The sequence below is a fragment of the Proteus sp. HMSC14B05 genome (assembly GCF_001808035.1).
Classification (GTDB): domain Bacteria; phylum Pseudomonadota; class Gammaproteobacteria; order Enterobacterales; family Enterobacteriaceae; genus Proteus; species Proteus mirabilis.
The window spans coordinates 57,672-173,014 of the sequence record NZ_KV792002.1 but is presented as its reverse complement, the minus strand read 5'-3'; the positions used below and the strand labels follow the sequence as shown (position 1 = coordinate 173,014).

At 39.3% G+C, this 115,343-nt stretch carries 92 protein-coding genes, 4 tRNA genes and 2 riboswitches (1 of these 98 only partly in view); of the genes, 46 read left to right on the top strand and 50 right to left on the bottom strand.

Features of this window, described 5'->3' with window-relative positions; all coding sequences use genetic code 11:
- Together ppnN and xni are read left to right on the top strand one after the other, a co-directional pair.
- A protein-coding gene (gene ppnN / locus HMPREF3129_RS16830) for a nucleotide 5'-monophosphate nucleosidase PpnN (RefSeq protein ID WP_036918962.1) crosses the window boundary here: on the top strand, positions 1-50 show its final stretch. It extends 1,318 nt beyond the left edge of the window; 50 of the gene's 1,368 nt are visible here — the last part of the coding sequence; its start codon lies beyond the left edge, outside the window; its stop codon occupies positions 48-50.
- A 6-nt stretch (positions 51-56) separates the two neighbouring features.
- Positions 57-806 carry a flap endonuclease Xni gene (gene xni / locus HMPREF3129_RS16825; protein ID WP_017827597.1) on the top strand — a complete coding sequence of 250 codons (750 nt, stop codon included), beginning with the start codon at positions 57-59 and terminating at the stop codon, positions 804-806.
- 88 nt (positions 807-894) lie between these two features.
- On the opposite strand, the gene rlmM is transcribed toward xni, so the two are convergent.
- Genes rlmM through HMPREF3129_RS16810 form a run of 3 tightly spaced genes read right to left on the bottom strand, consistent with a single transcriptional unit; the run spans position 895 to position 3,344 of the window.
- Positions 895-1,992, bottom strand: coding sequence for a 23S rRNA (cytidine(2498)-2'-O)-methyltransferase RlmM (rlmM, locus tag HMPREF3129_RS16820; protein WP_004245495.1), 1,098 nt, complete (start codon positions 1,990-1,992; stop codon positions 895-897).
- Complete coding sequence (locus HMPREF3129_RS16815) at positions 1,985-2,380, bottom strand: DUF423 domain-containing protein (protein WP_004245496.1); 396 nt, start codon at positions 2,378-2,380, stop codon at positions 1,985-1,987. Before HMPREF3129_RS16815 ends, rlmM begins: the two co-directional genes overlap by 8 nt.
- Positions 2,381-2,423: 43 nt before the next feature.
- Positions 2,424-3,344: a transcriptional regulator GcvA gene (locus HMPREF3129_RS16810; protein WP_004245498.1), complete on the bottom strand. Its 921-nt coding sequence runs from the start codon at positions 3,342-3,344 to the stop codon at positions 2,424-2,426.
- Between the two features lie 651 nt (positions 3,345-3,995).
- Between HMPREF3129_RS16810 and csdA the strand changes: the two genes are divergently transcribed.
- Both csdA and csdE read left to right on the top strand, forming a co-directional pair.
- Positions 3,996-5,210 carry a cysteine desulfurase CsdA gene (gene csdA, locus HMPREF3129_RS16805; RefSeq protein ID WP_020946178.1) on the top strand — a complete coding sequence of 405 codons (1,215 nt, stop codon included), beginning with the start codon at positions 3,996-3,998 and terminating at the stop codon, positions 5,208-5,210.
- A 2-nt stretch (positions 5,211-5,212) separates the two neighbouring features.
- Positions 5,213-5,656 carry a cysteine desulfurase sulfur acceptor subunit CsdE gene (gene csdE, locus HMPREF3129_RS16800; RefSeq protein WP_004245500.1) on the top strand — a complete coding sequence of 148 codons (444 nt, stop codon included), beginning with the start codon at positions 5,213-5,215 and terminating at the stop codon, positions 5,654-5,656.
- A gap of 194 nt (positions 5,657-5,850) precedes the next feature.
- On the opposite strand, the gene tcdA is transcribed toward csdE, so the two are convergent.
- The gene (tcdA, locus tag HMPREF3129_RS16795) at positions 5,851-6,699 is read right to left on the bottom strand and encodes a tRNA cyclic N6-threonylcarbamoyladenosine(37) synthase TcdA (RefSeq protein ID WP_004245501.1); all 849 of its coding nucleotides are present in this window, start codon (positions 6,697-6,699) and stop codon (positions 5,851-5,853) included.
- 108 nt (positions 6,700-6,807) lie between these two features.
- Positions 6,808-7,902, bottom strand: a complete 1,095-nt coding sequence (gene mltA, locus HMPREF3129_RS16790) for a murein transglycosylase A (protein WP_004245504.1) — start codon at positions 7,900-7,902, stop codon at positions 6,808-6,810.
- Between the two features lie 257 nt (positions 7,903-8,159).
- Here mltA and HMPREF3129_RS16785 point away from each other — a divergent pair.
- From HMPREF3129_RS16785 to HMPREF3129_RS16775, 3 genes are all read left to right on the top strand, one after another.
- Positions 8,160-8,236, top strand: a tRNA-Met gene (locus HMPREF3129_RS16785).
- Between the two features lie 21 nt (positions 8,237-8,257).
- Positions 8,258-8,334: transfer RNA gene (locus HMPREF3129_RS16780), tRNA-Met, on the top strand.
- A 41-nt stretch (positions 8,335-8,375) separates the two neighbouring features.
- Positions 8,376-8,452: transfer RNA gene (locus HMPREF3129_RS16775), tRNA-Met, on the top strand.
- Positions 8,453-8,658: 206 nt separating this feature from the next.
- Here HMPREF3129_RS16775 and amiC read toward each other — a convergent pair.
- Complete coding sequence (gene amiC, locus HMPREF3129_RS16770; protein WP_004245505.1) at positions 8,659-9,921, bottom strand: N-acetylmuramoyl-L-alanine amidase AmiC; 1,263 nt, start codon at positions 9,919-9,921, stop codon at positions 8,659-8,661.
- Positions 9,922-10,165: 244 nt separating this feature from the next.
- Here amiC and argA point away from each other — a divergent pair, with 244 nt between their 5' ends.
- The gene (argA, locus tag HMPREF3129_RS16765; RefSeq protein ID WP_004249500.1) at positions 10,166-11,500 is read left to right on the top strand and encodes an amino-acid N-acetyltransferase; all 1,335 of its coding nucleotides are present in this window, start codon (positions 10,166-10,168) and stop codon (positions 11,498-11,500) included.
- A 98-nt stretch (positions 11,501-11,598) separates the two neighbouring features.
- Here the strand turns inward: argA and recD are convergent, their stop codons facing one another.
- The 13 genes from recD to rppH all read right to left on the bottom strand — a co-directional run bounded on the left by recD (position 11,599) and on the right by rppH (position 31,048).
- On the bottom strand, positions 11,599-13,515 hold the full coding sequence (recD, locus tag HMPREF3129_RS16760) for an exodeoxyribonuclease V subunit alpha (RefSeq protein ID WP_004249498.1): 1,917 nt from the start codon (positions 13,513-13,515) through the stop codon (positions 11,599-11,601).
- The gene (gene recB / locus HMPREF3129_RS16755) at positions 13,508-17,146 is read right to left on the bottom strand and encodes an exodeoxyribonuclease V subunit beta (RefSeq protein ID WP_004245511.1); all 3,639 of its coding nucleotides are present in this window, start codon (positions 17,144-17,146) and stop codon (positions 13,508-13,510) included. Before recB ends, recD begins: the two co-directional genes overlap by 8 nt.
- Positions 17,143-20,031: a pitrilysin gene (ptrA, locus tag HMPREF3129_RS16750; RefSeq protein ID WP_036918964.1), complete on the bottom strand. Its 2,889-nt coding sequence runs from the start codon at positions 20,029-20,031 to the stop codon at positions 17,143-17,145. Before ptrA ends, recB begins: the two co-directional genes overlap by 4 nt.
- A 15-nt stretch (positions 20,032-20,046) precedes the next feature.
- Positions 20,047-23,424: an exodeoxyribonuclease V subunit gamma gene (recC, locus tag HMPREF3129_RS16745; RefSeq protein ID WP_070487157.1), complete on the bottom strand. Its 3,378-nt coding sequence runs from the start codon at positions 23,422-23,424 to the stop codon at positions 20,047-20,049.
- Between the two features lie 15 nt (positions 23,425-23,439).
- The gene (locus HMPREF3129_RS16740) at positions 23,440-23,724 is read right to left on the bottom strand and encodes a hypothetical protein (protein ID WP_004250233.1); all 285 of its coding nucleotides are present in this window, start codon (positions 23,722-23,724) and stop codon (positions 23,440-23,442) included.
- Positions 23,725-23,764: 40 nt separating this feature from the next.
- Positions 23,765-24,223 carry a DUF2509 family protein gene (locus tag HMPREF3129_RS16735; RefSeq protein ID WP_004245516.1) on the bottom strand — a complete coding sequence of 153 codons (459 nt, stop codon included), beginning with the start codon at positions 24,221-24,223 and terminating at the stop codon, positions 23,765-23,767.
- Positions 24,220-24,858: a prepilin peptidase-dependent protein gene (locus tag HMPREF3129_RS16730; RefSeq protein WP_036918972.1), complete on the bottom strand. Its 639-nt coding sequence runs from the start codon at positions 24,856-24,858 to the stop codon at positions 24,220-24,222. Before HMPREF3129_RS16730 ends, HMPREF3129_RS16735 begins: the two co-directional genes overlap by 4 nt.
- The gene (locus HMPREF3129_RS16725) at positions 24,852-25,331 is read right to left on the bottom strand and encodes a prepilin-type N-terminal cleavage/methylation domain-containing protein (protein WP_012368318.1); all 480 of its coding nucleotides are present in this window, start codon (positions 25,329-25,331) and stop codon (positions 24,852-24,854) included. Before HMPREF3129_RS16725 ends, HMPREF3129_RS16730 begins: the two co-directional genes overlap by 7 nt.
- 366 nt (positions 25,332-25,697) lie before the next feature.
- Positions 25,698-26,231, bottom strand: coding sequence for a type IV toxin-antitoxin system AbiEi family antitoxin (gene abiEi, locus HMPREF3129_RS16720; protein WP_004245520.1), 534 nt, complete (start codon positions 26,229-26,231; stop codon positions 25,698-25,700).
- Positions 26,232-26,408: 177 nt separating this feature from the next.
- On the bottom strand, positions 26,409-27,260 hold the full coding sequence (locus tag HMPREF3129_RS16715; RefSeq protein WP_004245521.1) for a thymidylate synthase: 852 nt from the start codon (positions 27,258-27,260) through the stop codon (positions 26,409-26,411).
- 31 nt (positions 27,261-27,291) lie between these two features.
- Complete coding sequence (lgt, locus tag HMPREF3129_RS16710) at positions 27,292-28,176, bottom strand: prolipoprotein diacylglyceryl transferase (protein ID WP_004245522.1); 885 nt, start codon at positions 28,174-28,176, stop codon at positions 27,292-27,294.
- A gap of 86 nt (positions 28,177-28,262) precedes the next feature.
- Entirely contained in the window at positions 28,263-30,509 is a 2,247-nt protein-coding gene (ptsP, locus tag HMPREF3129_RS16705; RefSeq protein WP_004249490.1) for a phosphoenolpyruvate--protein phosphotransferase, read from the bottom strand.
- Positions 30,510-30,517: 8 nt separating this feature from the next.
- Positions 30,518-31,048 (bottom strand): RNA pyrophosphohydrolase, encoded by a 531-nt coding sequence (gene rppH, locus HMPREF3129_RS16700; protein WP_004245524.1) that lies wholly within the window; start codon positions 31,046-31,048, stop codon positions 30,518-30,520.
- Positions 31,049-31,160: 112 nt separating this feature from the next.
- Positions 31,161-31,252: riboswitch (TPP riboswitch) on the top strand.
- 64 nt (positions 31,253-31,316) lie between these two features.
- On the opposite strand from rppH, the gene thiB reads away from it, so the two are divergent.
- The 8 genes from thiB (at position 31,317) to rluA (ending at position 42,030) form a co-directional block, all read left to right on the top strand.
- Complete coding sequence (thiB, locus tag HMPREF3129_RS16695; protein ID WP_004245525.1) at positions 31,317-32,330, top strand: thiamine ABC transporter substrate binding subunit; 1,014 nt, start codon at positions 31,317-31,319, stop codon at positions 32,328-32,330.
- Positions 32,330-33,910, top strand: a complete 1,581-nt coding sequence (gene thiP / locus HMPREF3129_RS16690; RefSeq protein ID WP_070487156.1) for a thiamine/thiamine pyrophosphate ABC transporter permease ThiP — start codon at positions 32,330-32,332, stop codon at positions 33,908-33,910. Before thiB ends, thiP begins: the two co-directional genes overlap by 1 nt.
- A complete protein-coding gene (thiQ, locus tag HMPREF3129_RS16685) occupies positions 33,903-34,604 on the top strand; it encodes a thiamine ABC transporter ATP-binding protein ThiQ (protein WP_004245527.1) in 702 nt (233 codons plus the stop codon). The genes thiP and thiQ overlap by 8 nt, the downstream gene beginning before the upstream one ends.
- A 127-nt stretch (positions 34,605-34,731) precedes the next feature.
- A complete protein-coding gene (locus tag HMPREF3129_RS16680) occupies positions 34,732-35,184 on the top strand; it encodes a helix-turn-helix domain-containing protein (protein WP_004245528.1) in 453 nt (150 codons plus the stop codon).
- A complete protein-coding gene (locus HMPREF3129_RS16675; RefSeq protein WP_004249488.1) occupies positions 35,184-35,753 on the top strand; it encodes a PIN domain-containing protein in 570 nt (189 codons plus the stop codon). The genes HMPREF3129_RS16680 and HMPREF3129_RS16675 overlap by 1 nt, the downstream gene beginning before the upstream one ends.
- 115 nt (positions 35,754-35,868) lie before the next feature.
- Entirely contained in the window at positions 35,869-38,223 is a 2,355-nt protein-coding gene (locus HMPREF3129_RS16670) for a DNA polymerase II (protein WP_070487155.1), read from the top strand.
- A gap of 191 nt (positions 38,224-38,414) precedes the next feature.
- Positions 38,415-41,318: an RNA polymerase-associated protein RapA gene (gene rapA, locus HMPREF3129_RS16665; protein WP_004249485.1), complete on the top strand. Its 2,904-nt coding sequence runs from the start codon at positions 38,415-38,417 to the stop codon at positions 41,316-41,318.
- 58 nt (positions 41,319-41,376) lie between these two features.
- A complete protein-coding gene (gene rluA / locus HMPREF3129_RS16660) occupies positions 41,377-42,030 on the top strand; it encodes a bifunctional tRNA pseudouridine(32) synthase/23S rRNA pseudouridine(746) synthase RluA (protein ID WP_004245532.1) in 654 nt (217 codons plus the stop codon).
- Between the two features lie 244 nt (positions 42,031-42,274).
- On the opposite strand, the gene djlA is transcribed toward rluA, so the two are convergent.
- Positions 42,275-43,075, bottom strand: a complete 801-nt coding sequence (djlA, locus tag HMPREF3129_RS16655) for a co-chaperone DjlA (protein WP_004245533.1) — start codon at positions 43,073-43,075, stop codon at positions 42,275-42,277.
- Between the two features lie 425 nt (positions 43,076-43,500).
- Here djlA and lptD point away from each other — a divergent pair, with 425 nt between their 5' ends.
- Genes lptD through apaH form a run of 6 tightly spaced genes read left to right on the top strand, consistent with a single transcriptional unit; the run spans position 43,501 to position 50,285 of the window.
- Complete coding sequence (lptD, locus tag HMPREF3129_RS16650; protein ID WP_070487154.1) at positions 43,501-45,867, top strand: LPS assembly protein LptD; 2,367 nt, start codon at positions 43,501-43,503, stop codon at positions 45,865-45,867.
- Positions 45,868-45,914: 47 nt separating this feature from the next.
- Positions 45,915-47,252, top strand: a complete 1,338-nt coding sequence (gene surA / locus HMPREF3129_RS16645; RefSeq protein WP_004245538.1) for a peptidylprolyl isomerase SurA — start codon at positions 45,915-45,917, stop codon at positions 47,250-47,252.
- Positions 47,242-48,243, top strand: a complete 1,002-nt coding sequence (gene pdxA, locus HMPREF3129_RS16640; protein ID WP_004245539.1) for a 4-hydroxythreonine-4-phosphate dehydrogenase PdxA — start codon at positions 47,242-47,244, stop codon at positions 48,241-48,243. The genes surA and pdxA overlap by 11 nt, the downstream gene beginning before the upstream one ends.
- A complete protein-coding gene (gene rsmA, locus HMPREF3129_RS16635; protein ID WP_004245541.1) occupies positions 48,236-49,054 on the top strand; it encodes a 16S rRNA (adenine(1518)-N(6)/adenine(1519)-N(6))-dimethyltransferase RsmA in 819 nt (272 codons plus the stop codon). The genes pdxA and rsmA overlap by 8 nt, the downstream gene beginning before the upstream one ends.
- A gap of 29 nt (positions 49,055-49,083) precedes the next feature.
- Positions 49,084-49,461 carry a Co2+/Mg2+ efflux protein ApaG gene (apaG, locus tag HMPREF3129_RS16630; RefSeq protein ID WP_004245543.1) on the top strand — a complete coding sequence of 126 codons (378 nt, stop codon included), beginning with the start codon at positions 49,084-49,086 and terminating at the stop codon, positions 49,459-49,461.
- Positions 49,462-49,463: 2 nt separating this feature from the next.
- Positions 49,464-50,285 carry a bis(5'-nucleosyl)-tetraphosphatase (symmetrical) ApaH gene (apaH, locus tag HMPREF3129_RS16625; protein ID WP_004245544.1) on the top strand — a complete coding sequence of 274 codons (822 nt, stop codon included), beginning with the start codon at positions 49,464-49,466 and terminating at the stop codon, positions 50,283-50,285.
- Positions 50,286-50,661: 376 nt separating this feature from the next.
- Here the strand turns inward: apaH and folA are convergent, their stop codons facing one another.
- The 10 genes from folA to nudF all read right to left on the bottom strand — a co-directional run bounded on the left by folA (position 50,662) and on the right by nudF (position 66,687).
- Entirely contained in the window at positions 50,662-51,147 is a 486-nt protein-coding gene (gene folA / locus HMPREF3129_RS16620; RefSeq protein ID WP_004245545.1) for a type 3 dihydrofolate reductase, read from the bottom strand.
- Between the two features lie 661 nt (positions 51,148-51,808).
- A complete protein-coding gene (locus HMPREF3129_RS16615) occupies positions 51,809-52,990 on the bottom strand; it encodes a hypothetical protein (RefSeq protein ID WP_036918979.1) in 1,182 nt (393 codons plus the stop codon).
- Between the two features lie 105 nt (positions 52,991-53,095).
- Positions 53,096-56,350 (bottom strand): autotransporter Pta, encoded by a 3,255-nt coding sequence (gene pta, locus HMPREF3129_RS16610; RefSeq protein ID WP_036918981.1) that lies wholly within the window; start codon positions 56,348-56,350, stop codon positions 53,096-53,098.
- Between the two features lie 458 nt (positions 56,351-56,808).
- Positions 56,809-58,230 (bottom strand): cell division protein FtsP, encoded by a 1,422-nt coding sequence (gene ftsP, locus HMPREF3129_RS16605; protein WP_036918984.1) that lies wholly within the window; start codon positions 58,228-58,230, stop codon positions 56,809-56,811.
- A 354-nt stretch (positions 58,231-58,584) separates the two neighbouring features.
- Positions 58,585-59,334: a 1-acylglycerol-3-phosphate O-acyltransferase gene (locus tag HMPREF3129_RS16600; protein WP_004249478.1), complete on the bottom strand. Its 750-nt coding sequence runs from the start codon at positions 59,332-59,334 to the stop codon at positions 58,585-58,587.
- A 64-nt stretch (positions 59,335-59,398) separates the two neighbouring features.
- Complete coding sequence (gene parC / locus HMPREF3129_RS16595; RefSeq protein WP_036918986.1) at positions 59,399-62,356, bottom strand: DNA topoisomerase IV subunit A; 2,958 nt, start codon at positions 62,354-62,356, stop codon at positions 59,399-59,401.
- 33 nt (positions 62,357-62,389) lie between these two features.
- Positions 62,390-64,285 (bottom strand): DNA topoisomerase IV subunit B, encoded by a 1,896-nt coding sequence (gene parE / locus HMPREF3129_RS16590; protein WP_004245554.1) that lies wholly within the window; start codon positions 64,283-64,285, stop codon positions 62,390-62,392.
- 107 nt (positions 64,286-64,392) lie between these two features.
- Positions 64,393-64,983 (bottom strand): esterase YqiA, encoded by a 591-nt coding sequence (gene yqiA / locus HMPREF3129_RS16585; protein WP_070487153.1) that lies wholly within the window; start codon positions 64,981-64,983, stop codon positions 64,393-64,395.
- Positions 64,984-64,986: 3 nt separating this feature from the next.
- The gene (gene cpdA, locus HMPREF3129_RS16580) at positions 64,987-65,826 is read right to left on the bottom strand and encodes a 3',5'-cyclic-AMP phosphodiesterase (protein ID WP_036918988.1); all 840 of its coding nucleotides are present in this window, start codon (positions 65,824-65,826) and stop codon (positions 64,987-64,989) included.
- A gap of 231 nt (positions 65,827-66,057) precedes the next feature.
- A complete protein-coding gene (gene nudF, locus HMPREF3129_RS16575; RefSeq protein WP_017827538.1) occupies positions 66,058-66,687 on the bottom strand; it encodes an ADP-ribose diphosphatase in 630 nt (209 codons plus the stop codon).
- A 213-nt stretch (positions 66,688-66,900) separates the two neighbouring features.
- Here nudF and tolC point away from each other — a divergent pair, with 213 nt between their 5' ends.
- The 3 genes from tolC (at position 66,901) to HMPREF3129_RS16560 (ending at position 70,527) form a co-directional block, all read left to right on the top strand.
- On the top strand, positions 66,901-68,298 hold the full coding sequence (gene tolC / locus HMPREF3129_RS16570; protein ID WP_004245559.1) for an outer membrane channel protein TolC: 1,398 nt from the start codon (positions 66,901-66,903) through the stop codon (positions 68,296-68,298).
- Between the two features lie 329 nt (positions 68,299-68,627).
- Complete coding sequence (locus HMPREF3129_RS16565) at positions 68,628-69,356, top strand: DUF1190 family protein (RefSeq protein ID WP_004249472.1); 729 nt, start codon at positions 68,628-68,630, stop codon at positions 69,354-69,356.
- A gap of 7 nt (positions 69,357-69,363) precedes the next feature.
- Positions 69,364-70,527, top strand: a complete 1,164-nt coding sequence (locus HMPREF3129_RS16560) for a glutathionylspermidine synthase family protein (RefSeq protein ID WP_004245561.1) — start codon at positions 69,364-69,366, stop codon at positions 70,525-70,527.
- 139 nt (positions 70,528-70,666) lie between these two features.
- On the opposite strand, the gene ygiD is transcribed toward HMPREF3129_RS16560, so the two are convergent.
- Positions 70,667-71,452 carry a 4,5-DOPA-extradiol-dioxygenase gene (gene ygiD / locus HMPREF3129_RS16555; protein ID WP_036918992.1) on the bottom strand — a complete coding sequence of 262 codons (786 nt, stop codon included), beginning with the start codon at positions 71,450-71,452 and terminating at the stop codon, positions 70,667-70,669.
- Between the two features lie 173 nt (positions 71,453-71,625).
- Positions 71,626-72,279, bottom strand: coding sequence for a 3,4-dihydroxy-2-butanone-4-phosphate synthase (gene ribB, locus HMPREF3129_RS16550; RefSeq protein WP_004245565.1), 654 nt, complete (start codon positions 72,277-72,279; stop codon positions 71,626-71,628).
- A 124-nt stretch (positions 72,280-72,403) separates the two neighbouring features.
- A riboswitch (FMN riboswitch) is annotated at positions 72,404-72,563 on the bottom strand.
- Positions 72,564-72,764: 201 nt separating this feature from the next.
- Here ribB and ubiK point away from each other — a divergent pair.
- Positions 72,765-73,073: a ubiquinone biosynthesis accessory factor UbiK gene (ubiK, locus tag HMPREF3129_RS16545; protein ID WP_004245566.1), complete on the top strand. Its 309-nt coding sequence runs from the start codon at positions 72,765-72,767 to the stop codon at positions 73,071-73,073.
- A 312-nt stretch (positions 73,074-73,385) separates the two neighbouring features.
- Here the strand turns inward: ubiK and hldE are convergent, their stop codons facing one another.
- The 3 genes from hldE to HMPREF3129_RS16530 all read right to left on the bottom strand — a co-directional run bounded on the left by hldE (position 73,386) and on the right by HMPREF3129_RS16530 (position 78,693).
- Complete coding sequence (hldE, locus tag HMPREF3129_RS16540; RefSeq protein ID WP_004249466.1) at positions 73,386-74,810, bottom strand: bifunctional D-glycero-beta-D-manno-heptose-7-phosphate kinase/D-glycero-beta-D-manno-heptose 1-phosphate adenylyltransferase HldE; 1,425 nt, start codon at positions 74,808-74,810, stop codon at positions 73,386-73,388.
- A 100-nt stretch (positions 74,811-74,910) separates the two neighbouring features.
- Entirely contained in the window at positions 74,911-77,745 is a 2,835-nt protein-coding gene (gene glnE, locus HMPREF3129_RS16535; RefSeq protein ID WP_070487152.1) for a bifunctional [glutamate--ammonia ligase]-adenylyl-L-tyrosine phosphorylase/[glutamate--ammonia-ligase] adenylyltransferase, read from the bottom strand.
- A 24-nt stretch (positions 77,746-77,769) separates the two neighbouring features.
- Positions 77,770-78,693, bottom strand: coding sequence for a CYTH domain-containing protein (locus tag HMPREF3129_RS16530; protein WP_036918997.1), 924 nt, complete (start codon positions 78,691-78,693; stop codon positions 77,770-77,772).
- 219 nt (positions 78,694-78,912) lie between these two features.
- Between HMPREF3129_RS16530 and HMPREF3129_RS16525 the strand changes: the two genes are divergently transcribed.
- Complete coding sequence (locus tag HMPREF3129_RS16525) at positions 78,913-79,533, top strand: TIGR04211 family SH3 domain-containing protein (RefSeq protein WP_012368329.1); 621 nt, start codon at positions 78,913-78,915, stop codon at positions 79,531-79,533.
- A 27-nt stretch (positions 79,534-79,560) separates the two neighbouring features.
- Positions 79,561-80,784: a multifunctional CCA addition/repair protein gene (locus HMPREF3129_RS16520; protein WP_036919000.1), complete on the top strand. Its 1,224-nt coding sequence runs from the start codon at positions 79,561-79,563 to the stop codon at positions 80,782-80,784.
- Positions 80,785-80,802: 18 nt separating this feature from the next.
- On the opposite strand, the gene folB is transcribed toward HMPREF3129_RS16520, so the two are convergent.
- A complete protein-coding gene (gene folB / locus HMPREF3129_RS16515) occupies positions 80,803-81,153 on the bottom strand; it encodes a bifunctional dihydroneopterin aldolase/7,8-dihydroneopterin epimerase (RefSeq protein WP_004245575.1) in 351 nt (116 codons plus the stop codon).
- 104 nt (positions 81,154-81,257) lie between these two features.
- On the opposite strand from folB, the gene plsY reads away from it, so the two are divergent.
- The 5 genes from plsY (at position 81,258) to HMPREF3129_RS16490 (ending at position 85,461) form a co-directional block, all read left to right on the top strand.
- Positions 81,258-81,914, top strand: coding sequence for a glycerol-3-phosphate 1-O-acyltransferase PlsY (gene plsY, locus HMPREF3129_RS16510; RefSeq protein ID WP_004245577.1), 657 nt, complete (start codon positions 81,258-81,260; stop codon positions 81,912-81,914).
- A gap of 369 nt (positions 81,915-82,283) precedes the next feature.
- Complete coding sequence (locus tag HMPREF3129_RS16505) at positions 82,284-82,982, top strand: RraA family protein (RefSeq protein WP_036919002.1); 699 nt, start codon at positions 82,284-82,286, stop codon at positions 82,980-82,982.
- A 19-nt stretch (positions 82,983-83,001) separates the two neighbouring features.
- Positions 83,002-83,526, top strand: a complete 525-nt coding sequence (locus tag HMPREF3129_RS16500) for a prephenate dehydratase domain-containing protein (protein ID WP_004245580.1) — start codon at positions 83,002-83,004, stop codon at positions 83,524-83,526.
- Positions 83,527-83,596: 70 nt separating this feature from the next.
- Positions 83,597-83,995, top strand: coding sequence for a cupin domain-containing protein (locus tag HMPREF3129_RS16495; RefSeq protein WP_004245582.1), 399 nt, complete (start codon positions 83,597-83,599; stop codon positions 83,993-83,995).
- A gap of 59 nt (positions 83,996-84,054) precedes the next feature.
- A complete protein-coding gene (locus HMPREF3129_RS16490; protein WP_004245583.1) occupies positions 84,055-85,461 on the top strand; it encodes a 3-deoxy-7-phosphoheptulonate synthase class II in 1,407 nt (468 codons plus the stop codon).
- 69 nt (positions 85,462-85,530) lie between these two features.
- Here HMPREF3129_RS16490 and tsaD read toward each other — a convergent pair whose 3' ends face one another.
- Complete coding sequence (gene tsaD / locus HMPREF3129_RS16485; protein ID WP_004245584.1) at positions 85,531-86,553, bottom strand: tRNA (adenosine(37)-N6)-threonylcarbamoyltransferase complex transferase subunit TsaD; 1,023 nt, start codon at positions 86,551-86,553, stop codon at positions 85,531-85,533.
- A gap of 342 nt (positions 86,554-86,895) precedes the next feature.
- Between tsaD and rpsU the strand changes: the two genes are divergently transcribed.
- The 6 genes from rpsU to HMPREF3129_RS16455 all read left to right on the top strand — a co-directional run bounded on the left by rpsU (position 86,896) and on the right by HMPREF3129_RS16455 (position 93,916).
- Complete coding sequence (gene rpsU / locus HMPREF3129_RS16480) at positions 86,896-87,111, top strand: 30S ribosomal protein S21 (RefSeq protein ID WP_001144069.1); 216 nt, start codon at positions 86,896-86,898, stop codon at positions 87,109-87,111.
- A gap of 113 nt (positions 87,112-87,224) precedes the next feature.
- Positions 87,225-88,973 carry a DNA primase gene (gene dnaG, locus HMPREF3129_RS16475; RefSeq protein ID WP_004249459.1) on the top strand — a complete coding sequence of 583 codons (1,749 nt, stop codon included), beginning with the start codon at positions 87,225-87,227 and terminating at the stop codon, positions 88,971-88,973.
- A 190-nt stretch (positions 88,974-89,163) separates the two neighbouring features.
- Positions 89,164-91,020, top strand: a complete 1,857-nt coding sequence (rpoD, locus tag HMPREF3129_RS16470; RefSeq protein WP_070487151.1) for an RNA polymerase sigma factor RpoD — start codon at positions 89,164-89,166, stop codon at positions 91,018-91,020.
- A 382-nt stretch (positions 91,021-91,402) separates the two neighbouring features.
- A tRNA-Ile gene (locus tag HMPREF3129_RS16465) sits at positions 91,403-91,479 on the top strand.
- A gap of 509 nt (positions 91,480-91,988) precedes the next feature.
- Positions 91,989-92,744: a hypothetical protein gene (locus HMPREF3129_RS16460; RefSeq protein ID WP_036919005.1), complete on the top strand. Its 756-nt coding sequence runs from the start codon at positions 91,989-91,991 to the stop codon at positions 92,742-92,744.
- A gap of 254 nt (positions 92,745-92,998) precedes the next feature.
- Positions 92,999-93,916 carry a bestrophin family protein gene (locus HMPREF3129_RS16455; protein ID WP_004249454.1) on the top strand — a complete coding sequence of 306 codons (918 nt, stop codon included), beginning with the start codon at positions 92,999-93,001 and terminating at the stop codon, positions 93,914-93,916.
- A gap of 81 nt (positions 93,917-93,997) precedes the next feature.
- Here the strand turns inward: HMPREF3129_RS16455 and HMPREF3129_RS16450 are convergent, their stop codons facing one another.
- From HMPREF3129_RS16450 to HMPREF3129_RS16440, 3 genes are read right to left on the bottom strand one after another with little or no spacing between them, the layout of a single operon-like run.
- On the bottom strand, positions 93,998-94,177 hold the full coding sequence (locus HMPREF3129_RS16450) for a DUF2474 domain-containing protein (protein WP_012368332.1): 180 nt from the start codon (positions 94,175-94,177) through the stop codon (positions 93,998-94,000).
- A complete protein-coding gene (gene cydB, locus HMPREF3129_RS16445) occupies positions 94,155-95,162 on the bottom strand; it encodes a cytochrome d ubiquinol oxidase subunit II (protein WP_012368333.1) in 1,008 nt (335 codons plus the stop codon). The genes HMPREF3129_RS16450 and cydB overlap by 23 nt, the downstream gene beginning before the upstream one ends.
- Complete coding sequence (locus HMPREF3129_RS16440) at positions 95,162-96,514, bottom strand: cytochrome ubiquinol oxidase subunit I (protein WP_036919007.1); 1,353 nt, start codon at positions 96,512-96,514, stop codon at positions 95,162-95,164. The genes cydB and HMPREF3129_RS16440 overlap by 1 nt, the downstream gene beginning before the upstream one ends.
- Before the next feature lie 662 nt (positions 96,515-97,176).
- Between HMPREF3129_RS16440 and HMPREF3129_RS16435 the strand changes: the two genes are divergently transcribed.
- Entirely contained in the window at positions 97,177-99,462 is a 2,286-nt protein-coding gene (locus HMPREF3129_RS16435) for an FdhF/YdeP family oxidoreductase (RefSeq protein ID WP_036919009.1), read from the top strand.
- Positions 99,463-99,534: 72 nt separating this feature from the next.
- Here the strand turns inward: HMPREF3129_RS16435 and HMPREF3129_RS16430 are convergent, their stop codons facing one another.
- The 3 genes from HMPREF3129_RS16430 to HMPREF3129_RS16420 form a co-directional block, all read right to left on the bottom strand.
- Entirely contained in the window at positions 99,535-100,434 is a 900-nt protein-coding gene (locus tag HMPREF3129_RS16430) for a LysR family transcriptional regulator (RefSeq protein WP_223302947.1), read from the bottom strand.
- Between the two features lie 224 nt (positions 100,435-100,658).
- Positions 100,659-102,179 carry a methyl-accepting chemotaxis protein gene (locus tag HMPREF3129_RS16425; protein WP_004249448.1) on the bottom strand — a complete coding sequence of 507 codons (1,521 nt, stop codon included), beginning with the start codon at positions 102,177-102,179 and terminating at the stop codon, positions 100,659-100,661.
- Between the two features lie 155 nt (positions 102,180-102,334).
- Positions 102,335-103,903 (bottom strand): methyl-accepting chemotaxis protein, encoded by a 1,569-nt coding sequence (locus HMPREF3129_RS16420; RefSeq protein ID WP_070487149.1) that lies wholly within the window; start codon positions 103,901-103,903, stop codon positions 102,335-102,337.
- Between the two features lie 400 nt (positions 103,904-104,303).
- Between HMPREF3129_RS16420 and HMPREF3129_RS16415 the strand changes: the two genes are divergently transcribed.
- Positions 104,304-104,984, top strand: a complete 681-nt coding sequence (locus HMPREF3129_RS16415) for an HAD family hydrolase (protein WP_004245602.1) — start codon at positions 104,304-104,306, stop codon at positions 104,982-104,984.
- Positions 104,985-105,080: 96 nt separating this feature from the next.
- Here the strand turns inward: HMPREF3129_RS16415 and HMPREF3129_RS16410 are convergent, their stop codons facing one another.
- From HMPREF3129_RS16410 to HMPREF3129_RS16385, 6 genes are all read right to left on the bottom strand, one after another.
- Entirely contained in the window at positions 105,081-105,656 is a 576-nt protein-coding gene (locus HMPREF3129_RS16410; protein ID WP_004245603.1) for a TerD family protein, read from the bottom strand.
- A 76-nt stretch (positions 105,657-105,732) separates the two neighbouring features.
- The gene (terD, locus tag HMPREF3129_RS16405) at positions 105,733-106,311 is read right to left on the bottom strand and encodes a tellurium resistance membrane protein TerD (RefSeq protein ID WP_004249446.1); all 579 of its coding nucleotides are present in this window, start codon (positions 106,309-106,311) and stop codon (positions 105,733-105,735) included.
- Positions 106,312-106,378: 67 nt separating this feature from the next.
- Complete coding sequence (locus tag HMPREF3129_RS16400; protein ID WP_004249445.1) at positions 106,379-107,404, bottom strand: TerC/Alx family metal homeostasis membrane protein; 1,026 nt, start codon at positions 107,402-107,404, stop codon at positions 106,379-106,381.
- Between the two features lie 34 nt (positions 107,405-107,438).
- A complete protein-coding gene (locus tag HMPREF3129_RS16395; RefSeq protein ID WP_004245607.1) occupies positions 107,439-107,894 on the bottom strand; it encodes a tellurite resistance TerB family protein in 456 nt (151 codons plus the stop codon).
- Positions 107,895-107,918: 24 nt separating this feature from the next.
- Entirely contained in the window at positions 107,919-109,067 is a 1,149-nt protein-coding gene (locus HMPREF3129_RS16390; protein WP_070487147.1) for a TerD family protein, read from the bottom strand.
- The gene (locus tag HMPREF3129_RS16385; RefSeq protein ID WP_004245609.1) at positions 109,068-109,652 is read right to left on the bottom strand and encodes a TerD family protein; all 585 of its coding nucleotides are present in this window, start codon (positions 109,650-109,652) and stop codon (positions 109,068-109,070) included.
- 392 nt (positions 109,653-110,044) lie between these two features.
- On the opposite strand from HMPREF3129_RS16385, the gene HMPREF3129_RS16380 reads away from it, so the two are divergent.
- From HMPREF3129_RS16380 to HMPREF3129_RS16360, 5 genes are all read left to right on the top strand, one after another.
- The gene (locus HMPREF3129_RS16380; RefSeq protein ID WP_070487145.1) at positions 110,045-111,190 is read left to right on the top strand and encodes a phosphoribosyltransferase domain-containing protein; all 1,146 of its coding nucleotides are present in this window, start codon (positions 110,045-110,047) and stop codon (positions 111,188-111,190) included.
- Entirely contained in the window at positions 111,183-111,953 is a 771-nt protein-coding gene (locus HMPREF3129_RS16375; protein ID WP_004245612.1) for an HAD family hydrolase, read from the top strand. Before HMPREF3129_RS16380 ends, HMPREF3129_RS16375 begins: the two co-directional genes overlap by 8 nt.
- 2 nt (positions 111,954-111,955) lie before the next feature.
- Entirely contained in the window at positions 111,956-113,032 is a 1,077-nt protein-coding gene (locus HMPREF3129_RS16370; RefSeq protein WP_036919015.1) for a cysteine protease StiP family protein, read from the top strand.
- Complete coding sequence (locus HMPREF3129_RS16365) at positions 113,032-113,976, top strand: HpcH/HpaI aldolase/citrate lyase family protein (RefSeq protein WP_004245614.1); 945 nt, start codon at positions 113,032-113,034, stop codon at positions 113,974-113,976. The genes HMPREF3129_RS16370 and HMPREF3129_RS16365 overlap by 1 nt, the downstream gene beginning before the upstream one ends.
- A 274-nt stretch (positions 113,977-114,250) precedes the next feature.
- A complete protein-coding gene (locus tag HMPREF3129_RS16360; RefSeq protein ID WP_004245615.1) occupies positions 114,251-114,718 on the top strand; it encodes a hypothetical protein in 468 nt (155 codons plus the stop codon).
- A gap of 134 nt (positions 114,719-114,852) precedes the next feature.
- On the opposite strand, the gene HMPREF3129_RS16355 is transcribed toward HMPREF3129_RS16360, so the two are convergent.
- Positions 114,853-115,260, bottom strand: a complete 408-nt coding sequence (locus HMPREF3129_RS16355) for a TonB family protein (RefSeq protein ID WP_004249439.1) — start codon at positions 115,258-115,260, stop codon at positions 114,853-114,855.
- Positions 115,261-115,343: the final 83 nt, after the last annotated feature.

Genomic DNA, 115,343 nt, shown 5'->3' with positions numbered 1-115,343 from the left:
AGCTACCTGGTGGTAGTGCCTATCAACCTTGTTACGAGATCATCAGCTAATTAATTATGGTACATTTGCTGATCATTGATGCATTAAACCTGATCCGCCGTATTCATGCGGCATCAGGTTCTTCATGCCTGACAGTGTGTGAACATAGCGTGAATCAATTGCTTAATCACACACGGCCTACTCACGCGGTTGCTGTTTTTGATGAAGATGATAGGGAAAATAGCTGGCGCCATCAGTTATTGCCGGAATATAAAGCAGGCCGCTCGCCGATGCCGGCTGATCTGCACCAACAGCTTCCAGAAATTAAAGCAATGCTACTTAACTTAGGTATAAAAAGCTGGCATTCAGGAGGCGATGAAGCGGATGATGTGGCCGCAACTTTGGCAACAAAAGTCGCTCAAGCCGGACATAATGTGACCATTATTTCAACAGATAAAGGTTATTGCCAATTACTTTCCCCTGCCATACGTATTCGTGACTATTTCCAAAAACGCTGGCTCGATCTTGAATTTATTAGTCAAGAATTTGGTGTTAAACCGACACAATTAACTGATTATTGGGGATTAACAGGCGTTAGCAGCAGTAAAGTTTCCGGTGTCCCCGGTATTGGCCCTAAAAGTGCAACAGAACTTTTGCAACTTTATCCTAATTTAGAGTCACTGTATCAACACATTGATGAAGTGCCCAAAAAATGGCAAACCAAATTGAGTGATAATAAAGAAGTTGCTTTTATTAGCCGCCAAATCACCACACTTCGTACTGATATTCAGCTAAACGGTAATTTACAACAGTTACGTTTAAAATAGTTTAATCAATAAAAAGGCTAACGCTCTGTAATAGAGAATTAGCCTGTTGATAATTTATTCATCAAAAGATGAACTTAACGCTGTGAAGTTAAAACTCGCGATCAGGACGATAAGCAGCCCAGATATTTTGGATATGTACCGTGATCTCTTCTCTGTCATGATACAAATGCTTAGCCTGAATTTTAGCATTAATGCCTTTCTCAGCTAATTCAGCTCTAATTTTATCAAGGATATGCGCAACTTCTTCATAACGCTTTTTCATCGGTAATTTTAAGTTGAATATTGCTTCACGACACCATTCATTAACTATCCACGTTGTCATTAATGCAGCCACTTTGGCAGGCTTCTCAACCATATCACACACCAGCCAAGTAATATTCTTTGATGTCGGCTCAAACTTAAAGCCATCAGCTTGATGGTGACGCACTTGCCCTGTTTCCATTAAAGAAGGAGCCATAGGTCCATTATCAACGGCATGCACCATCATGCTACGTTTAACTAATTGGTAAGTCCATCCTCCTGGACAAGCCCCAAGATCAACCGCACTCATCCCACTGGCTAAGCGCTCTTCCCACTCTTCATAAGGAATAAAAACATGGAACGCTTCTTCAAGTTTTAAAGTTGAACGACTTGGTGCATCGGCTGGGAATTTTAAGCGGGGGATCCCCATATAGAATGGCGAGTTATTAAAGCTATAGGAATAGCCCACGTAACAACATCCCGGAGCAATAAAAAAGACATGGATCACCGGACGACTATAATTTTCAACTTTTAATAAGATCTTTTCTTTACGTAATTGATTACGCAAAGGAACAGTGAATTTACGGCAAAATTTTAATAACTCTTTGCTTTCATTGGTATCAGCGACTTCAACACGTAATTCACCTGCTTTTTCTGTACTACCTTTTAGCTGGTCAATAATGGGGGTAATACGATCTTCTGGTGGTAAGTTCTTTAATAATTCACCACAAACAAATAATTGGCGTGCAAAGATAAGCCCTCTAAAATCCACATCACGAGCAATTTTATCTGCATCACCTTCTTGATAGCATTCAAAAATGACGTAACCACTTCCCTCTTTCACTCGAGAAAAGCCATAAACACCTATTTGTCCTGCCTTATCCGTTATCTCCGCCGCGCACTCTTTTTCAAAACCAGGGCGACAATATAATGCTACTTTATTCATGGCGAGATGCCGGTGTCCTTAGACGCAAAGCGCCAATAAAAATTAAAATCCAACCAATAAGAAAACTAAATCCACCAATTGGCGTAAAATAAGATAATAACCTAACCTGTGTTAGCGCCATACAATAAAGGCTACCACTGAAAAGTAAAATGCCTAAACCAAAGAAAATACCTGCCCAATAAAGCCATAAAATGGTTTTGCGCATTAATATCGCCGCTAACCCTACAAGTAGTAAAGTATGTACGATTTGATAACGCATAGCTAACTGAATATATTCCCAATGCTGTGGCGATAAATGAGGGGCTAATTTATGGGTAGCGAATGCCCCAAAAGCCACATAAAAAAAACCACTGATTGCGGAAAACATAAGCAATGTACGACTATTCACTGTTTATTCCTTCCTGTTAGGAGCTAATTTACCTAAACAAATATTAAGAAGTTGCCAATAATCCTAATTTTTCCTGTTCATTTGCCGCTTGAGATAAAATCCATTGACGGAAAGCAGCAATTTTTCCTAATTCAGCCTGACTGTCTTGGCAAACTAAATAAAAGGCATTTTTACTGACAAGCACATCTTGAAAAGGCCTAACTAATCGACCTGATTCAATTTCACTGCGAGCCATAACATTATTAACTAATGCAACACCTTGTCCGTGTACTGCAGCCTGTATCACCATAGAGCTATGGCTAAAGATAGGCCCTTGTTGCACATTAATCTGGTTTTGGATCTCCAATTGACGAACATAAGCTTGCCAATCACGACGCGATGTATCATGTAACAGTGTATGATAAATCAGATCGGACGGGGTTTTTAGTGGTTTTTCACCTGTCAGCAAAGAAGGAGCACAAACCGGAATTAAATATTCAGCGTAAAGACGATCAGTACGCAATCCAGTCCAGTTCCCGCGGCCATAAAAAATAGCCACATCCACATCATCAGCAAGCTTATCTTCTTCGCGATCAACCGCCTGAATACGGACATCAATCCCCGGATAAGCCTGATTAAACCCTGATAACCTCGGTACTAACCACTGAATAGCAAAACTCGGCGACAAACTCACTGTTAAAGCCCCTTTTGCGCTTCGTGCAAGTAATTTTCTTGTCGCTTCATTAATTGAAGAGAAAATTTCTTTGATATCAAGATAATAACTTTGACCTTCTTCGGTCAGTAACAAAGAACGATTGCGTCTTCTAAATAATTTTAGCCCAAGAAATTCTTCTAATGTTTTAATTTGATGGCTAACCGCTGCTTGAGTCACGAATAATTCTTCAGCCGCTTTAGTAAAACTTAAATGACGTGCTGCCGAATCAAAAACTCTAAGGGCATTTAGTGGAGGTAAACGTTTAGACATATTCTGTTGTGAAACCCCTATTTTGGCTGTTGGTAAACCCTAACGTTAGTTATTAGTTTTTTTTATGCGAAGCATTATAATTTGTCCCTTGATGATTAGCCAGTAAATACCTATAGTACTCGCACTTCCTAAGCCGGAACGAAAAGTTGTGTAGTAGCAATACTGCAAAACTTTTGGCTTTGTGGTTGTGATGTTGTGTTTGCAAGTTGTCTGGAAATTCCAGACTTTGTAGCTGATGCTACTGTTTTTTTTCACTTCCTGTACATTTACCCTGTCTGTCCATAGTGATTTTATAATGCACCGCCAAGGCGGTGCTTTTTTTATATATAATTTTACTCTAACTTCGTAACGCTGACGGACTGCACATCCTATTTTTATGCTAAATGCGCACCTACTTAGCTATTATTATGCTAAAAAAGTGTAACATCTTTTCCCCATAGGCAATAACAGCGCTCAGTAGATAAACATCTATTCCATTTTCGATGCTATAAACAAGCTCACCTTTATCGTGTTACCATAAAAATCTATCGCAATTCACAGTAAACAAATTAGCAATTTCATTATAAATAAATATTATTAACCGTATAATCTCGCGGTTAGATTTTTACTTACTATAACGGCGTTTTCTAGACTGACTAACACAAGCTCATTATGAAACCATTTTCCCCTACTGTTTTTCGCCAACAATTTCCTGCTATTGAGGAAAATATTGTTTATCTTGATAGTGCGGCTACCGCATTAAAACCTGTAGCTATGATTGAAGCTTCAGATGAATTTTATCGCCATAGCTCAGCGACGGTTCACCGTAGCCAATATCAACAAGCTAAAAAGATGACACAACACTTTGAGCAAGCACGTCAGCAAGTCGCTCAATTACTTAACGTCGCAGATAGCGATACTATTATTTGGACGCAAGGCACCACAGGCTCACTTAATCTTATTGCTCAAGGCTATTTCCGCCCACGATTACAAGCCGGTGATGAAATTATTGTTAGCGAACAAGAGCATCACGCCAATCTTATTCCTTGGTTAATGTTAGCAGAGCAGACTGGGGCCAAAATTATTCGCTGGCCGATTGAAGATAACTTTTTACCTTCAATCGCCACACTGACGACATTACTTACGGCAAGAACAAGAGTAGTGGCAATAAGCCAAATGTCGAATATCACCGGTGCACAAATCGCCTTAGATAAAGTTTCTCAATCTGTACATCAATATGATGACTGTTTACTCGTGGTTGATGGTGCACAAGGCATAGCTCATCATGCAACGGATATCAGCGCCCTTGATATCGATTTTTATGCTTTCTCTGCCCATAAATTATATGGTCCCAATGGCCTTGGCGTATGTTATGGAAAGCGCGAACTTTTAGAAGTGATGTCTGCATGGCAAGGGGGCGGAAAAATGTTAACCACGGCAAACTTTAACGGTTTTGTACCCGCGGCTATTCCTCATCGCTTTGAAGCAGGTACCCCTAACATAGCTGCTGTAATTGCTTTTTCAGCAACATTAGATTGGTTACAAACGCAAGATATGGCGCAAGCCAATCAATACGCCTTAACTCTGGCAGATAAAGCACAGGCGCGTCTTGAGCAACTGGAGGGTTTTATCAGCTACCGCGCGCCTCATTCACCGGTACTCGCTTTTAATTTTGAGGGTATTCATCACAGTGATTTAGCGGCATTAATCGCGGAACAAGGTATTGCTTTACGCACAGGGCAACACTGCGCACAACCCTTAATCGATGCTTTAACCATCTCTGGCTGTTTACGCGCTTCTTTTATGCCATATAATCAACTTTCTGATATTGATAGGTTAGTTGATGCGGTTAAATTCGCACTGTCCTTATTAAAAGATGAAGATTAAATATGAGTAATAATACACAACACCCTTTTGGTCATGACATTACCTTAGATGGATTATTTCAAGACTTCCAGAAATCTAAATCATGGGAAGATAAATATCGTCAATTGATCCAACTTTCAAGAAAATTACCCGCATTACCTGATGAATTAAAAACAACAGAAAACGAAATCAAAGGGTGCGAAAATAGAGTATGGCTAGGGGTTGAGTTAAACAATGACGGCAAATACCATATTTATGGTGATAGTGATGGGCGAATTGTAAAAGGCTTACTGGCGGTTATTTTAACAACAGTTGAGAATAAAACAGCACAAGAAATAGCCAATATCGATATATTAGCTATTTTTGAACAATTAGGATTGGCTAATCAAATTAGTCAATCACGCACTGATGGTGTCAATGCCATTATTGCGCGATTAACGTCGCTGACACAGACATCTCAACCCTAACAAGTCAATGTGTACAGCTTGTTGTATGGTGGATCAATACGCTTAAATGCTCCAAAGTGCAACTAGGTGACTAGTGCGATTGAGCACCATCAACAACGCGACAACTTGAAGTATCACGAGTACTACTCTAAATAATTCAAGGTGTAGCTAGGCGACAAGTGAATGAGTCGCTAGGAGCATACATCAGTATGTGACTAGTGCGAATGAATGCGGTCAACAACGCTACAACTTGAAGTATGACGAGTACGTTGCGCCTTAGCTAACATCTTCTTTAATACATGAGAAACGGCAATAAAACCAAAGGAAGCAGTTACCATTGTCACCGCGCCAAAACCCGCTGAGCAGTCCATACGTTTGACGCCATCGGCAGTACTTTTGGCCGCACACACCGTACCATCTCCTTGAGGGTAGACTAATTGCTCGGTTGAAAAAACACAATCTATACCTAATTTACCTTTGCTATTTTTCACAACATTAAAATCAGATTTTAAACGCTCACGTAATTTAGCGGCTAATGGATCTTGAATGGTTTTCGCTAAATCGACGACTTGGATTTGAGTTGGATCAATCTGTCCGCCTGCGCCACCAGTGGTGATAACAGGAATTTTATAGCGACGACAGTAAGCTAATAATGCAGCCTTTGGTCTAACACTATCAATAGCATCAATCACATAATCAAATGAGTTTTGCATCATTTCTGCCACATTATCAACCGTAACAAAATCATCAATACAAGTAACTTTGCATTCAGGATTAATTTGCAAAATTCGCTGCTTCATCACTTCACATTTAGGCTGGCCGACATGCTCTTTTAGCGCATGAATTTGTCGATTGGTATTGGTGACACACACATCATCCATATCAATTAACGTAATAGCGCCGATCCCACTGCGAGCTAAGGCTTCTGCAGCCCAGCTACCAACGCCACCAATGCCGACAACACAAATATGTGCCTGAGAAAAATAATACAGCGCTTGTTGTCCATAAAGACGGCCAATACCAGAAAAGCGTTGCAGATAGGAGTCTGATAATGAATTTTGCATAATGCGATAACAACCTAGATAGCAGAAATAATCATGGCTATTGTTAATCAATAGCCATGGCGTTTGCTCATTTTACCGTTAATATGACAATATAAATAGTCAATCGTTTTACTGTATGGGGTTCAGTAAGGTGGGTTGCGATTTTTTTAATACCCATACACGTCCATAATGATTATAAAAACCCGCCATTTGTCCGGCTTCTTTACCAATACCATGATAAATATCGAAATGATGTCCTTTAATGGCTCCCCCCACATCCAAAGCAACCATTAAACGCATTTGGTATTGTCCAGTAAACTTACCGGTATTATCTAAAATAGGGATTTCCGCTAATAATACGGTTCCTGCGGGGATAATACTTCTATCCGAAGCCACTGACGCTTTAGCAATCAGCGGAATAGCGCTTGCCCCTCTTACTGGCGTAAAAGGTTCAGGTTTAAAGAAAACGAAAGAGGGGTTTTGTTCTAATAATTTTCTGACTTCTTGTTCACTATGCTTATCAGCCCACTCTCTAATTGCCAACATTGACATCGCTTCTTTTTCAACTTCACCATTATCAATCAGCACTTTACCAATACTGCGGTAGGGATGACCATTTTTCCCAGCATAACCAAAGAAGGTTAAAGGTTTACCATCACCATAATCGACATAGCCACTGCCTTGCACTTCCATCATAAAGTTATCCATGATGGAGTTACTATAAGCGGCAATTAAAGTGGGGCTTAAAGCACCGTTATAGATAGCCGCTCGTGAAGGCAATTTACCACGCACTTTGGCTGGCATGCGGTAGAGCGGATATTTAAAGTCACCTTGTGGCGTTAAACGTGCTTCTAAAACAGGGGTATAATATCCGGTAAATTTTACATTCCCATAATTATCTTCCCCTTCCATTTGAAAGGCTGCGATATTAAATTGACGTAATTGACGCGTATCTGCCCCTGAGCGTAACCAATTTTCCACTGCTTGATAAGTATCTTGATTACTATTGTATAGACGTGAAGATGTTTGATTTATTTGGTTAATTTGTTCAAGGTAATCTGAGCCATTAATGGGCTTGCCTTGCGTATTTGGCGAGTTAACTTCAATAAGATCTTGCTTAAGCTTACCATCTTTATACTGTTGTCCCTGATCTGTTGGACGATGGCAGCCTGTTAAGGCAAGCGCTAATATCCCCAAAAGCAACGATTTTCGCCAAGTAACCATTTTTTACTTATATTCCTACTTTAAAAAGAGTTGATGACAAGAAAGATACCAAAGCCAAATCAAGAAAGATATCGATACAGAAGTGGTTGCGGTTTTTTTAATTATCGGCTTCACCATTTAGTGTGTTATCTAAAGTATAACTGTCTAAAATTACACCTCTATGTATTATTTCTGACCGTTTTTAAAAGAAAATGGCAAAAATTACATAAAAAACTTGCAAGTTATCAGATCCTGAGTATAGTGCCCCTCTGTGGAGACGCGGGGTGGAGCAGCTTGGTAGCTCGTCGGGCTCATAACCCGAAGGTCGTTGGTTCAAATCCGGCTCCCGCAACCAATTTCTATAAATGTTTTCGGACGCGGGGTGGAGCAGCATGGTAGCTCGTCGGGCTCATAACCCGAAGGTCGTTGGTTCAAATCCGGCCCCCGCAACCAATTCACAACATACGCAGTAAGTTAAAATTTATAGATTCAGTCGCGGGATGGAGCAGTCTGGTAGCTCGTCGGGCTCATAACCCGAAGGTCGTTGGTTCAAATCCGGCCCCCGCAACCAATCCTTTCCCTAATTCTATTTTCTACAAATTCCCATTAAATACTCTCTTAATCCCTACTCTATTTACAATAACCGATATACTCCCTGTTACTCAGTTATGATTTAACTTATTGGATAAAAAAATAATAAGTTGTTACCTCTAGTAGAAAATAACTATTTATTTCCCACTAGAAGTCTCAAAAATAAGTTGTAGTTGTATAGCGAGATCAGCCTCGATCAGCTAATGTCAGTTCACCACCATTAGCAAAATAGGCTTTAATACCTTTGAAAATAGATTCAGCAACTTGTTGCTGGAATTTGGCTGTTTTGAGCTTTCGCTCTTCTTCAATATTACTAATAAAAGCCGTCTCTACTAAAATAGAAGGGATCTCAGGGGCTTTTAAAACCGCAAATCCGGCTTGATCGACCTTATTTTTATGTAGCTTATTCACGCCACCTAATAATTTTAATACCTCACTACCAAATTTTAGGCTGTCATTAATTGTCGCGGTCTGTACTAAATCAAGCATTGCGTGATCAACATAGCGATCACCACTTCGACTCACCCCACCAATTAAATCCGCTTCATTTTGGGTTTGAGCTAGGTAACGTGCGGTATTACTTGTTGCGCCTGTTTTGGATAACGCGAAAACAGAAGAGCCTCTAGCCGAGCGATTGGTAAATGCATCTGCATGAATAGAGACAAAGAGATCAGCCTGCATTTTCCGCGCTTTCGCTACTCGCACTTTTAAGGGGATAAACACATCCTCATTACGCGTCATATACGCTTTCATTTTGGCATCTTTATCAATCAAAGCTCTTAAGCGACGGGCAATTTGTAGTACAACGTCTTTCTCACGAGTTTTATATTTCCCCATCGCTCCCGGATCTTCACCACCATGGCCGGGGTCAATCATGATAATAATCGGCCTATCTCGTCCTGCTCTTCCGGGCTTACGCGTATCCGTTTGTTCAGGCACAGCTTGTTGTAAATCCCCTTCGTTATATTCACGCAATAGCGCTAATAGCGGATCATCTTCACTTGTCGCCGCATGACTTGGATAGAAATCGAGCACTAAGCGATTTTTAAATTCAGCAACTGGTTTTAAAGTAAACATTTGTGGCTGAACGGGGGTTTTAATTTCAAACACTAAACGAACCGTAGTTGGGGTATTTTGACCGACACGAATAAGTTTTAAGTAAGGATCGTTTGTTTGCACTTGACTAGCCATACCTTTCAGAACGCTATTCAGTTGGATACCTTCAAGATCAACCACAATTCTATCTGGTGCTGATAACGCAAACTGGCGATATTTCAAGGGTCTACTTGATTCGATAGTCACACGTGTATAAGTCGATGCAGGCCATACCCTGACGGCAACCACTGATGATGTTGCCGCTAAGCCAACAGGACTAACACTTAATAACAATAACGCGCCAATTCCTTTAATAAGACGACGACGTGTTTGATTATGTTCTGAATGACTCATGAAAATATTCCAAAAAAAACGATTAACATCAAAAAGTGCTAAAACAGACGGTCAAAAAATATCTGAACGAAAAACTTTACCGAATCCACACTTCACTGTCACTTAAAAACAGCACAATTACACACTTTTATACAAATATTCTGCCTTCTGTTAAAACAGTAAGATCGGATTTTACTTGCCATTTCCGCTCAAAAAGAATAAAAATACATTAAATGCGAATAAAAATTCACTTGAGAGGGGCTTTATGAAAGAGCGTAGCACCGAATTGGTCGATGGTTTTCGACACTCGGTTCCGTATATTAATGCACATAGAGGTAAAACATTTGTCATTATGCTAGGGGGAGAAGCAATAGCCCATGAGAACTTTCCCTCTATCATTAACGATATTGGTTTATTGCATAGTTTAGGAATACGGTTAGTGGTGGTTTATGGCGCTAGACCACAAATCGATGTGGCTCTTGAAGAGCAAAAAATTTCTCCGCTCTATCATAAACACACACGAATTACGGATAGTAAAACCCTTGAAGTAGTTAAACAATCTGCCGGTACTTTACAACTCGATATTACTGCTCGTTTATCAATGAGTTTAAGTAATACGCCCTTGCAAGGAGCGCATATTAATGTGGTTAGCGGTAATTTTGTCATTGCCCAACCTTTAGGTGTCGATGATGGGGTCGATTATTGCCATAGCGGTAAAATTCGCCGTATTGATGAAGAAGCCATTCATCGTCAGTTAGATAACCATGCCATTGTGTTAATTGGCCCTGTTGCCGTCTCTGTTACAGGGGAAAGTTTTAATTTAACCTCTGAAGAGGTCGCAACCCAGCTAGCTATCAAACTTAAAGCACAAAAGCTTATTGGCTTTTGCTCTTCGCAAGGGGTTGTAGATGCAAGTGGCCAGATTGTGTCTGAACTCTTACCTAATCAAGCAGAAGAACGAATTCAAGCATTACAAACTACAGGCGATTATCACTCAGGTACTGTACGTTTTTTACGAGGTGCGGTAACAGCCTGCCGTCGTGGTGTTGAGCGTAGCCATTTATTAAGCTATCAAGCGGATGGTGCCATTGTTCAAGAGTTATTTTCTCGTGACGGTATTGGTACGCAGATTGTGATGGAAAGTGCCGAGAAAGTCCGCCGCGCCAATATTAATGATATTGGTGGCATATTAGAGCTTATTCGTCCATTAGAGCAACAAGGCATTTTAGTACGTCGCTCAAGAGAGCAACTTGAAATGGAAATTGATCAATTCACTATTATTGAGCGCGATAATCTCACCATTGCTTGTGCCGCCCTCTATCCTTATCAGTCTGAAAAAATAGGTGAAATGGCCTGTGTCGCCGTTCATCCTGATTATCGTAGCTCTTGTCGAGGTGAAGTGTTGTTACAACGCATATCAACCCAAGCTAAACAGATGGGGTTAGATAAATTATTTGTGCTCACGACTCGTAGTATTCATTGGTTCCAAGAAAAAGGCTTTACGCCTGCTGAAATCGATAAATTACCTATTGAAAAACAGGCTCTGTATAATTATCAGCGCCGCTCTAAGATCTTAATTTTAGATCTACATAAAGAGTAGTTTTATTAATAAAGTAAAAAAGACAGGCTCCCCCTCTCAAAGCCTGTCTTTTACTATTCACTATAATTATATTAATTCGTATTAAATTAAAAAATCACTCAGTAACGCAGTTTTTCAACTAATCCACTGCGGCGTTGAATACGTGTTTGGATCGCCATTTTCACCATATATTCAGAAGAATAAAGTGATAGCTTCTGCTTGGCTCGCGTTATCGCCGTATAGAGTAATTCTCGGCTAACAATAGGAGAAAATTGTGTCGGTAATACCAATGCCGTATGGGTAAATTCCGAACCTTGTGATTTATGCACTGTCATCACATAGGCTGTCTCATGTTGCGGTAAACGACTAGGTTGGATAGCTTTCAATGTGCCATCAGGCAACTGAAAGAAAGCTTTCATTTCTCCTTCATCGTTATTAAGCATAATGCCGATATCACCATTAAATAGCCCCAATGTGCTGTCATTACGCTGGATCATAATTGGTCGCCCAATATACTCCCGCTGATAACTATTTATAGGTCGTCGTATCAAGCGTTGGCGATGTAACAGCATCTCAATACGTTCATTTAGTCCTGTGACACCAAAAGGCCCTTCTCGCAAAGCGCACAATAAACGATATTGATTAAAGCTATGAAGAATAGTCTCTGGTGCTGCTTTTTGCGCGACTAACGATAGATAGTGATGATAAGCCTTAGCAACATCTTGAAGCATCTTCATATAGCTCTCATCGGTGTCTAATGAGATAAATTCGATGTCCTGCGGATCGGTATGTTTTTCTCGCTCAGTGCTCTCTTGTGTTACTGTCGCTTTTTTCAGTAATGTCATAGCACTCTTCACTTGTCCTTGATTAACCGCAAAAGCTAATTGACCAATACCTGAATGTGAGCCAAAACGATAACTTTTACGCAATAAACATAGTGAATCACTGACCACCGAAACTGGCGTAGTAGAAGTCGTCATAGAAGCGGGATCTTTCTGTAATTCACCTTGTGTTAAGCGATCAATCTGCTCAAAACGGCGTTGGCTAAACCCCTGATCCGCAAAACGACAAATATCCCCTAAAACAGCTCCCGCCTCTACCGAAGCGAGCTGATCTTTATCTCCCAGAAAAATAACATGGCAATGTTCCGGTAAAGCCTCAATTAAACGCGCCATCATCGGTAAATCCACCATAGAAGCTTCATCTATAACCAAGATATCAAGTTGTAGCGGATTATCGCGATGATAACGAACTTGCTGACTTTCCGGTTGGGCACCTAATAAGCGATGAATGGTTTGCGCTTGATCGGGCATCCATTTTAACTCTTCTTCACTTAGTGCCAATTGCGCTAATGCTTTACCTAATGATTCGGTCAATCTAGCTGCCGCTTTTCCCGTGGGTGCGGCTAGTTGAATAATGGGTTTTTCATTCGCCGTTAGCATGACAAAAGCAGCTAAAATCTTTGCTACTGTCGTGGTTTTCCCTGTCCCTGGGCCACCCGAAATAATCGAAATAGGGCTTGTAATAGCAACCGCTGCGGCGACTTTTTGCCAGTTAGTTTCAGCATCTGTCTTAACACTTGGGAAAAGTTGATTTAATACGTTTGTTAATTGATTTTCATCGATATCAACCACCCGTTGCTCTTGGCGAAAAAATTGCGCAATTTGCTCTTCATAACGCCACATTCTTTGTAGATAAAGTAATCCGTTATCGAGAATAATAGGTGAAGGTAAGTCACTATGGCCTTGATTAACACACTCGCTCTGATTAAGCTCTGCCAGTATTTCTTTCGCTGATGGTTGCGCCATTTTCTGCCAAATGGCTTGTGAAAGCTCGGTGTGTCGTCCATCAAACAATTTATCTTGTTGTATGATATTTAACGGTAAGCAAACATGGCCCGCCCCTGTTTGAGCACTGAGATAGGCAAAAATAAACAGTAGGATAGGATTTTCATCTGCCACCAGCATTTGAGCAAAACGTAAATCTAATGGGCGCAATAGGTTTTGTGCAATTGCTTGTTCTAATAATTTAATCATTTGAATTGTTCTCACCCAGCGCGTTCACTTTACTGCCGTTAACCTCAAGCGCTTCCCCTTTAAATAGCGCATCTAATGCTTCTACAAACTTTTCTTCAGGGAGATAGGTATAGACGCCATTGCCCGGGTAGTCAGCATCAATACCACGTAAGAAGAGATAGCAGATCCCACCAAAATGACGTTGATAATCATAATCAGGTAAGCGTTGTTGTAAAAATCGATGTAGCGCTAAAGTATAGAGTTGATACTGTAAATCATAACGATGATCGCGCATTGCATTGCTCATCGCCTCTTGCGTGTAATCCTCACTCGATTCACCAAGCCAGTTAGATTTATAGTCAACCACATAATACTTACCCTCCCAACAAAATACTAAGTCAATAAAACCTTTTAGCATGCCTTGCACTTGCTGAAAATTGAGGGCTGGACATTGCGCAGATAAAGGATCGTATTGACGGGTTAATGCTGTTAACTGTGCCGCCGACATCTCCTTTTCAATAGGCAGATAGAATTGTAGCTCATCGAGTTGATGCTCCTTGGGAATATCAGCTAAACATAAGCCTTGCGCATTTAATGGGGTGTGAAAAAGGGTTTCCATCCAAGCCACCAACAATGGCGTCCATTTTTCCTCAAAACCTTGGGCAATAAGTTGCTCTTGCATCCAACTTTCATCAATAGGTTGTGAAAAATCAAGCTCTTCAAGCAAGCTATGTAAAAATGTCCCCGCGACTGCACCACGAGGGAAGTGATGAATAGAGAGTTCATCGCTGTGTTGCGCCGTTTTCTCACCTTTAGCATCGGTATCTAAGCCCGGAGCGATAGATTGCACCAAGGCATCCAAATCAGCACTATCAAATAGATATCCACGAGCAGAGTGTTGTGCCGTTAATCCCGAATAACTGGTGATACGCCAATTATCATTAATTTTTCGCTTAAATATGGCGGCATCTAAAGCAATATTCGTTGTGTGTGGAGATTGATATCGATGCGTTGAGGTATCACCTAACGTGATCACTTTTATATTGTCATCAAGCAATTGATTAATGGATTGATGTAATAGCTCACTATTACCCTCTTCCCCATGCTGCAACAGATATCCCAGCGCATTTTTATGCAAATCAGTTAATCCTGACTTACGTTTATTTCCTTTAACCAAAGGCGCAACACCAACATAACAACAAAATTTCGCCCGAGTTAATGCCACATACAACAAGCGTAAATCCTCTGCCAATCGCTCTTCATCAGCAAGACGCACGCTATCAGGTTGATTAAAAATATCTAGTTTTGCGTAAAATTCATCTCTATCATGATAAAGCGCGCCCTTTTGTTCTTGATAATTACAGGCAAAAGGTAGGCAAACAATGGGATATTCCAATCCTTTAGATTTGTGAATGGTACAAATTTGCACTAGATTTTTATCACTTTCCAAACGCATTTGCTGACTTTCCGCTTGTGCATCTGGTCGAGAAATTTGCTGGGCTAACCAACGAATAAGGGCGTGCTCGCTATCAAGCTGTAATGATGTTTCTTGTAGCAACTCACCAATATGCATGATATCGGTTAAACGTCGTTCTCCTGCTTGGCTTGCGAGTAAGTTCTCAGCGATTTGGTTTTCTATCATGACTTTACGTAGCATAGGTAACACACCACGTTTTTGCCACAAGACAAAATAATCAGCGAATTGCTCCACATAGCGGTTCCAACGCTGTTCATCTTGATTAAGTTCATCAATTTGTTGTGCGTTAAATCCAAACAGTGCACTGGCAAGAGAAGCTCTTAACACCCGTTCTTTTTCAGGGGTTACCACTGCTTGTAGTAACCAAAGTAGATCTTTGGCTTCATTGGTTTCAAACACACTTTCTCTATTGGATAAAAATACTGATTGGATAGATAACAGATCTAATGCATCTCGGATCAATAATGCTTCTCGGCGACTACGCACTAGCACCACAATATCGGCAGATGTGACAGCTCTTTTATTATCTTGTTCGATTAACCAAGCTTGTTGATTGTCACCAGCTGATAACCAGTCACGAATTTGCATCGCACATTGCGAGGCCATTAATTGTTCATAATTACCAGTTGAAAGGCTTTCACCTTCAGCTAACCAAAAATTTAATGGGGCAACCGTTTTTTGCTGGTAAATAAACTTCATATGCTGATTTTTTTCAGCCGAATTGACCTCAATAAAAGGAATATGATCAAACAAAAAAGGGGTTTTAGAACGTAAAAACAGTTTATTAACTGCACTTACCATACCCGGAGCCGAGCGCCAGTTAGTATTCAATGTATAGTGGTGATCGGTTTGTTGCCGTGCCCGAATATAGGTAAAGATATCTGCACCACGAAAAGCGTAAATGGCTTGTTTGGGATCACCAATAAATAGCAAACCACTCTCTGTATGCTCACCATAGATAGTATCAAAAATACGATACTGCTGAGGATCGGTATCCTGAAATTCGTCAATCATCGCAACAGGATAACGTTGGCGAATAGCATCTGCTAATGCTTCGCCACCTTCTCGTTGCAATGCCTTATCGAGACGCGTTAACAGATCATCAAATCCCAACTCACCACGACGCATTTTTTCATTTTCTATCCCTTGGCGTATTTCAGGAATGGCATTGGCAATGATCACATCACGTAACGTTAAACTTTGTTGGCAAAGTAGTTCGATTTCCGCAAATAAAGCGTGCTCAGGCGCAGCACCCTTTGTAGTTTTTTCATGTAGGGTTGCTTGCGAAAAACGACTTAAACAGTCAGGTAACTGATAACTTTTGGTTTCGAGTGGAGTGGCCCATGCGGTGATTTCATCGATCCATTTAGGTAAGAAACGACTACTGTAACTGCGTTTATCAACACCAGATGAAGTTATCCAATCTGCAATTTCATTGCAATGATGACGCCATAGTGCTTTAACTTTATCAATGGCCTCAATGACTGCTTGATGACGCTGTTCAACAGTCTCTTTTTTAGCGTCGAAATCAATACCTTGAATTTCGGGGCATTCGCCTTGTAAATAGGGTTGAATTTCATAAAGCAGTTGCTCAGGGCCAGACCAAATTTCGCTTACCGCATAGGCAACATCATAAGAAAGGGGATAACAGTGCCTGCGCCAAAAATCAGCGCAGACACGTTTTTTTAACTCATATTCATCTTGGATCAACACCTGTTCAAACAATACACCAGATTCAAAAGCGTTAGTGGCTAACATGCGCTGACAAAAACCATGAATAGTATAAATAGCGGCTTCATCCATTTGACGCTCAGCTTCTAATAGCCATTGCGCCGCCACCATTTTATTCGGGATTTGATCTAATAATATTTGGTAAGCGTTATTGTCATTTTCTACTTGATGACGGATACAGGCTAGCCTTAACTGATGAATATTTTGACGAATACGGGCGCGTAATTCATCCGTTGCCGCTTCGGTAAAAGTAACGACTAAGATCTCTTCAACACTTAAGGGGCGATGAAATGCTGACTCGCCCCCTAATCCAAGCAGTAATCGTAAATACAATAACCCTATAGTGTACGTTTTCCCTGTTCCCGCAGACGCCTCAATGAGGCGTCTTTGATACAAAGGAAGTGTATAGGGATCTAATACCTGTGCCTGTATCACTTCACTCACTCTTTAATTTCCTCAACAGGTAATGTTTTTTGTAATTCACTCACGGTTGAATAGATTTTCCACTGTTTATTTTGCGCATAATCAGCGTTGTTACCCTCTTTCCCGATTATTTGTGAAACAAACACGAGTCCTGTCGGTTTAATTATCGCTTTTTCATAAAATTCGATTGCTTGTTTTAGCGTTACCTTATTCAGTTGGGCTAAAAACTTCTCACGACCATCATATTTTAAGTTATTACGATAAAAATCATTACGATAAAGAGAAACCTCTTCATAAAATGTTTGCGGTGGTTGTTTTACTTCATCAATAATGGCTTTTTTATATTGATTAAATTCAACTTCACTTAGCTTTTTCAAACGATCATAAGCTTGTTGATAAAATGCATGATAACGCTCATTGAGATAAACTGGTGGTTTAGCATTACTTTGCAGTAAAAAGCCTAAACCGGACTGCTCGCCCATTGAAGCTTGGAAAGCAAAGACCGCATAACCTAATTGCTCTTCTGTTCTGAGTTGTTCAAAGAACCAAGGATGCACGATAGAGGATAATACTGATGTAATCGCTTTTCCTTGTAGACGCTCATAGCCAACAGGGATAAACAATTCCCCTAGCGCATTATCGGTACTTTTAGATTTATTTTGGAATGTAACTTGATTTAATTTATCAAAAACTAATGTGTCGCCAATCCAATATTCTGTTCCTTTATTGCCTAATAATGCTTGTGCCGATTTAACTATCTCACGGCTCTGCTCTGGCGTTAAATTACCGATAATTAATGCTTGAAGCGCTGCATTTTCAATGACATCACGACGATTATCTTTAATATCTTGTAACGTTATCGACTCTAACGCCTTAAGTTTATCGGCTTCTTCATAATAAGGGATCGTATTTAGGCGACGGGCAGGTAACATTGCAGCATCATACGCTTTAAGGTTATGCGTCACTTCCAGTTGTTCACGATACCAAGATTTAGCTTGATCAAGCTCTTGCTGAGTAGCTTCAAACGTTATATAGCTTTTTAGTGTGGCATTTACTAGCTCTGGTAAATGTTGAGTATAACCATTGACTGAGAAATCGACTCCACGCCCAGAAGAAGAGGAGATATTCATGCCGGCAACAGAAGCTTGATAAGCCAATTCACTAGAGGTTAGATCAGCAAGGTAATTGGTCAATGTTTGTATAACTTGCTGTTTAACTGTGCGATCTGCATTTTTGTTCACTAAACTTAACGTCACACTGGCTTTCGGCTCATCAGAAAAATAGTGCGATGACATATAGAATAACCGAGCATGACTGTCTTGCCATAATAATTGAGGCTTAGTGATGTTACTATCAGCATCAATAAGTGACAGATTATCAGGAATATAAGGGTTTAGTGTCGGCAATGACAATGAGATGTCGCTGGCTAATTCCTGCCATGAAGCTAATTGCTTCGCAGTAATTTTATCCACTTGATAAGGTGCATGAACAAAATAAGCTTGCTTATTTGAAGGCTCATTAGGGCTAATCACCCAAATACGCGCATTTTCTGGTGTAAGCGATCCTAGGCGAGAAAGGATCGCAGAAGGTTGATAGTCATCGGCAATAAAATCTGCATTAAGAATATTTTTAATCGGATAACGCAGCATCATATCGGAGATATCTTCAATATAGTTCATATCTCTGACAATAGAGCCATAGCGAAATGAGAGGTCAAGCACATTGGCTATTTCTTTAAAATAGCGCTCACTGACCCCTTTATTTTGGATCAGTTGAATATAAGAAAAAATCGCTGAAATAACTTTATCTTTCTCAGCAAGGCCTTTGTCTGTTAAAGAAACATAAATGGTAAATGAACCTTGGTTGCGATCGATATAGGATTCAGATGAAGTACTAATATTCTCTGCTAATCCTTGCTCTTGTAGCCAAGTTGCTAGTGTACCCGTGCTACGATTGCTAATAAGGTAGCCAATATATTCATCTGATTTACTGCGAAAATCGGCAAGATTATTATCAATACCAAATTCGATTTGTAAGGTTTTTTGTGGCTGAGCTGGGACTAAGTGGATCATTATCCCTTTTTCTTTTTCTGTCATCGCAGGCACCGTCGTTACTGGTGCTTGGGTGTTTTTATTAGGAATATGGGAAAAAGTATCAGCCGCTAATTTAGCGAGTTCGTCCAGTGATTTATTACTATAAATCACCCCATTCATTAAGTTACCAGAATAGTATGTTTGATAGAATTTCACTAATTCATCTTGTAATTTACTCTCTGGCTTATCACTTAATGTTTCTAAGTTTCCTCCCATAAAACGAGAGCTTGGATGAGCCGGATTCAAAGTTTCGGCTCTCACTTGCCAAAAACGCATTCCATCGCGGGAGCGAGCCATGGTTAATTCCGCATTAACCGCATTACGTTCACGATCAGCATATTTAGGATCAAGTAATGGCTCCGCTAATGCATCTGCCAAACGATCAACTGCTTCATTAATGGCACTATTTTCAACTTCTAAATAAAATGCGGTGCGGTAAGTGGTTGTGCTGGCATTATGAGAGCCACCATTTTTATTTAAAAACTCTGTCAGATCCCCTGATTTTGGGTATTTGGTCGAGCCCATTAACACCATATGTTCTAAATAGTGGGCAAGACCTTGTTGGCTATCTGGATCTTCTAATGCACCGACAGGCAGAGCAACGGCGGTTAATGATTTGACCGCTTTTTTATCTGAAACCAGTAATACGGTCATATCATTAGCTAATTTAATAGCCTGATAATCACGTGGATCACTTTCACTTTTTTCAATGCTATCCGGCAATACTTGCCAAAGTGGATCTGTTGCGAAGCTGTTGATACTGACTAGCATCAATAGCAACATAATCCAAAGTTGCGATAAGTATTTTCTCATCTGATATGAGCTCCCTTATTTTTTTATAAATGGAATGATTGGCTTAAATATGGCTAACGTGGTCTGTTTTACTGCCTCAAGAAAAGGTGCATCAAGCTGATGAAATACACGTTGAATATAGATATCATTCATTTCACCTTCTCGGTTATAGCTATCGGTTAAATATTGCGTTAATACCAATTCTGCCTTGTTTTGTATCTCTTCATCATCAAATAAAAACGTCTGTGTTTTTTTATCGAAGCAAGCTTGTAACCAAGCCCAACCACTGTTGGCGAATAAGGCTAAAGGTGTATTCATCCCTGTTTGATAATCTTGGATCAATCTTTCAAGGGTTGAATACGCAATATCCGCAGACACCGGTGATAGACACCATTGCGACTCTTTTCTACCATAAAAACGGCTTTCGCCAGTTCCACCACTTAAGCAGTACACGAGATGTTCTATCCATAATTGCAGTAGATCATTAGCTGTTAATGTGGCGGGTCGCCAACGGAGTAACCCATCGGCTTGTACTTCATTTAAACGACCAATTAATGGGATCGTATTAAATTGGTATTCTATTGTGACAGAATGGGTTGCTAAACGTTCACTTCTGACTTTTTCGGCTAAAGGTTGCAACGTTTCTATTTGTTGCTCCCAATAAATTTGACCAAACGCACTAGCTGGTAATTTTCCAGCAGCTTTAATGCGTTCATAAAGTGCTTCTGTTGATGTCCCTTCGATTAAGGCTTTTAATAACCATTGGTTTAATAGATAACGTTGTAATGCATTAATGACAAAAGGCTCTTCTTCCGGTAGCTCGGTCTCTTCAATAACAAAATTCGTTTTTAGACTTTGCTGGAAAAAAGCGCGTACGGGATGGCGATAAAAGCGTGATAGTTCATCTAAAGAGACTTTCTCAATTTTTTTATTTAATGGTGTTGAAAATGCTTGGTGAACAGTCCCTTTCCCACTTGCTGCCGGTAACCATTCAGCGGCATAAGAGCGATATAGGGCATCCGTTTTAAAGTTTTCTGGCGCAAAAGGCACTCGACTATGTTGGGTTAATAAATGGCTGATGATACGCTGCGCACTGTCATCAACATTTAATGATGCATCTTCCCTTAAACGGAAATTTTGCCCAATATAATCTTGTAACTCTTTAATCAATACCGAAGGATTACATTCACGATCGTCACGAATAGATTTACCAATATAACTGATATAAAGGTATTTTTCTGCTGAGCTTAATGCTTCTAAAAACAGGTAGCGATCATCATCACGACGTTTTCTATCACCTCGACGACGTTTTTCTGCCATTAAATCAAATCCTAATGGCTGAATATTACGTGGGTAGACCCCATCATTCATTCCCAATAAACAGACTGCTTTAAATGGAATTGAACGCATTGGCATTAAGGTGCAAAAATTAAGGCTTCCGGCTAAAAAGCGTTGGCTAATTTTCTCATCATCAAAACGCACTGTAAGTTCATCGCGGATCAACACTAATGGAATTTCATGTTGATAGTGCGCCTCTAGACCATTTTTTATCACCTTTTGCCACTGTTGCGTGATAAGCGCCAATACCAGCTCTGTCTCTTCATCTGTGTCAAAAAAGGCATCAACAAGCTGTTGACCGATATCAAGCCACTCTTCTAAGTTGCGAGTTTCGCTTAATCGTGTTCGCCATTCACTTAAGGTATATAAAAAATCTGCTAGATGCCCTGCTAACTCAGCGACTAGGCCACTTGATTCATCGTAAGGCAGTACCCCTTGCCACGGCCCAGCCTCACTGTCCATCGCATAACCAAGAAGCATCCTTAATAACCCAAACTCCCACGTATTTTTTCCTGTCACAGGTAATAAAAAGGAGGCCACATTTTCATCATCTAATCCCCAACGTATACCTGACTCTTCAACCCAGCGCCGTAGCAGCTTCAACTCATTTTCAAAAATGGCAAAATGTGCAGCTAAGGCGGGTACTTCAAGTAATGCAAGCACTTGCTCTGCGGTAAAACGGCTTTGAGGTAATTCTAATAAAGTGATAAAAGCTTGTAAGACAGGATGTACTTGGCGAGCTTTTCGGTCTGAAATGGCAAAAGGAATATAACGCTCTGCGGGCGCATTACCAAATACGGCTTGAATATAGGGCGTATAGCTATCAATATCCGCCACCATAACAATAATATCTCGCGGTAATAAATCAGCATCTTGCTCGAGGAGATGCAGTAATTGGTCTTGTAATACCTCGACTTCCCGTTGTGGGCTATGGCTAGCATGAAAGGTCAAAGAACGATCATCATTGGCAATGATCCGCTTTTTTTCACTACTTTGGTAATCCTCAAGCGTCTGACCTATTTGTGAAAAATCCTCTAAATCGAGTATATCGGCCTGAAGTTGATGCAGTAAATTATCTCTTGGTATATCAACAAAAGCATCTAACACATCGCTATATTCAAGCTCAGAAAGAAAATAGAGATTATCTTTACCTAACTTTCCCCAAGACGCTAATAGTGGATTGCCGACATTTTGCTCCCCTTCTTCATTAAATAGTGTCGATGCATTTTGTTCATCTTTAAACCAAGGTAGTTCATGAAGTTGCTGATAATGTCGAGGCTTTCTACTATTTAGACGAGCGAGGAATTTTGGATCTTGAATATCTCCCCAGTAATAGCGGCAAGGATTAGTAAACAATAAATAGATTTCGGTATGTCTACCGATTGCTTGCAGTGCTTGCAAATAGACTTGTGGCAATGCTGAAATACCACAAATAAAAATACGCGATGGAAAACAGTGCGCAAGCGCCCCCATAGGCGCATCATTCAAAGTAGAAATAAATTGTTGATAAAGATTAGCACGATGCCATTTAGGTTGCGCAAGATCTTCTGTATAGCGTTGCAGTGCCAACCACAGTGTTTTTTGCCAATATTGATTGTCACTCAAGCCATCAATTAGTTGATCATTTTCCCATGCCGACAACCAATCGGGACGATAAACCAGATATTGGTCAAAGAGATCCGCCACACGCCCCGCTAGTTGATGTAATTTACGTTTGTCTTCATCATCTTTAAGATAATGTAGCAAGGGTTTAAATGCCGGATCATCAAGGTAATTAGGCAATAATGCCATTAGTTTCCATGTCATGGCATCTTTAGAAAACGCACTTTCTTTAGGTATACCTGATAATACCCGAGTAAACATTTCCCAAATAAAAGTAGCGGGTAATGGATAACGGATATTAGCAGCAATACCCAAACTTTCTGCTAATTGGATTTGTAACCACTGCGACATTCCGGGACTTTGCACTAAAATCACTTCTTGCTCAAAAGGCGATGATAGTGGCCGATTTTGCATAAAATGTACCATCAGTGATTTAAGTAGTGATAATTGATTTGAATGGTAAATATGGAACATCAGATCCTCATTTTATTAATCACATGACCAATGGTATAAGCGTGTCACATAACCTGAATGGTGGGTTATCGATCCCTCTATTTTTTGACAGCCTTTCGCTTCAATAAGTGATTGTGTCATTATTTTAAGGTTATCAACAGAGTTGAATGACATTTGCCCATAAAAAGCAAAAAGAGACGCTCCGGCTTGTTGGATAGCCACTAAGCGCTGAAAATCAACTTTTAAGGCTTGGCTATACCCTATAATAGCGACAAAGCTAATATTAAAGAATAGCAATACTGACACCATATTAATTAGCATACTATCTTCTTTTCTTTCATGATTAATTAAGTATTTATTATCAAATACAGCCTTCTTTAACTAGTGGACAGTAGTCTAGCCAACCATTCGGTTGGGCTTCAATATGCAGTTTTTCCTTACCCACCAGATTAATCCATTGATAATGAGATATCTTATCTCCGCTATGACTTTTAGCCTCTCCGAGTAGTAAAGCGCTTGTCTTTCCTCTCAAAGAGAAACAGCTTTTCATATTAGGCTCAGCAGTAAAAGTACGACATTGCCATTGGTAAAGACGAGAAGGCGATAAATCCCATGTTAAGGTCATTCCCCATGACAACGCAGATCCAGCGAATAAAAAGGTCTGCTTTGCTTGTAACTCTTGCATCACCATTAATTGACATTGACGATAATGATAAGCAAAACTTGTCAGTAACGATAAACTTATCACCATAAAACCTACTGCAGCCATCAGACCGATGACACCCTGTTGCTCCTTTATTGTTCCCTGTGTCGTTATCACGAAATATTCCTTAATAGTATTGATGTTTGATAGTGTACTTTTAGGTTAATATTTTGTTTTGCTTGGAATTTTAATGATAATGATAGATAGTTAAATGCACGTTTTTTTATTGGAGAATAGTGTGTATAGGGAGTTAAGATAAATTCTGTCACCTCAATTTCTTCTTTTTCGAAGATCTGTTGCCAACCTGTTGAATCACAATTTTGCACACCACGACGTTGTTCAAGCTGACCGTTTTTTAATCTAAAACCAAAGTAATCACTCTCTTGTTCTTCTGGACTCTCCCAACGGCCGTTATTGTTCATATCGTAAACAAACAAAACACAAGAGCCATGAGGGTGATAAGGATAATGACCTATTTTAAGTGATGCAGGTAAAGAAGCTTTTTTAACAGTGCAATCACCATTGCAGTACCCTGCTCGCCTTAATTGCGTCTCCAGTAACTGCAAACGCTGTTTTAGATAAATCTCTAAACGATATTGTTGATAAGAAGAAGTTAACTCATTGATAATATAAGGATAAGCACGTCCAATACAAACTAATAAAATACTACTTATCGTCATCACAAAGAGGCACTCCATCAACATAAAACCCGCAAAATCATGATGTTGAATAGACAAAGGACGCTTTAGCATACTGAAAATGCCTTTATTGTCTGACTGCACGCTCGAATACGCCCTAATGAAGAGATAATAATTTTGACCTCTTCATCACCATTTGACAGCACAAAATGCATCGGTCGTAATGTTTGGCGTAAGCCACAAAATGTAAAGCGTGTTGCTGTAGAGCGAATAAGCTGATTGTTTAACCCTAATTGAATACTTTCTTTGGTTGTGGGTGTTGTTAACGATTTTGCCTCTAATTTATTAATAGGTGATAGCCACAATACAATTTGCACTTTGCAATTAAAGAGCAGTGAGCGTTGTTGTTGATAAGCTAAAAACGCCATCACTTCTCTTACACTTTGAACTAACTGGCGTTGGCGTAACAACTGATGATATGAGCTCAAGGATAAAGCGCTCAATATTGCTACTATAGCCATAACAATAAGCACCTCGAATAAGCTACTCCCTAAATGTTTAGAGTGGGAATAATGATTGCCTGTCATCCATGCCTCCTACTTGTTTTCCTTGTCATTGTTACTGTTTTATCTCAATAACAATGCAGGCAAAAACCAGATAGGTAAATAAAAGCTCATCAAATTTAAGAGAGGTTACGCAATACGATATTTTTTTAAGTTAATAACAATAAAATGACTATTTTTTGATATCAAAAACCCCCAATAATTAAATTCAACTATTGGGGGTCACTTCAAAGGTTCAGGCTTAGCTGGAGTGCTACATTTCAAATTTTTTTACTGGCTTCGGATCTTTACTTCCATAAATATCTTTTTGGATAGTGGCTAGCATTCCTGTTCGCGCCGTAATCCTTTTCGATGACAATGCTGTCAACCAGCTCATTAAAATTGACAAAATCAGACATAGTTTAATTCCTCACGTTGGATGAGGTGTGTATTTCTGCCAACCTTCATTAGATCCTTAATGGCAGTCTCCTTTGTTGCAATTCTTAATGGCCCCCTTCCTTCCACCGTAGTATTGAGTATTTCAAGAGGCTTCTTGGCAGTATGGGTAACCTCAATAACGCCCCAAGGCGTTACAAACTCTCCAGACCGGCCTGTGGACATAATCGTAAGTCTGTCGATGGGGATCTGTGAAATTACACCGTACTGAGATAGAGCGGATTCCAAACTAATGTAGTTGTAGTGGCCTCGTCGAATATTTTCGGCCAGACGTTCTAAAGGGTAAGGCCCCAATGAACCTTGAGTATAGATATATACACCTTTTGATGCTCGGCGTAGCACATCATGCGCGATCAGCCGGTCAACTGATTTTTGTAATGTTTTCGGAGACTCATCAGGAAAAAGCATTTTTAAATCTTTGGTGAGGAAGATATTTCTACCTTGCTTACTGAATTTGTTAAAAACATTAATTGCTCTTATTAACTCCATATCAACCTCTACTAAATCACCCCCAACGAGGGGTTATTTTGTATATTTGAGTATAGTACATTACCTTGATATACAAATAAACCCCAATAAAGGGGGTGTTTTGTATATCAAAAACCCCCAATAATTGAATTCAACTATTGGGGGTTGTTAAGTGTTAAACCAAATCAGTGAGTTAAACTATACCGTGAACGGGTATTTTATCGCCTCGTGACACTGATAACCTTCAACACTAAAGTCATCTGTCGTGACCCAAGTTTCTATATCATCTAATGTCTTAATGTTTGGATTAATATGTAGCTTAGGTAATGGCAATGGCTCTCTTTTTAGTTGAACATCACGCATCAGAGGTAATTGGTTCTCATAAATGTGAGCATTAACTATCTTATGGAATGCTTTACCTGGTTTATGCCCTGTGATTTGAGCCACCAGCGCTAATAATACAAAGCATTGAATTTGATTAAAATTCAACCCTAATGGGACATCACAGCTACGTTGATATGAGGTTAAATAAAGCCTGTCACCGAGCAATGAAAAAGTATGTGTATGCATGCATGGACGTAAACACCCTAACGCTGTTTCTCCGGGATTATAAAAAGTGACTATCTCACCACGATCGTCAATACCGTTAGTTAAGTTATCTACCACTTTACGTAATTGATCAAAGTGCGAGCCATCAGGGCGTTGCCATTGGCGTCCTTGAACACCATAGACTCGGCCCATATCATCTTCACCCTTACGATGCGGATTATTTAACCATGCGCTATTTTCATTAGCATTCGCGTTCCACGTATTACAGCCAATAGCACGAAATTGTGCTGCATTATCATAACCACGTAAGTACCCTAATAGTTCCGCAATCGCGGCTTTGTAAAAACTTTTACGCGTTGTTATGAGTGGAAATTGGTTATTGGCAACATCATATTCCAGATCGGCATTTATCACCGTTAAACAACGGGTTCCTGTCCGTTTATTATCAATCCATTCACCTTCATCGATAATGCGTTGACACAATGCCAGATACTGCTTCATGTAGTCTCTCTTTTTTGTTAGCTAATAATAGTTAGTGTGTTGTTGGCGTCTGTGGAGTGGCTTTATCGCGACGATACGCCCACACCATAAAGATAATGCCTAATATTATCATTGGAATGGAAAGAATTTGCCCCATGCTGATACCGCTAAATAAACCTAATTGCGCATCAGGTTGGCGGAAGAATTCAACAATAATACGGAAAGCACCATAACCAATTAAGAATAACCCCGATACACTGCCCATAGGACGATTTTTGCGCACAAAGATATTCAGAATAATAAATAATACCACGCCTTCTAGGAACATTTCATAGAGTTGCGATGGGTGGCGAGGCAATACGCCGTATTGCTGAATGATAGGTAATAGTGTAGTGGGATCTTGCGCGACAAGCTGTAGATCTTCTGCACGGGAGCCTGGGAATAAAATCGCCCACGGGGTATCTAAGGTGACTCTCCCCCAAAGCTCTCCATTAATAAAGTTACCAATACGTCCTAAACCTAAACCAAATGGAATTAATGGAGCAACAAAGTCTGCGACTTGAAAAAAGTGACGTTTAGTGCGACGAGCAAACCAAATCATGGCGCAGATCACCCCAATTAAGCCACCGTGGAAGGACATTCCGCCATCCCAGACTTTAAATAGGTAAAGTGGATTATCTAAAAATACCGGTAAGTTATAGAATAAAACATATCCTAGACGCCCACCAATAAACACGCCCACAAACCCTACATAAAGTAATGTTTCGACTTCACTTTTTTGCCAACCACTGTTAGGTTTTGCCGCTCTGCGGTTTGCTAGCCATAATGCAAACACAAATCCAATCAAATACATCATGCCGTACCAGTGCAAAGATACTGGCCCGATAGAAAACATAACTGGATCGATTTCTGGAAATTTAAGGTAGTTTATACTCATTCTTCCCTACTTCACTTTATTAATGATTTTCTATCTATGGGTCGATGTGGATAACCCCTTAGACAAAAAGTTTATACGAAGGCCTATCAGATACCTCCGCGAATTAATCCACCTAATCCTTGTCTTTCCATAAAATCAGCAGACAATTTTTTTATCTCTATTGCCGTTTCAGCTTTCAACACCTGTTGCATAAAAGGCTGTAAGATAGCAGGATCTAGATGGCGCAATAAGTATTTTACCCTAGGTAAACTACGGCCACTCATGCTTAACTGACGAAAACCTAGCCCTATTAGTAGCAATGCCCCCATCGGCGTACCCGCCATTTCACCACAAACACTGACTGGTAACTGATAACGTTGGCATTCTAAAGCAATAATATTAAGCGAACGCAGTAATGCAGGATGCAAATTATCATAGAGCAGTGCTACATGGGTATTATTACGATCGACTGCAAGTAAATATTGCGTTAAATCATTGGTACCAATCGAGATAAAATCTACTCGATGTGCTAATTGCGGTAACATAAAGACCAATGAGGGGACTTCAAGCATGATCCCCACAGGTGGTAGAATGCATTCGCATTTCATTTCTCGGCTAACTTCAGCACATGCTCTTAGTAACAATGCTTTCGCTTCTTCAATTTCATCAATACTTGTCACCATCGGCAACAATATTTTCAAATTTTTAAATTCAAGATTAGCTTTTAACATCGCTCGTAGTTGGATCAGAAATATTTCTGGCTGATCAAGTAATATTCTGATCCCCCGCCACCCTAAACAAGGGTTCTCCTCATTTATCGGCATATAAGGAAGCTGTTTATCTGCACCTATATCTAAAGCACGTAGTACGACGGGTTTATTGGGAAAAAATGATAAGATTTCACGATAACGGTTTTTTTGTTCATCTTCGGAAGGAAAACCGCTTTGTAACATAAAAGGGATTTCTGTGCGATAAAGACCGACACCATCTATACCAACGCTAATACGTTGTTCATATTTAATGCTTAGCCCTGCATTTAATTGCACACTGATGGATTCACCATTTTTTAATACCGCTTGCTGTTCAAGCTGCTCTTCAGCAAGTTGACTCAATACTCTTTCTTCATCAATAATTTGCCGATATTCCTGCATGATAAAGGGTTCTGGTTCAATAAAAATCTCACCACGATAACCATCAAGAATCAGCATTCGGTTGTGAAGTAGCTCCGGTTGAATATCTGCCCCCATAATGGCAGGGATCCCCATTGCTCGAACTAAAATCGCTGAGTGTGAATGAGTCGCACCATCACGAACTATCACCCCCGCCAGTTGTTGTTCTGGCAACTCAGCCAATAGATTGGCACTAAGCTCATCCGCCACAAGAATAAAGCGATCTGGCCATGTATTTGTCGTGCTGAGATCATCATCTAAATGAAATAGTAAGCGCTGACCTAATGCTTTTAAATCTGAAGCTCGTTCTCGCATATAACTATCTTTAAGACTTGAGAACTGTGCAGAAAACTTCTCTATCACCACTTTTACTGCCCACTCAGCAACATAGCCTTGTTGTATAACCCCAGTCATTTTTTGTCTTAATTGGGGATCGTTAAGTAAATGCGAATAGAGATCGAAAATAGCCGCACTCTCTTTTTGTGAATTTGCCATAAAGCGCTTACTAAAACGGCGACACTCCGATGTCGCATCTTCTAAGGCGACCGTTAATCGGTTTAATTCACTTTTTATATCCAGTGCACTTGCTTTAAAAACATGATCTAAGGTTGGCTGAGACATCTCTTGCCAACCATATGCCATCACTACCCCCGTAGAAACGGATAGGGCTTTAATACGGCTTTGACGATATTGTCCAAATAATCCTTTCGTTTGCACTTGCGACAATATCGCCCCTAATTGGGTGGCTAGTGTCACCATAAAAGACTCTTCGCTTTCATTAAATAAGCGTCGCTCTTTTTGCTGAACCACCAGCACCCCAAGTAACTGACGACGATAGACAATGGGCACGCCGAGAAAAGCGCGCAGATCATCCTCTTTTACTTGTGGCAGATAGGTAAAATTAGGATGTTCACGAATATCAGCCAGATTAATCAGCTCAGAAAGACGTCCTACTTCACCCACCACCCCCTCATCAAATGAGAGGCTGACGGCACGCCCTTTCGGCTTTTTCAATCCTTTTGTGGCCATTAAATAGAAACAGCGATGGGGAATATCGGCAAGATAAATAGAACACACATCCGTGTGCATAGCTTGACACGTTTCTTTCACTAATAGTTCAAGTGCTTCTGGCAGACTCGCTGCCATAGCCACTTTTTCTACAATTTCCCGCAAACGTGTCAGCATAGTGTTATCTAATACCTTTTACGGCGATATCCATAGGAAGGACGAGACATAGACACTTGTTCTTGTAATGGCATAACTACTGGTGCGAACTCTTTCATCACGCGACGATATACATCTCGCTTAAAAGAGACGACTTGACGAACAGGATACCAATAGCTAACCCAACGCCAACCATCAAACTCTGGCGTTTTGCTCTGCTGAACATTAATGTCCTTGTCGTTACTTGTTAACTGCAAAAGGAACCAACGCTGTTTTTGTCCAATACAAACAGGTTTTGTGTCCCAACGCACCAAACGCTTAGGTAACTTGTAACGTAACCAGTTACGCGTGGAGGCAAGAATTTTAACATCCTTACGACTTAATCCAACTTCTTCGAACAACTCACGATACATGGCTTGTTCTGGTGATTCTCCAGGATTAATTCCCCCTTGAGGAAATTGCCATGAATGTTGTCCATAGCGACGGGCCCAAAGCACTTGCCCTTGCCGATTACAAATTACAATCCCCACATTCGGGCGGTAGCCATCATCATCGATCACCAGACTACCTCAATAACCAAACTTGAAAGATAACTCATTGTTTCATACTACCCACAAACGGTAAACCACTATCAACAGACTTTGCACAACGTGAGTATTTATCTACAATGGGAATGTCTCAACGGGGTGCTTTTTTAAGCTGAGAAAAACTCGTGGAACCTGATCCAGCTAATACTGGCGTAGGGATTTGAGTCAGGATGGCGCAATAATAACTCATTTGCCTCCTCACTCCTCAGATCCTACTTGACTTTTTACTGAGGAAAATAGCGTGTTAATAAATTCTCTTCGTTCAACTCTTTTATTCAGTGCACTAGGTTTGTTCAGTGCTTTTGCCACAAATGCACAACAAACCAAACCCACACTTACCGTCTATACCTATGACTCTTTTACCGCGGATTGGGGGCCTGGTCCGGCAATTAAAAAAGCATTTGAACAGCAATGTGATTGTGAGCTAAAACTGGTTGCCCTTTCTGATGGGGTTTCTCTCCTTAATCGTTTACGTATGGAAGGGAGTAAAAGTAAGGCTGACATTATTTTAGGGCTAGATAACAATCTTATTCATGCGGCAAAACAGACCGGACTTTTTGCACCAAGCAATATTGATACATCAAAACTGGCATTACCTGAAAAATGGACTGATGACACTTTTGTGCCTTATGACTACGGTTATTTCGCTTTTATTTACGATAAAAATCGTATTACTCATCCCCCTAAAAGCATGGATGAGTTGTTAAATAGCCAACAGCCGTGGAAAATCCTTTATCAAGATCCACGTACCAGTACCCCCGGCTTAGGCTTAATGTTATGGATGCAATCACTGTATCCAAACAATACCGCTGAGCAGTGGCAAAAATTGGCGAATAAAACACTGACAGTAACCAAAGGCTGGAGTGAGTCCTATGGCTTATTCTTGAAAGGAGAAGGGGATTTTGTGCTTAGTTACACCTCATCTCCGGGCTACCATATTTTGGCTGATAAAAAAGACAATTATGCGGCTGCTATTTTTGATGAAGGACACTATTTACAGGTAGAAGTTGCAGCCAAGCTAAAATCCAGCAAACAGCCAGAATTAGCTCAGCAATTTATGCAATTTATGCTAACCCCCGCTTTCCAAGAAACCATCCCAACCACTAATTGGATGTATCCTGTTATTGATATGCCACTACCTGAGGTCTACTCCGTTATGCCTAAACCGCAAAAGTCATTACAATTTGATGCTGATGTGGTAGCCAAAGAGCGCCAAACATGGACACGTAATTGGCAATCTGCGGTTAGCCGCTAATGGGTAAATGGCTTATCCCGGGGCTATGTGCCTCGGGATTATTACTTACCGTCGCCCTTCTCTCCTTCGGTGCTTTATGGTTTAACGCGCCAAGTGGTGATTTATCGACTATTTTTGCTGATAGTTACCTATGGCATGTGGTGCGCTTTACTTTTTGGCAAGCATTTTTATCCGCGCTATTTTCCATTTTACCGGCAATTTGGTTAGCAAAAGCGCTCTATCGACGCCAATTTGTTGGCAGAACGCTCTTTTTACGCTTATGTGCAATGAGTTTAGTTCTACCGGTGTTAGTGGCGCTATTTGGCATTTTAACTGTGTATGGTCGCATGGGGTGGCTGGCTCAAATATACCAATGGTTAGGGATTGATTACCATTTTACGCCTTATGGTTTACAAGGCATTTTACTCGCACATATTTTTTTCAATATGCCACTGGCTACCAGAATGTTGTTACAAGCCTTGGAAAGTATTTCTACCGAGCAACGCCAATTAGCATCACAATTGGGAATGAATGGCTGGCAACGTTTTCGTTTTCTCGAGTGGCCCTATTTATGGCGACAAATCCTGCCTACTGCATCACTGATTTTTATGCTCTGCTTTGCAAGTTTCGCGACTGTATTAGCGCTGGGAGGTGGGCCTGCGGCAACAACTGTTGAATTGGCAATTTATCAAGCATTAAGTTATGACTACGATTTACATCGTACAGCGCTATTAGCATTAATTCAGCTATTTTGCTGCTTAGGATTAGTACTTGTTAGCCAAAAATTAAAGGGAACACTCTTTGTCGGTAGTCATCAAAAACTAAGCTGGCGTGATCCTAGCGACTCATTAATCAATAAAATAACGGATAGTTTAATTATCGTACTTGCTATGCTCTTTTTACTTCCTCCGTTATTAGCGGTGATAAGTGATGGCTTAAACAGTCAATTATTAGGTGTTCTACAACAGCCGGTACTTTGGCAAGCCTTTACAACATCATTAATTATTGCACTTGGCGCTGGGGGACTTTGTGTTATTTTAACGATGATGTTGCTCTGGAGTAGTCGAGAATTACGCTTACGCCATTTTAAAAAGGCCGGACAAGCGCTGGAAATGAGTGGACTCATTATTCTGGCTATGCCGGGCATTGTATTAGCGACGGGCTTTTTTCTATTATTAAACAGCACAACCGGATTACCTGAATCCCCCTATCTTTTAGTGATCCTCACTAATGCGCTTATGGCTATTCCATATGCTTTAAAAGTACTTGAAAACCCAATGAATGATATTGCAGCCCGCTATAATCTATTATGTGCTTCCCTTAATTTGCGAGGTATTAATCGTCTACGTTGGATAGAGCTACGCGCTTTGAAAAAGCCACTATCACAAGCACTGGCTTTTGCTTGTGTCATTTCCATTGGTGATTTTGGTATTGTTGCCTTATTTGGAAATGAAACTTTTAGAACATTACCTTTTTACCTCTATCAGCAAATCGGTGCTTATCACACACAAGATGGCGCTGTCACCGCGATGCTCCTTTTGCTGTTATGTTTCACGCTTTTTAGCCTTATCGAACGCGTTTCAGGAAAATCCCATGATTAAGTTAGAGCAGCTTTCTTATACCTATGAGCACCAACATCTGACCTTTAATTTAACGGTAAAAGCGGGGGAGCGTATTGCTATTTTAGGTCCCAGTGGTGCAGGTAAAAGCTCATTACTCAGCTTAATAGCGGGTTTTCTGCCCTCAGAGTCAGGCTCATTATTTTTAAAAGGGAAAGATCATACCAAAACAGCCCCTGCCCAACGCCCTATCTCGATGTTATTTCAAGATAACAATCTTTTTCCTCATCTCACGGTAAGACAAAATATTGGTTTAGGGCTAGATCCAGGGCTAAAGCTCACTGTGGCACAGAAAGCACTATTAGAAAGTCGAGCCAAACAGGTTTCTTTAAGTGATTATCTAGAGCGTTTACCTTCACAGCTATCAGGAGGTCAACGTCAACGAGTGGCAATTGCCCGTTGTCTGGTACGTGAACAGCCTATTTTATTGTTAGACGAACCTTTTTCCGCCCTTGATCCCGCATTACGTATCGAAATGCTGACATTATTAGAACAAATTTGTGATGAAAAAAATCTCACTTTGCTCATGGTGTCTCACAGCTTAGAAGATGCTCATAAAATCGCACCAAGAGCGCTTGTTATTGATAATGGCACCATTGTCTATGATGGAAATACAGCGTCATTAATCAAAGGCGAAGTGGATCAATCACTGCTTTTAGGGATACCTTTTAATTAATCTATTGAAATATAGCGATATCGAAAGAAGCTTATTCCCCCCTACAAGCCTCTTTCGAATATTTCGAATACTTGACTATTTTTCGAATATTTCAGATAATCTAGTTATTAAAAAGGGGGAAATACTAATGAATACGATAAGTGAGAGACTTAGTGCTGAAGATATTGCATTAGCAAAATTAAGTAGCCAAGAGCTATCCGCTGTTATGGATATTAATGGCAAAACGCAGAAGCTATCCATTATAGATAAGACGGGTAATAATCATATTGTACAAATACCAAATAGTGCATTACGCCTAATGATTGAAATTCTTACTCAACTAGGGCAAGGGAATACTGTTAGTATCACACCAATCCATGCTGAGCTAACGACACAGGAAGCGGCTGATATACTCAATATGTCCCGTCCTACATTTGTAAAATTATTAGATACACGAGCGATACCCTACTCTAGAAAAGGAAATCGTAGGAAAGTTGCTTATGCTGATATTGTTGCTTATAAAAATGAATTGGAGCAAAAACGACTTGATGCCCTTGCTGAATTATCGCAATTAGATCAAGAAATGGATATGGGGTATTAATGACAAACTATACTGTTTTGCTTGATGCCTGTGTCATGTATCCAGCCCCTCTTAGAAGTTATTTAATGTATCTTGCTAATACTGGTTTATTTAGAGCACGTTGGAGTAATCAGATCCATGATGAATGGATCACTAATTTATTAGTCAACAATCCAACATTAACAGCTGAGCGACTAATACGAACCAGAGATTTAATGAATGCACATGTTCCTGATTGTTTAGTAGAAGGCTACGAACCGCTTATTTGTGGTTTAAAGCTACCTGATCCTAATGATCGTCATGTGCTAGCAGCAGCAATAAAAGGACAGGCTCAAGCTATAATTACATTTAACTTAAAAGATTTTCCGCAAAAATACCTTAATTCTTTTGATATTTCAGCTATCCATCCTGATGAATTTTTGAGTGACATGTTTGAATTAAATCCTAGTAGCTGTATTAAAGCGGCGCAACAACATAGACAAAGCCTAAAGAATCCACCAATGACCGTAGAGACCTTTTTAGGCTGTTTACAAAAGCAGAAATTACCCCAGTTTATTTCCCATTTACGGGCATTCCAGATATTATTATAAGTACATCAACCCGTGTAATATCCCATTTCCTATCATAACAAGGCTATGATTAATATTATAATTAATAGTTAACGATCTCTTTTTCAAGCTTCAATATCTCGCTTATTAGGAAATTATGACAATTCACACAGAGCAAGGCTTTATTTTTACCCGCCATTGGAGTGACACCCCACAAGGTATCGCTGTCTCCTATTGGTTGGCGACAGAAAATGGACCGCGTAAAGTCACGGTTGCAAAGCAGTATGCTATTGGTTTTGTTGCTCAACAAAATGAAAGTATATTACGCTCAGTGGTTGGTCATAATCGCGATATTGATATTCGTCCTCTGGCGTTAAAAGACTTTGAAAGACAACCTGTTTTGGGGGTTTATTGTAAACAATACCGCCAACTTACCCAGCTTGAACAGCAATTAAAACAGTATAATATTCGCCTATATGAAGCCGATATCCGCCCACATGAACGCTATATGATGGAGCGTTTTATCACCGCGCCTGTATGGTTTCGTTATCAAAATAGTCATACTGTCACGCTAAAACCTGCCAGTGATTATCGTCCTACATTACGTACCGTCTCTTTAGATATTGAAACCAGTGAGTTTGGTGAGCTTTATTCTATTGGATTAGCCGGTTGCGGTGATAACGTTGTTTTTATGCTTAGTGACACCCTCCCAGAAGTTCAAGAAAGCCAACAACCTGAAGGCTATCGTCTGTGCTATGTAAGTAGTCGATTACAACTCCTTGAAAAACTAAATGCTTGGATACAAGAGTACGATCCTGATGCGATTATTGGTTGGAATCTTATTCAATTTGATTTGCGTATCTTGTATACCCATGCTCAGCGTTACGGGATCAATTTATTATTAGGACGACAAAATACCCCATTAGAGTGGCGTGAACATGGTTTTAAAGCGGGGCACTTTTTTGCCTCAGCACAAGGGCGTTTAATTATTGATGGTATTGATGCTTTAAAAATGGCGACATGGAATTTTCCCTCTTTTAGCCTAGAGTCAGTTGCTCAAACACTGCTAGGGGAAGGGAAAGCGATTGATACACCTTATGCCAGAATGGACGAAATCAATCGCCGTTTTAAAGAAGATAAGCCCGCCTTAGCGTATTATAACTGGCAAGATTGTGTCTTGGTTAATCGTATCTTTGATACCACACACTTAATGGAATTCTTATTAGAAAGAGCCAGTGTAACAGGACTGGCAGCAGATAGAAGTGGTGGCTCTGTCGCAGCATTTACTCACCTCTATTTACCCTCAATGCATCGTCTTGGTTATGTTGCCCCCAATCAGGGTGAAAAACCCGAAGAGCATAGCCCTGGTGGTTTTGTCATGGACTCAACACCGGGTCTCTATGACTCAGTGGTGGTACTGGACTATAAAAGCCTATATCCCTCTATTATTCGCACCTTTTTAATCGATCCGGTGGGAATGATTGAAGGTATGCATCACCCTGATAGCACACATGCCGTTCCCGGTTTTCGTCAAGCGTGGTTTTCACGAGAAAAACACTGTTTACCCACCATTGTTTCACAAATCTGGCATGAACGAGATAATGCTAAACGTCATAACAACGCCCCGCTCTCTCAAGCATTGAAAATTATTATGAATGCTTTTTATGGTGTATTAGGCTCGGTAGGCTGTCGTTTTTTTGATCCTCGATTGGCTTCATCAATTACTTTACGTGGTCATGAAATTATGAAAAAGACCCGTGAATTAATTGAGTCAAAAGGCTATCAAGTGATTTATGGTGATACTGATTCTACTTTTGTTTGGCTTAAAGCCGCTCATAACGAAGTACAAGCAGAGCAGATCGGCCGTCAATTAGCGCAAGATGTTAATCAATGGTGGAAAAGCTATCTGACTGAAACTTACCAGCTTGATAGCCAATTAGAGCTTGAGTACGAAACCCATTATCGCCGATTCTTGATGCCCACTATTCGAGGCATGGAAACCGGAAGTAAAAAGCGTTATGCAGGGCTAAGTCATGATAAAATGGTGTTTAAAGGATTGGAAACGGTCAGAACAGACTGGACACCACTGGCGCAAGCGTTTCAAAAAGAGCTTTATACACGCATCTTTAATCAGCAACCTTATCAACAGTTTATTCGTGATTATGTTGCTGATACGCTATTAGGAAAATATGATGATAGACTGGTTTATCGAAAAAGATTGCGACGAAAATTATCAGACTACCAGCACCATATCCCCCCTCACGTCAAAGCAGCTCGATTAGCGGATGACTATAATCAGTTACAAAATAGGCCGCAACAATATCAGCAAGGCGGTTGGATTAGTTATATAATTACTCACTTGGGGCCAGAGCCGTTAGAGCATATCACTTCGACACCTGACTATGAACACTACATTAATAAGCAATTAATGCCGATAGCAGATGCTATTTTGCCATTTCTACAAGATGATTTTTCTACCTTGTTAAATGGGCAAATGACGCTCTCTTTTTAAGATGTGTTATTTTGCAGGTGACGGCTTGCTTTGCATCTATTAACATAACGCCCCTTTGGTGATAATCACCTTTTTTCTCATCTTGAGAAAGATACTATTTTTTATCCCGTAGATTGGATGACAACACCGCAATACTGCATTCATTAATAATGATTTTATAAATTATATATTTGAGAGCTGAGTTTATATATATGCCTTTTACTCTTGGTCAACGTTGGATTAGCGATACAGAAAGCGAACTTGGACTAGGTACTGTTGTGGCAATTGATGCCCGTATGGTGACCTTACTTTTTCCTGCATGTGGCGAAAATCGTCTTTATTCCCGCCATGATGCCCCAATAACGCGGGTGATGTTTAATGTGGGGGATACTGTCACCAGTCATGAAGGCTGGAAGCTCGCCATCGACAACGTTGTGGAAGATAATGGCTTACTTATTTATCACGGCGTACGTTTAGATACCGAAGAGCCAGCACAACTGCGTGAAGTATTCTTAGATAACAAACTCACTTTTAATAAGCCACAAGATCGTCTTTTTGCTGGTCAAATAGACCGTATGGATCGTTTTGCTTTACGCTATCGTGCGCGTAAATTTATGAGCGAACAGTTTAAGCAAGCACAAAGTGGTCTACGTGGTATTCGCGCAAGTCTTATTCCTCATCAGCTCTATATTGCTAATGAAGTGGGTAAACGTCATAATCCACGCGTTTTATTAGCGGATGAAGTTGGGCTGGGTAAAACTATCGAAGCGGGTATGATAATCCACCAGCAAATCATGGATGGACGCGCTGAGCGTGTTTTAATTATCGTTCCTGAAAGCTTACAACATCAGTGGTTAGTTGAGATGTTACGTCGTTTCAACCTACGTTTTTCACTGTTTGATGATAGCCGTTATAGCGAATCTTTATTAGATAGCGATAATCCTTTCGAAACAGAGCAGATGATCATTTGCTCATTAGACTTTGTGCGTAAAAACAAACAACGCTTTGAACACCTTGTTGAAGCGACTTGGGATATGTTAGTTGTCGATGAAGCCCACCATCTGGTATGGAGTGAAAAGGCACCAAGTCGAGAATACCAAGTTATCGAAACGCTAGCTGAAGCGATCCCTTCTGTATTGTTATTAACCGCAACACCGGAGCAACTTGGTCAAGAAAGCCATTTTGCCCGCTTACGTTTGCTCGATCCTAATCGTTTCCACGATTACAACGAATTTATTAATGAACAACAAAAATATCGCCCCGTAGCCGATGCGGTAACCATTTTGCTTTCAGAAGATGATTTAAATAACGAACAGCAAAATAGCATCAGTGAGATGATCAGCGAGCAAGATATAGAGCCGTTGCTAAAAGCCTCTAATACCCAAGGTGAAGAGCGTACAAAATCTCGCCAAGCACTTATTCATATGTTGATGGATAGACACGGTACGGGTCGTCTGTTATTTCGCAATACTCGCTCCGGCGTCAAAGGCTTCCCTAACCGACTGTTGCACGCAATAAAAATGCCACTACCAACTCAGTATCAAACCGCCATTAAGGTGGCTGAGATTATGGCAGCGAAAAAGAGCCTCGAAGTACGAGCAAAAGAGATGCTCTATCCTGAACGTATCTACCAAGAGTTTGAAGGTGAAAATGCCACATGGTGGAACTTTGATCCACGCGTTGAATGGCTACTAGGCTTTTTAACCGCCAATCGTCATGAAAAAGTATTAGTCATTTGTGCTCAAGCCGCCACAGCATTGCAATTAGAACAAGTTTTACGTGAACGTGAAGGTATTCGTGCTGCAGTATTCCATGAAGGGATGTCTTTACTTGAACGAGATCGTGCAGCCGCTTATTTCGCCTCAGAAGAGGAAGGCGCACAAGTGTTACTATGTTCTGAAATCGGTTCAGAAGGGCGTAACTTCCAATTTGCTAATCAACTAGTGATGTTTGATCTCCCCTTTAATCCTGATTTATTAGAACAACGTATTGGTCGTCTTGATCGTATCGGTCAAAACCGCGACATTGATATCAGTGTGCCTTATCTTGAAGGAACCGCTCAATCTGTTCTATTACGTTGGTATCACGAAGGGTTAGATGCATTTGAACATACCTGCCCGACGGGTCGTACAATTTATGACAACGAATATGATGCGCTAGTCAATTATCTTGCTCAACCTAATGAACTAGGTGATTTTGATAAGTTTATCGTTTCTTGTCGTAAGCAACATGATGAGATGAAACTCAAACTAGAACAAGGTCGTGACCGTCTATTAGAAATGCACTCTAACGGCGGTGAAGTTGGCGTTGAGTTAGCGAATAAGATTGCAGAGCAAGATAACGATCCCGATCTGGTTAACTTCGCCTTAAACTTATTTGATATTGTGGGCATTAACCAAGAAGATCGTAGTGATAGCTTAATTGTATTAACGCCATCAGATCATATGTTAGTTCCTGACTTCCCAGGATTACCGCAAGATGGTTGTACAATTACCTTTGATAGAGAGCACGCACTCTCTCGTGAAGATACGCAATTTATCAGTTGGGAACATCCTATTATCCGTAATGGTTTAGATTTAGTCTTATCTGGTGATACAGGTAGTTGTGCGGTTTCTTTATTGAAAAACAAAGCATTACCTGTAGGTACGCTATTAGTTGAACTGATTTATGTCGTAGAAGCGCAAGCCCCTAAACATCTTCATTTAACTCGCTTCTTACCGGCAACTCCAGTACGCTTATTACTTGATTTAAAAGGTAATAATCTTGCATCACAAGTTGAATTTGAAAGTTTTAACCGCCAATTAAATGCGGTAAATCGCCACACATCCAGCAAATTGGTCAATGCGGTACAAAATGAAGTTCATCATGTACTAAAAGCATCTGAATCCTTAATGGAAGCGGAAGCGAAAACGCTAATTGAACAAGCGAAGCAAGAAGCTGACAACGCATTAACACATGAGTTATCACGCTTAGAGGCATTACGTGCCGTTAACCCAAATATACGTGATGACGAAGTTGAAGCAATTGAAAATGAGCGTACGCATATTCTTAACCACTTAGATGAAGCGACATGGCGCTTAGATGCGATCCGTTTAATTGTTGTTACCCACCAATAATCACTGTTAAAACGGGGGAAAGCTTTATCTCCCCCGTTATTTTGCTGAGATATCCACTATGATGGAAGTTTATAACCCCCCCACTGATCCTTGGTTACACGTTTTATATCAAGATGAGCATATTATTGTTGTTAATAAACCCAGTGGATTGCTATCTGTACCCGGCAAAGCGCTAGAACATCACGACAGCATTATGTCGCGTATAAAAGCCGATTTTCCTGATGCGGAATCTGTTCATCGCCTTGATATGGCCACGAGTGGTGTGATGGTTGTTGCGCTTAATAAAGCCGCCGAGCGTGAATTAAAACGCCAATTTCGTGAACGAGAGCCGAAAAAAACCTATATTGCCCGTGTCTGGGGAAAGCTTGAAAAACCACAAGGATTAGTTGATCTGCCGTTGATCTGCGATTGGCCTAATCGACCTAAGCAAAAAGTATGTTATGAAACAGGAAAGTCTGCACAAACTTTTTATGAAGTGTTGGAATATGAAGAAAATGCAACGCGGGTAAAACTATCACCAATAACCGGACGCTCCCATCAGCTACGGGTTCATATGCTAGCATTAGGTCATCCTATTTTAGGGGATCGTTTTTATGCTCATCCGCAGGCAAGAGCACTCGCACCTCGCCTGCAGTTACATGCTCAGGAATTATTTATTACGCATCCGGCCTTTCATTCACCGATACATTTTGAATGCCTGGCAGATTTTTAACCTGTCTTACGACACTAAAACGGTCACCGAACTTAGTGAAGCAAGGAGCAGACAGAGCGCTAATCCTATTACCCCAACAAGAACACGGACGTTTGACATTGATATAGTTCCTTTTATAAGAGAATGAGAGTGAAATAATTAAATTTCACTTATATTTTACCGTGACAAATAATAATCTCAACTAAGACTGAGTTATCTTCATCACGGATTAATTCTCTCTTTTCTCATCTTTATTTACAAGATGTTAACGAAATCCTTTTTCTTTTTTAATCAAATCGTAAGCAACTTGGATAGCTTGTGCTTTTTGTTTTGCAATTTCCATCATCTCCGGTGGTAAACCTTTTGCAACCAATTTATCAGGATGATGTTCTCCCATTAATTTTCGATAAGCTCTTTTTATTGTTTTAACATCATCACCCTCTTTAATACCTAACACTTTATAGGCATCAGAAAGCGTTGGGCCTTGAGTTTGTGGCTGATAATTTTGCCCTTGTTGATAATGAAAACTTTGCCCCGCCTGCATCATGGCTAATATATGTTCAAAACGGGCGCGAGAAAATCCGAGCTCATCAATAATAATAAACAGCATTTTACGTTCGTTAGGATGTAACTGCCCATCAGCAAATGCCGCTTGTAATTGAATTTCCAGAAACATCTGCAGTAAATCACGGCGACCAGCACAAATTTGGCGAACACGTTGTAAGGTGGCTCTAAGTGGGAAATCAACCTCTTTACCTTCTCGAAACGCCTGTTGTGCTGCTTGACGTGCTGCCCCATGTAAATTCATTCTATCCATTAACGTACTGGCTAATGTGATATCGGTTTGTGTCACTCGTCCTTTGGATTTGGTTAAATGCCCTAAGACTTGGAATGTGGCAGCAAAGAAATAGGCTTGTCTATCACGATTATAGCGCCCACCATAGCTTAATTTACTTCTTTGTACGTCATAAAGGTGTCCTAGAAAAACCCCAATCACAATGCCCCAAAAGCCGATCCCGGCAAAACTACCGATGATAAGGCCTAATAATTTTCCCCAATAGCGCATAGACTCCTCAAATCTTCAATGCCCTGCTCACAATTTTGCATTATCATACTATTCATTTGCTTTCACACCTAACATCAAGCAAGCTCAAATAAACTTTTTCTTAAAATGATGAGGTTTTCGCTAGCTGCTTGCACAGAGATAATGCTGTTTTCGTTTAAATTGTGTTAAAGTAAAATAAGTGACCAAACGAATAACTTTAGCGTTGTTATGCAGCACGAAATACCGCACAAGCGCGGTGTTTTTTTGTTTCTAATAAAGCTATAAACCGATTTCAACATAGAAACATCGAAAAAAGGGAACTGCTCTTTTTTCGGTTACCGTTAGAACAATGTTCAGGACGTTGGGCTAGTGTTGCATAACTCCCTGCGTTAGTTTCTCGCTATTTAGCAGTAGAAGCCACTGATGACGGAAGCACATAAATACTCATGAAAAAAAGTTATCCCACACTGCTGGCCACCTTAGTTTGGGCCACAATTTATGCTCAGCCTGCATATGCTGATCTTGCCTCTCAATGTTTACTGGGAGTCCCTGTTTATAATAAGCCATTAGTCGAAGGCGATCCTAACTCATTACCTGTCACCATTACGGCTAAGGATATGCAAGGGGAATACCCACGCATGATCCAATATAGAGGCAATGTGGACATTAAACAGGGAAATCAAACATTAAGCGCAGATAATGTTGAGTTGACCCAAACAGAAGGTGAAACACCATTAAGAATGGTCACCGCGACAGGTAATGTCTCTTATGATGATCCACAAATCATCTTAAAAGGCCCACGTGCTTGGTCTAATCTAAATAATAAAGATACTGATATCGAAGAAGGTAAATACCAAATGGTGGGCCGACAAGGCCGTGGCTACGCGAATAAAATGCAAATGCGTGGCGAAAACCGCTATACCATTATGGATAAAGGGATGTTTACCTCTTGTCTACCCGGCGACGATAGTTGGAGTGTTGTCGGCTCTGAGGTTATCTTAGATCGTGAAGAGCAAGTAGCAGAAATTTGGAATGCGCGTTTTCGTGTTGCTAACGTCCCAGTTTTCTATAGTCCTTATCTGCAATTACCGATCGGCGATAAACGTCGCTCTGGTTTCTTAATTCCTAATGGTAACTATTCTCGTAGTTCTGGGTTTGACTTCCAACTACCTTACTATTGGAATATTGCCCCTAATTATGATGCGACTATTACCACGAATTATATTAGTCGCCGTGGTTTAAAGCTCGATAATGAATTTCGTTATTTAACAAAACCGGGTCGCGGTACGATTGCGGTTGATTGGATCAACCACGACAGTCAATACAATAAAGATAAAGCAGACGAAAAAGCGGGTTATCTGGCGCGTGATTCTGCTACACGTTGGTTATTCTATTGGGGTCACAGTGGGGTGATGAACAATGTGTGGCGCTTTGATGTTGACTACACAAAAGTCAGTGATAACAAATATTTCACCGACTTTACTTCGCAATATGGTAATACCACTGATGGTTATGCGACGCAAAAATTCAGTACCGGTTATGCTCAGCAAAATTGGAATGCCACATTAACCACTAAACAGTTCCAAATTTTCTCAGATAATAAAGATGCAAGGGCTTATCGTGCTGAGCCGCAGCTTGATCTTAATTATTATAAAAATGATATTGGCCCATTTGATTTTCGTACTTATGCACAATTTGTCCGCTTTACCAGTGTCGGAGAAAACACCCCTGAAGCGAACCGTTATCATATAGAGCCAACCATTTCCTTACCTGCCTCCACTGGCTGGGCAAGCTTTAATAATGAGTTTAAATTGATGGCGACTCATTATGATCAAGATATTCCTGATGCTTATAAGAAGAAGTATCCACATCAAAAACTTGATGATAGCGTTAACCGCGTACTACCACAATTTAAGTCAGATATGAAAGTGGTATTTGAACGCCAATATGACACTAACGATATTACGCAAACGTTAGAGCCACGAGTACAATATCTGTATGTACCGTATAAAGATCAGTCTAATATCAATAACTTTGACTCAGCGCTATTACAATCCAACTATAGCGGACTTTTCCGTGACAGAATGTACGGTGGTCTAGATCGCATTGCTTCTGCAAACCAATTAACGGCGGGTGTTACTTCACGTTTTTATGATAGTGAATTGGTTGAACGTTTTAATATTTCTGTTGGTCAAATCTATTTCTTTGAGCGTCCGAAAACAGGTTCATCGAATGAAATTATCAATAGCAAAGATGAAACCGGATCTATGGTATGGGCAGGCGATGCATATTGGCGTATTACTGATACTTTAGGTATGCGTGGTGGTTTACAATATGACCGTCGTTTAGGCAGTGTCTCTATGGGTGATGCGATTATGGAGTATCGCCGTGATAGCGACCATCTCTTACAATTGAGCTATCGTTATGTAGACCGTGATTATATTCAAGCAACACGGGTTCGCCCTTATGATGGCGGGGTCAATCAACTACCAGAATACCAAAAAGGCATTTCTCAAATTGGTGTTGTCGGCAGTTGGCCTTTAGCAGAACGTTGGGGACTGGTCGGCGCTTATTACTTTGATACCAAAGATTCAGAGCCAGTAAGCCAAATGGTTGGCTTACAATATAACACCTGTTGCTGGGCGGTAAACGTTGGTTATGAACGTAAAATTGTTGGCTGGAAAGAAGACCACAGCGATATTGACAACAAATGGTCAATCAATTTGGAACTCAGAGGCCTAAGTAACAATCATAGTTTAGGTAGTCAAAAAATGCTTGAGCGCGGTATCTTACCTTATCAAAGAGCGTTTTGATTAACCCAAACGACAAAATTGGCTGAATGAATATGTCATCGCGCAAAATGCGGAAAACACATAATGGGAAACTTATGAAAAATTGGAAAACGCTGGTTATCGGCTTAATGATCACGGTTGGTGCAGCCACCAGCACAACCACTTTTGCAGCACAAGAACTCAACCGCGTATCGGCTATCGTCAATAACGGTGTCGTTCTGGAAAGCGACGTCAATAGAATGTTACAAACGGTGCAAATGAATGCCAAAAATGCCGGGCAAGAAATGCCTGATGAGCAAGTTTTGCGCCAACAAATCTTAGAGCGCTTGGTGATGGATAACATCATCTTGCAAATGGCTCAACAGATGCAAATTGATATTCCTGAAGCTGCCGTTGAGTCAACCATTCAAGGGATTGCCGCAGAAAATAACCTGACACTAGAGCAGTTAAAAAAACGTCTTGCTGCCGATGGGATTGCTTATAACGATTATCGTCAAGATATTCGTAAAGAGATGATGTTAGCAGAAGTGCGTAATAACGAAGTTCGTCGTCGTATTACGATTTTGCCACAAGAAGTGGACTCATTAGCTAAACAAATTGAAAGCCAAGCAAGCCAAAGTATTGATCTTAATCTTAGCCATATCTTAATTCCATTATCAGAAAATCCATCACCTGCAGAAATTGAAAAAGCACAGCAAGTGGTGAACCGTATTAAGAACCAGCTAAAAAACGGTGCTGATTTCGGAAAATTAGCTGCCACTTATTCTGCCGATCCACAAGCACTTAATGGTGGTAATATGGGATGGGCATCAATTGATGAGTTACCGACAATCTTTGCTAAACAGCTTGCTAATGCACAAAAAGGTGAAATTGTCGGGCCACTGCAATCAGGTGTTGGTCTACACATTATTAAAGTCAATGATATACGTGGTGCTTCAAAAACCGTTTCTGTGACTGAAGTAAAAGCACGCCATATCTTACTAAAAAGCTCGCCTATCATGAATGATGAGCAGGCTTATGCCAAACTACAGAAAATTTCCGCCGATATTCGTAGCGGTAAAATCAGTTTTGCGGATGCGGCTAAAGAGTATTCTGAAGATCCCGGTTCAGCATTACGTGGCGGTGAGTTAGGATGGTCAATGCCTGATATTTATGATCCAGCTTTCCGTGACGCGTTGATGCGTTTAAACAAAAATGAATTAAGCCAACCTGTGCGCTCTAATTTTGGCTGGCACTTAATTGAACTTGAAGATACGCGTAGCGTTGATAAAACAGATGCAGCGAATAAAGAACAAGCTTACCGCTTACTGTTTAACCGCAAGTTTAATGAAGAAGTGCAAAACTGGATGCAAGAGTTGCGTGCAGGCGCTTATGTGAAAATAATGAACGAGAATAATGCAAACTAAGCTAAAAAAACCCCTCGTTATCACCCCCGGCGAACCCGCCGGGGTTGGTCCTGACCTGATTATTTCATTAGCACAGTCACAGTGGGCACTTCCTTGGGTGGTATGCGCTGATCCTCAATTATTACGAGCAAGAGCACAGCAACTCAATCTCCCACTCACTTTAGTTGAATATTCCCCAGATAATCCACCTACAGCACATATCCCTGGCCAAATTTGTGTACTTGCCGTTGAATTAACCGACCCTTCGGTTGTCGCAGGTACACTTAATACTGCCAATGGCCACTATGTGGTACAAACGCTTGCTCGCGCTTGTGATGGATGTTTAAACGGAGAGTTTTCTGCTTTAGTCACAGGGCCGGTACATAAAGGGGTTATTAATGATGCCGGTGTGCCATTTACAGGGCATACAGAGTTCTTTGCCGATCGTAGCCATTGTCAACGAGTGGTGATGATGCTGGCAACGGACACTTTAAGAGTCGCTCTCGCCACCACACACTTGCCCTTAAGAGAAGTTGCTGATGCGATTACGGGTGAGTTGCTTAATGAGATCATCACCATTTTAAACCATGATCTAAAAACCAAATTTGGCATCTCATCACCACATATTTACGTATGCGGCCTAAATCCTCATGCTGGAGAAGGCGGTCATATGGGGCGTGAGGAGATCGATATTATTGAACCCGCATTAGAGCAATTACGCCAACAAGGTATTCAACTTCATGGGCCTTACCCTGCGGATACCTTATTCCAGCCTAAATATTTAACACATGCAGATGCTGTGCTTGCGATGTATCACGATCAAGGATTACCTGTGCTAAAATATGAAGGTTTCGGTCGTGCTGTGAATATCACGCTCGGTCTACCTTTTATTCGTACATCTGTTGATCATGGGACAGCCCTTGAACTTGCAGGTACTAAAAGCGCAGATGCTGGCAGTTTTCGCACCGCATTAAATTTAGCCATTAATATGATACAAAATTGTAATGAATAATAGAGTCCATCAGGGGCACTTTGCCCGCAAACGCTTCGGGCAGAACTTTTTAACAGACAGCTATATTATTGAAAGTATTGTTGAATCTATTTATCCACAACCCGGTGAAGCCGTTATTGAAATCGGTCCTGGTTTAGGCGCGCTTACTGAGCCGGTGGGGGAAAGAATGGATAAAATGACGGTCGTCGAAATTGACCGTGATTTAGCTGCACGCTTAGAAGTTCACCCTACATTAAAAGATAAGCTAACCATTATTCAGCAAGATGCGATGACGATTGATTTTGCCCAATTAGCAAAAGAGCGTCAGCAACCTCTGCGGGTTTTTGGTAACCTACCTTATAATATTTCAACGCCATTAATGTTCCATCTATTTAGTTTTGCTGATGCCATTTCTGACATGACTTTTATGTTGCAAAAAGAGGTGGTTAATCGCCTAGTGGCAAGCCATGGTAGTAAAACTTATGGCCGCTTAAGTGTCATGGCACAATACCACTGCCAAGTCATTCCTATTATTGAAGTGCCACCAAGCTCATTTAAGCCAGCCCCGAAAGTAGATTCTGCCGTTGTGCGTCTGATCCCTTATAAGGAAAAACCCTATCCGGTGACAGATATTGCTATGTTAAGCCGTATCACATCACAAGCCTTTAATCAGCGCCGTAAAACGTTACGTAATAGCTTAGGTGGACTACTTACAGCAGAAGATATGCTGGCATTAGATATTGATCCCACTGCACGCGCAGAAAATATTTCTGTTGAGCAATACTGTAAAGTGGCAAACTGGTTATCATCACAACAGCAACACGCTGAGTGAAATAGCGCACACTAGACCTAGGAGGTATTATGTTTACTTCATCCAAAGTGGCGATACAGGTACAAAGCGTTTACATTGAGAGCCAATCTTCGCCAGAAGAACAGCGCTATGTTTTTGCTTATACCATCACCATACATAACTTGAATAAACATGCTATTCGCCTCCTACGTCGCTATTGGTTGATCACCAATGCACAAGGAAATACCACTGAAGTTCAAGGTGAAGGGGTTGTTGGTGAACAACCTCTGATTGAAGCTGGCTCACGGTATCGTTATACCAGTGGCGCAGTTCTTGAAACGCCGATGGGCACCATGGAAGGTCATTATGAAATGATTGACGCACAAGGACGTCTGTTTCAAATTGACATCCCTGTTTTCCGCCTTGCTATCCCTACATTGATAAATTAATTATGGCTACTTATTTAATTGGCGATGTTCACGGCTGTTATCGTGAATTACGCCAACTTCTCAATCAAGTTAATTTCGACGCCAATCAAGATACACTTTGGTTAACGGGGGATCTGGTTGCTCGAGGACCTGATTCACTTGAAGTATTGCGTTTTGTCAAAAGCTTAGGCTCAGCGTTAAAACTCGTATTAGGGAATCACGATCTGCATCTACTGGGGGTATTTGCAAAGATTAGTCGTAATAAACCCAAAGATAAGCTTAATGAATTACTCAATGCACCAGATGCTGATGAATTAATTAATTGGTTACGACGTCAACCGCTATTACAAGTTGATGAAGAAAAGAAAATCGTTATGGCACACGCAGGTATTACCCCTCAGTGGGATTTAGCAACAGCTAAAAAATGTGCCCGAGAAGTAGAAGCCATATTAAGTAGCGATAGTTACCCCCTTTTCATTAATTCCATGTATGGTGATATGCCCAATAATTGGTCACCCGAATTAACTGGCTTACCGCGATTACGCTTTAGCACCAATGCTTTTACTCGTATGCGCTATTGTTTTCCTAACGGGCAGTTGGATATGATTTGTAAAGATAAGCCTGAAAATGCGCCTGCGCCATTAAAACCTTGGTTTGATTTACCTAATCAACTACCAAATGATTACAGTATTATCTTTGGCCACTGGGCCTCTTTAGAGGGAAAAGGCACCCCTGAAAACATCTATGCGCTAGATACTGGCTGTTGCTGGGGCGGTGTTCTAACCTGTCTACGTTGGGAAGACAAACGTTATTTTATCCAACCTAGTCTCACACATTTACCATAATTTTGTAGCGTCAAGATAGCATAGGTGTTGATTTATTTTACTATGCTATCTGGGCTATCTGGGCTATCTACTCTCTTCTGAGAGCCATCACAAAGATAACTTGATTTAAATCAATAGGTTATTTTTTCTCAAAACAAATTAAGTAGCTTTTTTATAACAACAAGCAGAATTCACCGCTATATTGCGCTATTTATTATAGATTATTCTTTATAAAGATATTTATTAAAAGATAAATAATGAATATTTAATTATAGGGTACTCTTTATAGCTAATTATATTTTAGTTATAGTAACTATTCATATTTAAATATGAATATATTAATAAATTAATAAAAATAAAAAGGAGATATTTAATCTCCTTTTTTATTTAAATTTTGTTATTTTCTTCTTTTTAATATTTCAAAACAGTAGTTATGCGAATTATTTTCATCTGCCTCATGGTATTCCATAAAAGTAGAATCCCACTCATCAGGCTCATAATCGGGGAAGGTTGTATCACCAATCACTTCAGCATCAATATGAGTAAGGTATAATTTATTCGCCATTGGTAGGAATTGCTCATAAACCTTACCGCCACCAATCACCATGATTTCATCATTATTTTCAGCAGCTTGTAGTGCTTCTTCAACGGATTTCACCCAAACAACATTGTCATCATTTCCAGGCTGACTGCTTAATACAATATTGAGTCGATTAGGTAAAGGACGCCCGATAGACTCATAAGTCACCCGGCCCATAATAACGGGTTTATTTAATGTATTTTTTTTAAACCATGCGAGATCACCCGGTAATGTCCAAGGCATCGCCTTTTCCATACCAATAATACGATCCGCCGCTAATGCTGCGATTAAACTAATATTCATTTACATACCTACGGGTAAAAATGGGAAAACTATTTATACTATACGGAAAGCGAAAACTTGAGTCGATACAATTTATGCTTCACCGATAATAAATAATTGCTTTATACAGGAAGTGTTAACTTAATCATGAAAGCTTTAAACATTATAATAGTGCTATATGGCAGTTGCTATTATATTTGAAAATTCTTTAGGTGTTTTTACAATTACTTTACGCTCATTACAGGCGCGAGAACCTTACTTTTTTCTCATCGTAAAAAATGTAGCACCTTATCAATAACATGCGAAAAGAGGCACTGCCACTTCTCATTGACTGGCTTATAGCACTTTTAACATTAAAGTATCACTTTTCGTTAAGGCAATCATACGATTGATAAAAATAGAGAGTATTAGTTGCAAATCTACGTTAAAAAGACTCTTACACCATTTTCTCTTTCATCAACACTCTCTTAAGCTCCCCTCTTTTTTATCGCTATGTAACATCAATATGAGTCAGTTCGAGTACAGGTGAAAAATTGTGATACGCTTTTATTACTTAGGATTAATAGTCGTTTACTTGCCTTTGTTAGTTAAAGTTTGTCAATAAAAAATGGCTCAATAAAGTGCTAAGTGTCGTGCTGGTTGGTTTAAAAATTAAAGTAGTGTTAAAGAAACAAAGATCTCTTTAATAAAAAGAATTAAAATAGGTGTAACGGATTATTAATGAATCAAAATTCCAATCCTTATCGTCCCTTAAGTAATCAATAATATCCAGTAAAATATCTTTATATTTATCTTTAAGATCATCACACTCATTTTCTATTTGTTCTAAAATATCCTCATAATTATTTCTAATAATATTAGCAATGGTATATTTCATTTCATCACTATTTTCATTCTTAGTAAAAATATTTTGCATTCTTCTATTATGTTTAGTGATAAAACTCTCGTCTTCCATTGTCATTTTTTTAGCTTTAATAATATCTTTTTTTTCTAACACTCCTAATGTAAGCATATCATCTACAAACTTTTGAACGTCTTCATTATTTCTTAATTTATTAGTTAGAAAATTTAATATTGATTTTTTAAAAGCATCGTTAATATAGTTTACCGTATTAAATTCCATTGCTTTATCAATAAAACATTTAGTTATATTGACAATAAACGCTTTATCCATCTCCACCGAATAAATATTATACATTATAGTAACTAAATTCATTATTGAATTAATTAATTCATTATTATCTTTTCTATTAATCTCTTTACAAACATAACTTAATGCCATATCAATATGTTGTTTATAGTTAAAATCACTATAATATACCATATCATCGCACTTTGGGTGATATTTCTTTAATTGTTCAAACATTTCTTTTGGATAATGATTAATTACATTGAAAGCAATGTTCATTATAGTAATAAAGTCTCCTTTTGTTTTTGATTGTTCATAAAGATAACATTGTATTAATCTTTTAACATCATCATGACAATCATTTTTTATTGCAAAACTTAAATTTAAAAAAAATGTCTCTAAATGTTTATTCTTAAAGCTAACAAAATCTGAGTTAATTAGCTTACAGTTTTTAAAATATACTTCCCCTCCATTTCTCATCAAAATGGATAATGTATTAATTTTAGCATGTTGACTTTTGTCTAATAGAAAAACCACCCCAACATTAATATTAAAAACACTCTTTATAAAAAATGATATTTTAGATAGTAAAGTAATCTTTTCCCTTTCAATATAAAGACTTGAAAGTGTATTTAACACATTGTTGATTTTATTTTTTATTTGGTATTTCTCTTTTATATTTTCATAGTATTTTTTTATTGAAGTAACGTTATCAGAATTATTTCTTATATGCATAAAAACTCCTTATTCATAGTAAAACTATCCTTTATTTACTTACATCTTCATACAAAAAAAAGCCCTTATTACTAAGGGCTATAAATATCAAAAAACAAATAAGATTTAGAAATTAATTTTCAATATTGCATTAATACCACTCGAATTGATATCACTATTATATTGACCTTGATAAGAGATACCGAAAGTGGTTGATTTACTTAACTGCGCATCAACACCTAGACCAACACCAAATAAATTATCTAGTTTACCACCTCGTAGTGATGCCTCACCTGAATTGGATAACCATAGACGTGATTCAGGGCGATTATCACCAAACAGATGGCTTGCTGATATATCACCTTTTAATGCCATATTAATATTGCCTGCCATAAATGGATATCCACCACGTAAACCAACCGTAGCAACTTGAATATCTTGTGCATCTGTTTTAGTGGTAAACTTCATATTACCCACATTTTCATTGATATTATCAGTGGATACTCTTAACCAACTAAATCCAGCATAAGGTTCAATTGAGTACTGGCTAGTATTCAATTGAGTATAAGCACCTTCTAAAAAGAATTGACTAATTTTCGCATCGTAACTGGTTGAGTTATAACCTGCAGTTTGTCCTATCCAGAGTGTTCTTTTGGCATCTCTATCTTGGTTTGTATGTGTAAATCCATAATTTAATGAGGCAACATCATAAAGATTAGAGATCCCATAAGCACCAATATGAATATCATTACTATCTATCTTTCCATATTGATTACCTTTATATTTGGTGGAGCCTGCACCGAAAAATAGACCCGCTTTAGTATTTTCAGTAACATCAATTTCAGCACCTAATAACCCAACATAGAAATCAACATCCATATCACTGTGGCCATAATCCGTCTTACCCCACTGACCCATGCCGCTGATCCAAATACGCGCATTACTATTACCTAGTTGTGCATGACGACCATCACCGATACCAATAGCCTGATCTTTCACTGTACGAGTTAAACCCAATACATTAACAATACTGGCATTATTGGCATTTAAATACATATCACTACCCAATGATTGATAAGTGGTTTTCAGATCATTTTCATTCATCGGTAATACAGCATTAAATAGCTCACCATCTCCTGTATTATCTAATGCATTAGCAATAGCACGACCATTTTCATTATCAGCAAAGGTGGCTAAAGTCGTATTTTCTTTCTTAGTTAAACTACCACTGATGGTTTTATCTGTTATCGTGATATGTTTATCAAATAAAGCATAATCATTATTGGTGACAGTCGTGGTTGTGGCTGACTCTGCAACCACACGGTTACTGGCTAACATTTTCGTTTTAGTGCGATTATCAACTAAACTATCTGTATTCACCTCACCGACAACAACACTATTATTAAGATAAATATCTTTTAGTTGCCCAACATTATCCGCCCCCACATCAATATCGGCTCCTTGATTAAGCACTAAGTTACCAATATTAACATTGTGTCCTGCGGTCACTAAATAACGACCTTTATCATTAATATTAATGTTTACTTTATGGTTTTGGTTTGAGGTTAATTGGCCTTTTTGAGTAAAAGTATCGTTATAACGCTCAATAATACCTAATTTCCCACCATTAACATTGACGGCTTGCGTCCCAAAAGATCCGCTAAAGCCATATAAAGTACCTTGTTCGACAGTTGTACCACCACGGTAACAATTATTTCCCGTCATGACTAACGTACCTTCGCCTCGCTTCACCAAAGCACCATCATATAAGCCAGCATCAATTTTAGCTTGAATAGCATCAGCGCGTTTTTGGTAATATTCATGACGCCATTTTTCAGCATCTTCTTGGCTAACAATATGCGATGTAGGATCAGGATTGCCATCATTAATCACAAAATCAGTACCGAGATGATAATCACCTCCTGCCGCAATACCTTTTTCGGTATATTCTTTCAACCATGCGAGATCTTCTTGCTTACGTAGATCTAAAGCTGTTTGGGAAATATCATTAGTCCACACATCAAGCGGTGTCGCATTTAGGTTATATTCAAATTTACCTAGCAATTGACCCGGACCATACATCCCTTTATCTAAATCTGGTGTTCCCCACCCATAACGTACATCAGGAGTACCTTCTGCGGCCGTCCAGCTCTCATATAAAGAGCCATCAGGATCACGATGGTTAGCGGTAGTGAACATGACATCACGAACTTGAATGGCGTTCATGGAAGGATAACGAGACATTAATACTCCCATCGCCCCCGTCACATGAGGAGCTGCCATTGAAGTACCACTAAAGGTATCCCAACCTGGATTCCCCTCTTTATCAACCACTGTAGAATAGATATTTCGACCCGGTGCAACCACTGTCCACCATTTTGCATTACCCGCTTCATTGAAGACTTTTTCTAATACATAACCGGTGTTATCCGCATTTTGCTTCAATCCCGCCACCGCAATCCAATGCTGTTCGGCTTCGGGATTAAAATAAGGATAAAGAGGACGATAATAAGGTTGAGCAAAGTCGCGATTACCCGTTGTAAAGACCTGAACAACATTCGTTCCTTTAACTGCATCATAAGCAGCATCAACAAAGGAAGGTTTATCACCATAGACTTTTTTAAAGTAGAAATATTCGTATTCTGTCTGTGCCGTGGTGTTAACTGGCATATGTATCGTGGTATTACCACCATCAGGCCCCTCTGTTTTATCTGTATTAATAATGCGCGGGTTAGTCCCCCAGCTATTATTAATCACTTGCGCACCCGCGTCGACCATCGCTTTCCAGCCAGTATAGAAATAGGTATAGTCTTGATAAGGGCCATAGTTATTGCTGTCTGTTGCCCCAGTATTCCCTAAATAAATATCAGCCCCCCACGCCACACCATGCATACCATTACCATCACGGTTAGCCCCCACAGTACCAGTGACATGTGTGCCATGGGTATCATTCACCCCTTTGATCCAATTACCATCAACATCAAAGACTTGGCCTTTTTCATAATGTCCGCCCATTTCTTGTGGATAGCGCATTCCCGTAGAGCCATATTCACCTTTGGCTTTTACTGCATGAAAGCGTGATCCACTCAGCTCTTGATGTGAGAGCAGTGCACCAGAGTCCATCACCCCGACTTTAGCACCTTGACCATGAAAACCCAGAGCATAAGCACTAGAGGCATTCATGGCTGCAAGCCCCCAGTCTTTTTGATATTCAGGGCTTTCCCAACTTTGTTTATTACCTAATTGTCCAACTTCTGAATATGCAACAGCATAGCCAGAAAAAAGAAGTGCCGAAGTAATAAGGGAGAGTTGAAATAGAGAGTTTGTGGTATTTTTTTTCTGATTAATGGGATGGTGACTTAAAGCTATTTCTTTGTTCATTCTGTACCTTCTGTTATGTTGAAAGGGATAACATTAATTAAGGAATAAAAACAAAAGACGTAGCGATCCTCTCTTTTTTATAACAATAATTACTTGAGGGATCTCTCAAATATACGAAGCTAAACCACAAAAATAGATAGATTGCCTAACAAATCACAACTTAATAGTTTAATTAAACAATTTTAGAACATAATCTAATATTATATAAATAAATAGATTTAACGTTTTCTACGGTAATACCGACAGCTTTCAATAGCTAAATAAAGCTGATAAAAAGCAAACCAATAAAAAAACAAAATAGCTAAATTAATTAACAATTTATTTTATAATCTGATTTAGCTATTTAATTCTAGTATGAAAAATTTATTTTTCTTAATTTTATAGTAATAAAAAAAACAGTATCTTTATTTTAAAAATACTGTTTTTATTTTAATTTTTGACGTGATATTACTTAATTTTTATTCTGATGGCGTGATTTCCATTTGCCCCGCAATCCCTTTATCCGCATTTTCGAGTATTTGGCTATAATAAACAAAAGGGAAATGAGAATAAGAAGGCTGTTTTAGCTCAACTAATAATTCACTCTGTTTTTCGATCCACACTGTATCTTTCCAACCAAAATCAGCAGGCGCTGGTTTTTGTCCATCATGATTAATCACTTTAAAACGTGCACCTTCAATATGAAAAGGTTGTGGTGTTTCCACTGTCACTAACCAACGTTCCCAGCCATTTTGTTTACCGACAAGATCGATCCTTGATAACTCCCAACGCGCATTATTAATACCTGGAGGACTGTTTTGTAATTGGATCGTTCTCGGTTGAATTGAGGTGGTAATTTGTGTGTCATCCACCACCAACTGTTGTGGAGCTTTATCGGTAACCAGTGACATCAGTCCAGTAGGCTTGATGGTTAGCACATTGGTATTGCGTAATAAGTTAGAAGGTTCAAAAATACCACGTAATCTATCCATAAATCCGGCACTTTGCCCAGCAGTGATAGTCACTTCTTCGCCTTCTGATAGATCAATAAGAATTTCACGTCGCTCACCCGGTGCCATAGGAATAGATTTCAATTCTACCGGTGACGTTAACAAACCTTGATCAGAGGCTATCAGATAGAGTGAGCGACCATCATTCGCCGATAACTCATAACGTCGAGCATTCGAGGCATTAACTAAGCGTAAACGAATCCAACCTCTTGATACTTCAATATAGGGATCTTCACAGCCATTCACTAATAATGTGTCACCATAAAATCCCTCTGTCGCGGCTTCTTTGTCGTACTGTGGCGTTCCAAAGTTATCAAGGCGTTTATCTTGAAGAATAATAGGAAAGTCATTTACCCCATAATGTTTAGGCAATGGTAACGATTTGCTCTCTTCGTCTTCAACAATCCACATGCCTACCAATCCGTTATAGACATGAGGCGCCATTTTAAAAGGCGTATTCGCATGATACCAGCAGGTGGCCGCTTTTTGACGAATAGGCAACACCGGTGACCAATAGGCTCCCGGAGACATCATCCTTGCAGCTCCACCTATTTGTGTTCCCGGAACTAATAAGCCACTTACGGTCATAGAAACGGGTTCATTAAGGCGATTGCTATAAATCAGTTTGACATCATCACCGCTTTTTACTTTGATTGTCGGACCCGGCATTGAGCCATTAATGCCCCAGACTTCTGTTTTTTGTGTGCCATCAAAGGCCCAATGCACTTTTTGTAACGTTACAAAAAGAGGCTGACCATTACGTGATTCAAGTAATGGGGGAATAGGTAGTTTTCTATCACTAACTGATCCTGCACGAACAGATGAAGATAATGAGCCCAGACATACCGCTAAGCCTGAAGCCTGTAAAAACTGGCGACGACTAAATGACATACTTTCTCCGCAACAAAATACCCATATTCCTATCCCACGAGTGAGGATCAACTGATAGGAAAAAAGCTGCTGTGATATTTAAAGACAAAAGACTTAAATCAAATTATGACAGCATAATAACGCGGATATGACATAAATCCTAAAAATAGTTGATAACTTAGTGCATTTTAATTTATTAAAGACAATATCCGTCCGAAAATCGGGATATATTCAAACTATCAATCAACCTATAACGTTTATTGTTAGCCATTATAAAGTATATAATTAAACCATTAAAATCATGATGTTATAAAAATGCCAAATCAAATCGATTTGGCATTAGGTATGATAAACAATTAAATAAATTACAGACTGTTAATTTAACTTACCTGCAAAATCGCGTTTATTCATTTCTTCCACTTCTTTATCAAGCTCTTCAATTTTAGCCTTCATGATCTGACGACAATCTTCAGCTAATTCTCTCACCTGATCTTTGTTATATTTTGATACATCAATGGGAGGCAACATTTCAACAATAACGTAGCCATTATTCCAGCGATTTAATTTTATCTTACCTTGTGTGGTAGAGACACAAACAGGCACAATAGGCACCCCCGCTTGCATCGCCGCGTGAAAAGCCCCTGTTTTAAAAGGTAATAAACCACGTCCTCGGCTACGAGTTCCTTCAGGAAACATCCATACAGAGATTTTTTTCGCTTTGATTTGCTCTGCAACCTGAGTGATGGTGCTATGGGCTTTAGAGCGATTACCTCTATCAATCAAAATATTGCCAGTGATCCAATAAAGCTGTCCAAAGAAAGGAATAAACACCAAGCTTTTTTTGCCCACCGTCACGGTATTAGGTTGTACCGCATTCGACATTGTCACCATATCAAAGTTATTTTGATGGTTACCAATATAGATACTGGGTCCATAACTTTTAGCTTCTTTAGGAAAACGCTCAACTAATTTGATCCCAAAGATATGTGATAATTTGCCGAATAAACGTCCATAAGTCATTACGTGTTTCGGATTTCTGGGAGAAAACATGCAATAGATCATCCCAAAAGTCACCACAATAATGGTGTACAGAATGACAATAATGCCTCGAATAATGGCTAGCATAAGCTTTTAGCGTCCTAATAATAAGTGGGTCATATGACCCACTAATCTACATTGAAAGTTAAAATTAATGAGTTTCGATATCTATATGATCGATACTTTGTGCACCACGAGGGAGCGAGGTTCCACGACGACCACGTTTGGCTTTAAATGTCTGTAATTCATTCATCGACATCGTGAGTTTACGTTTACCAAAATGCAATGTAACACTGGCATTTTCTGGTAATACCCGCAACCAAGCGACTTTATCTTCACCACTTGCAGCCTGTGAAGCAGGAATAGAAACCATTTGGTTACCTTTTCCTTTTACCATAGTTGGCAACTCAGAGGCTTCAAAAATCAGCATTCGCCCACCCTGAGTAATGATCATGATCAAATCACTCAATTCATCATTTAAGCGTTGAGGTGGTAATGGTAATGCATTTTCAGGTAATGTTAATAATGATTTACCAGCTCTATTTTTAGAGGTTAAGTCATCAATACTACAGATAAACCCATAACCAGCGTCGGATGCCATTAAGATCTTATCGCTACTTTCCCCCATCACTACATGACGTAATTGAGCCCCTTTTTGGACTTTTAATCGTCCTGTTAAATCATCACCTTTACTACGGCCTGATGGTAATGCGTCAACATCAACAGTATAACTTTGACCCGTGGTATCAATCAGATGTACCGCTTGATTGCTCATCCCTTCAACTGCATCAAAATAATCATCCCCTGTTTTAAAGCCCACTGATTTCGCATCAATGTTATGGCCTTTTTGGCAACGGATAAGCCCTTTTTCGGACATGATCACGGTAACCGCTTCAGGGTGAAGATGTTTTAATGGGATAGGCTCATCGCCAACATCACCACTAAAATAGCTAATCTCTTCTGCTTTTAATGTTTGTTGTTGACCATCAACAGTAAATGTGAGGGCTTCATTTTTTGCTATTAACACGATTTGTTCGATAACATCACTTTGCTCTTTGCCTAATGCAACTAAGCGAGTGCCTCGACCTTTCTTATTCATCTCATTTAGATGTTCTGCAGATATCGCCAGAATACGTGTTTTATCGGTGATAATAACTAACCAATGTTGATTGTTTTTCTTTTCTGCATCGACTAAGAAAGGCGCTAGCAATTCTGTTTCATCTGAAACCGTTAACAACCCTTTACCGGTTTTATTTTTTGTCTCCATCTCTTCATAACTGAGTACGGAGCCATAACCCTCTTTCGTTGCCAGTAAATACTCCTGTTTAGCGGCTCCCGCTAACATATATTTTACGCTGGCGTCAGGTGGGAAGGTCAATTTACCGGTTAAAGGCTCACCTTGGCTACGGCCTGATGGCATGTCATTGGGACTTAAACTATAGCTTCTACCCGTTGAATCAAGGAACAATACTGGCTGGTTGCTCATACCCCGTACCGCACTATGATAACTGTCTCCGGCACGATAACTCATGGTACTAGGATCAATTTCGTGCCCTTTCGCACTACGCACCCATCCCATTTCAGAAAGCACAATAGTCACAGGCTCTGATGGCAACATATCTTGTTCATTAACCACTTTCGCCTCTTCTTGAGGTCGAATAGGAGAACGTCGTTCATCACCAAACTCTTTAGCGTCCGCCTCTATCTCTTTTTTCAATAACGTATTGAGACGGCGAGGAGAATTTAACAGTTTTACAATACTGTCGCGCTCTTTTTCCAGTTCATCACTTTCAGCTTGCAGTTTTATCTCTTCAAGCTTAGCTAAGTGACGTAAACGTAACTCTAAAATCGCTTCTGCTTGAATATCTGATAATGCAAAACGACGCATTAATTCCGCTTTTGGCTCATCTTCATAACGGATGATCTCAATCACTTCATCAATATTGAGATAAGCGATTAATAAACCTTTTAGAATTTCTAAACGGCGTAATACTTTTTCTAAGCGATGGTTTAAACGATTGGTTACGGTTTGACGGCGATAAACTAACCACTCATTTAAAATGGTTAATAGCCCTTTCACAGCAGGACGGTTATCTAACCCAATCATATTGAGGTTAACGCGATAACTTTTCTCTAAGTCTGTATTTACAAATAAGTAATACATGACTTGTTCTAAATCGACGCGATTACTACGAGGAACAATCACCAATCGAGTAGGATTTTCATGATCTGACTCATCACGTAAATCATCAACTAAAGGCAATTTTTTCGCTCGCATTAATGCAGCAATTTGTTCAAGTACCTTAGCACCAGAGACTTGATGAGGGAGAGCTGTTATCACCGCACAACCCTCTTCTTTTTGCCAAACAGCACGCATTCTAATAGAACCACGTCCTGTTTTATAAATCTTTTTGATATCCTCAGGAGCGGTGATCACTTCCGCTTCTGTTGGATAATCAGGTCCTTGTACATATTGCATAACATCAGATAACCCAGCATCAGGATTATCTAATAGCATGGTTAATGCTTGGCCGATTTCCCGCGCATTATGTGGCGGAATATCCGTTGCCATACCGACAGCAATCCCCGTTGTCCCATTTAATAAAATATTAGGTAAACGAGCAGGCAACATTTTTGGCTCTTGCAGGGTGCCATCAAAATTGGGGATCCAATCAACAGTACCATGTCCCAATTCGCTTAGCAGGATCTGTGAATATTTAGATAAGCGAGACTCGGTATAACGCATAGCTGCAAAAGATTTTGGATCATCCGGAGCCCCCCAGTTACCTTGCCCATCAATTAATGGATAACGATAAGAGAAGGGTTGCGCCATCAATACCATGGCTTCATAACAGGCGCTATCACCGTGGGGATGATATTTACCTAATACATCCCCCACTGTTCGTGCTGATTTTTTAAATTTAGCACTGCTGTTTAAACCTAATTCAGACATCGCATAGACGATACGACGCTGTACTGGCTTTAACCCATCGCCAATAAAAGGCAATGCACGATCCATAATCACGTACATTGAGTAATTGAGATAGGCATTTTCCGTAAATAAGTGGAGCGGTTGGCGCTCTACACCATCATGAGTCAGTTCACTCATTCAATATTTTCCTCAGACGCTTGGTGAGTTCCATTACACTTCGATGTCAACTTCGTCGCCTTTTTCTTGCAACCAGTTACGGCGATCTTCAGAACGTTTTTTGGCAAGTAACATATCCATCATGCCCAACGTTTCTTGATAATTTTCATCATCAATCACCAATTGCACTAAACGACGTGTATTAGGATCAAGCGTTGTCTCACGTAATTGCAGTGGATTCATCTCACCTAAGCCTTTAAAGCGTTGCACATTTGGCTTACCTTTTTTACGGCTAAGGCGTTGCAAAATAGCGTTCTTTTCTGCTTCATCAAGGGCATAACTCACTTCTTTACCTAAGTCGATACGATAAAGAGGTGGCATAGCCATATAGACATGACCTTGCTTTACTAATGCCGGGAAATGACGAACAAATAAAGCACAAAGCAAAGTGGCGATATGTAAACCATCGGAGTCCGCATCCGCAAGGATACAAATTTTTCCGTAACGTAATTGGCTTAAATCATCACTATCAGGATCCATCCCGATCGCCACAGAAATATCATGCACTTCTTGTGACGCTAATACTTCATCAGAAGAGACTTCCCAAGTATTAAGAATTTTACCACGTAGAGGCATAATCGCTTGATATTCACGATCGCGAGCTTGTTTAGCAGAGCCCCCCGCAGAGTCCCCTTCAACTAAGAAGAGTTCGGTATAACGTAAATCTTGCGAAGTACAATCTGCTAATTTACCCGGCAATGCAGGCCCCGAAGTCAGTTTTTTTCTCACCACTTTTTTAGCCGCACGCATACGTCGTTGCGCACTACTAATAGCCATTTCAGCGAGTAATTCACCGACTTGAACGTTTTGGTTTAACCATAAACTAAATGCATTTTTTACTGCACTAGCAACAAAGGCACTGGTTTGACGTGACGATAGACGCTCTTTGGTTTGTCCTGCAAATTGAGGATCTTGCATTTTTACTGATAACACATAAGCACAACGCTCCCATGTATCATCTGCGGTTAATTTAATGCCTCTTGGCAATAAATTATGGAATTCACAAAACTCGCGCATGGCATCTAATACACCTTGGCGCAAACCATTAACGTGTGTACCACCTTGTACGGTTGGAATGAGGTTCACATAACTTTCTGTGAGTAAATCGCCTCCTTCCGGCAACCAAAGCATTGACCATTCAACGGCTTCGTTATCACCTTCAAATTTCCCTGTAAATGGCTCTTCAGGCAAGCGAACAAATTCAGCGACAGCTTCACTTAAATAGTCTGTTAAACCATCAGCGTAACACCACGTTTCTTGGGTATTATTGACTTTATCGGTAAAAGAGACATTGACGCCTGGGCACAACACCGCTTTGGCTTTTAATACATGAGATAAGCTTTTTGATGAGAAACGAGGAATATCAAAGTAAGTGCTATCCGGCCAGAAATGAACACTGGTTCCTGTATCTCGTTTAGCACACGTACCTATTTGATGTAGCTCTTCAACTTTATCACCGTTCTCAAAAGCAATTTGATATATTTTGCCTTCTCGGCGCACGGTGACTTCAATACGCTTTGATAACGCATTAACCACTGAGATCCCGACACCATGCAAGCCACCAGAGTATTGGTAGTTTTTATTGGAGAATTTTCCTCCGGCATGAAGATGGGCAAGGATCAGCTCAATAGCAGAGACTTTCAGTTCTGGATGGATATCAACCGGCATTCCTCGCCCATTGTCGATAACCTCAATAGATTGGTCTGCATATAAGATAACTTCGACCTTGGTTGCATGCCCCGCAAGCGCCTCGTCCACGCTATTATCTATCACTTCCTGTGCCAAATGGTTCGGTCTAGTGGTATCGGTATACATACCAGGACGCCGACGTACAGGCTCTAGACCATTAAGAACCTCAATATCCTTTGCATTATAACTTGATTGAGTCATTGTTTTAATCTGCGGTTCACTGTTTGAGAATACTGTTTATAATAACAGGTGTTAGCGGTAATATGATATTCATTTTTGAATTGAGACATCAACCCCAGTATTGCAGGTTAATGAGTCGAAAACGATGTTATTTTCAAAAACTGAACAATTTCCGGGAAAAAACGTTCAAAATTAACAAAAGCATGGTTTCCTCCCTGCTCTACTGTTTGCTTACAAGCGCCAAGATATGAAACCGCTTGACGATAATCAAGTATTTCATCTCCAGTTTGTTGAAGCAACCAAATAAGATCGGGGGAAGTTATCGTAGGAATACGTAAGGCAAGTAACTCATCCATATGGTGAGGTGCTAATCTATACTTTTGATGAGTATAAGGATTTTCATTATCGCCTAAAAAATCCTGTAGCAAATCAAACGGGAGAACCGCAGGATTCACCACCACTGCAGGTAAATGAAAACGTTGTGATAACCAAATAGCAAGATAGCCCCCCAGCGACGAGCCAATTAATCCTAACTTATCATTGGCATTATCTTTTACTAATTTTTCAATTAATTGAGCGGCTTGCTGAGGATAAGGGGGTAATTGGGGTACAAGTAGCTCAATATCAGGATGAGTGACTGATAACCATTGTTTAAACCCTTGCGCCTTGGCTGATTGAGGCGAGCTATTAAAACCATGTAAATAGAGGATACGAGACATGACTTAATAGCCATCCGCGTCAAGATCTGGACAAAAATCTTTACCCGCTAGACGATGTACTTGAGTATCAATATTCCTCTTACCCTGTGCAGATAATGATAACTCCAAATAGCGCCAACCTGGCGAAACGGTATCTAAAGAAAAATTAGTACAATGCGGGCGAAACTGAATACAGGTAGAGGGTGTTGCTAATAAGCGAATACCATTCCACATTTCATCCATTTCTTGATGAATATGACCACATAGCATCATTTTTATTTGAGAGTGATCTTTAACACGCTCAGCTAACTGGTGAGAGTTTCTTAAACTATGTTGATCTAACCAAGTACAGCCAGAAGGCATCGGATGATGATGCAATAAGATCACAGTATCTCTTTCTTTGTGGCTTTCTAGACAGCGAGTTAGCCAATCTAACTGACAGTCAGATAACTCGCCATGGGGAACACCTTGAATTTGACTATCTAATAATAACAATTGCCAATGTTCACCAATTAACACTTGTTTTGCCGACAGAATGCCTGCCTGATTTAAAGCATCAATCATTGCTGGTTGATAATCATGATTACCGGGTAACCACACACAAGGTGAAGGTAATCTTGCAATCCCATCAGCAAAATGCTGATAAGCTGCAAAGGATTGATCTTGAACTAAATCCCCAGTAGCAACAATCAAATCAATCGATAACCCTTGCTGTTTAATCGCGTCCAATACCGCATGATAGCTACGATAGGTATTAATTCCCAACAAGGTATCATCCACATTAGCAAAAAGGTGGGTATCTGTGATTTGTAATATTCTAACGGTGTGTTGTTGATCCACCGACAATTCAAGCTGGCTTTCCAAAAGGTTTCCTTGTTTCTCTCTTACTAGCCGTTATTTTAACGTAATTTTGTATTAAAGATCTGCCACCCAATACACATTTCAAAAGATTATTGAGAAATATTCTCGCTACCAGTCACATTTTTTATCTCTTATGTTCAAGCTTAATCGATTGTATATTCATATACTTTAAAGATAATTACGTCATTTATCATATCTTTTCATAGTGACGAATAAAGTTTCTTTTGGCAATTATCACAACCAATCTTTTCTTAAGGTGACATGATGAAGCTGTAACCACTGAAGTGCGATGACAGAAGCAGCATTATCAATTATCCCTTCTTCAACCCATTGATAAGCCTGCTCTCGGCTGACGACATGAACACGAATATCTTCATTTTCACAAGCTAGCCCATGTATGCCTGTTGCTGTTGTGGCATCCACTTCCCCTACATAGACATACATCCGCTCACTGGTTCCTCCGGGGCTTGAAAGGTAACTTACAATGGGCTTACAACGACCTATTGTGATCCCAGCTTCTTCTGTGGCTTCCCGTCTTACCACCTCTTCAGGGCTTTCTCCTTCTTCCACCATGCCGGCAATCACTTCTAATAACCAAGGTGTTTGACTTGTTTCATAAGCTGGAATACGAATTTGTTCGATTAATACAACTTCGTCTCGTTTAGGATCATAAGCCAATAAAACCCCCGCATGACCACGTTCGAACACTTCTCGCTTAACTTCTGCACTCCATCCTCCCTTAAATAAACGGTGTTTGAAACGATACTCGTTCATACGGAAAAAGCCTTTATAGCGTGTTTTTTTACTTATTAGCTCAACATCATTACGTGTATATAAAAATGGTGTATTTTCCTTTTTGTTCATACAATATTCCTCTGGTTATACTTAAGTCTTTTTTTATTGCATACGTTTAATACAGATTTAAAGATATTTGCCCGCAAATCCTGTAAAGTTAACCTAAAATAAAAGGATATGGCACAAATGGCTACCCCTACTTAGGGAAACAATCTGCTAGAATTGTTTCTATACAAGATTAACAGAGGCAACTCAGCGAAACTGTTGCAACAAGGAATTAAAATGAAAAAACTGCTCTCTCTTTTAGTCACGATGAGTTTGGCAGGATTCAGCACTGCAAGTCAGGCTGAGGATCTGCTACAAGTTTATCAAAAAGCAAAGGACAGTAACCCAGAATTACGTAAGTCATTAGCTGAACGCAATCAAGCTTTTGAGAAAATCAATGAGGCACGTAGCCCATTATTACCACAATTAGGATTAGGCGCTTCTATTGATTATAAAAGTGGCTATCGTGATGCTAAAAATACCGAGTCTAACTCTCTTGGTGCGAATTTAACGCTGACCCAGACTATTTTTGATATGTCTTTATGGCGTCAATTGACCATGCAAGAAAAAACGGCGGGTATGAGTGATGTTACCTATCAAACAAGCCAACAACAGCTTATTTTAGATACCGCAACAGCTTATTTTAATGTTCTGCGTGCCATTGACTCCTTATCATTTATTGAAGCACAAAAAGAGCAGGTGTATCGCCAATTAGATCAAACTACGCAGCGTTTTAATGTAGGACTTGTTGCGATTACTGACGTACAAAATGCGCGTGCAAACTACGACAGCGTGTTGGCACAAGAAGTGGCTGGACGTAATGAACTGGATAACGCATTAGAAAAACTGCGCCAAGTCAGCGGTGTGTATTATATTAATCTGGCTTCACTTAATATCGCACGTTTTTCCACCACTCCACCAGACGCCATTGATAAACTGTTAAAAGACGCAGAAGAGCGTAACTTAAGTTTACTCAGTGCTCGTTTAGGTCAAGATTTAGCCCGTGAAAATATTCGTTTAGCGCAATCAGGCCATTTGCCAACCGTAAATTTAAATGCTTCAACGGGTGTCTCAAACAGTCATAATCACGGTAGTGCTTTACCACCAGAAACACCTGCTAACAGCCGTAATAGCTATAATGGTCAAAGCAGCATCGGACTCTCTTTAAGCATTCCATTATATACAGGTGGCAGAACGAGCTCACAAGTAGAACAAGCTCAATATGGCTTTACCAGTGCCAGTGAGCAGTTAGAATCGGTATACCGTTCTATCGTACAAATTGCACGTTCTTCTTATAACAATATTTCAGCCTCCATCAGTAGCATTAAGGCCTATCAACAAGTGGTTGTATCCGCGCAAAGCTCTTTAGATGCAACTGAAGCTGGCTACCAAGTGGGTACTCGTACTATTGTTGATGTCTTAAATGCGACCACAACGCTTTATGATGCTAAACAAAAATTATCAAGTGCACGTTACGACTATTTGATTAACCAATTAAATATCCAATATGCACGTGGTACCTTAAACGAAAATGACTTAATTCAGTTAAATAATGCGTTGGGTGAAGAGATTTCCACTTCCCCTGACAACATTATTCGTCCATTAACAAGTCCCGTACTGAATACGACAAATTAATCGTTAATAGACACCGTTAACCATCAAAACCGCTTACAGTGATATACGAGTAAGCGGTTTTTTTTATACACTAGCGAGAAAAAACATTTTTGGTTATAAATAGATTAAAAATAAATTCACCTAATGCCTATTACTTAAGTTTATAAATAACCCAATCATTATTTGTTTAATAAATAGAGGATTTAGCTGATTTCATTGCCATTATCCCTATGAAGATCACAAATTTCTGCTAATCGCTGATGATTAGGTGTTTCTTATTTATTTTCTAACCTATTTAACCTATCCTAGCTTTTATTTTGAACGTTTTACTTTTTATGGATCTTACCAATATGACAATGAAACGTACCAAATCGATTAATCGCGATGCTTTTCGTAAAGCATTTCGCCCTTATCGTCTGGCGCCTGTTGCCATCGCCATCACCGCGGTATTCGCCCTTTCAGGGTGTGAAGAGAGTGATGAGACGGTTTCACTGTATATGAATGCACAAGAATGTGCGCAAGCGAATCCATCACAAGCAGCACAATGTGAAGATTCTTACCGCACGGCATTACAAGAAGCGCAACGTACTGCACCTAAATACGCAACAATGGAAGATTGTGTTGCTGAATTTGGTGATGCGCAATGTACACAAACTGCCTCAATTGATGGTAACCCCGTTAACACCGAAAACGCCAATAACCTCAACCCTGATAGTTCACAAATGGCACAAGCTAACTCTGGTGGTAGCTTCTTTATGCCACTGATGGCAGGTTATATGATGGGGCGTTTAATGGGGGGTGGCGCACCAGCACAGCCTTTATTTAGCTCGCGTAATCCAAGCAGCCCAGCTAATGGTAAGTTTGTTGATGCAACGGGTCGTAACTATGGTCCTGCTGTCGGTGGTCGTCAAATGAACGTCCCTAAAACAGCCATGACACCAAAACCATCTACAACATCAACCATTACGCGTGGTGGCTTTGGTAATACCGTTTCACGACAAGCGGCAGCTCAACGTGCAAGCGCGACGAATAACAACCGTAGCTCAACAGGCTCCTCTTCATATCGTGCAGGTGGTTAATTAAACCATGAAACGCGAACAAATTATTGAACGTCCTGATTGGCGCGAAAAAGCGACTGAATATGGTTTTAACTTCCATACCATGTATGGCGAGCCTTACTGGTGTGAAGATGCTTATTATCAATTTTCAATGGAAGAAGTGGAAACATTAGAAGAAACCACGGAAGAGCTTCATCAGATGTGCTTACAAGTCGCTGATAAAGTGGCTAATAGTGAAGAGCTATTGACTCGTTTTCAAATTCCTCGCCATTGCTGGGATTTTGTCCGTGAGTCATGGAAAACCTCGCAACCATCGCTTTATTCACGTCTTGATTTAGCTTATGACGGTAAGGGGCCGGCAAAATTACTCGAAAATAATGCCGACACACCAACTTCATTGTATGAGTCTGCTTTTTTCCAGTGGATCTGGCTTGAAGATCAAATCAATGCGGGTCGTTTGCCACAAAATGCCGATCAATTTAATAGTATCCAAGAAAAATTGATCGACAGATTCGCTCAATTGCGTGATCAATATGGTATGCGTTATCTGCACATGTCATGTTGCCAAGATACGCAAGAAGATCGCGGTACCGTACAATATTTACAAGATTGTGCAGAAGAAGCCGAAGTCACTACCGATTTCGTTTTTATTGAAGATATTGGTTTAGGTGAACGGGGTGAGCTGACCGATCTACAAGACCAGATCATCAGCAATATGTTTAAACTCTATCCTTGGGAGTTTATGTTCCGTGAAGATTTCTCGACCAAACTTGCTGATGCAGGGATCCGTTGGTTAGAGCCAGCTTGGAAAAGTATTATTTCCAACAAAGCGTTACTGCCAATGCTGTGGGAAATGTTCCCTAATCATCCTAATTTATTACCGGCTTATTTTTATGACGGTAAAGCGCCAGATTCATTATCACGCTATGTCATCAAACCGCTCTTTTCACGAGAAGGGGCGAATATTCGTATCGTTGAAAATGGTAAAGATATCGCTGTTGCTGATGGCCCTTACGGTGAAGAAGGCTTTATTGTTCAGGACTTCCATCCACTGCCAAAATTTGGTGATAGCTATACATTAATTGGTAGCTGGCTAGTTAACGACCAATCTGCTGGTATTTGTATTCGAGAAGATAAAGAGCTTATCACGCAAGATCTGTCTCGTTTCTATCCACATATTATTTTAGATTAATAACGCAATTGCTGTGATAGCAAAACTTATTGTCTAGCATTGACCCCCTCCCCGCCCTGAGCTAAAGGGCGGGGCTTTATGGCACACCTAAAAAATAAATTTAGCCTTAACATTCTATCAATTAGTTTTATTGAATATTTTACCCAATTTGAAAGGTCATCATGCTAAGTGATTTATTAATAATATCATTATTTAATAAAGTTACTTTTTCATCCGGCTGTTTTAAACCGAGTAGATATAATGCAGGTAAAAAATGTTCTGCTGTTGGGTGTGCGAGTTGCCCTTCTTGCGTTGATAAAATGGTAAAAAGCGCTTCAGGCACTTTATCACTTTGTAAACAGCGCTCTACTGTTTCACTAAAAGATAATGCCCAAGAGTAAGGCTCTGCTTGGTCATTTTGCCAATCCATCATTCTTAAATTATGAACGATATTACCACTGCCAATCACTAATACACCTTCTCTACGTAGTTCAACCAGTTTTTTTCCAAACTGATAGTGCCACTGTGGCGATTGGTTAGCATCAATACTTAACTGAACAACAGGAATATTAGCATTAGGGTACATCTTCTCTAATATTCCCCAACTACCGTGATCGAATCCCCATTGCTCCATATCCAGTTTTAATTTCATCGGATCAATCAGATCTTCAATTAATGCAACGAGACCAATGGAGCCTTTTGCAGGATATTCTATTTGGTATAACTCTGGTGGAAATCCATAAAAATCATGGATAGTTTTAGGATGAGTCATCGCTGTAATATAAGTCCCTTGCGTATACCAATGCGCTGAGATGACTAATATTGCTTTAGGCTTAGGCAGTGTCTCTCCTAACGTCGTCCAGAGGCGAGTATATTTATTATCTTCCAATACATTCATTGGACTGCCATGTCCAACAAATAGCGCTGGCATCAATTTTCTGTCCATAATCACCTCTTATCATCTTGCTATCTATGGCATTTAGCATACTGCCTTCTTACTTGAAATATAGTCAAAGAAGTGTGAAATAGTTATTCAAAAAATATGAAAAAGCCACTTAGGGAAACTTAAGTGGCTTGAATAAGTGTGTGTGTTTTCAGTGTCGTTTTAACTTGTTAATTTCAGCCCGCTTTCTTCTCCTCGCGAAGACGATAAGCCACTAAATCTTCAATCGTTAACACTGGCATATCATGCTGTTTAGCAAAAGTGACAACTTCTGGCGCTCTGGCCATGGTGCCATCGTCATTGGTTAATTCACATAACACGGCAACAGGTTTAAAACCCGCTAACGTTGCTAAATCAATAGAAGCTTCAGTATGTCCACCACGTGTTAATACACCACCAGGTTGCGCTCGTAATGGGAATACGTGACCTGGACGATTTAAATCACTTGGTTTTGCATTATCAGCAGCAGCTGCACGTACTGTCGTTAAACGGTCTGCTGCTGAAACTCCCGTAGTCACCCCTTGGGCCGCTTCAATAGTTACCGTAAATGCGGTATGAAAATGACTGGTGTTATTTTCTACCATCATAGGTAAATCGAGTTGTTGACGGCGCTCTTCGGTAATACAGACACACACAATACCACTGCCATGACGAATAGACATCGCCATTTGTTCTGTGGTCATGGTTTCTGCGACAAATACCATATCGCCTTCATTTTCACGGTTCTCATCATCAAGCACCATCACACCTTTACCGGCACGAAGGGCTTCAAGCGCACGCTCAACACGCTCTAATGGAGAGCCAAATTCGGAAAGTAGCGTCTGATTCATGGTAAAAAAACCTCAATAATTAATGAAAGTTACCAGAACCAGGGCAGTCTTAGGAGTGGATCTCTGCTGTATAAATAGACAAGCAGAAACAACAGGAATGGATACAAGGATCCCACTGATGCTATTTTATTCTCTCCCATCCAGACTTTAACTGTCGGCTCCAGAATTACACTGGATCTGCTGACCTTTGCATCACATTGGTAATACAAAGCGCTCGCGGGCTTTACCTGATTATTCAGGTATCTACCGCCGGTGGGGACTTTCACCCCGCCCTGAGATAAACAGAGAAACTATACGCTTTAAAATAATAAGAGGCAATCCCAATCCACAATAACCCTTGTCAAATCACACTAATCTGTTATTGATAGGCAAATAATTTAACGATTTATCATAAAAATATAACAATAATATCGATATCAGGTTTTATTCCCACAGCCCTCATATTACACTTAGCATAGCTTTCTATTTTATTGTGAGGACTATCCATGCTGGACCCAAAAAAAATTGAACAAGTCGCTCGCCAAATCCAAAATGTACTACCACAAGGTATCAAAGATTTAGGTGATGATATTGATAAGAAAATCCGTGCAATACTTCAATCTCAATTAAACAAATTAGATTTGGTTAATCGCGAAGAATTTGATGTGCAAACACAAGTGCTGTTACGTACTCGCGAAAAATTGGCTCGTTTAGAGCAACGTTTAAATGAGTTGGAAGCAGGACAACAAACTGAAGTAGCCCAAGTTGAAATAACTGAAACTATTGTAGAAGCAAAAACTGACGATAAAGCATAAGCTATCACAATATGATCTATTACTCCCTGTATCACTGCAAAAGATACAGGGTAGTTTATTAAAAACAGAAAATTAGCACCCTAGGTATCACTATTCCAATTATAATAAACCGCAAAGTGATATCCCGCTATCTTCGCTCTCTTTAAAATTAGTGCAAAGATAAGTAACAAAGCAGAAACTCATCAGCAATAACGCATAAAATTAATTATGAAAAATGATTTAATAGCTTAATTAATAGACTAATTAGTCCTATTTTAAGGTATTAAAAAAGCACTCATTAGAGTGCCCTTTCAATTATAATAAACAGCTTAATTATTTCTTTTTAATGGCATTAATAATATTAGTTGTGGAAATACCATCTTCAAAATTAAGTACTTTCACTTCACCACCCGCAGCCCACACCTCTTTACTGCCAGCAATGTCTTCGGGTTTATAATCGCCACCTTTTACTAAAATATCAGGCAATACTGATGCAATTAAACGCTGTGGGGTATCTTCTTCAAACGCGACAACCCAATCAACCGCCCCTAACGCGCCTAATACGGTCATTCGTTGCTCTAATGGGTTTACTGGGCGACTCTCACCTTTTAATCGTTTAGTTGATGCATCACTATTTACCGCAACAATCAGGCGATCACCCAATTTACGTGCATTAGCTAAATAACTAACATGCCCGGCATGAAGAATATCAAAACAACCATTTGTCATCACTATGCGCTCACCACGTTGACGCGCTAAAGCAACCGCTTGTTTGAGTTGTGACTCTTCCATAATACCAAAGCCGTTATCAGCACGCCCGCGAATAGCATTTTCAAGCTCAATAGGAGAAACCGTTGACGTTCCCAGTTTCCCCACAACCACACCAGCCGCAGCGTTGGCAAGAAAGCACGCTTCCGCTAATGGTTTGCCTGCAGCTAACGCAGTAGCAAGCACGCCGATAACCGTATCTCCCGCCCCTGTCACATCATAAACTTCTTGTGCTTGAGTGGGTAAATGCAATGGCGCTTCATTGGCTTGTAATAAACTCATGCCCCGCTCTGAACGAGTGATCAATAGTGCATCAAGTGCTAAATCTTTTACTAGTTGAGTGCCCTTTTCTACTAGCTCATCATCTGTATGACAAACGCCCACCACTTGCTCAAATTCTGACATATTCGGTGTTAAGAGTGTGGCACCACGGTAGCGTTCAAAATCACTGCCTTTAGGATCGATTAGTACCGGCACACCTGCTTTTTTAGCTAATTGGATCATTTGCTGTACGTGAGAAAGTGCACCTTTAGCATAATCCGATAAAATTAAGGCACCCATTGAGGGTAATGCTTGTTGAATACGCTCATAAATTGGCTCTGGAGAGACATTGCTAAATCCCTCTTCAAAATCAAGGCGGATAAGTTGTTGGTTACGTGATAGGACACGTAATTTAGTAATAGTTGGATGTGTCGCAATAGAGACGAAATCACAACGCACATTAACCTGACTTAATGTATTGCTTAATGCTTTTGCCGCTTCATCGATGCCGGTTAACCCCACTAAACGAGAATTAGCCCCTAAAGAAGCAATATTCATTGCAACGTTAGCTGCACCACCCGGACGCTCTTCTATGGTATCTACTTTTACCACAGGCACTGGTGCTTCTGGTGAGATCCGACTTGTAGGACCATACCAATAACGGTCTAACATGACGTCACCGACAACCAGCACATTGGCTTTATTAAAATCCGGCAGCGTTACTTTCATCCCATACTCCACATTATTTTCAAAAATAAGCCGAAATAATACCATAACTTGTTACGCAAAAAGCGAAACTCATCAGAATAGTGTGAACAAAAAAGAGCGTTTATTCATCTAACCATTTTTGTTTACTACTCAATACCCATTGCCGTTCTGTGATAAAACAATGTTCATCAACAACCGCAGGTAATGTTTGTAATGCAAGATGATGAAGCTCATTACGTAAGGTGACATAAGCTTGAGTTAATAACTGAGCCTCTTGTTCACTCATCACTTGGTATTTTGCCATTAATTCCAAAATTCGCACATTATCAGACCAACGGGTCAAAGCCGGATATTGATGTGAAAAGCGCAATACCAAATATTGTGCGATAAACTCAATATCAGTGATCCCCCCTGATGAGGCTTTTAAATCAAATGTATTACTTTGAGTGGGTGCCAAATGCTGTACCATTTTTTGGCGCATCTCACGCACTTCCTGCTGCAGTACAGTTGCGTTACGTGCTAAACATAATGTTTCATGGCGAGTACGTGCAAACATCTGCTGTAATTGGTCATCACCATAAATCATTCTTGCACGAATTAATGCTTGATGCTCCCAAGTCCAAGCTTCATTTTTCTGGTACTCATCAAAAGCTTGAATAGTGCTTACCAACATACCTGATTCACCAGAAGGACGTAAGCGTGCATCTACTTCATATAACACGCCGGAAGAGGTTCTGGTGCTAAATAGATGAATAATACGCTGCGCTAAACGTAAATAGAATTGGCGAGCATCAATCTGTTTGGCCCCCGTTGTCAGAATATTCATTGGGCAATCTAATAAAAAAACCAAATCTAAATCAGAGCTATACCCTAATTCCCAGCCCCCTAATTTGCCATACCCAACGACCGCAAAACCTAAACCGTCTCGTTGCGCTAAATGCGCAGGTTCCCCATAGCGTTTCACCATATAGGACCATGCTTGGTGAACAACGGCATGGATAATGGCTTCCGCTAAATAGGTTAGGTGATCGCTGACTTTCATCACCGGTAATACCCCTGTAATATCCTCTGCGGCAATACGCAATAGCTGGGCTTGTTTAAATTGGCGTAATGCTTCTAAACGTTGCTCTTCATCTTCTTCTGGCACACGCAATAAATATTGACGTAATTCGTCCTGATAGGCATTTAATGGTAATGGTTGATAGAGGGAATGAGGATCGAGTAATTCATCCAATAATAATGGATGTCGTGTTAATTGTTCAGCAATCATCGGTGATGCAGCACATAAGCGCACTACGTGGGTTAATACCTCATCAGACTCTTGCATTAACTCTAGATAAGTGGTTCGACTTACAATGCCCAATAACAACGGGGTGATACGCTGTAAGATCACCAACGCTTGTGGTTGAAGGCACACTTTAGCCAATAACTTAGGCATTAGCGCATCAAGCACATCACGCCCTCTAGGCCCTATAGTACGTTTACTGATATCTTGGCGAAACAGTTGCAGTGTTTGACAAATAGCTTGCCTATCTTCTGCCGTTAGCCCTTGATGAAAAAGCGTTGCGCTATCAGGTAAACGCCCTAATAACCATAATCGCTTAAATTCGCTGACATCTTCTTCATCTTCATTTTCATCATCTTCGCCAATTAATTGCGTAAAAATAACGGAAACAGCCTGCATTTTTTGGTTAATTTGTTGATAGAGCATTTGCCAATCGTCAAATCCCATCGCAAACGCCAGTCGTGCCTTATCTTCAAGATTGTCAGGTAACGTTTGTGTTTGTTGATCCGCAATAGATTGAAGAAGATTTTCTAATCGACGTAAGAAAAGATAGCTATCTGCTAACTGTGATGTTTCTTGTGCAGAGAGTAATTCCAATTTAGCAATGACATTAAACACTGTTAATAGTGAATGACTTTGTAGCTCAGGCTCTCTACCGCCTCGAATTAATTGAAAAACCTGAGTAATAAATTCAATTTCCCGGATCCCCCCCGCTCCAAGCTTTATATTATCAATCATCCCTCGACGACGTACTTCACGACTTATCATCGATTTCATATTACGAAGAGATTGGATCACACTAAAATCGATATAGCGACGATAAACGAAAGGGCGCAACATTTGGCGTAAGATTTGGCAATACTCTTTTTTTTCTGCCCCCAAAACACGCGCTTTTACCATCGCATAGCGCTCCCAATCACGCCCTTGCTCTTGATAATAATCTTCAAGCGCGGCAAAGCTCATCACTAAAGGGCCACTTTCGCCAAAAGGACGTAAACGCATATCTACACGATAAACAAAACCATCCATTGTATGTTGATCTAACACTTTAATCAGTTTTTGCCCTAATCGGGTAAAAAACTGAGCATTATCTAATTCACGTCGCCCACCTTGAGTCACACCATTTTCAGGATAGGCAAAAATAAGATCGATATCAGAAGAGAAATTCAGTTCAAGTCCACCTAACTTGCCCATTCCCAAAATAAGTAATGGCTGAGGTTTTCCCTCTCTATCACAAGGCGTTCCCCACTGTTGGCAACATTGCTGATATAGCTTATCTTTGGCGACACTAATCAAGGTTTCCGCGAGTACACTCAATTGCTTGAGTGTACAGGGTGTATCACAGAGTTGGAAAAATTGTGACCAGGCAATACGCACTAATTGTTGATGACGGAACTGTCGTAAAATGGCCATCAAGTCATCTTCATTATCAACATGAGTGAGTTGTTGCTTTAATTGAGATGAGTAATTTTGCCACTCATCACTAACAGGTGGTGTTTGTCTGATTTCCGTTAACCAGTGAGGATTGACACGTAAATGCTCGGTTGCAAAGGGGCTAAAGGCAAAAAATTGCTGCTCTCGCTCACTAAAAGGGGCAAGCTCGTTGAGCTTTGTAGAAAACGTGCATTGTGCTTTATCCCATAATTGTTGAAACACACTGTTAGCAGACATAATAAACTCTCAATTGTCAGAAAATTAAGCGATAGCCATCAACCACGCCATTGCAGATAATTTAAAATTCAGCCATAACACATGATAATAATCCGTTGCGCGGGTAAAGGATAACAACGAAAGATTATCGAGTGCTTGCTGCATTGATTCAGGTAACTGAGGCTGCTTTTTACACCAATCAGAAAACAGTGCTAACATAGCGGGCATAGTGAGTGTTGGTGGCGTCGGATTAGCAAAAATAGCTTCTTCTAACGCTTGAATAGCCGCTAACCACTTAGTCAGTTGTTCCGCTATTGTGTCATTAGGTGCAAGATTGACCACACTTAACGATAATGCGGGCTTATCTTTAGCAAGATAATAACCACGGGCAGCTTTACTGCGTGAAGCAAGTCGTAATCCCCCTTGTTCACCTAAAAAAGTCGCCAAAGCAATCACATCCGCCACTTGGCCTTTTTTTAGCTCCAGTTCAAACTCTTCAATAGGTAATTCATATTGCGCTGTACGAATAGTGCCTTTATCTAGCACCACTTCAATTTGACTCTCTAAATAATCCACCAGCCAAATTTCACGATGAAAATCGGTATGAAAAAGAACCTTTAATTGTGCTTGTAATGCCGTTAAATCGGTCTTATCCGGCCAAATTTCTGCTGGGAAACGGGTTAAATCGAGGGTTGGCTCATTTAATGTCACATTATATTCTGGGCGTTGATGTAACCCCGCAACCACTTTACCCGCTGTTTTAATTGTCATTTCATAATGAGAGTCAATGCCACGGATACGTAGCCCCATGTCCCAATTACGCATCTGATTATCGGAGGTTTCAAAGTAAAGATTAGTCAATTTATGCGGTGGTGTATGCTGGTATGGCAAAGTCAGAATGCGCTGAATAATCTGAGGAATAGCGGCAGGTATCGCACTAAGTTTGAGTTCGGTTTCTAATTGGCTCATTCTATTTCCCTTAAGTAAATCAATCGATTAGTAAAATATTTAACGCATTGTTATTTCGCAAATGGTAGTCTATTCACAATAATGAATAAAAGGCAGATTACCCTTATATTCTATCAGTTAAGACTGTTCTCATTCTGGTTTACTATTTGCTTACGCAAACTTTACTCTTTAGTATCAGTAAAAATATTCTCTTGTATAGATAAAAAAGTTGAAAACATAATGCGAAAATTACCTTTACTTTTTCTTTCCTTACTTGGCTTAGGCGTTTCTCTGAGCTCACACGCAGAAACTCGTTATGTTTCCGATGAATTATCCACCTATGTTCACAGTGGCCCTGGTAATCAATACCGTATTGTTGGCTCATTAAGTTCAGGGGCAACAGTTACGGTACTTTCTCGTAATGCCGCTACAGGTTATGTGCAAATCAAAGACGATAAAGATCGGACAGTTTGGTTACCAGAAAATCAATTAAGTACACAACCGAGTATGCGCACTCGCATTCCGGCTATGGAAAAAGAGATCCAAACCCTACGCGATAAATTAGCGAATATCGACCAAAGCTGGAACCAGCGCACAATTGACATGCAAAATAAAGTGTCAAACAGCGATGAAATTATCAATGGTTTGAAAAAAGAAAATGAGCAGATGAGAACAAAATTAGCGGTTGCTGAGAAAAAACTCGATTTTGCTAATCAACAATTAGATGATAGGCAGCGTGATATCATCTTACAGTGGTTTATGTATGGTGGTGGTGTTGCCGGTGCTGGTCTTATTTTGGGTTTAATATTGCCACATATTATTCCTCGTCGCCGTAAGCGTAATGACCGTTGGATGAATTAATCACAGGCAATTAAGGATCAAGATCCCGTGAAAATCTATCTTGTTGGTGGTGCTGTGCGCGACCAACTATTAAATTTACCGGTAAAAGACAGAGATTGGGTAGTGGTTGGCGCAACGCCAGAGACACTATTACAACAAGGCTACCAACAAGTGGGTAAAGATTTTCCGGTTTTTCTTCACCCTGATACTCACGAGGAGTACGCTTTAGCGCGTACCGAACGAAAATCAGGCTCAGGTTACACGGGATTTACCTGCTATGCAGCCCCTGATGTGACCTTAGAAGATGATTTGCAACGGCGTGATTTAACCATTAACGCCATTGCTTACTCTGCTAAAGGTGAATATATCGATCCCTATCATGGCATTGATGATATTCATGCCAAATTACTGCGCCATGTTTCTGATGCATTTAGTGAAGATCCATTAAGGGTACTACGTGTCGCTCGTTTTGCGGCTCGTTTTGCCCCTTTAGGTTTTACAATAGCGCCGGAGACGATGTCATTGATGCAAGAGATGACAAACAGCGGTGAATTAAATGCCCTCACGGCTGAACGAGTGTGGAAAGAAACGGAAAAAGCACTTCACAGCCAAGCCCCACAAGTCTATTTTGAGATCTTACATCAATGTGGCGCTCTAAAAATACTTTTCCCTGAAATTAATGCACTCTTTGGCGTTCCTGCCCCTAAAAAGTGGCATCCTGAGATTGATACGGGTATCCATACCATGATGGTATTAGCCATGGCCAGCCGGTTGACTGACGATATCGCGGTACGTTTTAGCGCACTTTGTCATGATCTCGGTAAAGGTGTTACCCCGGTAGAAAATTGGCCTCACCATCACGGACATGGCCCTGCGGGTGTTCCTTTAGTTGAGGCTCTGTGCCAACGTTATCGTATTCCTAACCAGATACGTGATCTCGCCAAACTGGCAGCCAAATATCACGATCATCTCCACCGCATAGAAAGAATGCGCCCCTCAAAAATAATTCGACTTTTCGATGCGATTGATGCTTGGCGCAAACCAGAACGCATCGATCAACTCGCTATAATTAGCGAGGCCGATGCAAGGGGACGCCAAGGAGCAGAAAATTTGCCTTATCCCCAAGGAATATTTTTTCGTCAAGCCTTTAAGATTGCCAATCAAGTTGATGTTAAATCAATTGTCAGTCGTGGTTTAAAAGGCAATGCCATACGAGAAGCATTAACTAAACAAAGAGAAGTCGCGATAATAGAATGGAAATCGCGACTTTAACTATTGTGTGTGGCAATATTAAGCGTAACGCTCAATAATCACCCCGACGTTGGCGGCTTGTGCTATCGCCCCTGGTTTAGCTAATTTTATTTTGACTCGTGGTACAGAAAACTGAGTTATCAGTAGCTGTGCCACTTCTTCAGCAACACGCTCGACTAATTCAAAACGTCGCTTTTCCACATACTCTATTATGGCGTGACTGACACTGGCATAATCTAAACAGTGAGCAACATCATCGGTTTGGGATGCGCGTTTATTATCCCACTCCATTTCGATATCGAACACTAACTTTTGCTTAATGGTTTTTTCCCAATCATAAACACCGATTGTGGTTATTACTGATAATTGTTCAATAAATACGATATCCATCACGTCATCTCTTATTTTTTCTGCTCATCGGATACCACTTCCGATGAAATATGCGTATTATCCATACATGTCTAACGAACGTTCATCAACATTGGAGAATACAAATGAGTGCTAACGCACTTGGAATGATCATCTTCGCCTATTTGTGCGGCTCAATCTCCAGCGCGATTTTGATTTGCCGACTGGCAAGACTCCCTGATCCAAGAAAATTTGGCTCTGGTAATCCTGGCGCCACCAATGTGCTACGTATTGGTGGTAAACTTGCAGCGGCATCTGTGCTTATCTGTGACGTCCTAAAAGGGATGATCCCCGTTTGGCTCGCCTATTACCTAAATGTGCCTCCCTTTTATCTCGGTATTGTCGCAATAGCGGCTTGTCTAGGCCATATTTACCCTGTTTTTTTCCACTTTAAAGGCGGAAAAGGGGTTGCTACTGCATTTGGCTCTATCGCTGCTATTGGTTGGGATCTTAGCGGACTGATTGCGGGAACATGGCTACTAACTGTTTTACTCAGTGGCTATTCCTCACTGGGTGCTATTATCAGTGCATTGCTTGCCCCATTTTATGTCTGGTGGTTTAAACCCGAATTCACTTATCCCGTTGCACTATTATCATGCTTAGTACTTTACCGTCATCATGACAATATTCAACGTTTATGGCGAGGACAAGAGAGTCGCATTTGGCATAAGCTGAAAAAAAAGACAGAGAAAACAGATAAAGAGATAATCCAAGAAGCCAAAGAGCAAGAAAAAGAAGATTAACGCTTATCCTTATTAAAAAAAGGTCACTTATTAACTAAGTGACCTTTTTTATTTAATAATTAAATTCTATTATAAAATATAAATAAATTAAAAATAATCACACATAAAAAAAACACCCTTTTTATATTCGAAAAATAAAAATAATAAATAACATTATTAATAACACCCTTCTATATTTAGATTAAATATATCAACATTGGTTTTATTTATTACAAAAAAACATTAAAAATAAAAATCTTAAATAAGATAAACTTATATAAAAAATCAAATTTAACGAAATAAATAGCTTGAAAAAAAACCAACTTACATCTATTAATTAATAACCATAAAAAAATAATCATTTAACTCTGTGAAACATTGGAGTTCACCATGCTACAAAAAATATCTGCCAATAAAATTGCATTAATAAAAAGAATGCAACTTAGTACTCCTACATTAGTCGATATTCTCGATAGTTTAGGAAAAACCATTGTATTAAATAGTCAATTAAAAAGTATTAACCTAGAAAACTTTTATTCTGTTGGACAAGCTTATACTGTGCAATGGAAATTAATTAGAAAACAAAAATCTATTTTAAATAAACAACCTTCTACGTGGGAACACGTTAGTTCTTTTTTAGTCCCTGAAATAACAGATGCAAAAGGATTATTCTATATAGCCGGAGGACATGAACTAATAACCGAAGCAGCACTTGCAGGAGGCATGAGTTGTACTTATTTTGAAAAATTAGGCTTTGAAGGAGTTATTTTAGGGGGTGCGGTACGAGACAAGAAAGATCTCACCAATCTAACCATTCCAGTCATTGCCACCAATCTTACTCCTACAGATACACAAGGCGCTTATTTTGTCAGTGAGACTGGCACTCAATGCACCATTGAGCATGCCACAATCTGTAGTGGTGATTTAGTGATATCCGACCCTAATGGCACCGTGATTATCCCTTTTTCACTCGTCGATAATGTTCTAGAAGAAGCGATTAAGATAGATAGCATTGAAAATAACATGCTAGAAAAAATCAAACATGGACAACGTTTACCAGAACTTATCAATATAACGGGACGTATATAATAAATAAAGGTGACTGACCATGATAAATATTCATACATTGGGTCCTGCAGGAACAAACTGTGAGAAAGCCGCTTATTATTGGCTAAATAAAAATAATCAACAAGGAAATATTATTCTTCACCCTACATTAGAAACCGCAGTAAAAGAAATGGAGGTAAGCCAAAATAGTATTCTATTAGGTTGTATTGTTTATCCTTTTTTACACAATATTGTTTTTAATAATCTCTCTTTTATCAAATTAACAGATTGTTTTGTTATGGATACCCATAACATGCTATTTGCTAGCCGATTTAATAATATTAAGGAGATAAAAAAGTTAGGTTCTCATCCCGCACCACAAGATCTATTTAGAAAAATAACAGAACTCGATAATATTGAAAGAGTTCTTTTTAATTCAAATAGTGAAGCAGCACTTCAATGTGGTTTAGGGCGAGTAGATGGCTGTATTACCACACTTAGTGCAGCTAAAAAATATCATTTAAATATTTTATATGATTTTGGCCCTGTCCCTATGGGATTTTCTATTCATTCAAAATTAAATTAAGTAATTAATTACATCACAACAGTCAAAACGTTAATTATCTAGTCACTTGGTTAATAAAAAGGAAAAAACTATGAGCTTATATTTATCTAGTGAAATGATCTCTTATGATATGGATCTAAATAGAAACGAAGGTGAAGAAAGTAAAATTCAAGCTAAATTTATTCATGGCTCTAATTTTACAATGGCATTTTGGACATTTAAAACTAATGCCATTATTCCTGAACATAAACATGAACATGAAACTGCCACATCTATACTAAAAGGCTCTTTGAAACTGACGGTAAATAACCGCATTGTTTATTTACATGCTGGCGACTCTTTTATTATTCCCTCATGGGCCGTTCATCACGCAATTGCTTTAGAGCCTTCTGAGGTTATTGATGTCTATACCCCCGTTAGAGAAGACTATGTTGCAAGGCAAAATGGCGTCATTAAAACCTATTTAGAAACATCTCAACCCCAAGGATAACAAAAAGCGAGGATCACCTCGCTTTTTCTATTCTTACTATAATCGCAGGAGCACTTTCTATGTTTAGCACCTATAATATTGATGTTTTAACAGAACAAAATCATCAATATTTACCAATAGAAAACACCCTATCATTACAGAATATATTTTCCATCTCTTGGCACCCATCATTATGGAAATCTTTACCCGCCAAGCAACTCCCTGAATACCCAGATATACATGCCTTAAATTATTGCAAAGAAAAGCTTAAGCATTATCCCCCGCTAATTTTAGCTTCCGAAATCAGAGCATTTAAAAATTTATTAAAACTTGTTGCAAATGGTGAAGCTTTTCTTCTGCAAGGAGGAGACTGTGCAGAATCTTTTGATGATTGCCAAGCCACTATTATCCGTGATTTAACATTCACTTTATCGCAAATGTCCGCATTAATTGAACAATCAACGGGATTGCCGGTGATTAAATTAGGTCGTATGGCTGGACAATACGCTAAACCTCGTAGCCAAGCATTTGAAACACAAAATGGCTTAACTTTACCCAGCTATCGAGGAGAAATTATTAATGGTCTTGATTTTTCAGTTAAAAGTAGAGAGCCAGATCCGATTAGAATGATAACTGCCTATCATCACTCAGCAGCGACCTTAAATCTGTTACGTGCGATGAATTATACACAATATACTAAGCAACAATGGGCCTTGGATATTAACGCTCATCCTGGCTCTACAGAGCCTGAGCATTATTTCCATTTGCTAGAACAACTCTATCATTCACAACATCATATTATTAATAAACAGCCCGATACCTCTTCTTATTATGTTAGTCATGAAGCTTTGTTACTGCATTATGAGGAATCGATGACTCGTCAAGATTCCATTGACAACAAATGGTATAACTGTTCAGCACATATGGTTTGGGTAGGAGAACGAACAACCGATATTGATCATGCCCATATCGAGTACCTACGAGGTATTGAAAACCCTATCGGTATAAAATGCAGCACCAGAATGTCAGGAGAAAAACTGATTAAGCTAATAGATACTCTTAACCCGAGCAATGAAGTTGGAAAAATTATCTTAATCATTCGCGTGGGTAAAGATGCTATTCATGCATATCTTCCGGAATTAGTAAGAACGGTAAAAGAACATCAACGAGCGGTTATTTGGCAAATAGATCCAATGCATGGCAATACACAATCAGCAAATGACAGTATGAAAACCCGACATTTCAATGATATTGCCGAAGAAACTCGTGCTTTTATTCATATTTTACATGAGATGGGCATACAGGCTGGGGGGATACATTTAGAAATGACCGGACAAGAAGTCACTGAATGTACTGGAGGATTACAACAAATTCGATACACTGACCTAAGTCATGGTTATCAAACTTTATGTGATCCTCGTCTTAACCGGACACAGTCATTAGAGTTAGCGTTCTTGGTTGGACGGCATTGGCATAATTCACTTTAATTGTAACCAAACATAAGTGCTTAGTACTTAAGCCAAGCACTTATCATTACCAACACCGCCAATGGCTAATTATTTATCCGCTAAAGCAGGTAATTCAGCTAAAGGCCAACGCGGTCTCACTGTCACCCCTAAAGGCCCTTCGGTACCACCTTTAAAACGGATCATCCCCGCCAAAGCAATCATGGCACCATTATCGGTACATAACTCAGGGCGAGCATAAAACACTTCCCCTCCGAGTTGTTCCATTATCATTGCCATTTTGGCGCGTAAAGTACGGTTAGCACTTACCCCCCCCGCCATCACTAAGCGTTTAAAGCCTGTTTGCTCTAATGCTCGACGACATTTTATTGCCAAAGTATCTACTACGGCATCTTCAAAAGCACGCGCAATATCTGCTCGAGTTTGCTCTGAATCATCGTTTTGACGAATAGTATTAGCGGCAAAGGTTTTTAAACCAGAGAAACTAAAGTCGAGTCCGGGTCTGTCTGTCATAGGGCGAGGAAAAACAAAACGTCCTTCTACACCTTGTTGTGCCATTTTTGATAAAACAGGGCCGCCGGGATAATCAAGCCCCAATAGCTTGGCTGTTTTATCAAATGCTTCACCGGCAGCATCATCAATAGACTCACCTAACAGGGTATATTCCCCAATCCCTGTTACACTAATTAATTGTGTATGCCCCCCCGAGACAAGTAACGCCACGAAAGGAAAATCTGGCGTTTTCTCTTCAAGCATCGGTGCTAATAAATGCCCTTCCATATGGTGAACTGGAATAGCAGGCACATCCCATGCAAACGCCAGAGAACGACCAATAGTCGCCCCCACCAGCAATGCCCCTACCAGCCCTGGTCCTGCAGTATAAGCGACCGCATCAATATCTTTTGCAGTTAAATTTGCTTCTTTAAGGGCGGCTTGGATCAGTGGCACTGTTTTGCGGATATGATCTCGTGAAGCAAGCTCGGGAACAACACCACCATAGTCGGCGTGCAGTTTTATTTGGCTATAGAGTTGATTCGCTAACAGACCGGCTTTATCATCGTAAATTGCGATACCGGTTTCATCGCAAGATGTTTCAATACCTAAAACTCGCATGACGCTTCCAAATTCTTCCTCGCGCAATGGCGTAATGGATCGATTGTAGCATTATTTCGCTAATTTAATACGCCTTCGCCACAACTTTTACATACCAGTATGTGACAAATTTCTTTTTCTGGTCTATAATTATCCACCTATTTTACATGATTTAAATGTGTGGTTAGCAACTATCACGTTGTGTTTTGAATAAATTAAGACACAAAAGTGAGAGTTTGCGTTTCAATTTTGTGCATCTCTTTACAAAGTGCCCTGCTTTGAAGTAAAATTCCGCACCATTTTAAATGTCGGCTGGCTAAAATCATGCCAGCACAAACCGATTTCTATTGAGGTGAGAGGCACATGCCGGTAATCAAAGTACGTGAAAACGAGCCATTTGACGTTGCTCTTCGTCGTTTCAAACGCTCTTGCGAAAAAGCAGGCGTATTAGCAGAAGTTCGTCGTCGTGAATTTTATGAAAAACCAACGACTGAGCGTAAACGCGCTAAAGCATCAGCAGTAAAACGTCACGCTAAAAAATTAGCTCGCGAAAACGCACGTCGTACTCGTCTGTACTAATATTTTGCGGCTGATACCGCAATTTATGCAGACACTGTAGTCGCAGTTAAAAGGCCGTGCTTTCTTATGAGAGCGCGGCTTGTTCTCGTTCAACAACAGGCGTAAAAGGGCTTATGGCTGGACGAATTCCACGTTCATTTATCAATGATTTATTAGCACGAACCGATATCATCGATCTTATCGACGCTCGTGTGCCTCTTAAAAAACAAGGCAAAAATCATTCAGCGTGTTGTCCGTTTCATAATGAAAAAACGCCCTCTTTTACAGTAAATAGCGACAAACAGTTTTATCACTGTTTTGGTTGCGGTGCGCATGGCAATGCTATTGATTTTTTGATGAACTACGACAGACTTGATTTTGTCGAAACCATTGAAGAGTTAGCAGCAATGCATGGGTTAGAAGTTCCTTATGAATCAGGAACTGGCAGTAGCCCGATTGAGCGACATATAAGACAAAATCTCTATCAAGTGATGGAGAAATTGAATCAGTATTACAAAAGCACCCTCAATACCCCTGACGCTCAGGAAGCAAGAAATTATCTTGCGCATCGCGGGCTAAGTGAAGAGGTTATTACCCGCTTTTCTATCGGCTTTGTACCTACGGGTTGGGACAATATCCTAAAACGTTTTGGGCAAAATCCCGATAATCAAGCCCTGTTACTTGAAGCAGGAATGGTAATAACAAACGATAAAGGTCGCACTTATGACCGTTTTCGTCAGCGCGTTATGTTTCCGATTAGAGACAGACGAGGTCGTGTTATTGCATTTGGTGGACGTGTATTAGGTGATGATTTACCCAAATACTTAAACTCCCCAGAAACAGAGATTTTCCATAAAGGCCGCCAACTTTACGGGCTTTATGAAGCACAACAGACGCACCCTAACCCAGCTAAGTTATTAGTGGTTGAAGGTTATATGGATGTTGTGGCATTAGCGCAGTTTGGTATTGATTATGCTGTCGCCTCGTTGGGTACATCAACAACCGCAGAGCATATCCAGTTGCTGTTTAGAACTACGGATAACGTTATTTGCTGCTATGATGGTGATAGAGCAGGACGAGATGCCGCATGGCGAGCATTAGAAACTGCACTGCCTTTTTTAAACGATGGCCGTTCTTTACGTTTTATGTTTTTACCTGAAGGCGATGATCCTGATTCACTGGTTCGCCGCGAAGGGAAAGAGGCATTTGAAAAACGAATGGAACAAGCACACTCTTTATCTGAGTTTTTATTTGATTCGCTGGTTCCACAAGTGGATTTGAGCACCCAAGAAGGCAATGGCAAACTCTATAGTTTAGCGCGCCCATTAATTGATCAGATCCCAAGTGAGACTTTACGTCTATATTTATTAAGAGAGCTTGGAAATTTAACGGGAAATCCCGATATTGAGCAGATGGATCGTTTATTTGGTAGAAACTCGCTACATCACGAAACATCGTATCAACCGACAAAACTACGTACTACACCAATGCGTATTTTAATTGCCTTGTTGATACAAAATCCCGAGTTTTGCCAATTAGTGCCACCGCTTGAGGGGCTAAATACAGAAAAAATAGCGGGTTTATCGCTTTTTATTGAATTAGTTTCTCTTTGCCAAGCGCAGCCAGGCTTGAATACAGGTCAGATTATCGAACTCTATCGAGAGAATAAATTCGGTAAACAACTTGAAAAACTGGCGATGTGGAACGATATAGATATAGATGAGATAGCTGAAAAAACATTTACAGATACGTTAGATCATCTCTTTTTAACCGCAATGGATGAACGTTTAAACGCCCTCATTGCCAAAGAGAGAACTGAAGGTCTAACACAAAATGAACGCGAAGAAGTCCAATTGATAATACAGGCTCGCGTTAAAAAGTAAAACCTAAATTAAGATTAAAAACACGGCTTAATTGCCGCTATCGGTAGGTATAAAAAATAACCTACATTTGCTACGCTGAGGGGATCGTAGCAATCGACAATGAAAATGCCCCTCCGTAGTTATTGTTGGCTGAACCGTTTATCGCCGACCGACACCAACCCAAATTACTTTGAAGTGTGGATACCGTCTTATGGAGCAAAACCCGCAGTCACAGCTGAAGCTACTTGTTACGAAAGGTAAGGAGCAAGGCTACCTGACCTATGCTGAGGTCAATGACCATCTGCCGGAAGATATCGTCGATTCAGATCAAATCGAAGACATCATCCAGATGATTAACGACATGGGCATTCAGGTCATGGAAGAAGCACCTGATGCCGATGATCTGATGTTGGCAGAAAATTCAAATGACACTGATGATGATGCTGTCGAAGCCGCTGCTCAGGTACTTTCTAGTGTAGAATCTGAAATTGGCCGTACAACCGATCCTGTGCGTATGTATATGCGCGAAATGGGAACCGTTGAACTGCTCACCCGGGAAGGTGAAATTGATATCGCAAAACGCATTGAAGATGGTATTAACCAAGTTCAATGCTCAGTTGCTGAATATCCTGAAGCAATCACTTATCTTCTTGAACAATATGATCGTGTTGAAGCCGGTGAAGCGCGTCTTTCTGATTTAATTACTGCCTTTATTGACCCTAATGCCGAAGAAGTGGCAGAAAGTGATGATGTCAATTTAGGCAAAGACGACGATGAAATCGACAACAGCGCCGATGACGAAGATGAAGACGAAGATGAAGATAGCGACACAGACAGCGATAGCGATGATGATAACAGCATCGATCCTGAACTTGCTCGCCAAAAATTCACCGAGCTTCGTGAACAGTACGAAAAAACGCGTCAATCTATTAAGGCCAAAGGTCGTACTCATAAAGATACCGAACTGGAAATTTTACAGTTATCAGAAATTTTCAAACAGTTCCGCTTAGTGCCAAAACAGTTTGATTATCTGGTTAACAACATGCGTGAAATGATGGACAGAGTCCGTGCTCAAGAGCGTCACATCATGCGTCTTTGTGTTGATCAGGTCAAAATGCCTAAGAAAAACTTCATTACTCTGTTTACAGGTAATGAAACTAACGACACATGGTTTACTGCCGCTCGTGCGATGAATAAACCTTGGTCTGAAAAACTGGCAGGTATTGAAGAAGAAGTACAACGTAGCTTACAAAAGTTACAACAAATTGAAGTTGAAACAGGACTGACAATCGAACAGGTTAAAGATATTAACCGTCGTATGTCTATCGGTGAAGCAAAAGCACGCCGTGCGAAAAAAGAGATGGTCGAAGCGAACTTACGTTTAGTTATCTCTATCGCGAAAAAATATACCAACCGTGGCTTACAGTTCCTTGACCTGATCCAGGAAGGGAATATTGGTCTAATGAAAGCGGTTGATAAATTTGAATATCGTCGTGGTTATAAGTTCTCAACTTATGCAACATGGTGGATCCGTCAGGCTATTACTCGTTCAATCGCCGATCAGGCACGTACCATTCGTATTCCGGTACATATGATTGAAACGATTAATAAGCTAAACCGTATCTCGCGCCAAATGTTGCAAGAGATGGGACGTGAGCCTTCACCAGAAGAGCTTGCAGAACGTATGTTAATGCCTGAAGATAAAATCCGTAAGGTACTAAAAATCGCTAAAGAGCCTATCTCCATGGAAACCCCAATTGGTGACGATGAAGATTCACATTTAGGTGATTTTATCGAGGATACTACCCTCGAATTACCTCTGGATTCAGCAACATCAGAAAGCTTACGTTCAGCGACACACGAAGTATTAGGTGGTTTAACACTGCGTGAAGCTAAAGTCCTGCGTATGCGCTTTGGTATCGATATGAATACCGACCATACATTGGAAGAAGTGGGTAAACAATTTGATGTTACCCGTGAACGTATCCGTCAGATTGAAGCAAAAGCGTTGCGTAAATTACGCCACCCAAGCCGTTCTGAAGTGCTACGTAGCTTCCTTGATGAATAATCAATCTCTTTGATTTTGGTAGTAATACAAACGCCTGTGCCTCACAGGCGTTTTTTATTATCCGGTCTAAACCATATCTGTTTTCAGCGCTGATAATTTGCTTTTATCATCCCTATTCTCTTTTGGTCTATCTTAAGTAACCGCTATCGTCTTCGCTAAAAATCTGCTGATTTTTTCTACCTCTATTTACAAAAAATCACCCTTTTATTTTTACCCTTGTCGATTTTTTACTCATCAAGTCTTTCTTTTTAAACTATCTCATTGAAATAAAAGATTATTATTTAATTTATTTTTTCTGCTCTATATTGAACACAAATTGCGCATACAGTCACACAAAGGCTAGACCTCGCCTCAAATGGCACGTATAATCTCACACCATTAAGGCCCCTTAGCTCAGTTGGTTAGAGCAGTCGACTCATAATCGATTGGTCACTGGTTCAAGTCCAGTAGGGGCCACCAAATTTTAGCTGTTAAATCAGCATATTAAGCCACTTCTTAGTAAGTGGCTTTTTTGTATCTAAGGGTTATTGCCCCCTTTTTGTCCCCTGAGATTTTTTTACTGCCCTAATTTTTTTCATGACATGTTACGACGACTTTTATTTTCTCAAAGTATGTCATGCTAATTTTCTCCAATATATTTGTAATTCATTTCAGTTTCAAAAATCTATATAGCCACCAGCTTAACGGACAGTTCGCCAGCACGCGGAAGCGAATCACCAAACCGACCATGTAGTTTGGTGTATTTGTGACAAACTGTGCTCAGCATATACAGATCCCCTGTGGTTTATTACTCAGGACTTTCAGTATCCCCCTCCTTACTACTGACGAAATTTGATGGAGATGTAGGTAAATCGTCTCAATATAAAAACCAGATTTTTGTTTTTTTAACTACATAAAAAATATAATTAATTTAAGGTAAGTATTATATTATTATAAAAAATTGTAATTATTATTTTATAAGGGTCGGTATGTATTTTTTTCTTGGTTTTTTGTTGTTTCTAATTGTTTTGATGGTTATTTGCAGGATTAGAGTTTTATGGTTGGCAAGAAAAAACACAATAACTGAAAAGGATTTTAAAACCTTCAAAGAGTATAACAATATTGAAGATTATGAAAAAGAAGCAAAGCAAGCTGTTTATGCAACAACAATAAGCAAAACTATTTTTGAAAAATGCCAATGTCTCATAACATTAAGAACAATGCTTGAATCCCTACACACTGATTATGAAAAATATGAAAAAGTAAATCCGTTATTAATGGAGCTATTACGCAAAAAATTTACTTTTACATACTCCGCTTTCATTACTATCTATCCAGAACCCATCGAAGAAAGCGGGCTAGAACGATTTAGTTTAATTAATACAAAAAAATACTGTCCAGAACATGTATGGAAACATATTCTCAAATCCGCTATTTATACCAATGAAGAATTGGATGACTATTTTGGGTCGCAGGAATTACCCCCACTGGAGCGGATGTGTACAGATATGGATTTATATAACGAGTTTAAAGGCACGGTTTTATTTGATGAAGTGATCGGGTGCTATGTTGATGAAGAAAACGAAGGATCTCAAATTTTTGATAATGAGGTTTATTCTGTTACCGAAGAACAGTTACGCCAGTGGCTAGATGAAGAGCTTGCATTTCTGAGTTATGTCACTGAAGGTCTTTTGAATATTTGTATTGAATACATAAGAAAAGAGAATGGAATTATAAGGGTTTGAAGTGATGGACAAAAACAAACTTAAAAATCTTAAGTTTTTTTGAAAATACCCCATTGGTTCAGCATTTGAATTATTCCCTTTCTGAAGATGAGGAAAGAAATTAAGTGTATTATGAAAGTCTGAACTTTCGGACTGGGCTATATCAACTATATTGTTGATATAACAATCTTAATCTTTCAATAGAATTAATTAGATTATTATTTATTTTATTGCGATAATAACTTAACAAACTTTCTTTTTATATCACTATTATTATGGTCATACGTCCTAATCAACACTGGTTTTTTCGGTTATTTGATTGGCACGGTTCAGTGCTATCAAAAATAATCTTTCGCTTATGTCTTAATATTGCAATGTCTATTATCGCTATTTTGGTTTATCAATGGTATGAGTTATTAGGTATTCATTTAACTGTTGCCCCATTTAGTTTATTAGGTATTGCTATCGCAATATTTCTTGGTTTTAGAAATAATGCAAGTTATAGCCGACTTGTGGAGGCAAGGACATTATGGGGAAATATGTTAATTACCCATCGCAACATATTAAGAAATATAAAAGCCTTATTACCGGAAGATAAACAATTTAATCGTGACTTTTCCAATCTACTTATTGCTTTTAGTTGGAGTCTAAAACATGAGCTAAGAAAAACAAACCCAATGGTCGATCTCTATCGCCTCTTACCCCGACCTTTATTTGATGAGATAATGAATAGCCCTTACCCCACTAATCGGATTTTATTACATATTGGCCTAAAAATTGGCGAGTTGCGAGATAACAAAGTAATAAGTGATGTTATCTTTCAATCAATTAATAAAGATATTAATAACTTATCTGATGTATTGGGTGGCTGTGAACGTATTTCAAATACTCCTGTACCTTTTGCCTATACGCTCATATTGCAACGTACGGTATATCTATTCTGTGCTCTGCTACCTTTTGCATTGGTTGCCGATCTCCACTATATGACGCCATTTGTTTCCGTATTTATCTCTTATACTTTTTTATCTTGGGACTCATTAGCTGAAGAGTTAGAAGATCCATTCGGTGTTTCTGCCAATGACTTACCATTAAATGCAATATGTAACACCATAGAAAGGAATTTATTAGAGATGCAAGATATCACTCCACTCCCCATCAGAGTTAAACCTGACCAATATTATAATTTATTGTAATTAATAAAATAAAAACAAATAAAAAAGACAGTGTTAATTAATAACACTGCCTTTTTTATTAATAATACATCTTTTATGTTATTAATGCGTTCTCATTCCTGCGCTGTACATTAATAATTTAAATAATGAGGCGATAATTGCAAGACTTAATACACTTAAAGACCAAATAATTATCATCCATCCGATTTGTTGATACCAACGAGCTTTATTTTTCGTTGGTTTTATTGTTAAAAAATGACTAATGATAACTTTCATTGGCATTTACCTTTCCACGAAATACATAATAACTCCAACTGGTATAGGCTAATATCACAGGAATAATTATAACCGCTCCAACTAACATAAATTGCTGACTTAAAACAGGTGCTGCCGCCTGCCAAATCGAAATAGAAGGTGGAATAATATAAGGAAAGATACTGATCCCTAATCCTGCAAAACCAATAAGTACCAATAAAAGTGATAATAGAAAAGGCTGATAATGACCATAATTATAGGCACTACGAACAATGCCCCAAGCACAAGCCAATACGAGCAACGGAACAGGTAATAAAAAATATAAATTAGGTAAACTAAACCAGCGTTGTGCAATATCTGCATGTGTGAGTGGTGTCCATAAGCTTACTATTGCAATCACCACCAGCAATGTAATAGCCAGATACACCGTTATAGTGCACATTTTACGATGCAGTTGATGCTCTGTTTTCATAATCAACCATGAACTGCCTAACAATGCATAAGTGACTAACAAAGCAAAACCACAGAAAATAGGGAATGGTGTTAACCAATCCAATGCCGAGCCACTGAAATGGCGCTCTGTCACATTAAAACCATTAATAACTGCACCTACTGTGATCCCTTGGCAAAAAGTAGCAAGAAAAGAGCCACCAATAAAAGCTGAATCCCAAAATAGGCGATGTTTAGGAAGTGCATTAACGCGAAATTCAAATGCCACACCACGGAAAATAAGCCCAATAAGCATCAATGTCAGTGGTATTGTTAACGCATCAATAATAACTGCATAGGCAAGAGGAAAAGCACCATAGAGCGCAGCCCCTCCTAATACTAACCATGTTTCATTGCCGTCCCAAACTGGTGCCACACTATTAATCATGGTATCTCTTTGTATTTTATCTCGGGTAAAAGGCAAAATAATGCCAATCCCCAGATCAAATCCATCTGCGATAATATACATAAGCGTGGCAAAAATAATGATCGCAAACCAAATCATCGAAAAATCAATATTCATTATTTTTCACCCTGTGTTAATTGGTCGGATTTAAGCACTACAGGGCCTTTTTTCATCAGATGCACCATATAAAAATACCCGATGCCAAATACTGAAAAATAAACCAAAATAAAGGCCAATAAGCTCAAACTCATTTGAATATCACCATGAGCAGAAACGGCATCTTTGGTACGTTGTAGACCATAAACAACCCAAGGCTGACGGCCAATTTCTGTGGTAAACCACCCCGCAAGGATCGCAATCAGTCCTGTAGGCCCCATTAATAATGCAAAGCGTAAGAAAAGGGGTGAGTGATAGAGTCTTTTCTTCTTACGTAAAATAATACTCAACAAACCTAAACAAATCATCAGCATACCTAATCCTGCCATGACTCTAAATGACCAAAATATAATGCTAGAATTAGGTCTATCTTCCGGTGCAAAACTTTTTAATGCCGGAATTTGCTTATCTAAACTATGGGTAAGGATCAGGCTACCTAAATAAGGAATTTCAATCGCATATTTTGTTTTTTCTTCCGCCATATCTGGGATGCCAAATAAAATCAGCGGAGTCGCTTCTTTCGTTGCATTATCCCAATGCCCTTCTATAGCTGCGATTTTAGCCGGTTGATGTTCTAGTGTATTTAATCCATGAGCATCTCCTACAAACGCTTGTATGGGGGCAATAATTAGTACTAACCATAAGGCCATAGAAAACATTTTTCGTACAGGTGCTGTATTTTGTCCTTTTAATAATAACCATGCGGCACAAGAGGCGATAAATAAAGCACTGGCTAAAAAAGCCCCAATAGACATATGCAATAAACGGTAAGGGAAGGAAGGATTAAACACGACCTGTAGCCAATCAACAGGCACGACAACACCATTTTCAATAGTATAGCCTTGTGGTGTTTGCATCCAACTATTGGATGACAAGATCCAAAAAGTAGAAATTAATGTGCCAAGCGCTACCATACAAGTTGCAAAGAAGTGAAGTTTTCGCCCCACTTTATTCCAACCAAACAACATAATGCCAAGAAATCCCGCTTCTAAGAAAAAGGCGGTCAAGACTTCATAAGTTAGCATCGGCCCTGTGATACTACCGGCAAATTGTGAAAAACCACTCCAGTTAGTCCCGAATTGATATGCCATCACTAACCCTGATACCACACCCATACCAAAGTTTACGGCAAAAATTTTTATCCAAAAATGATATAAAGAAAGGTAACTTGGTTCTTTTGTTTTTAACCATAAGCCTTCTAATAGGGCTAGAAAGCTAGCTAATCCTATGGTGATAGCAGGGAATATAATATGAAATGAAACGGTAAACGCGAATTGTATTCTTGCTAGGTGAAAAGCATCTAATCCAAACATAATGCCTCTCTCAATATAAATCTATATTCTATAAATTTATTCATTTTCTATTATCCTAATTATATTTTTCTCACAAAAATCTTATTTAGTTTTTATTATGAATGCTGATTAACCTCACTTTATTTTCAGAAAGTAAAAACTGAAGATAGTGAGTTTATATAGATATACTATTTAAATTCCCCTCTCTTAATTACTAAAAAAGAGAACAACAAAAAATCATTATGTAATAAATCACATAACGATACCATGGTAGCCAACAAACTGTTATTTCGTCATTTTTTCAATAAATCAAGTTTAAAAAACTTGTCCATTAGCGTATTAACATTTTTAACCAAGTAATAACAGAGAGTCAAATAAATTGATTTTATCACACGATAGATATGCTCTATCATCATATAAAATAAAGTTATAAAGCGTCATTTAGCCTATTTTACTCATTGACAATATAATTACATTATTTTAACTTCTTAAGTAACAGAAGAATTGCAGATTATATAACTTTAATACCAATAAATTATTATTTATTGGTATTAACAAGTCTAAATATATCCTTTATTTCTAGTAAGAAATATATTTTAAATTATATAACCTTATTGCTTTTTATATTCACCTGCTAACTATTCATCATTAAATATTATTATTAACGTTTTAGGAATGTCTATATGAGTAAGAAAAAATCACCTATTCCTGGAGTGAAACCCTATAATGGACCCGCAGGAGGATGGGGGGCATTAAAAGCAACAGCTATCGCGGTACGCACTCAAATGGATGCTTTTATTGCACCTAAAACATTGCTTAATACTAATCAGCCTGATGGTTTTGATTGCCCCGGCTGTGCATGGCCAGACAAAGAGCATCATTCTACTTTCCAATTTTGTGAAAATGGAGCTAAAGCGGTCACATGGGAAGCAACAAAAAAAAGAGTCACACCTGAATTTTTAGCACAACATACCGTAACAGAATTGCTGACAAAGTCAGACTTCGAATTAGAAGGCTACGGTCGTTTAACCCATCCTCTCGCGTATGATGCAGATACTGACACTCTTCGTCCTGTGACTTGGGAGCAAGCATTTACTCGTATTGGTGAGCTATTAAGAAATATGCCATCACCTGATAGTGTTGAATTCTACACCTCAGGTAGAGCTTCCAACGAAGCCGCGTATCTATTCCAACTGTTTGCGCGAGAATATGGCACCAATAATTTTCCTGATTGCTCAAATATGTGTCATGAACCGACTAGTGTAGGCTTACCTCAATCGATTGGCATAGGTAAAGGCACAGTTTCTTTAGATGACTTTGATAACACTCAACTCATTATTGCCATTGGACATAACCCTGGAACTAATCACCCAAGAATGATGGGAACACTGCATGAAGTAGCTCGTCGTGGTGTACCTATTGTTGTATTTAATCCATTGAAAGAACGTGCTTTAGAGCGATTTACCGACCCTCAAAGTGTTATTGAGATGGCGACTTATAGCTCAACCAATATCGCCTCATCTTATTATCAAGTCAAAGCCGGTGGTGATGCTGCGGCGTTAAAAGGCATTATGAAAACCTTAATTGAGTGGGATAATGAGCGTGGAGATATTCTCGACCACGATTTTATTGCTGAGCATACACTAGGTTTTGAAGCCGTAGTTGAAGATCTTAAACAAACTTCTTGGCAAGATATTGAAAGTGAAAGTGGCCTTTCGCAAGCAGATATTGAGAGTGTCGCACTCCTTTATGCCAATTCTCCGGCCACCATTATTACCTATGGTATGGGGATCACCCAACATAACAAAGGTACAGCGAATGTGCGTCTGATTGCTGATTTATTATTAATGAAAGGGAATATTGGTAAGCCGGGTGCTGGCATATGCCCATTACGTGGGCACTCTAATGTGCAAGGTAACCGAACTGTTGGGATCACAGAAAAACCATCTGTCGAATTTTTACAAAAAATAGAACAAACTTTTGGTTTTAAACCACCTTATAAACATGGTCACGATGCAGTTAACGCAATGCAAGCGATGGTTGATGGCAAAGCAAAAGCGTTAATTTGTTTAGGGGGTAATTTTGCCGTGGCATTACCCGACCCTCAACAATCATTTGCTGCAATGAGAAAGCTTGATTTAAGTGTACACATCGGCACAAAATTAAATCGCTCTCATTTATTAACGGCAAAAAATACCTTTATATTACCTTGCTTGGGAAGAACAGAATTAGATGTACAAGCATTAGGTCGTCAATCCATCACGGTCGAAGACTCAATGTCAATGGTGCATGCCTCTTCTGGTAAATTAACACCCGCTTCACCATTATTAAAATCAGAGCCTGTCATTGTTGCAAAAATGGCTGCTGCAACACTGACAGATAGCAAAACCCCATGGCTAAGATTTACGGAAAGTTATGATCTTATTCGCGATATGATTGAAAAAACCATTCCCGGATTTGATAATTACAACCAACGAATTCGTGTTCCTGGTGGTTTCCGTATGCCACTTCCTGCCGTTGATAGAGTTTGGGATACCCCTACAGATAAAGCCATGTTCTCGGTATTTAAAGGTGTAAAAGAGAATAAAATGGTCATGGGTGATGATGTTCTTCGTTTAGTCACTATTCGTAGTCATGACCAATATAATACGACCATTTATGCACTTGATGATCGCTATCGTGGCATCTTTGGTAGACGCGATATACTGTTTATGAATAATGTCGATATGATAGCAAGAGGCTTAAACGAAGGTGATAAAGTCACCATTGAAACGGTCAGCGAAAATAGAAAACTACAGCTTGATAATATAACTGTTGTTTCATTTAGCATTGCTCCTGGCACAGTGGCCGCTTATTACCCAGAAGCCAATGTCCTTGTACCATTAGATTATATTGATAAAGAGAGTGGAACCCCCTCTTATAAAGCAATACCTGTCAGAATTTATGATAAAAAAACACAAGTCGCTTAATCATAATTCATACGCAAAACAAAAAACAAAGGCGAGCTATTTATTAATACTCGCCTTTTTATCTCTATCCATCTATAGACCTGTACTTTCTAAGTAAGTACGCATTTGTGCAAAGCATTTTTCAATTAATATAGAGCGTGGCTCTTCTTTGCGGATCACAATCCCCAATGGGGCATTAATGGTTGCATCAACAATAGGTACAACATCTAGATCTTGGCTGAGATTTTCCATACCTTTAGCAATAGGGACAATCGAGGCGCAAAACCCTGCATTAACTGATTGTATAAGATGTAATGTAGAACTACTTTCGACCAACACCTTGGGGTGTAAGTTATAACGCTGAAAAGCTAAATCCACGGATTGCCTAAAGTGATTCTCTTTATTTAATAAAGCCAATGGTTGTTTAACCGCTTCATGCCACGAGATAGTTCTTGTTGAAGGCATAAAGTGATTGCGATGAAATAAAAGCCCTAACTCCGTTTGTTTTAATGCATAAATTTCATGCTGTTGAGTATTCGCTTTTTCCAAATAGCAGATACCAATATCAAGGCTATTACTATTAAGACGATCTATAATATTTTCACTATTCGTTGAGAGCACCTGAAAACGGATCTCAGGGAATAGTGCCGATATTTTCTGCAACATCAGCATAGGATTTAAATTGGTTAAAGGCACAATACCTATACGCAGTTGCCCAAATAGTTGCTGTCGAAAGTTAGCGGCTTCTGCTTGTAATCCATCGTAAGCAGATTGCATAGTTTTCGCCCATTTTAATATTTTCTCGCCTTCTTCGGTAAATCCCTCAAAGCGAGAGCTACGCTTGATAAGAACCACATCAAGCTCTTTTTCTAAATTACGTAATCGCATTGATAAGGTAGGTTGCGTAACATGGCACATTTCGGCAGCTTGACCAAAATGTTGCGTTTTATCCAAAGCGATTAAATAAAATAACTGTTTAATATCGATACGCAATAACCTCGTCATTTGCAGGTGAAGGAAATAGTTATCTGTTTTTATATTGCACTATTAACAACACTAAAGTTTGCGCTGTCTATAATTATTTTTCAATAATAAACGAAGAGAAAAGAAATAGTCGTCTTATCGATTAGCTATAAAATAAAAAAAACTCACCCTAATATTGCAACTAAGGTGAGTTTATTTTTACTAAAATATTAGTGTATTAATTAAAGATAAGCTTATTCTTTGATTTGAAAAACTGATACTTTATCGGTCAGATTTTGTGCTTTTTCATCTAACATCATGGTTGAGGTGGCTCCTTGTTCTACTAAAGCCGCATTTTGCTGAACCACAGAATCCATTTGGTTTATCGCAACGGCTATTTGTTCAATTCCCACTTTTTGCTCTTCCGATGCAATGCTAATTCCCTGCATAATATCGCTTACTTTGGTAATTGAGGTGACAATTTCTTGTATATGCTCACCGGTTTTATTAACCAGTTCACGACCATGTGCGACATCCGCCACAGAAGCTCGAATAATCTGATTAATTTCACGAGCTGCTTCCGCACTTCTGGCTGCTAAATTGCGAACCTCTGTTGCAACAACTGTAAAACCCCGCCCTTGCTCCCCTGCACGAGCGGCTTCCACTGCCGCATTCAACGCAAGAATATTGGTTTGACTGGCAATATTGTTTACCACGTCATTGATTTCAGCGACTTTTAACGTACCGACTTCAATTTTTTTCATCGAAGTAATGGCATCATTCATAATGCTAGCGCCATCGATAGCCAAATCACGCGTTTGTGCTGTGATAGAGTTTGCTAATACGGCATTATTGGTATTATTCACTACCGCAATTTTTATCTCTTCCATGCTGGCTGCCGTTTGTTGCAATGCACTCGCTTGCTCCTCTGTACGAGAAGAGAGATCTTGATTACCCGCTGCGATTTCTGCTGAACCGCTTTTGATCACTAATGCTTCTTCTTTCACCAAACCAATAGTCGATGTCAGTGCATTTTGCATATCACCGACATGAGAAAATAGTGTACCAAACTCATCTTTTCTATTTTTGGGTAACGAGAAGTTTAAATTCCCTTCTCCCACTTTTTGCAAAATGGCAGAGAGCGTATTGAGGTTAAAGAGAAAGGTTTTATTAACCCAACGGATCACTAAATAAAGCAGTCCAATCAGTATCACTAAAGCAATACATGTAGTGTAAATAAAGAGTTGAAACATCCATTTTTGTTCGTCTTCTATTTGATCATTAACATTTTGAGTTATCACTAAGTATTCATCAAACAACTCAGCAAGTTTGGAAAAATCTTTCGATAAATCAATATTTTCATAAGCTAGCGTATCAATAGGCGCAATAATAGTATCGACGAGTTTGATAAATAGTGCCGATAATTGTTCTGAGTTTCTTTGTGCGTCAGCACTGATTTTGCTTTCCCTTTCCCAAGCGTTAATTGTCGCTTTTGATTTAGCCGCTAATGTTTTAGCTTCAGAAACTAATCGAGCTTTGGTTTCTTGCATATCTAAATTTTCATGACCAATATTGACTAAAAAGTTAACATGAGAGCGTATGGTTGCTAGTTCATATCTTGCCTCTTGTACATTATTTAATCTCGTGGTTAACGAGTTTAATGAAGCAAAATTATCCTGCATTTGATAAATAAAAAACGATGATAAAGCTGATGTCACTAAGAAAATAGCTAATAGTATAATAGAGCCTACTTTCGCTGTTCTTTCAATACTCATGAAATAATCCACCTCGGTAATTAAATAACATAAATGTATTCATATATCGGCAGTGGATAGATTTTATTTACTCATTAATCAGAATTATCGACACAAATGTTTTACACACACCACCCTCAGTGATAAAAGATGATGTTTTATACTATTATGGTAGTTTATTCTTGTTCATTGATTAACTCTTGTTTCTGCTCTGGCTCTTTTTCGAGATCGTCAATATTAAAGACTGCGGCATTATCCATCAGCACTTGTGCTTTATCGTTTAACATCATGGTAGAAGAGGCGGCGAGATCGACCAAAGAGGCATTTTGTTGTACTACCGTATCCATTTGATTAATTGCTACTGCAATTTGTTCGACACCAAGACGTTGCTCTTCCGACGCTAAACTAATCCCTTGCATGATCTTGTTTACTTTTGAAATGGAAGAGACAATCTCTTGCATGCACTCACCGCTTTTATTCACTAAATTTGTACCATAGGTAACATCATTGATAGATGCTTTAAGAACTTGGCTAATCTCTTTTGCTGCTTCAGCACTTTTTGCGGCTAAGTTCCGTACCTCAGCGGCCACAACGGTGAACCCACGCCCTTGTTCGCCTGCTCTTGCTGCTTCTACGGCAGCATTTAAGGCCAAAATATTAGTTTGATTGGCTAATTTATTAATAACATCATTAATTTCCCCAACTTTCACTGCACCTTGTTCTATTTTCTTCATCGATAATACAGCTTCTTTCATGACATTAGCGCCATCCATAACAATGTCAGTAGATTGATTAATAATATTATTTGCTTCAATTGTATTATCGGTATTGTTAGCAACGGCTATTTTGATCTGCTCCATACTGGCAGCGGTTTGTTGTAACGCACTGGATTGTTCTTCTGTACGAGATGAAAGCTCTTGATTACCAGAAGCAATTTTAAATGCGCCCCCTTTTATATCCATAGCCTCTTTTTTGACAGAAAAGATTGTCGAGGTTAATGCTTTTTGCATATCACTGACACGAGAAAAAAGTTTACCAAACTCATCATTTTTTACTTGTGGTACAGAAAAAACCAAGTCAGCATTACCTACTTTATTTAATATCTCAGACAATGTATTAAGATTAGAAACAAAGGTTTTATTGATCCAATGAAGCACAAAGTACAAAACAATTAATAAAATAATTAATGAGATAATTGTTGAGTAGATAGAAAACTCAACCATTGAATCTTGTTTATGAGTAAGGTAGAGACTATTTTTATTTCTAGTCTGAATATATTTTTCAAATAATTGATCAAGATGTTCAAAATCTTGATCAAATTGATTAGCTTTTATCTTTATTGTCGCTAATTTATTAGGATCTAAAACTAATTTATCTATCAGATTATAAAATAACGTCGAAATATCATCAGCATTTTTTTGTGCTGCAACAGTCATTTTCTTCTCTTTCACCCATGTTTCCATGGTGTTTTTAGCCATGATAGCTAGCTTTTTATTTTGCTGAATAATTTTGTTACGATCTGCGACACGACTATCTTTGTCTTGTAATAGATAATTGACATTAGAACGCATAATAGCCAGTTGATAACGAGCCATCAACACATCGTCATAACGTGCAGATAAGACATCAACTTGAGTAAAATTGTTTTGCATTTTATAAATAAAAAATGAAGATAAGGCAGACGATAGAATAAAAATCAATAACAGTAAAGAAGAGCCTAATTTTACGGTTCGTTTAATACTCATGATAAAAATACCTATATGCGCATATCGATAAGATTTATTTTTTATCGACACAATGATATTTTTATTTAATTATTAGAGATAACACTAGGTCATTGATTTTTATTTTAAATAAATTTTTATATCATAAACAAAATAAGTTATTTTTAATAACTGCTATAATTATTGGTATATTATAAAATAAAACAAACCAATTCTTTTAAAACATAATCCGCTATCAATTAGTGCATTCTTCTTTATGCTCAATATCAATTTTCATTTTATATGACTAATATCATCAACGATTAAAAATAAAAACCTTATTTTTTCAATAAGATACTGATGATACTATCTCATTTTGAGAACAATGATATAATAGGCGCTTTACCTCATAAACTCTGATGATTTACGGAGCTCAATATTTATGCAACCACAATTTGAAAACGCAAAAAACACCGTAAAAACATTATCAGTGTTTGATTTTGATGGTACTTTAACCTATCACGATAGCTTTATCCCTTTTCTAAAGTTTGCCTTTGGGCGTCGTAAATTTGCTCGTCGTATTATCAAAATGGTATTCCCCACATTACGTTGTTTTAGACGTAAACTGACTCGTGATGAATTAAAAGAAGTGCTGATTAAAACTTTTTTAACCGATATCAAAGAAGAATGGCTCAAAGAAAAAGCCGAAGCCTTTTGTAAAGCTTACTGGACTAAGTTAATGCGTCCTGCAGGTTTATTAGCCGTTGCTGAAGAGATTAACCGTCATGCTGAAGTGACCATTTGTTCAGCTTCTCCAGCTATGGTGTTGCAACCTTTTGCGGATCGACTTGGTATAAAGTTAATAGGAACAACACTTGAAGTGGTTGATGGTGTGCTGACAGGAAAAATCATTGGCAATAACTGCCGTTGTGGCGAAAAAATCAAACGATTAGAGCGTGTCTATGGCGATCTTACTCAATACCACTTAAGAGCGTGGGGCGATTCACGTGGTGATCATGAATTACTCTATGCTGCACAAGATCCACATTGGCGCTATTTCCACACAGGAAGTAATAAGTCAAAAAAATCACCTATTAAAATAACGCTTAAAAAAGACTCATAAGTGATTATATAAAAATAAAGCGGGAAACGTATTTTCCCGCTTTATCCATAAACTAACTATTTATCTAGTCATCTTGGCGCTTTTATTAGCGAAAGATTAAATATTGACGCCATGTTGTGCGGCTAGTGCGCCTAAACCACCCGCAAAACCTTGGCCTACTGCTTTAAATTTCCAATCTGAACCATGACGATAGAGTTCACCAAAGATCATCGCCGTCTCCGTAGAGGCATCTTCAGAAAGATCAAAACGTGCAATTTCAGTGTTATTGTCGTTATTATAAACGCGCATAAAACTGTTGCTCACCATACCAAAGTTTTGTTTGCGGTTTTCAGCATCGTAAATAGTGACAGCAAAAACCAGTTTTTTCACTTCAGCAGGAACTTTGGATAAAGTGATTTTGACTTGTTCATCATCACCTTCGCCTTCTCCAGTACGATTATCGCCTTGGTGTTCAACACTACCACATTGGCTCACTTTATTATTAAAGAAGATAAAACTTGCATCTGAAAGCACTTTTCCATCTTCACCGACCATGAATACTGACGCATCTAAATCAAATTCAGCGCCATCTGTCACGCGGGCATCCCATCCTAAACCAACCATAGCCACCGTCATGGTTGGTGCTTCTTTAGTTAGCGAAACATTACCACCTTTAACAAGGGAAACAGCCATATCAAAGCTCCTACTGTGTTGAATAAACTGACAATTAGGAATAACTGCCAGTAATTTGTGATTTCATAACATACGATTAAGAGGCGTTAATACCATATTGCGCACATACTGAGCCTAAGCCCCCTGCATATCCTTGGCCTACAGCACGGAATTTCCACTCACCGTTATGACGATATAACTCACCAAATAACATCGCCGTTTCCGTTGATGCATCTTCCGTTAAATCATAACGAGCAACTTCAATTTGGTTGTCATCATTAACTAAACGAATAAACGCACCAGATACCTGACCAAAGCTTTGACGACGCGCTTGCGCTTCATGGATAGTCACTACAAAGATAATTTTTTCGACATCACTGGGGATGGTATCTAGTTTGATTTTTAGTGCTTCATCATCACCATCACCTTCACCTGTTCGGTTATCACCAGTGTGAACAACAGAGCCGTCGGCAGATCTTAAGTTGTTATAAAAAATGAAATCGGCATCGCTACGTACTTTTCCATTAGCGGCTAACAGAAATGCAGATGCATCTAAGTCAAAATCTTGACCATCTGTAGAACGGGCATCCCAACCAAGTCCGACTAGGACGTTTTTCATCGTTGGGGCTGCTTTGCTTAAAGAAACATTACCACCTTTAGAAAGAGAAACGCTCATCTTCAACCTCTTCAATTTATGTTGCGATATTCTAATTTCCCAAGAATATCGGTTATCATTATTTACCTTATTTATTCTTTTTTTCTGGGAATACAAAACTTGCCAGAATACCCAGAGCAAGAACACCAAGCACTACGAATAGGCTGGTTGTCGCGGAAATGCTATATCCATGCTGCCAAATATGATCTGTTGCATTAAGCCCCAGCTTTACAGCAATAAAGAACAGCAATGCAATAACCGCTTTTTCAAGGTGAATCAGATACTGTTTTAATGCCTCTAACACAAAGTAGAGAGTACGTAAGCCCAAAATAGCGAACATCATTGCACTATAAACAATCAGTGGCTCACGACTAACGGCAATGATTGCAGGCACCGAATCGAAAGCAAACATCACATCAGAAAGCTCTACCACCGCCACACACAACATAAGCGGTGTCGCATATAACGCAGCTTTTGTACCTCGCCCGATAGTTATGTCTTTGTTTTCCGGTTTTGCTAACTCTGCATCAACCTCTTTTTGTGTTAATAAGAAGGCATGTCCAGTAATTTTTGGCCATATAGGGAAAAATCGTTTTACTAAGCGATAAGCAAGGTGCTGTGAATAGTCTTCAATTTCTTCACTATCATTCCCACTTCTCAGCATCATTACGGCTGTCCAAGCAACAATCAGAGCAAAGACTATCTCAACGTAAGGCCCTAAACTTAATAAGCCGGTACCAATAGCAACAAAGATCGCACGGAATACAATGGCACCAATGATCCCCCAATACAGAATGCGGTGACGGAAACGATCAGGAACCGCAAACCAAGAGAAAATCGCCATCATGACAAATAGGTTATCGACAGACAGTACTTTCTCTAATGCATAACCCGTCACGAATAAGCTTGCAACTTCTGCACCATGGTGGACGTATAAAAAACCCGCGAATGCCATGGCAACGACTACCCAGAATATTGACCAAAAAACAGCATTCTTTAACGTTATCGGCTTATCTGCACGATGCATAAATAAATCGATAAAAATAGCGCCTATCGCAAGTACAACAAAAACAATGACAGTTTCTGTCGGAAAACCAATATGTGTGGATACCATAATTATTCCTAAACGGTTCCCTATATAAAATTAATTACAAATCAAACTCTGCGGGCTCAAAGCCTAATGCAACGGCAATAGCACGCACCGCCTCTTTTTCGTCATTGTCAAAATCACCATCACTTTTCGCAACAGCAATACCGACACGGATCGCTAATTGTGCAGCTTCTGGCTGATCTTTCATTGCCAGAATATACTTCATCGTTTCACCTTTACCGACTTCAGTATCAAATTCAAAACTGCTAATTAGCTTATTAAAGAATTCGATCACCTCGGAGGTATCAAAGACTTTAAGCTCTTCTGATGCTTTTAAAAAACCGAGCATCTTCTGCTTTTCTTCAGAACTCACACCATCGCTGGCAATAGCGATACGAGCACAAACTGCGACCGTACCTTGCATAAATTTTTTGTTTTTAAAACGACTGACTTGCTTAGTTAACTCCGCTCGCCCGGAATTAAAACCTTCTTTTAATTTATTGAAAAAACTCATTTTTATTCTCCTTATTTCGTGTATTCACTTAGATCCAGCAGTCCAGCGAAATCCCCATCCGTAGGCATTATCCATATCGCGATGGCCTTTAAAAAATTCATTGAGACGTTCAACTTTGATTGATCCGTTTTCATTAACAAGTCGTGCGATGGCACACATAGCTCGACCATTATTACCATCCGTTAAACGTGTTTCGATAGGTGGTTGCTCGGGAACATGAATAGTGACCACACCATCTGTTTTACTCCAGTTAGGAACCCCTTCATAAATAAAAGTAAAAATAAGCACTTGCTTGATATTTTTCCATTCACGTCCATTGATAAAAATCCACTCGCCACCCGCTACATCACCAGTGCGATCATCACCTTGTAACTCAACATAAGGCATGCGATTAAAATCACCGAATCCATTTCCTAAGGCTTGGATCACTGACTTATAACCATCTTGTAGTTCAACAAAGGCGCCAATATCTAAATCAATACCTTTGTTACCACCAAATAATCCACCTAATAACCCGGAACCACCGCTTTTACTTTCTCGATGCCAATCGAGGTTAATGCGGATTTTGCCGAAATCATCCTTTTTAGTTAAGCTAATTGCCGGTTTCTCTTTAGTTAGCGAAACCTTGCTTAACTTCACTGAGCTCGGTGCTGGTGCTGGTGCTGGTGCTGGTTCAGGATCAGCAATATCAACACCAAAATATTCCGCCAATGGTTTTAATCCACCGTTAAATCCTTGTGCAATAAACCGAAATTTCCAGCTTCCATTGCGACGGTATAGCTCACCTAAAATTAATGCCGCTTCAGTGCGTCCATCGATATCAACATGGCCGTTCGCAACGACATTATTGTTAGCATCAACTTGAATAGACAAATGTTGTAGATGAGCAATGGTTTGTTGCCCCTCACAAGTAGCTGTAAAAGCAATTCTATCGACATCAGGACGTAAGCGAGTTAAGTCAACCGTAAACGACGTGCTATTACCTGCTGTTGCATAAATAATAGTACGGTCATCATTAGTGGTTTGACCATAAAACACCATATCAGCATCACCGTTCACTTTTCCTGAGGCATAAAGCCTAAATGCAGATACATCAACAGGTGAGCCTGAGTGAATACGCACCATTAACGTTTGATCAGGTACGGATATATTTCCGCCAGGTGTTAGGGTCATTTATCGCACCACCGTCGCCAAAATATCTGGCATCATCTCGTCAATGACAAGCCCTTTACAAGGTGAGCCAAAAGCCGTGAAATCCCATTGTCCGTGATTACGTTGTAAAGCGGCAATCACGATCCCAGTATGAGCGCCTTGTTCCGTTAATTTGTAATGAGCAAGCTCTTTATTGGTTGTTTTATCGACAACTCGACAAAACGCATTTTCAACTTCATTAAAGGTCTGCCCACGGAAACTATTGACAGTGAAAACCAAATATTCAACCAATGAAGGAAGACGATTTAAATCAACAAAAATAGTTTCATCATCACCATCACCCTCTCCTGTTAAGTTATCTCCTGAGTGAATAACGGACTGACAAGTTGATTTTAGTTTACGAAACCAAATAGTATCGATTTGTTTACCATTTACATCGAGTAATACACAACTTGCATCTAAATCTATCGAATTATTACCACCAAAGAGTCCACCGAGAAATCCCTTTTTCTTAATAGGATCCCAGCCTAAACCAAACATTAGGTGACTCAGTGCAGGGGCTTGTTTACTGAGAGAGACTGTCTGATCCTTGCGTAATGAAACCATAATTAACTCCCTTCAAAGGTAGAATGAAACAACAATATCACTTGCATATAAATACAAATTATAAATCATCATATCATGATGAAGTAGTTCGGCAATTCTATTTTTATCAACTTACTTCAAGAGATTGTAAACATATTGAAATAAAAGAAATTTTTATAGATAAACACAATTAAAACTTAAGTTAAAAACAAAAAATACCGCATTAACCTAATTATTTTAAATTAAAGTAAAATAGATCACATTATGATTGACATGATAAAATAGAAACTTCATGATGAGAAAACAGGTTTTAGCTTAAACATTCACAGTATGTGACGTTATGTTCAACACGGCTTAGCTTATACCCAGATAAATGCACTTAAAAAACTAATTAGTACGGATAATAAAGAATAATGAATAGTTTGATTGGCTCTTCTGTTTATCGTCGCCAACTCACTTGTGGCACATTAAGCGTAACGCCAAATTGCTCATTAGAACATCTTGATGAACTTTTTGATATTGCGGAAAGACGCAACCCTAAGCGCGCTTTTTTGTTTGTCAGTAAAGTATTAGGGCGCCATATTCCTGTTTCACCTAAGAAAATGCGTGAAACTTATCAACAAATGGCCAAACAATTTCCTCAATCACTCGAAGGCCCTATTCTTTTTATTGGTATGGCAGAAACTGCGGTCGGTTTAGGTGCGGGGATTTTTGATGAAGTAAGAGATCGCTATCCTCAAGCCCTCTACCTTACTTCAACGCGCCATCCTATTGCTGATGGTGAATTATTCTGTAAATTTAAAGAAAATCACAGTCATGCAACTGATCACCTACTTTATTTGCCTCATAACCTAGAACAACGCCAATGGATCCAGCAAGCGAAAACCATTGTGTTAATTGATGATGAAGCAACCACAGGTAATACCTTTCTTAACTTGCTGTCTGCATTACGTGAAGAAGGTAAGTTAACACAAATTAAGCAGATTATTGCTGTCACATTAACCGATTGGAGTGGTGATGCTCTGCAAAAGCGTTCACCATTACCCATAACAACCTTCTCTTTAGTGCAGGGAAAATGGCAATGGCAAGCCAATCCCGATGCACCATTACCTGTTATGCCAAATGTCAATATTACTGCTTCAGGACAGGTTGCTATCACAGGAAAACAAAGCTGGGGACGCTTAGGCATGACAACCCCTGCTAATGATCTTGGCCTATTTATTCATGTTTCTGAGGGTGAAAAAATATTGGTTTTAGGCTCTGGTGAATTTGTCTGGGAACCCTTTTTATTAGCAGAACGCTTAGAAAAACAAGGGGCTATTGTAAAATATAGCTCGACGACTCGCTCACCTATTGCCACTAATTTTGCTATCCAATCAGCGATAACTTTTACTGATAATTACGGATTAGGCATTCCTAACTTTGTCTATAACGTGGCTCATCAGCAATTTGATCGCATTCTGCTTTGTTGTGAACCCCCTGCCGAAAGTATTGATAGTCAACTTATTGAGGCTCTCTATAAAGTTGCCCCTATTGTTGAAGTAATTAGCTATGACTAACCCTGTTATTTTAGCCGATCTTGACGATACCTTATTTCAAACTCGTCGCAAAATGGTGGATGAGTTAGCGCTTGCACCCTATAAAACTGGTGCGTTGGATAGAAGTTTAGCGCCACGTAGCTTTATGACTCAAGAGCAAGCTATGCTGGTTGATTGGATGCTAGAACATGCTGATTTAATTCCAGTCACAGCACGTGGAACGGAAGAAATGAGCCGTGTCACTATTCCTTTTCATTCATGGGCTATTACCACACACGGTGCTGTTGTCTTAACCCCAGAAAAAGTCGCAGATGAACAATGGCAACACCATATCACACAAAGCTTAACACCTTATAAGCAACCTTTACTTAGGTTACAGCAATCTATTACCCAATTAATGGCTGAACGTAATATTGATGGTTGGGCGAGAATTAACTATGAATATGATGATTTACCCATTTATTTAGTGATGAAGCATAACGATAGCGCTCGATTAGATGAGCTATATGCTATCGGTGATGAGATAGAAAAAATATTCTCAACCAAAGGTTTTTATATTCATCGTAACAGTAACAATATTGCTTGGTTACCTGAGCCAATTGAAAAAGGTAAAGCCGTCACTTATTTGCTTAATAAATTAAAAGCAGAACGTGGCGTTTTTCCTGTAATTGGTTTCGGCGATAGCCTAAGTGATCATCGCTTTATGAAATTATGCAATTGGTATGCTATTCCCCGCCAAAGCCAATTCGCGAATGCGATCAACACAAAAATTTTTGGAGAATAAACATGATGGATCATCAGCCTTTTTCAGGCTCTTATCTACTGGGTGATGTTGATTTTTTACTGCAACCCGTCAAGATTGAAATGACACCTGTTGAGTTAAAAGAAGAACTTATACAGTCTGGTAAACGTCACTATTCTGATATGTTAAGCCAAGAGCCAGAACCCACAACCTGGCATCTTGAACTGTTTGAAAAAGCACTGGCTGCTGGCGCAACACGTTTAGCTACACAAGTAATTATGCTAGCAAAATCACTTATTGCGCATTTTGGTGACACCCCTATTATTCTGACAAGTCTTGTGCGTGCGGGTGTTCCACTTGGCGTGATGTTACAACAGACCTTGCGCAAAATGGGAAAAACGTCTTATCACTATGGTATTAGCATTATTCGTGATAGAGGTATTGATAACGAAGCGCTTTCATGGATTGAGCAACGCCATGGGACAGAAGGTATTGTATTTGTTGATGGGTGGACAGGAAAAGGCGCTATCACAAATGAGTTAATTCGTTCATTGGCGGGACGTGAAGGTTTTCCTGCACAACCCCATCTTGTCGTCCTTGCTGATCCTTGTGGTTGCGCTTGGTTAAGTGCCAGTGATGAAGATTGGCTAATCCCTTTTGGGATTATGGGAGCGCCCGTTTCAGGATTAATTTCACGTTCAATTTGGACAGAGCAAGGCTTCCATGGTTTTGTCGATTGCCAACATTTAAAACAATATGAATGTAGTCGCTATCTTGTTGATAAAGTCGGAAAAATAGTTGACGCCTTAATAGATAACGATATTCCACTCGCCACATTTAAACATCAACCGTCAGACTTAAAAAAACTGAGCGAAAATGTCGTTAGTTTACTTGCCAACAAATATGACATTTCAAATATCAATCGTATAAAACCCGGTATTGCTGAAGCAACTCGCGCCGTTTTACGCCGTGTACCTGAGCATATTCTGGTAAAAGAAATTGCAGATCCCGATGTTGCACTACTGATTTATCTTGCTAAACAAAAAAATATTACTGTAACCGAGGCAGGTAAAGCATTAGGACAATATCGTGCCGTTACTATCATTAAAAAGGTGCAATAATGATTGAACGATTATCCCCTTGGAATTTAGGGGCAACGCTGTATATGCCCGCAACACGAACCGATATCGCCGCAACAATTATTGATCAAAAAATTGATGGATTACGTTCATTAATTATTTGTTTAGAAGATGCCGTCAGTGATACTGATATTCCACAAGCATTACAAAATCTAGCAACATTATTAACCACATTATCAGACTATAAAAAGCATCATGATTGTACTGAATGGCCGTTGCTATTTATACGCCCCCGCCATACAGAAATGGCGCAATGGCTGGTTGAACATGTAGATTTAACCGTGATTGACGGCTTAGTATTACCTAAATTTACCCAAGCTTCATTACCCCTTTGGTGGCGTATCATCAAACCCACCCATTTATGTATGATGCCAACATTGGAAACAGAAGAAGTGTTCGACGTTCTTCAAATGACCTCACTGGCAGACTTGCTACTAGCCCACCCTTGCCATAAGAGAATTATTGCCTTACGTATCGGTGGAAATGATTTAATGAATGTTATTTCTCTTAGACGTAATCGCCATTTAACACTCTATGATGGACCTATGGGATACGTGATAAAAATGTTGGTTGCTGTATTTGGTGCTCGTCAGTTTGCGCTTACCGCTCCTGTTTGTGAGCATATTGATGATCAACAAATTATGGATAGAGAATTAGCCCTCGATATTGCCAATGGTTTAGTGGGTAAAACCGCTATTCATCCCAAGCAGATAGACAAAATAGAACAGGCATTAATGGTATCTCAGTCTGATCATTCCGATGCGTTGCGCATCTTAAATTCAACACAAGCCGTATTTAAATCTCATGGTGCCATGTGTGAACCGGCAACACATCGCCGTTGGGCATTAAGTATTTTAACTAGAGCAAAACTGTATGGCATTATTCCCAATTCAAAAAATAGTGTTCAACGATTTAATACACCATAAGTTTAAATATTCGTTTTTATATTTACTATAAGCATTTTTTTATTTATTAATATTTTAAACTTAGTCTCTAGTTGAAGAATAATATCTTTAACTAGAACTTCTATTTATAAAACTTTAACATATTATTTAACAATATTTTTATTTCGGTTGTTATTTTATAAAATCTTTAATATTTGACATTATTTCAGATATACTTGTAGAAAAATAATACAGACACAATAAAAGCTGGGTCTAATTTCTTAACACACAATTGACAGATACGTGGTAACCAAACATGCAATTGAGCTCTCGCCAAATCAGAGTTTTTAAGCTGGCTATACTTTTAAGTACAGGGAAAAAAGTCCCCACGATTAAGATTATTTCTGCTCTTGAATGCTCGGAGCCAACGCTCACCCGTGTTTTAAAAGAAATAAGAGAGTCTTATAGTGCTGAAATTAAGTACAGTAAATCATCCAGATCGTATCAAATGACTGAACGAGGTCAGCTTGATAATAAAACATTACGTCGTATGCGAGAGGCATTATCTTCGAATGAAGAACTACAACATAGTGGCACAACAAGTCGTGTTTATTTAGATAAAGATAAGAAAAAATCAGTATCACTATCTTTAAAAATGTCAGCACTACGGAAAATAGATAAACTTTCGTTTTTAAGAAGTACAACCCGAAGTCAGACGGTTGAGTTTCTTGTTGATAATTATGTAGAACATTTAATTCAAGTTGCTCTCCAAGATAAAAAATAAATAGGGTAATTATATGAAATAACTTGGTATTTAATATCGAGTTATTTCATTGATATTTTTCAATAACCCTGTACGGATAATTGTCATTCCCCCTAATGGTAAAATAATGTTTATACGTTATTTATTTTATTCATTTAATGTGATTGATTAAATCCGTTATGTTTCACATTTTCTAATCTGAATTGTATAACCACTTTTAAATCTTTAGCCGGTTTACCTGATTCGTATCGCCAATGCTTCATCGCCAGTGAAACAGAGGGAGCAAATATCGCTGCAATAGGATCATCTGATATCCTAATATTTTGTACATTACCATTTTTATCCACATCAAACCTAACCTCTACATCGCCTTCAATATTAGCGGTTTTAGCGCCTGTAGGATAATAAGGAAATTGTCGTGATACTATTTTCGGTTTTTCGACAGAAACTACAGTAGCTTCTTTTTGCATATCCAAAGGTATCGTTTTTATTGCATGAGCAACAAACCCACTTAATAAAAGAATACCGCCAAATACCCCCAAAAGAATAAATTTTATTTTCATAATTGTTATCAGAGTAATTTTTAAGACATTAATAATTCTAATGATAATTTGCTAACTTAAAAAGAGTATAGCGATTTTAAAAA

Coding starts and splice junctions, on each gene's coding strand:
- xni (WP_017827597.1), top strand. CDS start 57: ATGGTACATTTGCTGATCATTGATGCATTAAACCTGATCCGCCGTATT.
- rlmM (WP_004245495.1), bottom strand. CDS start 1,992: ATGAATAAAGTAGCATTATATTGTCGCCCTGGTTTTGAAAAAGAGTGC.
- HMPREF3129_RS16810 (WP_004245498.1), bottom strand. CDS start 3,344: ATGTCTAAACGTTTACCTCCACTAAATGCCCTTAGAGTTTTTGATTCG.
- csdA (WP_020946178.1), top strand. CDS start 3,996: ATGAAACCATTTTCCCCTACTGTTTTTCGCCAACAATTTCCTGCTATT.
- csdE (WP_004245500.1), top strand. CDS start 5,213: ATGAGTAATAATACACAACACCCTTTTGGTCATGACATTACCTTAGAT.
- tcdA (WP_004245501.1), bottom strand. CDS start 6,699: ATGCAAAATTCATTATCAGACTCCTATCTGCAACGCTTTTCTGGTATT.
- mltA (WP_004245504.1), bottom strand. CDS start 7,902: ATGGTTACTTGGCGAAAATCGTTGCTTTTGGGGATATTAGCGCTTGCC.
- amiC (WP_004245505.1), bottom strand. CDS start 9,921: ATGAGTCATTCAGAACATAATCAAACACGTCGTCGTCTTATTAAAGGA.
- argA (WP_004249500.1), top strand. CDS start 10,166: ATGAAAGAGCGTAGCACCGAATTGGTCGATGGTTTTCGACACTCGGTT.
- recD (WP_004249498.1), bottom strand. CDS start 13,515: ATGATTAAATTATTAGAACAAGCAATTGCACAAAACCTATTGCGCCCA.
- ptrA (WP_036918964.1), bottom strand. CDS start 20,031: ATGAGAAAATACTTATCGCAACTTTGGATTATGTTGCTATTGATGCTA.
- recC (WP_070487157.1), bottom strand. CDS start 23,424: ATGTTCCATATTTACCATTCAAATCAATTATCACTACTTAAATCACTG.
- HMPREF3129_RS16740 (WP_004250233.1), bottom strand. CDS start 23,724: ATGCTAATTAATATGGTGTCAGTATTGCTATTCTTTAATATTAGCTTT.
- HMPREF3129_RS16730 (WP_036918972.1), bottom strand. CDS start 24,858: ATGCTAAAGCGTCCTTTGTCTATTCAACATCATGATTTTGCGGGTTTT.
- HMPREF3129_RS16725 (WP_012368318.1), bottom strand. CDS start 25,331: ATGACAGGCAATCATTATTCCCACTCTAAACATTTAGGGAGTAGCTTA.
- abiEi (WP_004245520.1), bottom strand. CDS start 26,231: ATGGAGTTAATAAGAGCAATTAATGTTTTTAACAAATTCAGTAAGCAA.
- HMPREF3129_RS16715 (WP_004245521.1), bottom strand. CDS start 27,260: ATGAAGCAGTATCTGGCATTGTGTCAACGCATTATCGATGAAGGTGAA.
- lgt (WP_004245522.1), bottom strand. CDS start 28,176: ATGAGTATAAACTACCTTAAATTTCCAGAAATCGATCCAGTTATGTTT.
- ptsP (WP_004249490.1), bottom strand. CDS start 30,509: ATGCTGACACGTTTGCGGGAAATTGTAGAAAAAGTGGCTATGGCAGCG.
- thiP (WP_070487156.1), top strand. CDS start 32,330: ATGGGTAAATGGCTTATCCCGGGGCTATGTGCCTCGGGATTATTACTT.
- thiQ (WP_004245527.1), top strand. CDS start 33,903: ATGATTAAGTTAGAGCAGCTTTCTTATACCTATGAGCACCAACATCTG.
- HMPREF3129_RS16680 (WP_004245528.1), top strand. CDS start 34,732: ATGAATACGATAAGTGAGAGACTTAGTGCTGAAGATATTGCATTAGCA.
- HMPREF3129_RS16675 (WP_004249488.1), top strand. CDS start 35,184: ATGACAAACTATACTGTTTTGCTTGATGCCTGTGTCATGTATCCAGCC.
- HMPREF3129_RS16670 (WP_070487155.1), top strand. CDS start 35,869: ATGACAATTCACACAGAGCAAGGCTTTATTTTTACCCGCCATTGGAGT.
- rapA (WP_004249485.1), top strand. CDS start 38,415: ATGCCTTTTACTCTTGGTCAACGTTGGATTAGCGATACAGAAAGCGAA.
- rluA (WP_004245532.1), top strand. CDS start 41,377: ATGATGGAAGTTTATAACCCCCCCACTGATCCTTGGTTACACGTTTTA.
- djlA (WP_004245533.1), bottom strand. CDS start 43,075: ATGCGCTATTGGGGAAAATTATTAGGCCTTATCATCGGTAGTTTTGCC.
- lptD (WP_070487154.1), top strand. CDS start 43,501: ATGAAAAAAAGTTATCCCACACTGCTGGCCACCTTAGTTTGGGCCACA.
- surA (WP_004245538.1), top strand. CDS start 45,915: ATGCGGAAAACACATAATGGGAAACTTATGAAAAATTGGAAAACGCTG.
- pdxA (WP_004245539.1), top strand. CDS start 47,242: ATGCAAACTAAGCTAAAAAAACCCCTCGTTATCACCCCCGGCGAACCC.
- rsmA (WP_004245541.1), top strand. CDS start 48,236: ATGAATAATAGAGTCCATCAGGGGCACTTTGCCCGCAAACGCTTCGGG.
- apaG (WP_004245543.1), top strand. CDS start 49,084: ATGTTTACTTCATCCAAAGTGGCGATACAGGTACAAAGCGTTTACATT.
- apaH (WP_004245544.1), top strand. CDS start 49,464: ATGGCTACTTATTTAATTGGCGATGTTCACGGCTGTTATCGTGAATTA.
- folA (WP_004245545.1), bottom strand. CDS start 51,147: ATGAATATTAGTTTAATCGCAGCATTAGCGGCGGATCGTATTATTGGT.
- HMPREF3129_RS16615 (WP_036918979.1), bottom strand. CDS start 52,990: ATGCATATAAGAAATAATTCTGATAACGTTACTTCAATAAAAAAATAC.
- pta (WP_036918981.1), bottom strand. CDS start 56,350: ATGAACAAAGAAATAGCTTTAAGTCACCATCCCATTAATCAGAAAAAA.
- ftsP (WP_036918984.1), bottom strand. CDS start 58,230: ATGTCATTTAGTCGTCGCCAGTTTTTACAGGCTTCAGGCTTAGCGGTA.
- HMPREF3129_RS16600 (WP_004249478.1), bottom strand. CDS start 59,334: ATGCTAGCCATTATTCGAGGCATTATTGTCATTCTGTACACCATTATT.
- parC (WP_036918986.1), bottom strand. CDS start 62,356: ATGAGTGAACTGACTCATGATGGTGTAGAGCGCCAACCGCTCCACTTA.
- parE (WP_004245554.1), bottom strand. CDS start 64,285: ATGACTCAATCAAGTTATAATGCAAAGGATATTGAGGTTCTTAATGGT.
- yqiA (WP_070487153.1), bottom strand. CDS start 64,983: ATGTCTCGTATCCTCTATTTACATGGTTTTAATAGCTCGCCTCAATCA.
- nudF (WP_017827538.1), bottom strand. CDS start 66,687: ATGAACAAAAAGGAAAATACACCATTTTTATATACACGTAATGATGTT.
- tolC (WP_004245559.1), top strand. CDS start 66,901: ATGAAAAAACTGCTCTCTCTTTTAGTCACGATGAGTTTGGCAGGATTC.
- HMPREF3129_RS16565 (WP_004249472.1), top strand. CDS start 68,628: ATGACAATGAAACGTACCAAATCGATTAATCGCGATGCTTTTCGTAAA.
- HMPREF3129_RS16560 (WP_004245561.1), top strand. CDS start 69,364: ATGAAACGCGAACAAATTATTGAACGTCCTGATTGGCGCGAAAAAGCG.
- ygiD (WP_036918992.1), bottom strand. CDS start 71,452: ATGGACAGAAAATTGATGCCAGCGCTATTTGTTGGACATGGCAGTCCA.
- ribB (WP_004245565.1), bottom strand. CDS start 72,279: ATGAATCAGACGCTACTTTCCGAATTTGGCTCTCCATTAGAGCGTGTT.
- ubiK (WP_004245566.1), top strand. CDS start 72,765: ATGCTGGACCCAAAAAAAATTGAACAAGTCGCTCGCCAAATCCAAAAT.
- hldE (WP_004249466.1), bottom strand. CDS start 74,810: ATGAAAGTAACGCTGCCGGATTTTAATAAAGCCAATGTGCTGGTTGTC.
- glnE (WP_070487152.1), bottom strand. CDS start 77,745: ATGTCTGCTAACAGTGTGTTTCAACAATTATGGGATAAAGCACAATGC.
- HMPREF3129_RS16530 (WP_036918997.1), bottom strand. CDS start 78,693: ATGAGCCAATTAGAAACCGAACTCAAACTTAGTGCGATACCTGCCGCT.
- HMPREF3129_RS16525 (WP_012368329.1), top strand. CDS start 78,913: ATGCGAAAATTACCTTTACTTTTTCTTTCCTTACTTGGCTTAGGCGTT.
- folB (WP_004245575.1), bottom strand. CDS start 81,153: ATGGATATCGTATTTATTGAACAATTATCAGTAATAACCACAATCGGT.
- plsY (WP_004245577.1), top strand. CDS start 81,258: ATGAGTGCTAACGCACTTGGAATGATCATCTTCGCCTATTTGTGCGGC.
- HMPREF3129_RS16505 (WP_036919002.1), top strand. CDS start 82,284: ATGCTACAAAAAATATCTGCCAATAAAATTGCATTAATAAAAAGAATG.
- HMPREF3129_RS16500 (WP_004245580.1), top strand. CDS start 83,002: ATGATAAATATTCATACATTGGGTCCTGCAGGAACAAACTGTGAGAAA.
- HMPREF3129_RS16495 (WP_004245582.1), top strand. CDS start 83,597: ATGAGCTTATATTTATCTAGTGAAATGATCTCTTATGATATGGATCTA.
- HMPREF3129_RS16490 (WP_004245583.1), top strand. CDS start 84,055: ATGTTTAGCACCTATAATATTGATGTTTTAACAGAACAAAATCATCAA.
- tsaD (WP_004245584.1), bottom strand. CDS start 86,553: ATGCGAGTTTTAGGTATTGAAACATCTTGCGATGAAACCGGTATCGCA.
- rpsU (WP_001144069.1), top strand. CDS start 86,896: ATGCCGGTAATCAAAGTACGTGAAAACGAGCCATTTGACGTTGCTCTT.
- dnaG (WP_004249459.1), top strand. CDS start 87,225: ATGGCTGGACGAATTCCACGTTCATTTATCAATGATTTATTAGCACGA.
- rpoD (WP_070487151.1), top strand. CDS start 89,164: ATGGAGCAAAACCCGCAGTCACAGCTGAAGCTACTTGTTACGAAAGGT.
- HMPREF3129_RS16460 (WP_036919005.1), top strand. CDS start 91,989: ATGTATTTTTTTCTTGGTTTTTTGTTGTTTCTAATTGTTTTGATGGTT.
- HMPREF3129_RS16455 (WP_004249454.1), top strand. CDS start 92,999: ATGGTCATACGTCCTAATCAACACTGGTTTTTTCGGTTATTTGATTGG.
- HMPREF3129_RS16450 (WP_012368332.1), bottom strand. CDS start 94,177: ATGCCAATGAAAGTTATCATTAGTCATTTTTTAACAATAAAACCAACG.
- cydB (WP_012368333.1), bottom strand. CDS start 95,162: ATGAATATTGATTTTTCGATGATTTGGTTTGCGATCATTATTTTTGCC.
- HMPREF3129_RS16440 (WP_036919007.1), bottom strand. CDS start 96,514: ATGTTTGGATTAGATGCTTTTCACCTAGCAAGAATACAATTCGCGTTT.
- HMPREF3129_RS16435 (WP_036919009.1), top strand. CDS start 97,177: ATGAGTAAGAAAAAATCACCTATTCCTGGAGTGAAACCCTATAATGGA.
- HMPREF3129_RS16425 (WP_004249448.1), bottom strand. CDS start 102,179: ATGAGTATTGAAAGAACAGCGAAAGTAGGCTCTATTATACTATTAGCT.
- HMPREF3129_RS16420 (WP_070487149.1), bottom strand. CDS start 103,903: ATGAGTATTAAACGAACCGTAAAATTAGGCTCTTCTTTACTGTTATTG.
- HMPREF3129_RS16415 (WP_004245602.1), top strand. CDS start 104,304: ATGCAACCACAATTTGAAAACGCAAAAAACACCGTAAAAACATTATCA.
- HMPREF3129_RS16410 (WP_004245603.1), bottom strand. CDS start 105,656: ATGGCTGTTTCCCTTGTTAAAGGTGGTAATGTTTCGCTAACTAAAGAA.
- terD (WP_004249446.1), bottom strand. CDS start 106,311: ATGAGCGTTTCTCTTTCTAAAGGTGGTAATGTTTCTTTAAGCAAAGCA.
- HMPREF3129_RS16400 (WP_004249445.1), bottom strand. CDS start 107,404: ATGGTATCCACACATATTGGTTTTCCGACAGAAACTGTCATTGTTTTT.
- HMPREF3129_RS16395 (WP_004245607.1), bottom strand. CDS start 107,894: ATGAGTTTTTTCAATAAATTAAAAGAAGGTTTTAATTCCGGGCGAGCG.
- HMPREF3129_RS16390 (WP_070487147.1), bottom strand. CDS start 109,067: ATGACCCTAACACCTGGCGGAAATATATCCGTACCTGATCAAACGTTA.
- HMPREF3129_RS16385 (WP_004245609.1), bottom strand. CDS start 109,652: ATGGTTTCATTACGCAAGGATCAGACAGTCTCTCTCAGTAAACAAGCC.
- HMPREF3129_RS16380 (WP_070487145.1), top strand. CDS start 110,045: ATGAATAGTTTGATTGGCTCTTCTGTTTATCGTCGCCAACTCACTTGT.
- HMPREF3129_RS16375 (WP_004245612.1), top strand. CDS start 111,183: ATGACTAACCCTGTTATTTTAGCCGATCTTGACGATACCTTATTTCAA.
- HMPREF3129_RS16370 (WP_036919015.1), top strand. CDS start 111,956: ATGATGGATCATCAGCCTTTTTCAGGCTCTTATCTACTGGGTGATGTT.
- HMPREF3129_RS16365 (WP_004245614.1), top strand. CDS start 113,032: ATGATTGAACGATTATCCCCTTGGAATTTAGGGGCAACGCTGTATATG.
- HMPREF3129_RS16360 (WP_004245615.1), top strand. CDS start 114,251: ATGCAATTGAGCTCTCGCCAAATCAGAGTTTTTAAGCTGGCTATACTT.
- HMPREF3129_RS16355 (WP_004249439.1), bottom strand. CDS start 115,260: ATGAAAATAAAATTTATTCTTTTGGGGGTATTTGGCGGTATTCTTTTA.